This window comes from Rummeliibacillus suwonensis, assembly GCF_007896435.1.
GTDB classification, from domain to species: domain Bacteria; phylum Bacillota; class Bacilli; order Bacillales_A; family Planococcaceae; genus Rummeliibacillus; species Rummeliibacillus suwonensis.
The window spans coordinates 2,218,092-2,333,434 of record NZ_VCBL01000001.1; the positions used below are offsets into that span (position 1 = coordinate 2,218,092).

Annotated in this window: 101 protein-coding genes and 1 pseudogene (2 of these 102 cut by a window edge); 10 read left to right on the plus strand and 92 right to left on the minus strand. The window is 36.6% G+C overall.

All coding sequences use genetic code 11. The features are described from left to right. The 3 genes from FEU33_RS10160 to FEU33_RS10170 all read left to right on the plus strand — a co-directional run. Window positions 1-559 carry the 3' portion of a globin-coupled sensor protein gene (locus tag FEU33_RS10160; protein ID WP_146549256.1) on the plus strand. Its footprint begins 737 nt before the window's first position, so the window shows 559 of its 1,296 coding nt (coding positions 738-1,296); the start codon falls outside the window, past its left edge; the stop codon is at window positions 557-559. Between the two features lie 492 nt (window positions 560-1,051). Continuing rightward, window positions 1,052-2,041 carry a permease gene (locus tag FEU33_RS10165; protein WP_146549257.1) on the plus strand — a complete coding sequence of 330 codons (990 nt, stop codon included), beginning with the start codon at window positions 1,052-1,054 and terminating at the stop codon, window positions 2,039-2,041. A 9-nt stretch (window positions 2,042-2,050) separates the two neighbouring features. Next, complete coding sequence (locus tag FEU33_RS10170; protein WP_146549258.1) at window positions 2,051-2,986, plus strand: TIGR03943 family putative permease subunit; 936 nt, start codon at window positions 2,051-2,053, stop codon at window positions 2,984-2,986. A gap of 434 nt (window positions 2,987-3,420) precedes the next feature. On the opposite strand, the gene FEU33_RS10175 is transcribed toward FEU33_RS10170, so the two are convergent. The 6 genes and pseudogenes from FEU33_RS10175 to FEU33_RS10200 form a co-directional block, all read right to left on the minus strand. Continuing rightward, on the minus strand, window positions 3,421-3,642 hold the full coding sequence (locus FEU33_RS10175; RefSeq protein ID WP_146549259.1) for a YneF family protein: 222 nt from the start codon (window positions 3,640-3,642) through the stop codon (window positions 3,421-3,423). A 95-nt stretch (window positions 3,643-3,737) separates the two neighbouring features. Next, window positions 3,738-4,175 (minus strand): sporulation inhibitor of replication protein SirA, encoded by a 438-nt coding sequence (gene sirA / locus FEU33_RS10180; RefSeq protein WP_146549260.1) that lies wholly within the window; start codon window positions 4,173-4,175, stop codon window positions 3,738-3,740. Window positions 4,176-4,312: 137 nt separating this feature from the next. After that, complete coding sequence (gene tkt / locus FEU33_RS10185; protein WP_146549261.1) at window positions 4,313-6,316, minus strand: transketolase; 2,004 nt, start codon at window positions 6,314-6,316, stop codon at window positions 4,313-4,315. Window positions 6,317-6,409: 93 nt separating this feature from the next. Beyond that, window positions 6,410-6,646 (minus strand): DUF896 domain-containing protein, encoded by a 237-nt coding sequence (locus FEU33_RS10190; RefSeq protein WP_146549262.1) that lies wholly within the window; start codon window positions 6,644-6,646, stop codon window positions 6,410-6,412. Window positions 6,647-6,699: 53 nt separating this feature from the next. Continuing rightward, a pseudogene (locus FEU33_RS19120) lies at window positions 6,700-7,177 on the minus strand (zinc ribbon domain-containing protein); the annotation flags it as partial. A gap of 287 nt (window positions 7,178-7,464) precedes the next feature. After that, entirely contained in the window at window positions 7,465-8,067 is a 603-nt protein-coding gene (locus FEU33_RS10200; protein ID WP_146549263.1) for a LysE/ArgO family amino acid transporter, read from the minus strand. Window positions 8,068-8,174: 107 nt separating this feature from the next. Here FEU33_RS10200 and FEU33_RS10205 point away from each other — a divergent pair, with 107 nt between their 5' ends. Beyond that, window positions 8,175-9,614 (plus strand): aminotransferase-like domain-containing protein, encoded by a 1,440-nt coding sequence (locus FEU33_RS10205; protein WP_280524844.1) that lies wholly within the window; start codon window positions 8,175-8,177, stop codon window positions 9,612-9,614. A gap of 143 nt (window positions 9,615-9,757) precedes the next feature. Here the strand turns inward: FEU33_RS10205 and FEU33_RS10210 are convergent, their stop codons facing one another. Continuing rightward, window positions 9,758-10,420 (minus strand): YneB family resolvase-like protein, encoded by a 663-nt coding sequence (locus FEU33_RS10210; protein WP_146549264.1) that lies wholly within the window; start codon window positions 10,418-10,420, stop codon window positions 9,758-9,760. Beyond that, the gene (gene yneA / locus FEU33_RS10215) at window positions 10,410-10,730 is read right to left on the minus strand and encodes a cell division suppressor protein YneA (RefSeq protein WP_146549265.1); all 321 of its coding nucleotides are present in this window, start codon (window positions 10,728-10,730) and stop codon (window positions 10,410-10,412) included. Before yneA ends, FEU33_RS10210 begins: the two co-directional genes overlap by 11 nt. A gap of 167 nt (window positions 10,731-10,897) precedes the next feature. Between yneA and lexA the strand changes: the two genes are divergently transcribed. Next, the gene (lexA, locus tag FEU33_RS10220) at window positions 10,898-11,512 is read left to right on the plus strand and encodes a transcriptional repressor LexA (protein WP_146549266.1); all 615 of its coding nucleotides are present in this window, start codon (window positions 10,898-10,900) and stop codon (window positions 11,510-11,512) included. 71 nt (window positions 11,513-11,583) lie between these two features. Here the strand turns inward: lexA and FEU33_RS18825 are convergent, their stop codons facing one another. The 3 genes from FEU33_RS18825 to FEU33_RS10230 form a co-directional block, all read right to left on the minus strand. Beyond that, the gene (locus FEU33_RS18825; RefSeq protein ID WP_186731381.1) at window positions 11,584-11,730 is read right to left on the minus strand and encodes a hypothetical protein; all 147 of its coding nucleotides are present in this window, start codon (window positions 11,728-11,730) and stop codon (window positions 11,584-11,586) included. Window positions 11,731-12,105: 375 nt separating this feature from the next. Next, window positions 12,106-13,416, minus strand: a complete 1,311-nt coding sequence (locus FEU33_RS10225; protein WP_146549267.1) for a globin-coupled sensor protein — start codon at window positions 13,414-13,416, stop codon at window positions 12,106-12,108. A 1,197-nt stretch (window positions 13,417-14,613) separates the two neighbouring features. Further along, complete coding sequence (locus tag FEU33_RS10230; protein WP_243881114.1) at window positions 14,614-14,820, minus strand: helix-turn-helix transcriptional regulator; 207 nt, start codon at window positions 14,818-14,820, stop codon at window positions 14,614-14,616. Window positions 14,821-14,968: 148 nt separating this feature from the next. On the opposite strand from FEU33_RS10230, the gene FEU33_RS10235 reads away from it, so the two are divergent. Then, a complete protein-coding gene (locus tag FEU33_RS10235; protein ID WP_146549268.1) occupies window positions 14,969-15,376 on the plus strand; it encodes a helix-turn-helix domain-containing protein in 408 nt (135 codons plus the stop codon). 515 nt (window positions 15,377-15,891) lie between these two features. Here FEU33_RS10235 and FEU33_RS10240 read toward each other — a convergent pair. The 4 genes from FEU33_RS10240 to FEU33_RS10255 form a co-directional block, all read right to left on the minus strand. Further along, a complete protein-coding gene (locus tag FEU33_RS10240; RefSeq protein ID WP_146549269.1) occupies window positions 15,892-16,779 on the minus strand; it encodes a glycine betaine ABC transporter substrate-binding protein in 888 nt (295 codons plus the stop codon). 13 nt (window positions 16,780-16,792) lie between these two features. After that, complete coding sequence (locus tag FEU33_RS10245; RefSeq protein ID WP_146549270.1) at window positions 16,793-17,647, minus strand: ABC transporter permease; 855 nt, start codon at window positions 17,645-17,647, stop codon at window positions 16,793-16,795. Beyond that, window positions 17,640-18,839, minus strand: a complete 1,200-nt coding sequence (locus FEU33_RS10250; protein ID WP_146549271.1) for a quaternary amine ABC transporter ATP-binding protein — start codon at window positions 18,837-18,839, stop codon at window positions 17,640-17,642. The genes FEU33_RS10245 and FEU33_RS10250 overlap by 8 nt, the downstream gene beginning before the upstream one ends. 236 nt (window positions 18,840-19,075) lie before the next feature. After that, entirely contained in the window at window positions 19,076-19,720 is a 645-nt protein-coding gene (locus FEU33_RS10255; protein ID WP_146549272.1) for a GntR family transcriptional regulator, read from the minus strand. Window positions 19,721-19,934: 214 nt separating this feature from the next. On the opposite strand from FEU33_RS10255, the gene FEU33_RS10260 reads away from it, so the two are divergent. Together FEU33_RS10260 and FEU33_RS10265 are read left to right on the plus strand one after the other, a co-directional pair. Then, entirely contained in the window at window positions 19,935-20,558 is a 624-nt protein-coding gene (locus FEU33_RS10260; RefSeq protein WP_146549273.1) for a LysE family translocator, read from the plus strand. Between the two features lie 80 nt (window positions 20,559-20,638). Continuing rightward, the gene (locus tag FEU33_RS10265; RefSeq protein WP_146549274.1) at window positions 20,639-21,874 is read left to right on the plus strand and encodes an MFS transporter; all 1,236 of its coding nucleotides are present in this window, start codon (window positions 20,639-20,641) and stop codon (window positions 21,872-21,874) included. A 147-nt stretch (window positions 21,875-22,021) separates the two neighbouring features. Here the strand turns inward: FEU33_RS10265 and FEU33_RS10270 are convergent, their stop codons facing one another. The 11 genes from FEU33_RS10270 to mutS all read right to left on the minus strand — a co-directional run bounded on the left by FEU33_RS10270 (window position 22,022) and on the right by mutS (window position 36,807). Continuing rightward, window positions 22,022-22,441 carry a DUF2512 family protein gene (locus tag FEU33_RS10270; RefSeq protein ID WP_186731383.1) on the minus strand — a complete coding sequence of 140 codons (420 nt, stop codon included), beginning with the start codon at window positions 22,439-22,441 and terminating at the stop codon, window positions 22,022-22,024. Window positions 22,442-23,279: 838 nt separating this feature from the next. Beyond that, a complete protein-coding gene (locus tag FEU33_RS10275) occupies window positions 23,280-23,480 on the minus strand; it encodes a cold-shock protein (protein ID WP_146549276.1) in 201 nt (66 codons plus the stop codon). A gap of 475 nt (window positions 23,481-23,955) precedes the next feature. Then, complete coding sequence (gene gvpU, locus FEU33_RS10280; RefSeq protein WP_146549277.1) at window positions 23,956-24,342, minus strand: gas vesicle accessory protein GvpU; 387 nt, start codon at window positions 24,340-24,342, stop codon at window positions 23,956-23,958. Between the two features lie 424 nt (window positions 24,343-24,766). Next, window positions 24,767-26,101, minus strand: coding sequence for a type I glutamate--ammonia ligase (glnA, locus tag FEU33_RS10285; protein WP_146549278.1), 1,335 nt, complete (start codon window positions 26,099-26,101; stop codon window positions 24,767-24,769). Window positions 26,102-26,151: 50 nt separating this feature from the next. Beyond that, window positions 26,152-26,535 (minus strand): MerR family transcriptional regulator, encoded by a 384-nt coding sequence (locus FEU33_RS10290; protein WP_146549279.1) that lies wholly within the window; start codon window positions 26,533-26,535, stop codon window positions 26,152-26,154. A 670-nt stretch (window positions 26,536-27,205) separates the two neighbouring features. Continuing rightward, window positions 27,206-28,456, minus strand: a complete 1,251-nt coding sequence (locus tag FEU33_RS10295; RefSeq protein ID WP_146549280.1) for a methionine gamma-lyase family protein — start codon at window positions 28,454-28,456, stop codon at window positions 27,206-27,208. 525 nt (window positions 28,457-28,981) lie between these two features. Beyond that, window positions 28,982-29,209 (minus strand): RNA chaperone Hfq, encoded by a 228-nt coding sequence (gene hfq / locus FEU33_RS10300; RefSeq protein ID WP_146549281.1) that lies wholly within the window; start codon window positions 29,207-29,209, stop codon window positions 28,982-28,984. A 63-nt stretch (window positions 29,210-29,272) separates the two neighbouring features. Beyond that, entirely contained in the window at window positions 29,273-30,190 is a 918-nt protein-coding gene (gene miaA / locus FEU33_RS10305) for a tRNA (adenosine(37)-N6)-dimethylallyltransferase MiaA (protein ID WP_146549282.1), read from the minus strand. A 339-nt stretch (window positions 30,191-30,529) separates the two neighbouring features. Beyond that, a complete protein-coding gene (locus tag FEU33_RS10315) occupies window positions 30,530-32,203 on the minus strand; it encodes a glycerol-3-phosphate dehydrogenase/oxidase (RefSeq protein WP_146549283.1) in 1,674 nt (557 codons plus the stop codon). 23 nt (window positions 32,204-32,226) lie between these two features. After that, window positions 32,227-34,134: a DNA mismatch repair endonuclease MutL gene (gene mutL / locus FEU33_RS10320; protein WP_146549284.1), complete on the minus strand. Its 1,908-nt coding sequence runs from the start codon at window positions 34,132-34,134 to the stop codon at window positions 32,227-32,229. Between the two features lie 12 nt (window positions 34,135-34,146). After that, complete coding sequence (mutS, locus tag FEU33_RS10325; RefSeq protein WP_146549285.1) at window positions 34,147-36,807, minus strand: DNA mismatch repair protein MutS; 2,661 nt, start codon at window positions 36,805-36,807, stop codon at window positions 34,147-34,149. A 470-nt stretch (window positions 36,808-37,277) separates the two neighbouring features. Here mutS and gntK point away from each other — a divergent pair, with 470 nt between their 5' ends. Beyond that, window positions 37,278-38,822, plus strand: a complete 1,545-nt coding sequence (gene gntK / locus FEU33_RS10330; protein ID WP_186731384.1) for a gluconokinase — start codon at window positions 37,278-37,280, stop codon at window positions 38,820-38,822. 153 nt (window positions 38,823-38,975) lie between these two features. Here the strand turns inward: gntK and gnd are convergent, their stop codons facing one another. Next, entirely contained in the window at window positions 38,976-39,872 is an 897-nt protein-coding gene (gene gnd / locus FEU33_RS10335) for a phosphogluconate dehydrogenase (NAD(+)-dependent, decarboxylating) (protein WP_146549286.1), read from the minus strand. A 143-nt stretch (window positions 39,873-40,015) separates the two neighbouring features. Between gnd and FEU33_RS10340 the strand changes: the two genes are divergently transcribed. Further along, on the plus strand, window positions 40,016-40,861 hold the full coding sequence (locus tag FEU33_RS10340; protein ID WP_146549287.1) for a MurR/RpiR family transcriptional regulator: 846 nt from the start codon (window positions 40,016-40,018) through the stop codon (window positions 40,859-40,861). A gap of 72 nt (window positions 40,862-40,933) precedes the next feature. Here the strand turns inward: FEU33_RS10340 and FEU33_RS10345 are convergent, their stop codons facing one another. From FEU33_RS10345 to flhA, 65 genes are all read right to left on the minus strand, one after another. Further along, window positions 40,934-42,262 carry a GntT/GntP/DsdX family permease gene (locus tag FEU33_RS10345; RefSeq protein ID WP_146549288.1) on the minus strand — a complete coding sequence of 443 codons (1,329 nt, stop codon included), beginning with the start codon at window positions 42,260-42,262 and terminating at the stop codon, window positions 40,934-40,936. Window positions 42,263-42,560: 298 nt separating this feature from the next. Further along, window positions 42,561-43,178 (minus strand): HAD family hydrolase, encoded by a 618-nt coding sequence (locus FEU33_RS10350; protein WP_146549289.1) that lies wholly within the window; start codon window positions 43,176-43,178, stop codon window positions 42,561-42,563. Between the two features lie 700 nt (window positions 43,179-43,878). Next, window positions 43,879-44,466 carry an outer spore coat protein CotE gene (cotE, locus tag FEU33_RS10355; RefSeq protein ID WP_146549969.1) on the minus strand — a complete coding sequence of 196 codons (588 nt, stop codon included), beginning with the start codon at window positions 44,464-44,466 and terminating at the stop codon, window positions 43,879-43,881. A gap of 491 nt (window positions 44,467-44,957) precedes the next feature. After that, window positions 44,958-45,395 (minus strand): YlbF/YmcA family competence regulator, encoded by a 438-nt coding sequence (locus tag FEU33_RS10360; protein ID WP_146549290.1) that lies wholly within the window; start codon window positions 45,393-45,395, stop codon window positions 44,958-44,960. Beyond that, window positions 45,395-46,942 (minus strand): tRNA (N6-isopentenyl adenosine(37)-C2)-methylthiotransferase MiaB, encoded by a 1,548-nt coding sequence (gene miaB / locus FEU33_RS10365; RefSeq protein WP_146549291.1) that lies wholly within the window; start codon window positions 46,940-46,942, stop codon window positions 45,395-45,397. Before miaB ends, FEU33_RS10360 begins: the two co-directional genes overlap by 1 nt. Window positions 46,943-47,249: 307 nt before the next feature. Further along, window positions 47,250-48,116 carry a 2-oxoacid:ferredoxin oxidoreductase subunit beta gene (locus FEU33_RS10370; protein ID WP_146549292.1) on the minus strand — a complete coding sequence of 289 codons (867 nt, stop codon included), beginning with the start codon at window positions 48,114-48,116 and terminating at the stop codon, window positions 47,250-47,252. Then, window positions 48,103-49,854, minus strand: coding sequence for a 2-oxoacid:acceptor oxidoreductase subunit alpha (locus FEU33_RS10375; protein WP_146549293.1), 1,752 nt, complete (start codon window positions 49,852-49,854; stop codon window positions 48,103-48,105). Before FEU33_RS10375 ends, FEU33_RS10370 begins: the two co-directional genes overlap by 14 nt. A 538-nt stretch (window positions 49,855-50,392) precedes the next feature. Continuing rightward, complete coding sequence (locus tag FEU33_RS10380; protein WP_146549294.1) at window positions 50,393-50,659, minus strand: stage V sporulation protein S; 267 nt, start codon at window positions 50,657-50,659, stop codon at window positions 50,393-50,395. Between the two features lie 86 nt (window positions 50,660-50,745). Next, window positions 50,746-51,543: a TIGR00282 family metallophosphoesterase gene (locus FEU33_RS10385; RefSeq protein WP_146549295.1), complete on the minus strand. Its 798-nt coding sequence runs from the start codon at window positions 51,541-51,543 to the stop codon at window positions 50,746-50,748. 160 nt (window positions 51,544-51,703) lie between these two features. Continuing rightward, window positions 51,704-53,257 carry a ribonuclease Y gene (rny, locus tag FEU33_RS10390; protein ID WP_146549970.1) on the minus strand — a complete coding sequence of 518 codons (1,554 nt, stop codon included), beginning with the start codon at window positions 53,255-53,257 and terminating at the stop codon, window positions 51,704-51,706. A gap of 549 nt (window positions 53,258-53,806) precedes the next feature. Further along, on the minus strand, window positions 53,807-54,859 hold the full coding sequence (recA, locus tag FEU33_RS10395; RefSeq protein WP_146549296.1) for a recombinase RecA: 1,053 nt from the start codon (window positions 54,857-54,859) through the stop codon (window positions 53,807-53,809). A gap of 436 nt (window positions 54,860-55,295) precedes the next feature. After that, window positions 55,296-56,549 carry a competence/damage-inducible protein A gene (locus FEU33_RS10400; RefSeq protein ID WP_146549297.1) on the minus strand — a complete coding sequence of 418 codons (1,254 nt, stop codon included), beginning with the start codon at window positions 56,547-56,549 and terminating at the stop codon, window positions 55,296-55,298. A gap of 251 nt (window positions 56,550-56,800) precedes the next feature. Beyond that, a complete protein-coding gene (pgsA, locus tag FEU33_RS10405; protein WP_146549298.1) occupies window positions 56,801-57,379 on the minus strand; it encodes a CDP-diacylglycerol--glycerol-3-phosphate 3-phosphatidyltransferase in 579 nt (192 codons plus the stop codon). 47 nt (window positions 57,380-57,426) lie between these two features. After that, window positions 57,427-58,344 carry a helix-turn-helix domain-containing protein gene (locus tag FEU33_RS10410; protein WP_146549299.1) on the minus strand — a complete coding sequence of 306 codons (918 nt, stop codon included), beginning with the start codon at window positions 58,342-58,344 and terminating at the stop codon, window positions 57,427-57,429. A 17-nt stretch (window positions 58,345-58,361) separates the two neighbouring features. Beyond that, a complete protein-coding gene (locus FEU33_RS10415; protein WP_146549300.1) occupies window positions 58,362-59,162 on the minus strand; it encodes a DUF3388 domain-containing protein in 801 nt (266 codons plus the stop codon). A gap of 212 nt (window positions 59,163-59,374) precedes the next feature. Then, window positions 59,375-59,632, minus strand: coding sequence for a DUF3243 domain-containing protein (locus tag FEU33_RS10420; protein WP_146549301.1), 258 nt, complete (start codon window positions 59,630-59,632; stop codon window positions 59,375-59,377). Window positions 59,633-59,674: 42 nt separating this feature from the next. Next, window positions 59,675-60,403: an elongation factor P 5-aminopentanone reductase gene (gene ymfI / locus FEU33_RS10425; RefSeq protein WP_146549302.1), complete on the minus strand. Its 729-nt coding sequence runs from the start codon at window positions 60,401-60,403 to the stop codon at window positions 59,675-59,677. After that, a complete protein-coding gene (gene yfmH, locus FEU33_RS10430; protein WP_146549303.1) occupies window positions 60,403-61,734 on the minus strand; it encodes an EF-P 5-aminopentanol modification-associated protein YfmH in 1,332 nt (443 codons plus the stop codon). Before yfmH ends, ymfI begins: the two co-directional genes overlap by 1 nt. After that, window positions 61,734-63,002, minus strand: coding sequence for an EF-P 5-aminopentanol modification-associated protein YfmF (yfmF, locus tag FEU33_RS10435; RefSeq protein ID WP_146549304.1), 1,269 nt, complete (start codon window positions 63,000-63,002; stop codon window positions 61,734-61,736). Before yfmF ends, yfmH begins: the two co-directional genes overlap by 1 nt. Before the next feature lie 556 nt (window positions 63,003-63,558). Beyond that, window positions 63,559-64,518 (minus strand): ABC transporter permease, encoded by a 960-nt coding sequence (locus FEU33_RS10440; protein ID WP_146549305.1) that lies wholly within the window; start codon window positions 64,516-64,518, stop codon window positions 63,559-63,561. A 1-nt stretch (window position 64,519) separates the two neighbouring features. After that, window positions 64,520-65,569 carry an ABC transporter permease gene (locus tag FEU33_RS10445; protein ID WP_146549306.1) on the minus strand — a complete coding sequence of 350 codons (1,050 nt, stop codon included), beginning with the start codon at window positions 65,567-65,569 and terminating at the stop codon, window positions 64,520-64,522. Beyond that, entirely contained in the window at window positions 65,569-67,107 is a 1,539-nt protein-coding gene (locus tag FEU33_RS10450; RefSeq protein WP_146549307.1) for an ABC transporter ATP-binding protein, read from the minus strand. Before FEU33_RS10450 ends, FEU33_RS10445 begins: the two co-directional genes overlap by 1 nt. A gap of 300 nt (window positions 67,108-67,407) precedes the next feature. Further along, complete coding sequence (locus FEU33_RS10455) at window positions 67,408-68,472, minus strand: BMP family lipoprotein (protein ID WP_146549308.1); 1,065 nt, start codon at window positions 68,470-68,472, stop codon at window positions 67,408-67,410. 61 nt (window positions 68,473-68,533) lie between these two features. Beyond that, complete coding sequence (locus tag FEU33_RS10460) at window positions 68,534-69,262, minus strand: GntR family transcriptional regulator (protein WP_146549309.1); 729 nt, start codon at window positions 69,260-69,262, stop codon at window positions 68,534-68,536. 328 nt (window positions 69,263-69,590) lie between these two features. Then, window positions 69,591-71,912 (minus strand): FtsK/SpoIIIE family DNA translocase, encoded by a 2,322-nt coding sequence (locus FEU33_RS10465; protein WP_146549310.1) that lies wholly within the window; start codon window positions 71,910-71,912, stop codon window positions 69,591-69,593. 95 nt (window positions 71,913-72,007) lie between these two features. Continuing rightward, window positions 72,008-73,675 carry a ribonuclease J gene (locus FEU33_RS10470; RefSeq protein WP_146549311.1) on the minus strand — a complete coding sequence of 556 codons (1,668 nt, stop codon included), beginning with the start codon at window positions 73,673-73,675 and terminating at the stop codon, window positions 72,008-72,010. Between the two features lie 115 nt (window positions 73,676-73,790). After that, entirely contained in the window at window positions 73,791-74,675 is an 885-nt protein-coding gene (dapA, locus tag FEU33_RS10475) for a 4-hydroxy-tetrahydrodipicolinate synthase (protein ID WP_146549312.1), read from the minus strand. A 13-nt stretch (window positions 74,676-74,688) separates the two neighbouring features. Continuing rightward, window positions 74,689-75,729, minus strand: coding sequence for an aspartate-semialdehyde dehydrogenase (locus FEU33_RS10480; protein ID WP_146549313.1), 1,041 nt, complete (start codon window positions 75,727-75,729; stop codon window positions 74,689-74,691). 79 nt (window positions 75,730-75,808) lie between these two features. Further along, on the minus strand, window positions 75,809-76,396 hold the full coding sequence (locus tag FEU33_RS10485) for a dipicolinate synthase subunit B (RefSeq protein WP_146549314.1): 588 nt from the start codon (window positions 76,394-76,396) through the stop codon (window positions 75,809-75,811). Window position 76,397: 1 nt separating this feature from the next. Beyond that, entirely contained in the window at window positions 76,398-77,204 is an 807-nt protein-coding gene (locus FEU33_RS10490; protein WP_146549315.1) for a dipicolinate synthase, read from the minus strand. Further along, window positions 77,201-77,470 carry a YlmC/YmxH family sporulation protein gene (locus FEU33_RS10495; RefSeq protein ID WP_146549316.1) on the minus strand — a complete coding sequence of 90 codons (270 nt, stop codon included), beginning with the start codon at window positions 77,468-77,470 and terminating at the stop codon, window positions 77,201-77,203. The genes FEU33_RS10490 and FEU33_RS10495 overlap by 4 nt, the downstream gene beginning before the upstream one ends. Window positions 77,471-77,671: 201 nt before the next feature. Further along, window positions 77,672-78,913, minus strand: a complete 1,242-nt coding sequence (locus FEU33_RS10500) for a M16 family metallopeptidase (protein ID WP_146549317.1) — start codon at window positions 78,911-78,913, stop codon at window positions 77,672-77,674. A 244-nt stretch (window positions 78,914-79,157) separates the two neighbouring features. After that, window positions 79,158-81,266 carry a polyribonucleotide nucleotidyltransferase gene (pnp, locus tag FEU33_RS10505; RefSeq protein WP_146549318.1) on the minus strand — a complete coding sequence of 703 codons (2,109 nt, stop codon included), beginning with the start codon at window positions 81,264-81,266 and terminating at the stop codon, window positions 79,158-79,160. 202 nt (window positions 81,267-81,468) lie between these two features. Further along, a complete protein-coding gene (rpsO, locus tag FEU33_RS10510) occupies window positions 81,469-81,738 on the minus strand; it encodes a 30S ribosomal protein S15 (protein ID WP_146549319.1) in 270 nt (89 codons plus the stop codon). A gap of 150 nt (window positions 81,739-81,888) precedes the next feature. Next, window positions 81,889-82,836 (minus strand): bifunctional riboflavin kinase/FAD synthetase, encoded by a 948-nt coding sequence (locus tag FEU33_RS10515; protein ID WP_146549320.1) that lies wholly within the window; start codon window positions 82,834-82,836, stop codon window positions 81,889-81,891. Between the two features lie 303 nt (window positions 82,837-83,139). Next, on the minus strand, window positions 83,140-84,060 hold the full coding sequence (gene truB, locus FEU33_RS10520) for a tRNA pseudouridine(55) synthase TruB (RefSeq protein WP_146549321.1): 921 nt from the start codon (window positions 84,058-84,060) through the stop codon (window positions 83,140-83,142). Between the two features lie 189 nt (window positions 84,061-84,249). Beyond that, the gene (rbfA, locus tag FEU33_RS10525) at window positions 84,250-84,600 is read right to left on the minus strand and encodes a 30S ribosome-binding factor RbfA (protein ID WP_146549322.1); all 351 of its coding nucleotides are present in this window, start codon (window positions 84,598-84,600) and stop codon (window positions 84,250-84,252) included. 19 nt (window positions 84,601-84,619) lie between these two features. Beyond that, the gene (locus FEU33_RS10530) at window positions 84,620-84,898 is read right to left on the minus strand and encodes a DUF503 domain-containing protein (RefSeq protein ID WP_146549323.1); all 279 of its coding nucleotides are present in this window, start codon (window positions 84,896-84,898) and stop codon (window positions 84,620-84,622) included. Beyond that, window positions 84,898-87,180, minus strand: a complete 2,283-nt coding sequence (infB, locus tag FEU33_RS10535) for a translation initiation factor IF-2 (protein WP_146549324.1) — start codon at window positions 87,178-87,180, stop codon at window positions 84,898-84,900. The genes FEU33_RS10530 and infB overlap by 1 nt, the downstream gene beginning before the upstream one ends. A gap of 14 nt (window positions 87,181-87,194) precedes the next feature. Beyond that, a complete protein-coding gene (locus tag FEU33_RS10540) occupies window positions 87,195-87,506 on the minus strand; it encodes a YlxQ family RNA-binding protein (protein WP_146549325.1) in 312 nt (103 codons plus the stop codon). Further along, complete coding sequence (rnpM, locus tag FEU33_RS10545) at window positions 87,503-87,781, minus strand: RNase P modulator RnpM (RefSeq protein ID WP_146549326.1); 279 nt, start codon at window positions 87,779-87,781, stop codon at window positions 87,503-87,505. Before rnpM ends, FEU33_RS10540 begins: the two co-directional genes overlap by 4 nt. Window positions 87,782-87,863: 82 nt before the next feature. Beyond that, window positions 87,864-89,000, minus strand: coding sequence for a transcription termination factor NusA (gene nusA, locus FEU33_RS10550; RefSeq protein WP_146549327.1), 1,137 nt, complete (start codon window positions 88,998-89,000; stop codon window positions 87,864-87,866). Window positions 89,001-89,020: 20 nt separating this feature from the next. Next, entirely contained in the window at window positions 89,021-89,503 is a 483-nt protein-coding gene (rimP, locus tag FEU33_RS10555; protein WP_146549328.1) for a ribosome maturation factor RimP, read from the minus strand. A 129-nt stretch (window positions 89,504-89,632) separates the two neighbouring features. Beyond that, window positions 89,633-93,967, minus strand: a complete 4,335-nt coding sequence (locus FEU33_RS10560; protein ID WP_146549329.1) for a PolC-type DNA polymerase III — start codon at window positions 93,965-93,967, stop codon at window positions 89,633-89,635. Window positions 93,968-94,228: 261 nt separating this feature from the next. Then, window positions 94,229-95,935, minus strand: coding sequence for a proline--tRNA ligase (locus FEU33_RS10565; RefSeq protein WP_146549330.1), 1,707 nt, complete (start codon window positions 95,933-95,935; stop codon window positions 94,229-94,231). Window positions 95,936-96,225: 290 nt separating this feature from the next. After that, window positions 96,226-97,485, minus strand: coding sequence for an RIP metalloprotease RseP (rseP, locus tag FEU33_RS10570; protein WP_146549331.1), 1,260 nt, complete (start codon window positions 97,483-97,485; stop codon window positions 96,226-96,228). 37 nt (window positions 97,486-97,522) lie between these two features. Then, entirely contained in the window at window positions 97,523-98,668 is a 1,146-nt protein-coding gene (gene dxr / locus FEU33_RS10575) for a 1-deoxy-D-xylulose-5-phosphate reductoisomerase (protein WP_146549332.1), read from the minus strand. 14 nt (window positions 98,669-98,682) lie between these two features. Beyond that, window positions 98,683-99,477, minus strand: a complete 795-nt coding sequence (locus tag FEU33_RS10580) for a phosphatidate cytidylyltransferase (protein WP_146549333.1) — start codon at window positions 99,475-99,477, stop codon at window positions 98,683-98,685. A 6-nt stretch (window positions 99,478-99,483) separates the two neighbouring features. After that, a complete protein-coding gene (locus tag FEU33_RS10585; protein ID WP_146549334.1) occupies window positions 99,484-100,269 on the minus strand; it encodes an undecaprenyl pyrophosphate synthase in 786 nt (261 codons plus the stop codon). Between the two features lie 673 nt (window positions 100,270-100,942). Continuing rightward, on the minus strand, window positions 100,943-101,500 hold the full coding sequence (gene frr, locus FEU33_RS10590) for a ribosome recycling factor (protein ID WP_146549335.1): 558 nt from the start codon (window positions 101,498-101,500) through the stop codon (window positions 100,943-100,945). Then, window positions 101,500-102,225, minus strand: coding sequence for a UMP kinase (gene pyrH / locus FEU33_RS10595; RefSeq protein ID WP_222433419.1), 726 nt, complete (start codon window positions 102,223-102,225; stop codon window positions 101,500-101,502). Before pyrH ends, frr begins: the two co-directional genes overlap by 1 nt. A gap of 96 nt (window positions 102,226-102,321) precedes the next feature. Continuing rightward, window positions 102,322-103,206, minus strand: a complete 885-nt coding sequence (gene tsf, locus FEU33_RS10600; RefSeq protein ID WP_146549336.1) for a translation elongation factor Ts — start codon at window positions 103,204-103,206, stop codon at window positions 102,322-102,324. Between the two features lie 95 nt (window positions 103,207-103,301). After that, window positions 103,302-104,027, minus strand: coding sequence for a 30S ribosomal protein S2 (gene rpsB / locus FEU33_RS10605; RefSeq protein WP_146549337.1), 726 nt, complete (start codon window positions 104,025-104,027; stop codon window positions 103,302-103,304). A 150-nt stretch (window positions 104,028-104,177) separates the two neighbouring features. Continuing rightward, window positions 104,178-104,735, minus strand: coding sequence for a hypothetical protein (locus tag FEU33_RS10610; RefSeq protein WP_146549338.1), 558 nt, complete (start codon window positions 104,733-104,735; stop codon window positions 104,178-104,180). Between the two features lie 10 nt (window positions 104,736-104,745). Further along, on the minus strand, window positions 104,746-105,054 hold the full coding sequence (locus tag FEU33_RS10615) for a hypothetical protein (RefSeq protein ID WP_146549339.1): 309 nt from the start codon (window positions 105,052-105,054) through the stop codon (window positions 104,746-104,748). 297 nt (window positions 105,055-105,351) lie between these two features. Further along, the gene (locus FEU33_RS10620) at window positions 105,352-106,125 is read right to left on the minus strand and encodes a FliA/WhiG family RNA polymerase sigma factor (protein ID WP_146549340.1); all 774 of its coding nucleotides are present in this window, start codon (window positions 106,123-106,125) and stop codon (window positions 105,352-105,354) included. 90 nt (window positions 106,126-106,215) lie between these two features. Further along, window positions 106,216-106,560, minus strand: a complete 345-nt coding sequence (locus FEU33_RS10625) for a hypothetical protein (protein WP_146549341.1) — start codon at window positions 106,558-106,560, stop codon at window positions 106,216-106,218. After that, entirely contained in the window at window positions 106,560-107,060 is a 501-nt protein-coding gene (locus FEU33_RS10630; protein ID WP_146549342.1) for a chemotaxis protein CheD, read from the minus strand. Before FEU33_RS10630 ends, FEU33_RS10625 begins: the two co-directional genes overlap by 1 nt. 1 nt (window position 107,061) lies before the next feature. Beyond that, window positions 107,062-107,688, minus strand: coding sequence for a chemotaxis protein CheC (locus FEU33_RS10635; protein ID WP_146549343.1), 627 nt, complete (start codon window positions 107,686-107,688; stop codon window positions 107,062-107,064). 17 nt (window positions 107,689-107,705) lie between these two features. Further along, complete coding sequence (locus tag FEU33_RS10640; RefSeq protein ID WP_146549344.1) at window positions 107,706-108,152, minus strand: chemotaxis protein CheW; 447 nt, start codon at window positions 108,150-108,152, stop codon at window positions 107,706-107,708. Between the two features lie 27 nt (window positions 108,153-108,179). Continuing rightward, the gene (locus FEU33_RS10645; RefSeq protein ID WP_146549345.1) at window positions 108,180-110,246 is read right to left on the minus strand and encodes a chemotaxis protein CheA; all 2,067 of its coding nucleotides are present in this window, start codon (window positions 110,244-110,246) and stop codon (window positions 108,180-108,182) included. A gap of 13 nt (window positions 110,247-110,259) precedes the next feature. Beyond that, complete coding sequence (locus FEU33_RS10650; RefSeq protein WP_279590405.1) at window positions 110,260-111,408, minus strand: protein-glutamate methylesterase/protein-glutamine glutaminase; 1,149 nt, start codon at window positions 111,406-111,408, stop codon at window positions 110,260-110,262. Further along, complete coding sequence (locus tag FEU33_RS10655; RefSeq protein ID WP_146549346.1) at window positions 111,409-112,275, minus strand: MinD/ParA family protein; 867 nt, start codon at window positions 112,273-112,275, stop codon at window positions 111,409-111,411. After that, the gene (flhF, locus tag FEU33_RS10660; RefSeq protein ID WP_146549347.1) at window positions 112,272-113,393 is read right to left on the minus strand and encodes a flagellar biosynthesis GTPase FlhF; all 1,122 of its coding nucleotides are present in this window, start codon (window positions 113,391-113,393) and stop codon (window positions 112,272-112,274) included. The genes FEU33_RS10655 and flhF overlap by 4 nt, the downstream gene beginning before the upstream one ends. Continuing rightward, on the minus strand, window positions 113,390-115,343 hold the 3' portion of the coding sequence (gene flhA / locus FEU33_RS10665; protein ID WP_146549348.1) for a flagellar biosynthesis protein FlhA. Its footprint extends 80 nt past the window's final position; the window shows 1,954 of its 2,034 coding nt (coding positions 81-2,034); the start codon falls outside the window, past its right edge; it ends in the stop codon at window positions 113,390-113,392. The genes flhF and flhA overlap by 4 nt, the downstream gene beginning before the upstream one ends.

Here is a 115,343-nt window from a genome sequence, read left to right on the forward strand (position 1 = left end):
AAGTGGACAAGTTCTAGTCACCGAACAAATGAACCAAACCGAGCAGATCGAGACAGGCATTGATTTATTACAGCAAAAAATGCAGCAGCTTCAGTTATTTTCTAATAAAATTCAAGAAATCATTAATCTTGTTACTTCCATTGCAAATCAAACAAATTTACTTGCACTGAATGCTTCCATTGAGGCAGCACGTGCTGGTGAACATGGAGTTGGTTTTGCAGTTGTCGCTTCCGAGGTTAGAAATCTTTCAGAAGAAACAAAAAAAGCCATTGAAAATGTGACCTTTTTAATTCAGGATACAAAAGAGGAAATAATGGACGTCTCAACGACTGTTTCAAAAATAAATCATCAAATTCATCAAGGGCTTGAAATATATTCTAAAGTTTATACTTCCTTTCAAGATATTGTCAATTGCATATATAGTATAGAAAAACAAAGTCAACAGACAAATGAAGAAATAACCAACATTACACATATTCTATTGGAATTAAATACAGCTATTGAACAGATTGCACAATCTTCAGATGAATTAACGGATCGTATGAAAAGTTTATTTTGATCTAGCATAAGGAGGCTGGGACAGAACTGAATTAGACTCTCCCAAAGCCGGATCATTAAATTCTATAGCATGGTAATAAAAAGAAAATCCGAACAAGTAGAGAATTCTTATTAGAATTTCTATTCATTGTTCGGATTCTTCATTAGCTAAAATGCTTTTGTCCCTTCCTCCTTATGCTGAGTTAAGATAAAGCGAAACTTTTATCCCCACTGAACTAGAGGAGCTCAGGTTAAAAGTACCACGTCCTGTGGCAACACCTGAGTGACCAACATCCTGTTATCCTGAACCAATCGGACGCATGCGGCAGCTGATCCTCTCATCTATCTTTCTCGTTTCTCTCTATATCTTGAGATGGGGGTCTTACTGCCCGTTAATGCGGGATAAAATTTAAGAAAACTTATATAAACTGCGTAATAAACCCATGATCATTTGCATAATTTATGTTAAAACGGAATCATTACATTTTAAAGGCACTAATTATAGGAGGAAAACATGGGGAATTATGTTCCAAAATATCTAATGAATATTTGGTTTATTTTTATCTTATTTTTGATCCCACTATTTTTAACAAACTATACGAATACTTTTATGATCCCTTCATCTCTCATGAACTTGAATACCATATTTTTGAGTATTTTAATCGAGGCTTTACCCTTTGTCTTAATAGGGGTTCTTATTGCAGGTTTTATTCAAATTTTTATAACAGAAGAACATATTCAAAAGTGGATTCCTAAAAATAAGTTTATGGCTGTTCTCATGAGCTGTGCTGTTGGAGCACTTTTTCCTGCTTGTGAATGTGGGATAGTCCCCATTGTGAGGAGACTGATTTCAAAAGGAGTCCCCCTGCATGCTGCAATTGGCTTTATGTTAACGGGTCCTCTTATTAATCCGATCGTTATTGTCTCGACCTATATGGCATTTGGAAATGATATGAAAATTGCTGGACTACGGATGGTCTTAGGTTTTCTGATAGCCATTATTATATCTTTGCTGGTAAGCCTACTTTTTCAAGGTTCACAATTCAAATCTGGTATTCATCATGAAAAATCGTTAGAAAATGCAAAAAAGCAACCATTCATCAAACAATTTTTTAATATGTTAAAACATTCTATAGACGAATTTTTTGATATGGGAAAATATTTGATCATCGGTGCATTTCTAGCCGCTTTTGTACAAACTTATGTATCTACTAAAACATTATTTGAAATAGGAAATGATGTATCCTCTTCGATATTAGTGATGATGCTCTTGGCTTATATTCTTTCACTATGTTCTGAGGCTGATGCCTTTATCGGGGCTTCATTCAGTGCTATTTTCCCGGATTTTTCTATACTCGCATTCTTAATCTTTGGACCTATGATCGATTTGAAAAATACAATTATGCTGCTTGGGGTATTTCGTTTTAAATTTGTGATGTGGCTATTGTTTTTAGTTGTTTCTGTTATCTATATAAGCATATTGATACTTTCAAAATATATTTAGGGGGAAAATATGAACTTTCACTTTCAACAAGCAATAAGAGCTGTCATTTTATTCGCTTTTTCTGCCATGATTTTCAACCTACATCAGACTGGTGAAATAACAAAATTGATCAACCCAAAATATGAAAATCTAAGTAAGACCGTTGCCATTTTATTTTTCATTTTATTTGTTGTTCAACTTACTAGAATTTTCTCTTTTTCAACGAAAGATCATCATCATTGTCATCATACTGGACATCATTGTTGCCATCATGACCACGGAAACTCACCATTTAATACAAAAAAATTGTTTTCATACCTTATTCTTATAATCCCATTAGCAACTGGTTTTTTTATACCTGCCAAAACACTCGACGCATCTATAGCTGAGAAAAAAGGGGGGATGATGATTCTTTCAAAACAAACGCAAGCTGCAGAAACAGAGGATTTTACAGAAGCAGCCATTCCGAATCAATCCGCTGGAGACGATTTATACGGAGACCATGCTCCAGATCCAAACTTAATGGAGGAAAGGCAAGAAATACCCGAAGAAGAATATGATCATCTAAAAAAAGAGCTTTCCCAAAAACAAACTATTCATATGACAAATCATATTTATACGATTTACTATGACGATATTAATAGTAATGCATCCAAGTACAAAGGGAAAAAAATACAACTAACAGGTTTTGTATTGAAAGAAAAGGGTTTTAAACAGAACCAGTTAGTCCTATCTAGATTTCTGATTACTCACTGTATAGCTGATTCAAGTATAATAGGATTTCTTTCGGAACTTCCTGAAGCACAAAATATAGACGAAGACACTTGGATTGAAGCAACTGGAACAATCGATATAAGTACTTATAATGGAGAGCAACTGCCAATTATTAAAATTGCAAATTGGAAGAAAATAGAAGAGCCTAAAAAACCGTACATCTATCCGATCGATATTCGCGTAGGCCTCTAAAAAATGCAAAAGAAAAGTAATGGTTTTCTCTGAAGTGATCCTAACTGCACTAGAATGTTTTAGAGAATTAATGCAATTAGGCGTGTTAATTAGGAGAAAAATGGGATAAATATACAAACATAAAAATGAAAACCCCTTATTGTTAACTCCTATCTATATGAATCTTCGCTGCGGCTTACTCGACTCCTCGAAAATGCATCCGCATTTTCTTCGTGCGGTGTGGATTCAGGAAGTCCATTCAATGTCCCGCGGGGAAAAGCGAACAGTTGAGACCCTGTAGCTTCGCTAAGGAGGTTTCACCGTTCGCCCGCAGGAAAGCGAGCAAGCCGTAGCGGAAATCAACGAAATATCTATATTTCAGTGGGCAATTAACACGCCTGTAATCAAATAAAAAAAATGCTGCCTCCAAATCTTGGTCTTGAGGCAGCATTTTTTTATTTATTGCTTAATTTATTCATTTGATTCATCATTTGTTTAATTTGTTTTTCCGATGGTTTACGTCCCATTTGACTCATCATTACACGTAACATTTGTTCGTTAATTGGTGGATTTTCTTTTAAATATTTCACCATATATTGACGAGCGATAAAAAATCCGCCAACTAAACCTACGATTAATGCTACTACTATTAAAGTAATCGCTAATCCAGTATTCACTTATGTTCCTCCTCTAAAATTCGCATGCGAGAAAAATATCTCCAAAGAGGATTATACAATAAAAACTATTTCGATACTACCATTTATCTGATTTATCACTTTGCAAGTACTGAAAATTTGGGCGGTTTTAGCCACCCACACTCCATTTCATTTTTGTTAAAGCCGATAAAACCAGAACTAATCTTTGATAGTGCCGCAAAAAGATCCAATTCTAACATTCGCGATCCTACACATGTCACGACCATATAGTATGGCTGTATTTCAATATGTAAATCGCCCTTAAATTCGTTTGTCAAAAAAATCTCATGATTTTTCTTATGAATGGCAGAAAAATTTTTGTTTAAATATTGTTCTATGAAATCTTCAATCTCCTCTACTGGCAGCAGCTCACATAAATACGTTAATTCTTGTGATGGATATAAGGCATTTTTTTCAGACTTTAAATCATTAATCAATTCAAATAATAACCTTTCTCTCCCATAAACAAACGACTGATGCTTTTTCTTGACATGAAAGATTGAGTAAACACGCATCTTTTGCCACTCCCTTCTTTCAAGTAATTATACCATCAATCTATTGAATATTTTGTCAATTTGAACTGTAAATAATCCACTTTCTTTGTCAAAAAACAAAAAGTAGAGGCAAATCACCTCTACTCTTTTAAAAATTTTTATTTTTTTAATAATGCTTTCACTTTTGCTACTACATTGTCAACTGTGAAACCATATTCTTTCATGACTGTTTGTCCTGGAGCACTTGCACCAAAATGATCGATCGCCAGTACATCGCCTTCAAAACCAGTATATTTATGCCAACCAAATGATGAGGCCATTTCGATAGCTAAACGTTTTGTTACAGCTTTTGGCAATACACTTTCTTTATATGCTGCATCTTGTTCTTCAAAACGAACAAAATCAGGCATAGAAACAACTGTTACATCGATTCCTTCTTTTGCAAGTTCAGCTTTTGCTTTTACAGCTAATTGCACTTCTGAACCTGTTGCTAAAAGTAATGCATCTGCAATTTCTTTTTCGGCTTTTGCTACTACATAAGCACCTTTAGCTACACCTTCATACACAGCTTGCACATCAACATCAAGAACCGGTAAGTTTTGACGAGATAATACTAATGCAGTTGGACGGTTTTTGGAGGATATCGCAAGTTTCCAAGCTGCAGCCGATTCATTTGCATCTGCTGGACGAATAACCGATAAATTTGGCATTGCACGTAAGGCTGCTAAATGTTCGATTGGCTCATGAGTTGGTCCATCTTCTCCGACAGCAATTGAATCATGTGTGAAGACATAAGTTACAGGTAATCCCATAAGTGCTGAAAGTCGAACTGCTGGACGCACGTAATCAGAAAATACGAAGAATGTACCACCGAAGACATTTAAGCCTCCATGGAGTGCCATACCATTAAGAGCAGCACCCATTGCAAATTCACGCACACCAAACCAAATATTACGGCCTTTTCGATCAGTTGCTGAAAAATCTCCTGCACCTTTGATCGTTGTTTTATTTGAACCAGCAAGGTCAGCACTACCACCGAAAAACGCTGGAATTTTTTTAGCTAAAGCGTTGATCACTTCTCCTGAAGATGAACGAGTTGCAATAGACTTACCAAATTCATAAGTTGGAATTTCAGCGTCAAAGTCTGCTGGAAGTTCTCCTGTGATCGCTTGTTCTAATTGGATCGCTAATTCAGGGAAAGCCTCTTTGTACGCATCAAATTGTGCATTCCAAGCTGCTTCAACATTTTCTCCTTGAATTTTAGCTGCTTGTTTAAATGTTTCATAAACTTCTGCTGGAACAAAGAAATCATCATTTTCCCACTCATATGCTTGTTTTGTTAAGACTACTTCTTCAGTACCAAGTGGTGAACCATGAGAAGCTGATTTTCCAGATTTATTTGGCGAACCAAAACCAATAATGGTTTTTACTTCGATTAAAGTTGGTTGTCCTTTATGAGCTTTTGCTTGTTCAATGGCAGCATTAATGGCTTCAACATTATTGCCGTCCTCTACTCTTAAATAATTCCAGCCATATGCTTTAAAGCGTTCAGCCGTATTGTCAGAGAATGATTTATTTAAATCGCCATCTAAAGAAATATCATTACTATCATAAAGAACGATCAATTTATCTAATTGTAAGTGGCCTGCAAGTGAAGCTGCTTCTGCAGAAACACCTTCCATCAAATCACCATCTCCACATAGTGCAAATGTATAGTGATCGATAATATCGTAATTCGGTTTGTTATACACACTGGCTAAATGCGATTCAGCCATAGCCATTCCGACTGCCATTGCAATTCCTTGTCCTAGTGGGCCAGTTGTTGCCTCAACACCAGCAGTATGACCATATTCTGGGTGTCCAGGAGTTAATGAACCCCATTGGCGGAAGTTTTTAATCTCTTCCATTGGTAAATCATAGCCACCTAAATGAAGTAAGCTATATAATAACATCGAACCATGTCCAGCTGATAATACAAATCGATCACGGTTAAACCATTTAGGGTTCTTTGGATTATGATGTAATTGTTTTGTCCAAAGAGTATAAGCCATTGGTGCTGCACCCATTGGAAGTCCCGGATGACCGGAATTAGCCTTTTCAATTGCATCAATGGATAAAGTACGGATTGTATTAATTGCAAGCTGATCTGCTTGTACAGTCATGAATAGACATCCTTTCTTAAAGCAAAATATTATTCTATTTCAGTTTAGTCAAGATTTTGACATAAAACAATGCTTTTTCAGCAATTGGTTCTGTTAATTTAAAGGCCCTTTTCTTTTTTGAATAGCACGTACTTTTTCTGGTGTCACTTCATCTCCATTTGGATCAAAAACACGAACATTCTCAATTGTTTTGCGCATATGCTCACGGAAAGTGTCTAAATATTCTTTACGAAGGGCTGTTTGTTCTTTTGCTTCCTCTATTGTTAAACCTGATTCTTTTGATTTCTTGGATAAATAGTTAATACGTTGAATTTTTTCTTTTGGCAACATTTAAGATGCTCCTTTCATCACTACATGAATATAAAGATATCAACAACTCACGACTAAAGTCGAGAACTTGCACTCGCAGGACGGTTGATTTCGCCCTTACCAAAAAGGTCATGCCTCAGTGATACTGCATGCTTCGGAGATTGCTTCAATCCCTTAGCGATGTAGATTCCTATACGGTCATCATTTGATGTATAGTGACAATTTTTACAACAAAATATATGGGTTTTCTTGTTTTGATTTGCTTTTTCAATGTGTCCACATTTGAGACCGGTTTGAGATGTATATTTCGGTTTTACCAAAATAACGCGTTGGTGATTTAATTCCGCTTTGTACTCTAACATTTGTCGAAATTGGTAGAACGCCCAAGAAACGGACACATAATGGTCTTTTAACACGTACCCTTTTCCGTTGCATTACGAACACCAGTCAAATCTTCAAGAACAAAGCAGTTCCTTTCGGATAACGTTCAACAAGTGCCTGAGTTGCCTGATGATTGACAGCAGACACATAACGGTTTTCTCTTGAATCGATCACTAAAATCATTATACCGTGTTTCAGTTGGAAAAGAGAACAAAATGCGGACAAAAGAGAAAGGTAGTCGTGAGCTTAAAACGTTGGCTTTCGAACTGGTAAAGACCAGCCCTCATGCCCAACGATTTCTCATAATTAAAGCCACGAGTCTCCATTCGTCGTTTCACTAACGCTCAACAATGAAAAAAGAGTTTAAGCACAAGTTTAAAGCTCATATCCTATAAAATCTTATAGGTCGTGCTGGATTCCTTTTTAAAGAAATCTTTTATTGGAATGATGATAAGCGACTATATCAAACTGATTGCTAAATAAATAGCAGTTCCCCAGATAAACAAGGCAGAAAGCTTGTTAAAAAGAAGAAATACTTTTCCTGAAATTTGTAGTTTTTTCATAGAAGAGCCAGTTATCATTAAACCAAAAAACCAAATCCATGACACACTAATACAAGCTACTGTAAAAAGAGTTTGGTCAAAACCCTTGTATTTTAATGCACTAGTACCTATTACTCCCACTGTATCTAATAGAGCATGGGGATTTAACAATGAAACGGATATAGCAAAAAGAACTTGCTCCTTTAGGGACAATGCTCGATTATTTTCAAAATTGGACGCTCCTGCGTTCCAAATAGCTTTTCCCATATAACATAAAAATAGGATACCCACGATTAACAAAATCAAACGAATCCATTCAAATTGTAAAACGAGCATTGATACTCCTAAAATCGCCAAAACAATTAGCAACGTATCACATAAAGCTGCTGCTAATGTTGCAGGTAAGGCTTTATAAATATTGGGCTGTGTGACCCCTTGTGAAAAAACAAAAATATTTTGTACTCCTAATGGCAAAATCAATCCGAATGCTAGGATAAATCCATGAAAAAATGCTTGCATCATCCAACTCCCTTTCTTTTAATATCGTACAATGTTATAAAAAGAAGAAAAGGTCCAATTGGTTGGTAATTCAACCATCCAATTTAGTAAAAGGGAGATTGATATGATTGTGGAAACCAATTCATAATACATCCATTAGCTTACAGCATCAAATTATAAACTGGATGACAGAACAGATACAATTAGGAAATTGGGGAGTAGGCACAAAGCTTCCAACACAACGACAATTAGCCATGCAATTCGAAGTTAACAGAAGCACTATTCAACAGGCTTTAGAAGAATTAAAGGCAGATGGCATCTTAGAGGCAAAAATAGGGGCTGGTACTTTTGTTGCCAATAATTCATGGAATCTTCTTGCAAAAAAGCCTCAACCAAACTGGCAAAGATATATTGATACTAGTATCCATAAACCGAATGATCGTACGATTCAACTTATAAACGAATATGAACAAGACAGTTCCATCATACGATTAGGGACAGGTGAACTTTCTCCCAAATTATTACCGACAAAAAAATTGACAGAATCACTTCAAAAACTAACCTTTCATGAAAAAGATATTGGTTATTCTTCTCCACAGGGGAGTGACGAATTACGAATGGCGATCTGCCAATATGTAAAAAAACGTGGAATTACAACTACACCTGACAATATACTCATTGTTTCTGGTGCACTTCAAGCTCTTCAATTAATGGCATTGGGATTATTTGAATCAGGATCGATTGTCTTTCAAGATAGCTGTTCATATTTGAATTCCATTCATCCATTCCAATCATTTGGTATGCGAATGAAATCCATTAAACGTGATGAGTCTCTAGAAAAGACATTATGTTCATTCAAAAAGAATCGGCAATCTATATACTATACTGTCCCTACCCTTCATAATCCGACCGGAACTGTTTGGACAGCAAAGGAAAAACAAAATTTCTATGAAATGTGTAAATCTCTTCGAATACCTATCATAGAAGACGATGTTTATGCTGAATTATTGTTTGATACTCCTCTTCCGTCAATCAAATCTTTAGATTCTTCTGGACAAGTATTATATGTCAGTAGTGTTTCTAAAACATTAAGTCCAGGGTTACGCATAGGCTGGGTTATTGGACCAACCCCTGTTATAAAACGACTGGCTGATATTAAAATGCAAATGGATTATGGTTCTAGTGCAATTTCGCAAAAAATCGTTACTTATTGGCTTACATCAGGACTTTATGAAAAGCATTTAGCCGAATTAGGATCTCAATTAAAAATACGTGCGGCATTTATCGAATCCATACTTCACAAATACTTTCATGCAATTGCTACATGGGAAAAACCATTGGGAGGATTTTATATTTGGTTAAGATTTAATGAGCCGATTGTTACAAAAGAATTCTTTTTAAAGTTACTTAAAGAGAAAGTATTGATCAATCCAGGCTATATCTATGATATAGAGGATGCACATCATATTCGTCTATCTTTTGCCTATGCTTCTTATGAAGAATTAGAAAAAGCATTAATGATTTTATATACAGAAAGTATGCTGATATTTAAAACGAAAAGGCAGTAGAATTTCTTAACCGAGATTCTGCTACCTAATCATTTTGTCAAATATCCTTTCTCAGTCGAGTTGATATCTAATATTGTCCGTAAAATATACGATTTTTAACTATTACACTTTAATGGAATCTTCTTAACATGCCTGATCTATTTTCAATTTTTAAGGTTTTGCTCTTCTTCATATTCTTTATAACGCCTATGAACGGTAGCCTTGCTTATTTGGAAACCAAGTCCTTTTAATGTTGCAGTAATTTCCTCAAAAGTCATCCCCTTCTCTCTTAAATGAACAATCTGTTCGATTGGTGCATCAATTCTCTCTCTACCTTCCACATTGCCGCGGTCTTTTAAGTTATTTTCTGGCCTATAACCATTTTGTACAGCCCTTTTCATGCCACGCCGTATCTTTGCATTATGCAATTTTCGTTGATATTCTTCAACAATGGCTAAAATTTCGAGGAGCATCGTATCCATTTCATTTAATTTGATAGTGCCAGCATCACTTAAAGTAAAGATATCCACATTCAACTTTTTAAGCAAATGTAAAACAGCCATTCGACCATTACCACGTCCTAAACGTGTTTCATCTTGGATAAATAAATTCATAATGTGGTATTCCTTTACAAAATCCAGCAATTCCAGTAAGCCTTCGCGTTCTATGTCATACCCGCTATGTCTATCTTTAAATACTGCTACTACCTCATAACCCTTTGACTGAGCAAATGCTCTCAGCTCAATTTCCTGTCTCTCAATCGACGTATCTTGTGTTTCCTTTTCTGTACTTACTCGACAATAAAGTACTGCTTTTTTATTCGTCATTTTTGTCACTTGCCAATACTATTTCTTTGTTTGTTGGATCAGTTTGTTTATGGTCAGGAATGATTAAAGTATGACCAGCAATAATTTCATCATCCATAATATTATTCTCATTTTTTACTAGACGAACCCACTCAGCATTAGATAAATCTCCTTTGTATCGATCAGACAGAGACCAAAGTGTATCACCTTCTTGTACCTTAATATTTGTATATGTTGTTGTATCTCTATTAATTAGAAGTAGAATAGCCATAAAGATGACTGCAAATACCATAAATAATGCCGTATTTTGATTTCTTTTAACCCAATTCATACAAATCTCCCCTTTATCGAATGTTTGTTCGGAATATATGTTCTTAATATAAAACGAACGTTTGTTTTTGTCAAACACTTTTTTCGAACTTATGTTTGCGTTGCTTGTTCGGTAATGCTATACTAAATTTAACAATTAGCAGGAAACTAAGATAAGAGGTGAGCAGATTGAAAAAAATATCAAAAAGACAAGAAGATATACTAGAGTTTATTAAAGAGGAAGTTCGCACAAAGGGATACCCACCTTCCGTCCGAGAAATTGGAGAGGCTGTGGGGTTAGCGTCGAGTTCTACTGTACATGGCCACCTAAATCGTCTTGAAAGCAAGGGACTCATTCGTCGTGATCCTACAAAACCTCGCGCAATAGAGATTTTGGACCAAGACAATATTACAAAACAAGGTGTGATCCATGTACCTCTAGTTGGAAAAGTAACGGCAGGTATGCCGATCACAGCCATTGAAAATATAGAAGAATATTTCCCGATTCCAGATTTTTATGGAACTTCAGATGATCACATCTTTATGCTTGAAATTATGGGTGAATCAATGATTGAAGCTGGTATTTTAGATGGTGATTATGTGATTGTCAAGCAACAATCAACTGCCGATAATGGCGATATTATTGTTGCTATGACTGAAGAAAATGAAGCAACAGTAAAACGTTTTTTTAAGGAAGATGGATATTTCCGCCTTCAACCCGAAAATTCCTCTATGGACCCTATCATTGTGGAAAAAGTTTCTGTACTTGGTAAAGTGGTTGGTTTGTACCGAAACGTCCACTAATCTTTTATATGAAAAAGCATCCAAAACTATTCTAATTAAATAGATTTGGATGCTTTTCTTCATATAATCACTCAACTGACCTTATAAAGCGAAACTTTCATCAGTGGAGTTTTTCTTCTTCCCCCTACTGAAATAGAGGAACTCAGTTTAAGAGAGCCACGTCCTGTGGTAACACCTGAGAGACCAACATCTTGTTGGCCCGAACTAATCGGGCGCATGCGGCAGTTGTTCTCCCTCTTAACTTCTTTACCTTCGCTGAATTTTGAGTGGGAAGTATTACTGCCTATTAATACGGGATAAATATTGATATTTTACTAAATCGCCTTTTTATAAAAATGCCTGTATTCAATATCCTCTTCACATGTGATCACAAAAAAATTTGTTTCACTCGTTTGCATTATTTAAATAGTAAAAAATAAAAACGATGAGAATCCTTTATACTTATTCAAACCCAAAGTAGTCAAAATTCTATTCTTGAACATTATCACTTCTTTTTAACAACCTTATGAATAAGGCATGTTAATGAAAGAATACAAAGCTATATTTTAACTTATTTTGCACAACTTTATCTGAAACTTTATTTCTATGTTATTCTACTTCATTTGTTTAGCAATTTCATTCAAATGATCAGTAGATACCGCTACATTATTGACGCCATTTGAAATTTCTTCGATTACAGTAACGAGTGATTGTAATTCTTCATCGATCTTCATACTGCCCTTTTTAATTTGTTCCATAAGTGTAAACACTTGATCAAAAAATTGATCGAGTTGTGTAATTTCTTTGACCCCATCGGATACTAAATCGTTCGCTTCAGCAACTGATCCAGTGACTCCTTCAATTCCCTTATTCGTATCAGAAATTAGCGTACTGACGTTAGCTAAACTGCTTTTTGTTTGTACAGCAAGTTTTCTAACCTCATCTGCAACTACAGCAAAACCTTTTCCATGTTCTCCAGCACGCGCAGCCTCAATAGCAGCATTTAAAGCTAAGAGATTTGTCTGATCGGCTATAGAAGAAACGATTCCTGTAACATCTTGAATTTTTGCTGATGTCCCTTTAAGGATCCCGATCTGCTCGTTCACTTCATCCATACGTATTTCAATCTTTTTCATCGCTTCCATTTGAGCATTAAGGCGTTGTTGGGCATCCAAATATTGTTGTTCGATTTCTTGTACGGATAAAGAACTTTCTTTTGCAACAGACACTAATTGGACTGACTGCCCAGACACCTGTTGTAGGGACACGCTTGCTTGCTCTGTAATGCATGCAAGCTCTTCTGCCATGTCATGCACTTCATTTTGAGCTTTCTCTTTTTCCATCTGTGATATTTTCTTGACTCTTTCATTTTCCTTATCATAGGCTTCCAATACAATAACCTGTTCTATAGATAAAATTTTATTGAGAGCATTGGAAAATGCTGCATATTCTTCTTTACTTGTCGTATTTTCAAAAACGATCTCATTTAAACTGTTTGTTAAATCTGCAAATGCAAGCATATACCATTTTGGTTGCAATCCTATTCTGACATGCACCTGCGCAATTTTATATCGTTGCTGTATAAATTCTGAATCAATTTTACCAGAAAAAAGTTGGATCAAATGGTCAGTAAGTGTTTTTTTCAAACGTTCTACTGAACTATGATCTTCAATAATTTTCATGAGACTTGGCTCATTTGCTAAATTTGAATAAAAATTATCCACAATTTTTTCAATGTTTTGCTTCACATACAGTTGCAATAATTGAATAGCAGCTAAATCATAGATAGTAAAACCAGCCATTTTTAAAATGCTCTGAATTTCACTAGTAGAATTCGCTGCTATTACAACGTTTTTTTCATTTCTTTTAATCTCACCTAATAAGTCAGGCTCTTCTTTCTTACTTTTTCTAAATTTGTTTACCACCAATTTATTCCCCCCATTGAATTGACGTAAACTACTACACTAATTTATTGATAAATAAAGATTACTTTGTATTACAATACTAAGGATACTATTAAATCTCCTAGAATTGTATAAACATGTTACTAAAAGTATAAAAATGTATCATGTTATAGAAATATTAGTAAATTAAGAACAGTAATAACTTCATATTTAAAAGCATGTTCAAGTACCTACATCATTTTTAAATAGCATTCCCTATTTCCTAATTTATTCATTTTACTATTCAGTATATTTTACCTTATTTTCTTATAAATTTGCAGGATGGAGGAATAATATTTTAACCAATTTATTTAATTTCATATAAATTAATCAATTTCATAATACAATATTCAGATAAAAAACAAGAACATTTCAAAACAACATGAACATTAATATTCAGAAATTTTTGTTCTGCTCCAGGAGGCGCTTTCCACGGGCTTGGCTTCAATCTCCTCGAGTCAACACGATGTTGACTCCAGATCTCCTTCCGCATCGAAAGCGTAAGCGACAGATGTGAAGCCGTTACCACAGGACGTGGCGAACTTAGGCTTTGTCCCTTAAAACGTTCCTGCGGGGCTTTCAGCTCAAGCTTTTCCCGTAGGACTTTGAATAATCCTCCTTGAACTCACACCGCACGAAGGAAATGCGCATACATTTTCGAGGAGTCGCCGTCTTTCGCTCCACAACTATCAAAATTAGTTATTCTTAAATGTTTGTATTTTTTAAGAAGAAAATGATTTATGAAATTCATTCAATTTTAATAAAGTAATAATTTATACAGTGGTTGTTTTTTTGTAACCACTGTAAATCAGCAGACTTTTACAGACAGGAAGAACCCCCACTTATCCTTTTTGCTTTTTATAAAGTGGGGGTTCTTCCTGTATCTAAATGTGAGATAAATATCAAGTATTGCTTTAGTTGATCATGTTAATTGTGATGTACCGCTATTTTGTTAAAACGATCACTAATAATTCATGCAATCGGCGAAATATCCTTTTAATGATCAATCCCCTATTTCACCTATATTCCTTTTCTTTTCCCTTATCGATTAAAAATTCATGTTATGGTGATGATCGGCGATGTGAATTCGAGTCCAATTGTATTGTCTCTATACCTTATTGCTCGATTGATTCTTTATCAGTAGATAATGTAAAGCAAATAGTTTTTTATATAAATTACTCATTTTGTGTAACTTTTGGTTAAAAAAAGCTCTTCTATTGGCATTTCCAAAATGTCAGCTATTATTCTTGCGTTCTCAAGTGAAGGCTTTACTATCCCATATTCAATATTTGCATAACCTGAAGCACTTTTATAGCCTAATTTTTTTGATAAGTAAGTAATTGTTATTCCTTTAGCTTTTCTAGCTTCGCGCAATCTATCATTCATTCTCCTCACCTCATTACTCATTTTGTGTAACTATATTCCTATTATATTCACTCTTTTTGAGTAAGTCAACCTTTTATTACTCTTTTTGAGTATTTTTTTACATAAATTGTGTAAAAGATGATAGAATCTATTCTTAAGGGGTGATTATGTGGATACCTTAGGCACTCGTCTTACTTATTTAAGAGAAAAAAGAGGTTGGACTAAAACATACGTAGCAAATAAATTAGGCATCAAAACTGTTTCAACATACGCGAACTGGGAATATGGAACTAGACAGCCTGATAATGAAATGTTGGTTAAAATCGCTGATTTATATGATGTCTCTTTAGATTTTTTACTTGGTCGTTCAGATGCTATGAATCCAAAAGAATTTGAAAATGCTGGTATCACAAACGAAGAGTATACAAGTTTAACTCCTTATCAAAGAGAAGTAGTTGATTTCTTTCTAGTAAGAGAAGATTTATTCTTCCATGACAATCCTGAAAAGCTAATGGATGCACTTGAGCAATTTGAAATCTTCTATGAAGTTTGGAAAAAACAGCAAGATAAAAAGTAATGGAAAGGGATATAGTTTACTATGTCTCTTTTTTCATTACTTTTGAATAATATCTATGTCTATATTTCAGCAAGTGCATATTTCGGTCAAGATCGTTCGAATCAATTTCTTATATCATAAAAATAAACAACTATCCAGTCAATAGGAGCTTTTGAGAAAAATAAAAAACACCTCATTTTAGTAGATGTCACGAAATACACATACTAGAAATGAGGTGTTTCTTCAAATTCCTAAAACCATTATTAATTATCGACAATCAGATGTATTGATTGTTTGTATTCAGTGAATGAGGTTCCCCCACACTAAATTCTAAAAACGAAAAGCTTTTAATTTCAACTTTCTATTTGTCTCAATTAACATTTTATCTGATTTGTTATTGCAAAAGCCGATTTAACTACTCTACCCTAGTAAGAGTGAAAGTTTCTTCCTGTTTACCGGCATACCATCTTCCGTGATCGTCCCTCGTTAACGCTTATTTATCGATTTTAAGCTTGGAAATGGCGTTGCTGACAAGATCATTTTTTGACCGCATCTTTTGTCCAGCTATCGACTTTATCCTGATTATCTTTAATCCAATCTTCTGCAGCCTCTTCTGGGTCTTTCCCATCTGCTATATCAAGCATCACTTGCTCCATATCTTTTGTAGACCAGTGGAATTGATCCAATACTTTATATGCTTCTGGTGAATCTTTTTTTAGATCTTTTCTAGCAAACGTATGGATAGATTCCTCTTTACCATAGATTTCTTTTGGATCATCTAAATATTTCAAATCATATTTTTGGAACATCCAATGTGGTGACCAACCTGTGACAATGATATCTTTTTTGTCTTTGATAGCTTTACCAAGCGCAACTGTCATTGCACCCGAAGAAGATGTTTTAACATTCCATGATGTTAAATTATCATAGTTCTTTAAAGCCTTCTCAGTTGCTGCCACAACACCTGCACCAGGTTCAATTCCTGTAATGGTGCTATTGGCTTCTTTTTTTAAATCACTGATGGAGTCAACATCCATATATGCAGGTACAACCAAGCCCACTTTTGCACCTTTTAAATTTGTTCCAAGATCTTCTAAGCTATCTTTATATTTGGCATATTGAGCCGCATGTGTGTTTGGTAGCCAACCTGCCACCATCGCATCTGCCTCACCTTTTGAAACAGCTTCCCACATAATTGCATTATCGAGTGGCGTTAATGTTACATCATAACCCATATCCTCAAGTACTTTACCAATAACATTCGTTGAGGCGACTTCTGTATCCCATTCCACATAAGCCAAATTGATTTTCTCATTTTTGGAAGAATTTGCAGAGTTACTATCTGATGAACCACATCCAGCTAAAATAGCACTTAAACCTAACCCCACTACAAGACCTAAAGATTTTATTTTTTTGAATTTCATCTAATCATCCTTCTTATTCGTATTTTTTCTTATTAAAGCTTTGTGTAAGACGGTCAATAATGATAGCAAAAATCACTAAACCTAATCCTGCTACAAAACCATTTCCCACTTGTGCACGTTGTAAAGCTGACAATACTTTACGTCCTAATCCAGGTGCACCAATCATAGATGCTATTACTACCATTGAAAGAGCCAGCATAACTGTTTGATTGATCCCTGCCATGATTGTTGATTTTGCAAGAGGAAGTTCAATCTTGAATAATTTTTGAGATGGAGTACTACCAAAGGATTCCGAAGCTTCTACTAGCTCTTTTGGCACTTGGCGTATTCCGAGGTTTGTAAAACGAATAGTTGGGGGGATAGCAAATATAATAGATGCAAATACACCTGGTACAACACCGATTCCAAAAAAGGCAACGGCTGGTATTAAATAAACAAAGCCCGGCATTGTTTGCATAAAGTCTAAAATCGGTTTAATGACTTCCTCTGCCCATTTACTTTTAGACATGATGATTCCAATTGGAATACCCAAAATAATAGAAATAAGACTTGCAAATAATACAAGTGTCACTGTATTCATAAGCTCATCCCATAAATTCTGATTGTAGATAAATAACAGACCGATTATAGAAAAAATGGTCAATCCTAATTTTTTACCTGAAGCTAAAAATGCTATGATAGCTATGATCAGTATAAATAGGATCGGTGGTATAGTAGTCAATAAATTGGTGATGGAATCCATTAACCATTCACCATTAGATTGCAATGCATCAAACAATCCTGAAAAATTCTTTGTCATCCAATCCATTGCACTTTGCGTCCAATCGGCAACTGGCAGTCTTGGAATATTATCGAGGAAGTTACTCATGCAAAATCGCCTCCTCATTTCCCTTTGCTAACGCTTCAATCACAACACCTCTGATTAAAATACCCACCAACCGATTATTTTTCATAACCGCTACGGGTGTTGGAGCATCATAAATCACATGAAAAACATCTTGAATAAGTGTATCGTGATTGACAGTTATCATGTTTGTTTGAACGATTTTTTTGATATCTTTATCGCCACGTTTTGCGGATTCTAAGGCATCATCTGCAGTAATGTATCCTTTTAAATTACGCGCTCTATCAATCGCCACTAGTAAACTAACTTTTTCTTCTCTCATACGAGAAAGTGCCACTTTGGGTCCATCCTGTTCTACGTTTACCGTAATTGGACGTATCATAATATTTTCTGCAGTTAACACTTTAGAGCGATCCACATCTTCAACAAAATGACGAACATATTCATTTGCCGGATTTGTTAAAATTTCTTCACCAGTACCAATTTGGATAATTTGTCCGTCTTTCATAATAGCGATTCGATCGCCTATGCGTAGAGCTTCGTTCAAGTCATGTGTGATAAATATAATGGTCTTTTGCATCGTTTCCTGTAAATCTAATAATTCATCTTGCATTTCTTTTCGAATAAGCGGATCTAGTGCTGAAAAGGCCTCATCCATCAATAAAATATCTGGATCATTCGCTAATGCTCTTGCTAATCCTACACGTTGCTGCATCCCTCCAGATAATTGATGGGGATATTGATCTTTAAAATCTAGTAAACCCGCATTTTTTAATGCTTGTTCCGCCTTTTGTCGACGTTCCTCTTTTGAGATTCCTCGTACTTCGAGTCCATATTCTGTATTTTGTAAAATCGTTCGGTGAGGAAATAATCCAAAGTTTTGGAACACCATATTCATTTTTTCCCGCCGTACATTTCTCAACTGTTCTTTATTCATCTTTGAAATATTCTCGCCATCTATGAAAATATCACCGTTTGTTGGTTCTATTAATCGATTTAATAAACGAACAAGCGTAGATTTACCACTACCCGATAACCCCATAATGACAAATATTTCACCTTCGTTTACTGAAAAACTAGCGTTATAAACCCCTACCGTTACACCTGTTTTTTTCAAAATTTCTTTTTTAGAAGCTCCATTTTGCACAAGTTTAAGTGCTTGGTTTGTATGTTTTCCAAATACTTTACTGACATGATCAATTTTTATTTTTTGCAAATACATCTCTCCTAGACATTTTATTCTTTTGTAGGGAAGCAATTTATGATTTATCGTTTAAGTGACAACTTAATGATAACAAAGAGTTGTTACTTTGGTCAAATCATCTCTATTTCAATAGTCTCAGGGGAATTTTGCTAAATAATAAAAAACATGAATGCATTCGATCAGCATTCATGTTTTTTGGGGACTATTCCTTAAGTTTTACTTGGCATTAAAGTACATCTTGACAGCAACTATTGGTTGGCTGTAAAAAGGAAATTTTGAACAATGCCTATACACTGTTCATTTCCAATAAAATAAAGGACATCTTGATCATGTAATGTAGCATATGGGCCCGGTGATAATAGAATTTCCTGTCCTCTCCGAATCCCCACTACCGTAGCAGTTGTATTTTGCCAGAAATTCATTTCTTCGATTGTCTTATTTAAATAGACACATGAATCAGTAATCGTTACTTGGAAAGGGACAAATGGATTGAGGGAATGAAAACGATCTGCCCTACTGACTAATTCCTTTGTTAAATTTTCAAGCTTCTCCAATTCTTCTTTTTGCTGAATAATCGTTTCTAGCATATCGCGTTGTATTTCCTTCACAGATTGTACATCTTGTAATTGATGAACAAACTTTGCAGCTTTTTCGTAGGATTTAATAATAACGCCAGAACCTTTTGTCGCTTCAACAATTTCTAAATCCTGCAATACCGCAATTGCACGACGCGCTGTTTCAGAAGAAACACCATATTGACTTGCTAAAGAAGAGCGAGCATATATTCTCTCTCCAACATGATATTTATTTTCTACTATTTTCGATGCAATATCTGCAGCAATAATCTGGTATTTTGCTTGTTTAATTTTCACTTTTTTTTCTGTTCCAGGCATCTGTGATCCATACCCTTTCATAAAATAATAATTCTTTATACGCCTTATCTTATCACCTTGAATGATGCGTTTCTATGATTATGATTAGATTTTATAGCTATTTTTGCATGATGAAACGCATTCTTCATCATCAAATTTTATTTTGTATTAGTTTTAACATGTGCATTAGCCGAATATAATATTTAACATCATACAGCGGCGGAGGCTAATCTTTATGAATTCTATATTTCCATATTTTTTATTAGGGGTATCATTGGCTGCACCAATTGGCCCAGTAAAAGCGACTTTGCTAAATTTGGGTATTACCAATGGCTTTTTTCATGCTTGGTTCTTTAGTCTAGGTGCCATAGCCACTGATATTGTCTATATGTTAATGGTATACCTGGGAATTGGTCAGTTGGTCGAATATCCATTTATTAAATCGATTCTCTGGTCTTTCGGATGCTTCGTCTTAGTCTATACTGGTATTGAAAACTTACTATCACTTCATAAAAGGAAGTTAGATTCTTATTTAAAAAAAACAATTCGCTTAAGATATTCCTTTCTATCAGGATTTCTTATAGCCTTATTAAATCCTCTGACCATCCTTTTTTGGTTGGGAATTTATGGTTCTGTCTTAGTAGGTGGCTCTGGTAAAAATCATTTTGAAATTATTATTTATAGTTGTCTTATTTTATTTGGTATCATTTTGGTCGATTTAACAATGGCAACCATTTCAAGCGGCTCGAAAAAATTCTTATCTAGCACTTTTTTAAATATTTTATCTGTTGCCTCTTCTCTTTCTATGGTAGGCTTTGGCTTACATTTTGGATTTAGGGCATATGAATCACTTTTTTAACCATCTATTTGTTAAAAGGAAGTATATAATAAGATTTTTCGGATACGATACCTTTATTGACGGAAAAATAGAGGTGTAATATGAACAAACAAGATTCAAGCACTGCAAAAGTTAGTATTGGGTGCATTATAAGTCTAGCTTCAGTCCCTTTAGTGATCACTTTAGGAAATTCTATGTTAATTCCTGTACTTTCCATTCTAGAAAAAAAGGTTGACATATCTTCCTTTAAGTCAAGTATGATCATCACTAGTTTTTCTGTTGCAGCTATTCTTCTTATCCCGGTTGCCGGTTATTTATCAGATCGATTTGGAAGAAAAATGGTGATTTTACCTAGCTTATTTTTAACATGTATCGGTGGATTAATCTCTGCTTTTGCCTCTTGGAAAATGGACGATCCTTACGTCACTATTATATGGGGAAGAATATTACAAGGCATAGGTTCTGCTGGAGCGTTTCCAATTGTGATGCCATTGGTTGGAGATCTATTTAATGGAGACGATGAAAAAGTGAGCTCCACCCTTGGGATTATCGAAACGTCTAATACATTTGGAAAAGTATTAAGTCCAATACTCGGATCTGCATTTGCCGCATTGATCTGGTTTTTACCTTTTTTCTCTATTTCAATTTTCAGCCTGATTTCTATGATCCTCATCTTTTTCTTTGTTAAAGTACCTAAGAAGAAAGAAGAAACCATACGTTTCAACGAATTTTTAAGCACTGTTAAAAAAACGTTTAAAAAGAATGGCAATTGGTTATATGTAGTCTTTATCAATGGTGCCTATGTTATGCTTGTTTTATTTGCAATGTTATTCTTCCTATCAGATATTCTGGAAAAAGCTTTCAACATTCATGGCGTGAAGAAGGGATTTCTGTTAGCGATTCCATTATTAACTTTATGTATTGCTTCCTATTTGGTTGGAAAGAAAATTAAAGGAGATTTAAAAACAATTAAAAGAACCATCATTTTATGTTTATTGGTCATTTCCATTAGCATAATATTCGTTGGATTTTTAAAAGAACATTTAGTTTTACTGCTCACTATCACCAGCGTGGCTGGTATGGGCTTAGGTTCTCTCTTACCAGCACTTGATGCAATTATTACTGAAAATATTAGTAAAGAAAAAAGAGGTACTATTACTTCTTTCTATAGTTCTGCACGATATATAGGAGTTGCTGCCGGTCCTCCACTAATGTCGGTGTTAATGGTGAATTATCTCAATTTAAGTTACATCATTGCTGGTTTGATCGGAATCATTCTTTTTGTTTTAGTTTTTAAATTCATCAAAATAGAAAATATTAATCACGAAAAGGCTTGATCATTTCATAAAAAAATCCCTACAATCCGGGGCACAAATGTAGGGAAAAGTCTAAAGGAAATATTTAGTTCTTTCAGCCTTTTCAACATCCTTCATTTTATCTTATAGATTAGGCTTAACTATAAAAAATCTTATCAAAAATTGTGGCTAAATATGTCCATTTGGTTCTCTTTCAGTAATCCTCTTTAATTGATTTTTAAACACTACAACATCCATATATTTATGGAATAGCCATTCCACTATACCTAATACTAATGCAGAGGCAAACGCTGACGAAAGTAAATCGACATTATTTTGATCGTTCAACGTGGAACCCACAAAATAGATGATGATGAAAACCAAGATAGCGTCTGAAAAAGTAGCGATTGTATTTCTCCAAACGTATTCGTGTTGTTTACTCGATTTAGTAAAGATCCACAAATCACCAACAATATAGGTAACAAATGTTAGTATCAAACTAATAAGCAGAGAATTAGTGATTAATCCGCCATAAATAAATGAATTAATAAAAGTGACAACGGCTGTAATCATTAGTAATTTAATAATGATTGCCAAAAAGTGATTCATTTTCGATATGCTCCCTTCCTTTTTAATGATGGTGATACAATCCGAGCCCTTATTAGTATGACTTAAATTTTCGATTATATTCTCATACATGTTAATTATTCAATTTTATCCTTTTTCTTACTCATTACATACACTACGTTCTTATTTACCGTTCTTCATCATTGCAAGGCATCACTATCCCTTCGCCACAGTCTCCAAAAATTTTCTTCATTTACCATTCCCCCTCTTAACACAGCTGATCGAGCTATCCTCAATTTGATAATGTGAAAAGGGTAAAAAACATGTTTTACTTGAATCTCTTTTTAGGCTTTAGGGAAAATTCATCGCCTAGCTACCAAGAAAAGACATTGGCTGAAGTAGACCGGGTTATCTGAAGAATTGAAAGTGAATCACAAAAAAGAGGAAAATAAATTTTTGAATCAATGTAAAAAATTGACTTAAAATAAAAATCTTGTGGTAGATAAAAAGAGTTGGAGCTTGGAGTCCTAACGAATTTAAACTTAGTACATTTTCAAATATTGGATCACGTTCCCATTGGTAAACTTGTGTACGGAACAAGGCTTACAAGAATTGTTTTAATCATACAATGTCAAGGATATTGATATATCAATGTTTTAGGGATTTTTTTATCATAGAAAATCATAATATCTCAAGAATTCGTGGTAAGTATGTGGTAAGGAATTATGATGGCTCGTGGTAATAAAGCTATAATCCCACAACATATTTCCTCTTTTCATATTTTATGTATATAGATATTAGAGTCAAACTAAATAAAAAAAGAGAAATCCTATTGAAAGGATTCCTCTGGTTTTTTAATACTTCTTTAACCAATTAAAGATTAAAGTTTAACAATGTTTGCAGCTTGTGGTCCGCGGTTACCTTCTTCAACTTCGAATTCAACTTTTTGACCTTCGTCTAAAGATTTGAAACCGTCGCCTTGGATTGCTGAGAAGTGAGCGAATACGTCTGCTCCGCCTTCAACTTCGATGAAACCGAAACCTTTTTCTGCGTTAAACCATTTTACTGTACCTTGTGTCATTTAAATGACCTCCATTAAATAATTATTAATATATAAGTTTTTAAAAGAAAAAAATTCACATATTACAAAAAGTACCGAACAAACACGATTACTCTTTGTAATATGTGAATTCAACTTTTTTCCTATAAAGGACTTTATTAATTTCATTATATACTACAAATACACATTTGTCTAATATTATTTTAACTCGTTAAGTCAAGGATAATTTGTTGATGGATTAATTTTCTATTCTCCCCTGTCACCATCACATCATCGACTTTAAAAAATTTCGCGACATGCGATAAAGTGAAGCTTCCATCAGTGGGAGCTTACTCCATCCCCCACTGATGGTTAGCTAAACCAATCGGGCTTTTACGGGCAGTTGATCCCCACCTAACTTTCTCGTTTCTCTCTAAACCTTGAGATGGGGTTCTTACTGCCCGTTAATGCGGGATAAAAAAGCACACCCAAATGGATGTGTGCTCCTATTAAATTTTTAGAATGCACCGAAAAAGAATCCGTCAATTGAATCTATTTTTCCTCTCCATAGTGTGTTAGTAATAAAATCGCCATTCGAATTTACAATTCTTACGTCCTTTAAATGGATAAAATTAGGGTCGTGATTTTTACTTTCACTTTTGTTACTTAAGGAAGATGTCGCAGTCACATCAGCTAATTTAGTAAATTTATCCGAAAATACTTCTGCAATTGTAGAATCACTGTTAGCTTTTTTAAAGCTGTTACTCAGCTCTTTTAAATAAGTTTCATAGCCAATCAAGCTACCGGAAATTGTTGTGCCATGTGCATTTAACGTAATATTAAGACTTAATCCTTTTGTCTCGTTAACAACTTTAGTAAGAGCCGTTAAAAAAACATCTTTCATACGAACCCCTTCCTCTCTTTCTACTTATTTCGACAAAGAGGGAGAATTACCTTTAATAAAGTTCACTCATTTTCACTATAAAAATAACGCTAGTCGGTTGATTGCGTTTGCTGCACACATTGCCCTACATTATTTCAGCGTTAATGATTCGCGCCTTCCGACATCTGAAATTTTGCCTTTTTCAACAAAAGTCACTAAAGTTTCATCAGTAAAATTACCTCATAAATATTGGCTTTTACTATGTGGAGAAAATGCAGACATATTAAATAGCTCCAGGATAAATATATGCGAAATAACATGAAATGATTGGAGAAGGAAAAAATTCGTGGTAAAAATGTGGTAACTTTCAAATTTATTTACCACGAACTCGGATTCGTGATAAATAAAAAAAGCGTTGGAGCTTAGAGCCCCAACGCATTCAATCTTAATACATTTTCATGTATTGGTCACGTTCCCATTGGTGAACTTGTGTACGGAACATATCGAATTCGATTTCTTTTGCTTCACGGAAGTTAGCATAGATGTGTGAGCCAAGAGCATCTTGGATAACTTTATCTTCTGCAAGTGTTGCAAGAGCGTCATTCAAGTTAGCTGGTAAGTTGCCGATACCTGCTTCTGCACGCTCTTCAGCATTCATCACATAGATGTTACGATCTACTGCTGCTGGTGGAGTAAGTTGTTGTTCAACACCATTTAAACCTGCTTGAAGAATAACAGCCATTGCTAAATATGGGTTAGCAGATGGGTCAACTGAGCGGACTTCGATACGAGTTGATAAACCGCGAGAAGCTGGGACACGAATTAATGGTGAACGGTTTTGAGCTGACCAAGCTACATAACATGGTGCTTCGTAACCAGGTACTAAACGTTTGTAAGAATTGACTGTTGGATTTGTAACAGCTGTGAAACCTTTAACGTGTTTTAACACACCAGCCATAAATTGATATGCAGTTTCACTTAGTTTTAAATCACCAGATTCATCATAAAATGCATTTTCCTTACCTTTAAATAATGAAACGTTACAGTGCATACCAGAACCGTTTACACCGAATAATGGTTTTGGCATAAATGTCGCGTGTAAGCCGTGTTTACGTGCAATTGTTTTAACAACCAATTTGAATGTTTGGATATTATCACATGCTTCAATTGCATTGGCATATTTAAAGTCAATTTCATGTTGACCAGGAGCAACTTCGTGGTGAGATGCTTCAATTTCAAAGCCCATTTCTTCAAGTTCTAACACGATGTCACGACGGCAATTTTCACCTAAGTCTGTTGGTGCTAAATCGAAATAACCACCTTGGTCATTTAATTCAAGAGTTGGTTCGCCTTTTTCATCTAATTTGAATAAGAAGAATTCTGGTTCAGGTCCTAAGTTGAAGCTTGTGAAGCCTAGGTCTTCCATACGTTTTAACACACGACGTAAGTTATTACGTGGATCTCCTTCAAATGGAGTACCATCAGGACTATATACATCACAAATAAAGCGACATACAGCCCCTTTATCAGCAGTCCATGGGAAAACGATGAATGTATCTAAATCAGGATATAAGTACATATCAGATTCTTCAATACGTACGAAACCTTCAATAGAAGAACCATCAAACATTACTTTATTATCTAAGGTTTTTTCTAATTGGTCGACTGGAACTTCTACATTTTTAATAGTGCCCAAGATATCTGTAAATTGTAAACGAATAAATTTAACTTCTTTTTCTTCTACAAGTTTACGAATATCATCTTTTGTGTACTTTGCCACACGAATCACTCTCCTATAAATATGTAATAAAATTTTATTATACTCGGCTCTTATAAAAAGAATCGAGATAAATCACCTTGACGAATTGAAGTTTTTTGCATCCTTTGTGCTTGTTGCATTTCTTCCCTTAAAATGCGTCTTAGATCATCATCAGTTATTTCAGTTTTTGCTTGTTTTGCCACTACTGGCTCATTCTTCATTGCGAAGACTTTCTTGATACCTGCCATGTTAATGCCTTGATCCAACAAATCTTTAATTTCTAGCAAAACATCAACATCATTTAATGAAAACATTCGACGGTTGCCTTCTGTTCTAGCAGGCGTGATCAGCTCATGTTCTTCGTAATAACGAATTTGGCGAGCAGTTAAATCAGTTAGCTGCATAACTATACTGATTGGTAGCAAAGGCATGGTCTTACGTATTTCCTTACTCATTTCCTTCACCTTACCTTTCACATGATTTATAATACATGATGTTATTATTATTGTCAATAACATGTTAGAATTATTTACATTTAATTTTAAACTATTAAAAAAAGCCCGTCAATATGGAGTTTTCTAGCTTCTCTTTATTACACATTGGCGTAATTGTTTAAAATTTCAATCATGTTCGTGTTCAGTGAATCATGCTTATTCCAAAGAATCCATTTCATCCATACATTTTGGTTTTCTCTTTGGATACATTAAGATGTGTTGATTATCGAATCTTATCCACTAAAATATAAAGTATTAGCTGATTTTCGTCTTACTTTTCCCATGAGGCATTGAACTAAATTCTATTTTTGATGACTCGAGCAAGCCATAGCAAGAATCCATACATACAGAGTTCATAATAGGACATTATTTTTTATTTCGTCTCACCATTACTCTAATTTTTTCCTAACTAACAACAGCTGTATTCATATAGTGTTCAGGTTTGTCCTTTAAACTGTGTATGATGAAATTGATTCAATTATCAAAAAATATGAGAGATAGCAACCTTTGTTTATAAGGTTGCTTATAGTCAAAAACATATCATTAGAAATGATTACATTAAACTAACTTCTCTCAAGCTCACTTTACATGAAATTTGTAACAGGAATCAAGCATGTTTCATGAGTTTACATCATTTTTGCAAATTTTGAACAGCATTTAGGATTGCGTATTTTACATGCTCATAGGTTAGTCCACCTTGCACATACGCAGTATATGGCGGACGGATCGGACCATCAGCAGATAATTCAATACTTGCACCTTGAACAAACGTGCCTGCAGCCATTATCACATCATCTTCATAACCTGGCATTGGTGCAGGTTGAGGAGCGAACTGTGCATTGACAGGTGAGTTTGCTTGAATCGATTGACAGAATTGAATCATTTGTTCTGGTGTATTGAATGATACAGATTGTATTAGATCTGTACGCTTTACATCATAACGCGGTGATGGTTTCATGCCAACTTCTTCTAAAATAGCGGAAGTGAAGATGGCTCCTTTTAAAGCTTGTGCGACGACATGTGGTGATAAGAAAAATCCTTGGTACATGTCAAGCAGTGCATTTAACGATGGACCTGCTTCTGCTCCAATACCTGGAGAAGTCATTCGATATGAACATTGTTCGACATATTTCGCTTTTCCAGCAATATAGCCTCCAACTTTCGCAAGACCACCACCTGGATTTTTAATCAGGGAACCTGCCATCAAATCCGCACCTAGCTCTGTCGGCTCAACTGCATCAACAAATTCACCATAACAATTATCGACAAAAATAATCGCATCTTCTTTAATAGCACGAATGTTTTTTATCATATCCTCTATTTGATCTATCGTAAAGGAAGGTCTTACTGCATACCCTTTTGATCGTTGAATAGCAATGACTTTCGTTTTATCTGAAACTACCTCTTTAACACGCTCCCAATCGACAGCTTTATCATCAAGTAAATCAACATGTTGATAACTTATATGGAAATCTTTTAAAGAGCCTGTATCTTTGTCACCACCATCTACAATCGATTGTAATGTATCATACGGTTTTCCTGTTATATAAATGAGCTCATCTCCTGGGCGCAAAACCCCGAAAAGACTGAGTGTAATCGCATGTGTACCTGAAATAATTTGTGGTCGAACAATGGCAGCTTCTGCCCCAAATGTTTCAGCATATACACGTTCTAACGTATCACGTCCTTCATCATCATAGCCATAGCCTGTTGACGGATAAAAGTGACTTTCACTGACATTATTATGACGAAAAGCAGCTAATACCTTTTGTTGGTTGTAAAATGCCATGTCATCTGCCTTTTCTAAGTAAGGTTTCACTTTTTCTTCTATTTTTTTGGCTAAAATCATTGTTTCTTCCGTTAAATTGGACATATATGCCATCTCTATCGACTCCATTTCTAAACTAAGTCCTATTTAATCTTATCAATTCTTTCTTATACGTCAACTATTCATCATTTCTACTATATTTCAGCTTTATAAGGTCCCTGTAGAATAAAATTACGCACAGTGAAAAGTTTTCTTCATCTCCCACTGCTTGTTAATTGAAACAATCCAGTTTTTATAGGGAATTGAGGCACATATTTGTTCCTTGCATCATAACTAAAGAGCTTGCCATCTTATTGTACAGGATAAGAATAAATATAAATCAACCAGCAAGTCCTAATGTAAAACTTCATAGAAAAACCATTTATAACTAGTCCAGTTATAAATGGTTTTTTACATGAATAATTATATGAATCAATTGCATAAATCATTTTCTTCTTGAAAAATACGAACGTTTAATAATGACTTATTTTGATAGTTGTGGAGCGGAACAAACAAGTCTGAATATTAACAAAAGATGCTTGTATTTTTTATCTAGATTTTGCATTATGAAATTGATTCATATAGAAGAGATTTATCAAACTATTCTACTTCTTGTTGTAAATCTATAGATTTCGATGGAGAGAATGTTGAAATTGCATGTTTGTAAATCAAATGTTGCTTGCCATCCACTTCAAGTAATACCGTAAAATTATCGTAAGAACGTATTGTTCCTTTTAATTGAAATCCATTTAATAAAAAGACGGTCACAAAAATACCGTTTTTACGTAATTGATTCAAATACGTATCTTGCAAATTCGTTGATTTCATGAAGAATGATCCCCCTTAAGTTAATAATAGTATTGTATATTCGCTTTTTTTAGTGAATTCCCTTTATTTTTGTAAAATATTATCAATTATTTTTATTGTACCCAATTGAGCATCAAACCATTCAATATCCAACTTATTACGGAAATAAGTGAGTTGTCGCTTTGCATATCGACGCGAATTTTGTTTTAATTGGTCAATGGCTTCTTGCAGTGTTACTTTGCCATCTAAATAATCATAAATCTCCTTGTATCCAATCGCTTTAATAGACTGTACATCTCGGATTCCTTTGTCATATAACCCTCTTACTTCTTCTAGTAAACCCTGTTCTATCATTATATCTACTCGATGATTGATCCGCTCATAAAGAAACTGTCGATCCATATTCAGTCCAATGATCCGATGTTTATATAATGGATGATTACCTAAGTGTTGAATTTGGTCTGATTTTTGAACTCCATTGTGCTCTGCCATTTCTAAAGCACGAATAACTCGACGTGTATTATTTGGATGAATGATGGCTGCTGTTTTAGGGTCGATAGCAGCTAGTTTTGCATGCATGGCCTCTGGACCAATCTTCTCCAATTCTTTGTAATAATTTTCACGAACGGTTTGATCAATCTTTTCCTCCGTAAACCGATAATCAAATAATACGGCTTGAATATAAAGCCCTGTTCCCCCAACAATAATTGGGCATCTTCCCTTTGCGTTGATCTCATCAATTTTGCTGCGAACTAGTTTTTGATAGTCTGCAACCGAGAAAGATTCTGTAGGTTCTTTGATATCGAGCAGATGATGAGGAATTCCTTCCATTTCTTCAGGTGTAATTTTAGCTGTCCCTATATTCAAACCTTTATAAACTTGCATGGAATCTCCGTTGATAATTTCTCCATCAATGGCCTTGGCAAGTTCAATACTAAGTGCAGTTTTTCCAACGGCTGTCGGTCCAACGATTGCGATCACATCTAATTCTTTTGGCAACATTCTTCTTCTCCAACCATTTTAATATCGTTTAAAATCCTTGTTCTCTATCGCTTAATCTCGTATCCTACAATTTCAAGACTCCAAGTAGCAAGTCACTGAAAAAAGTACAATTGTTCAACTCACACACAGTCAGGATAAAGTGAAGCTTCCATCAGTGGGGATTTTCTTCATCCCCCACTGATGGTTAGCTAAACCAATCGGGCTTTTACGGGCGGTTGATCCCCCATCTTTCTTTCTCGGTTCTCTCTAAATCTTGAGATGGGGGTCTTACTACCCGTTAATGTGGGATAAAGAAGCCTCCCACTGTGAGAGACTTCACTTTATTGGAAGTAATACAGTCTATTCCTTTATTTTTGAATGCATCGATTTTTCATTTGCAAAATGTGCCGCATCATATATAAATTCTTCTAATTCTTTCCGATATCGTTGCTCTTCGCTTGGTGCATAATGCAAGTAATTACTCATCAATCGAATAACGGATTCTTTATACTTTTTGACATTGTTGACATTGAAGTACAACATTGAAGAACGCCGTACAAAAAAATCCGCTGGCGTATAAGCCATTTCATATTGCATCGCATAAATAAGTTGTGCATATAAATCTAATGGTAGTGGAAGGCTTCCTTCTTGCACATTTAATGTGTGAATGATTCGGTATAAATCATCAATATTTGTACCATATCTGCGTACCAATTGATAGGCTTCATCAAAAGTTAATCCGTATTTTATACCTTCTTGCGCTTTGTAATGCACATAGGCATCAAAATTTTGAGAGTTGATGCCTTTAGCACCAGAAAGCGATAATTCTGCCGTTGTACATGACCCAGCTTTTTTAAATTGTTTACGTTTAACAATTTTATCGACAATATTTTCCGCCATCTTACGGTAACCCGTTAACTTACCCCCAGCGATTGTCAATAAACCTGTTGAAGATTCCCATATCTCATCTTTCCTTGAAATTTCGGATGGATTTTTTCCTTCTTCATAAATAAGTGGACGCACGCCTGCCCAGCAGGATTCAATATCTTGTTTTGAGATAGGGATATCTGGAAACATAAAATGAATCGTTCCAAGTAAGTATTCAATATCCTTATCTGTTGCTACAGGTTTTATTGGATCATCATCATAAAAAGTATCCGTCGTTCCTACATACGTTTTGCCATCACGAGGAATCGCAAAAATCATTCGTTCATCTGGTGCATCAAAGTATATTGGCTGTTGTAAAGGAAATTGAGCTTGATCGATGACAATATGAACACCTTTTGTTAAACGCAATTTCTTATGGTTGTTGATCTTATCTTTTTTTCGTATATCATCAACCCATGGTCCAGTAGCATTGACAACCGTATTTGCTTGTAGCGTCCAAGTTTTTTGAGAAAGTTGATCGTGCACAACCGCACCCATAATATGGTTATCCTCGTATACAAATTCTTCTACCTTCGCATAGTTTAAACAAATCGCCCCCAGCTCGACTGCTTTTTTCAATACTTCGATGGTTAAACGAGCATCATCTGTCAAGTATTCAACATAATAGCCGCCGCCTTTAAGATCTTGCTGTTTTAATAATGGCTCTTTTGCTAGCGTTTCTTTCGTATTTAACATCATACGTCTTTCGGACTTTTTGACATTTGCTAAACGATCATACATCTTTAGTCCAACAGATGTTGTCAAGGATCCTAATGTTCCACCTTTGTAAAAAGGGAGCAACATCCATTGAGGTTTCGTAATATGGACACCATTTTCATAGACAATTTCTCGTTCTCTTCCTGTTTCCTTCACAACATCAATCTGCATTTGTTTTAAATAACGCAAACCACCATGTACCAATTTTGTAGAACGGCTAGACGTACCCGCGGCAAAGTCCTGCATCTCAACTAAAGCTACGGATAGCCCTCGGGATACCGCATCCAATGCAATCCCAGCCCCCGTGATACCTCCACCAACAACTAAAACATCAAATGAATAATCATTTAAAGTTTGAATGACTTGATCTCTTTTCGCGGCTGAAAACATGTGAGATTCCTCCTTTTGCTTCATTACATAACGCGCTTAAACATTTTTTCAATCTCGTATGTTCTAAAATGGACAATGACTGGTCGACCATGTGGACAAGTAAATGGATTGACCCTTGTTTTTAAGTCTTGTAGCAATCTTTCCATTTGTGATTTATCTAGATAATGATTAGCTTTGATCGAGCGTTTACAACTCATCATGATAGCAGCTGCTTCTCGAAGTTTCTTAATATCCGTTTTGCGTTCTTTCAATACCTGTTCGATCAATTCCTCAATAATTTCTGATTCAAAACCTTTTGGGAACCATGTTGGATGTTCACGTACTACAAATGAGTTTTGACCAAATTCTTCAAGATAAACCCCCACATCTTCTAAAGCTTTTGTATTTTCTCTTAAAATTAGTGCTTCATCAGCAGAATAATGAAAGGTTAATGGCAATAAAAGTGATTGACGCTCATCAGCATTCACTTCTCCCACCTTGTCTTTAAAGTATTCATATTTAATACGTTCTTGTGCAGCATGTTGGTCAATTAAATAAAATCCATCTTCACTTTGTGCAACAATATAGGTGCCATGAATTTGTCCGACGATTTCAAGTTCAGGAAATGGTTCCTTAGGCGTTTCTGTTGGAGTGATCTCTTCAGTTGTTTCCTCATCATTTGACCAGATTTCTTGTGAATCTGGCTCCAACTGGCTGATTCCTTGTGATTCTTTGATTTCTTCCCAGCTTTCTTCTACCGCAAAGCCTTTTTCTGTTTGCTCACTAATGATGTCATCTTTAAAAACCGAAGAGAAACCTGTCTCGCTTGAATTTTCATTTTCTCCTCTTTTTATCTTTTCGTTGAACTGCGGCATATTGGTTGTGTCATAATTAATGTTTTTCCAAAAATTAATCTGTTCAGACGATGGTGCTGGCTTTTTCTTTTTTTGAGCGATCTCAGGAGCCTGCATTGAATGACGAATAGCCTTGTGAAGGACTTGTTCAATTAATTGCATTAAATCTGGTTCTTTACTTAAGCGGATTTGTTGTTTTGCAGGATGCACATTGACATCTGTTAAGAACGGATCTCCTTCAATATGAATGACCGAAATGGGATATCGCCCAATCGGTAAAAATGTATGATAAGCATCAATCATTGCTTTTTGAACCGTATAATGTCGAACCCAACGTCCATTTACGAATATAGACATATAATTTTTCGAAGCTCTTGTGATTTCTGGGATAGTAGCGTAACCAGAAATCTTATAGTCTTTAGATTCTCCTTCAAAATGGACCATTTTCTTGGCATTCGACACGCCATAAATCGCTGCAAGAACTTGTCGCATATCCCCTCGACCATTTGTTTGCAATAGTTCATGATCATGATGTATGAGTTTAAATGCTATATTTGGATAACAAAGTGCTAGACGATTCATCAAATCGATTGTATGTCCAAGCTCCGTTTGAATTGTTTTCATATATTTCAAACGAGCCGGTGTATTGAAAAATAACTGTGAAACCGTCATATCCGTTCCTTTTCGAAGAGGTCCGGGTTTTTTTTCTATCATTTGCCCACCATCGAGCTGTACCTCAATCCCTTCTTCACCATTTGATGTGATTAAATGGATTTTGGATACCGAAGCGATACTGGCTAAGGCTTCACCACGGAAACCAAGTGTACGAATGCGAAACAAGTCATGTTCGTTATTAATTTTACTAGTGGCATGTCTTTGGAAGGAAATCAATGCGTCATCTTCATCCATTCCACATCCATTATCAATGACTTGAATAGAGGTCATTCCTGCTTCTTCTAACACCACTTCAATTGAGGTACTTCCTGCATCGATAGCATTTTCGACCAATTCCTTCACAACAGAGGAAGGTCTCTCAACCACTTCTCCTGCTGCGATTTTATTGGACAAGAATTCATCCATTATATGAATATGCCCCATATTAAGCATCTCCTATTTTTGTAATAACGATTGTTGTAACTGATAGACAAGCTGTAAGGCATCCATAGGGGTTGTACCAGATACATTTAACCGCTTCAACTGATCAACTACTTCTTTTTCAACAGCTGATAATTTAGGTTTTGTTACTTCTTTGACAACAGGCTCTTCTTCAAAAAGTGAAAGCTGTGCTGTCGTTTCTTCATAGACAGATGATGTGGCGGATTTCGGTATTTCTACCGTCTCTTTCTCTGTCATTGCTCCAGCCGTGGCTGCTACTTCTTTTTGATGAAGAACAGGTTCTATATCCGTTGCTTCAAATTCTGCTAATAAAACACGTGCACGTTCTATAATGGGTTTCGGTAATGCTGCTAACTCTGCGACATGGATACCGTAGCTTTTGTCTGCTGGTCCTTTTTTCACTTTATGTAAGAACACCACTTTGCCATTTTGTTCAGCAGCTGACACATGTACATTTTGCAAGCGATCTAACTCATTTTCTAAAGCCGTTAATTCATGGTAATGTGTTGAAAATAATGTATTTGCACCAATCTCATTATGGATATATTCCATCATTGATTGTGCTAGTGCCATACCGTCGTAAGTAGATGTACCACGACCAATTTCATCAAATAGCAATAAGCTGTTAGCAGTAGCATTCGTGATCGCATGTTGTGATTCAAGCATTTCGACCATAAATGTGCTTTGTCCACCTGCTAAATCATCAGCCGCACCAATACGTGTAAAAATTTGATCCGTAATAGGTAGCTCCGCCTCATCCGCAGGTACATAACAGCCCATTTGCGCCATTACTGTAATTAAAGCTACTTGACGCATATACGTACTTTTCCCTGACATATTCGGTCCTGTAATCAGCATCATATTTTGATCTGTATCCAAAATACAATCATTTGGAACATACAATTGCTTATTCATCATTTTCTCAACGACAGGGTGTCTCCCATTGATAATTTTTAATGCTCGTCCTTCATGGAATGTCGGTTTGACAAAATGATATTTTTCCGTAACAGTAGCAAAGCTTGTAAAAACATCTAATTCACTGATATCTGATGCTAATGCTTGAAGTCGAGGAATAAATTGTTTTAGATACTCACGAATTTCTGTGAACAATTGATATTCAAGTACTAAGCTTTCTTCCTCCGCATTTAAAATAATAGACTCTTTTTCTTTTAATTCTTTCGTAATATACCGTTCAGCATTTGTCAATGTTTGCTTACGTTCATATCGATTAAGATCTACTAATCCAATATTCGATTTGGTGACTTCAATGTAATAACCAAACACTCGGTTATACCCTATTTTTAAGTTTTTGATGCCTGTCGCTTGGCGTTCTTTTTGCTCTAATTGAGCGATCCAGTCTTTACCGTTTCGAGATGCATAGCGCAATTCATCTAGTTTTTCACTAAATCCTTCCCGAATCACATCCCCCTCTTTTATAGAAATAGGAGGGTGATCTGTAATGGCTTTACTCAAATAGATTTCTACATCTTCACATAAATCTAACGCTTGGCCTAGTGGAACTAAATGTTCCTTGCTTGAATGGATCAATTGGTCTTTAATAGCAGGAACTTGACGCAATGAATCACGTAATTGAGCTAAATCCCGGCCACCTACACTACCAAAAGCAACACGCCCTGCTAATCGTTCTAAGTCATAGACTTTTTTTAACAATTCCTGTAATTCCGTACGGATAAAATATTCTTCTAATAGGTCTGTTACAATACTTAGACGTTTTTCAATGGCTTTACGATTGGCAAGCGGTTGATGAAGCCATTGTTTAAGTTTTCTTCCTCCCATGGCGGTCGATGTTTCATCGAGCAGCCACAGCAATGTTCCTTTCTGATCACCACCACGTAATGATTGAATCAGTTCTAAATTACGTTTAGAATTCGTATCGATATTTAAGTAATTTTTCACTTCAAGATAAGAAAAAGGTTGAATATGTGTTAGTGAACGCATTTGCGTACGTTCAATATAATGAAGTAAAATACGGCAAGCCTCATGCAGTTCCTCTGGCGCTTGTTCCACATATACAAGGCTGTTGTCCTCAGCCATCCCTTCATTTTCTAATGACAGGACGATTGAATAAGTTTCAGCTAACTCTTGCAATTCTTCAAATAGATCATCTTTGACGACCAATTCGCGAATATTAAATGCCTGAAGCTGCTGGATCAAATCTTTTTTGTCGCCCTCTACAAATGTTGTAATCGATTCTCCCGTCGATAAATCTAAATAACTAAAGGCATATTCAGTCTTTTTTAGTTTTGTAGCGGATGCGATAAAATGATTGGATTTTCCATCAATCGTTTTACCTTCCATAATTGTTCCGGGCGTAATAAGCTGAATGACTTCCCGTTTCACAACACCTTTTGCCAATTTTGGATCTTCTGTTTGCTCACAAATTGCTACTTTATAACCTTTTTGTATGAGTGTTTCAATATAATTTTGGACAGAATGGTGCGGTACCCCACACATGGGCACGCGCTCTTCCATCCCTGCATCTCTACTCGTTAATGTAATTTCTAAAATTTGTGATGCCTTTAATGCATCTTCAAAGAACATTTCATAAAAATCTCCTAAACGGAAAAATAAAAAAGCATCTTGATAGTCTGCTTTTACTTGTAAATATTGTTGCATCATCGGTGTGTAAGTCATTTTATTACCTCTCTTGTGTTCCTATATCGTATCTTTATTATAACAAAACGAGGTCGAAAAATCGTTTGATTGTATGTGACAATCAGGAATTTCACAAATCTATTTTATTGAAAAATATTGAAGTCATTGGGAAATTGGGTGTTCTTCAATAGATCAAAACGTTCACTTATTGGACATGAATCAATCCGTCAATCGTGTGGAACGCTATTTTATCAGGTAAGACTTCATATAGTGGTGGGCAAGCTTACTGTCTGCTCATATGAAAAAACTAGCCATAAAACTCCATAAGCATTGCATCATCAATATAGAAGGCTGAATTTTCAAAACTATTCTTTTTTCACTGTAATCCTTTTCTTAATGAGTTATGTCCAGTAAAATGATGATGAGAAATATTTTTTCCGGAAGAATAAAATTAGTAGAAAATATTTTTATGAATTCATGTGTTTTTGTATAAAGGAGAATAAATTGTCATGTCAAAAATGTCTTATTATCTAGGCGTTGATATAGGTACTACCTGCACCAAAGCCGTACTTTTTGGTGATAAAGGTCAAGTCATTAGTATGCATCATGTGGGCTATCCATTGTATAGTCCTTCTCCCAATGTTGCAGAACAAGATCCAGATGAAATTTTGCAAGCGGTTAAAACATCGATTTATATTGCAATTCAACAAAGCAAAATTGATATAAATGATGTAAAACTTGTTTCATTCAGCGCAGCTATGCATAGTGTCATTGCGATCGACCAAAAGGGCAAACCTTTGACAAACTGTATTACATGGGCAGATACGCGTGCAACAGATTGGGCAGAAAAAATTAAAAAGGAAATGAATGGCCATGAAATCTATAAACGTACAGGGACTCCTATCCACCCCATGTCGCCACTTTGTAAAATTACGTGGTTACGTCATGAAAAACCAGAGATTTTCCAACAAGCATTTAAATTTATAGGGATGAAGGAATATGTGTTTCACGACTTTTTCGACCGCTATATTGTTGATCATTCCATTGCATCTGCAACAGGGATGTTCAATCTTACGCACAATGATTGGGATGAAACCGCTTTAAAAGTGGCCGGCATCACAAAAGATCAATTATCAGAACTAGTGCCTACTACGTACTATCTTGATGGATTAAAAAATGAAATTGCAGAAGAAATCGGCTTACCATCACATGTTCCATTTGTAATAGGCGCTAATGATGGTGTTTTATCAAACCTTGGTGTGAATGCGATTGACCCGGGCGTCGTTGCTGTCACGATCGGTACAAGTGGTGCGATTCGTACAGTGACAGATCACCCTGTAACGGATCCAAAGGGCCGGATCTTCTGTTATGTACTAACCGACAAGCATTGGGTTGTCGGGGGACCTATCAATAATGGCGGGATGACATTTAGGTGGGTTCGTGACGAATTGGCCGCTTCCGAAGTAGAAACTGCAAGACGCTTAGGAATAGACCCCTATGATGTTTTAACGAAAATTGCTTCTCATGTAAAACCAGGTTCAGATGGATTGTTATTCCATCCTTATCTAGCAGGTGAACGCGCCCCATTATGGAATGCCAATGCAAGGGGTTCATTTTTCGGGTTAGGCTTACATCATAAAAAAGAGCATATGATTCGTGCAGTGCTGGAAGGCGTGATTTTTAATCTTTATACGGTTTTCATCGCATTGCAAGAAGTCATTGGAATCCCCAACAAAATTCAAGCGACAGGTGGCTTTGCGCGTTCTGAATTATGGCGTCAAATGATGGCAGATATATTCGACCAAGAGGTATCTGTTCCTGAAAGCTTTGAAAGTTCGTGCCTTGGCGCGATCGTCCTTGGTATGTATGCTTTAGGAGAAATCGAGGATTTTTCAATTGTATCTGAATGGATCGGCTCAACACATGTTCACAAACCAATTAAGGAAAATGTAGAGGTATATGTAGAATTAGTCCCCATTTTCATCCGAGTTTCTCGATTACTTGAACAAGAATATCACGAAATGACGAAGTTCCAGGAGAAATGGGTAAAATAATTATTTTCATGTAAGTGAGCCTTCATTCAGGGAAAGGTTTATTCACCCCCTACTTGTCCTCTAAGTTTTCATGTAGGGCTTATTGTTTGTATGGGATAAGTAAAAAAAGCTAGTGATCATTTATCGATCGCTAGCTTTTTCAATGACCTGTATTTATTTCTTCTCAACAGCGTGTCCACCAAATTCGTTGCGAAGTGCTGCGACTACTTTCCCCGTAAATGTATCTTCTTCTAAAGAGCGATAACGCATCATCAATGCTAATGATGTGACAGGAACAGGTACTTTTAACTCTAGAGCTGTTTCAACTGTCCACTTTCCTTCACCAGAAGAATGCATGATCCCTTTAATCTCCTCTAATTTTGGATCTTTCGAAAAGGCATTTTGTGTTAGTTCCATTAACCAAGAGCGAATAACCGAACCATGATTCCACATTTCCGCCACTTTTTCATAATCATAGTCAAATGGGCTTTTTTCTAACACTTCAAAGCCTTCTGCAATGGCTTGCATCATTCCATATTCAATTCCGTTATGAATCATTTTCAAGAAATGACCGCTACCTGATTGACCAGCATATAAATACCCCTTCTCTACGCAAATATCTCGGATAAATGGTTCAATGACTTGAAACGCTTGTTCATCTCCGCCAATCATCATACAAGCACCATTCAATGCGCCAGCAGTACCACCACTTGTGCCAATATCCATAAAGAAGATCCCCTGTTGTTGTAGTTCTTCTGCAATACTTATAGCTTCCTTATAATGTGAGTTTCCACCATCAATTAAAATATCACCAGCTTCAAGCATTTCTTTTAATCGCTCTACAGTATCTTTGGTTATTCTCCCCGCAGGGACCATTAGCCAAATAACCCTTGGTTTCGGTAAAGCCTTTACCAATTCTTGTAAGGATGTAAAAGTATCGCCACCTTCTGATGAAAAATTCTTTGCAGCCTCTGCATTCACATCAAAAGCAAATACACGGTGTTGGTGTTTCAATAAATTTAATCCGAGATTAAATCCCATTTTTCCTAATCCCACTAACCCTATATTCATCTATAACGCTCCTCTTTCATTTCAATCTTGATCCTATTATACTAAAAATAATTTCTAGTTTTCAATTATATAATGAAATATTTTTTCTTTTATTTAAATATGCTATACTACATGTACGATTATTATTTGAAAGGAATTCCTTTATGACACAAAATACGATTAAAAAGATCCATTCTCTATATCCTCGCTTTAGTGAAAAGGAAAAGAGAATTGCGGATTATATCCAAGAAGATCCTACACGTATTATTAATAAAACGATTAACGAAGTTTCTGCTGATTTAAACATTGCTGATGCCACTGTTTTTCGTTTTTGTAAGCGCTTAGGTTTTAAAGGATATCAAGCAATGAAAATCTCTTTAGCCTCTGAAATCATCACACCCATCCAACAAATTCACGAGGAAATCTCAGAAGAGGATGATGAAAAAACGATCTTCGAAAAAATTTTCAAATCCAATATTCGGACACTTGAAAATACGATGCATATTTTAGAGGAAACATCCATGATCAAAGCGGTTCAATTAGTGAATCAAGCAAAACATATTTATTTTTATGGTACAGGTGGTTCTTCCGTAATAGCTATGGATGCTTACCATAAATTTATAAGAACAGGTGTTAAATGCTTTGCTTTTATCGATTCGCATTTCCAATTGATGTCCGCTTCACAAGTATCTAAAGATGACCTAGCAATTGTTATTTCACATTCGGGTCGTAATCGAGATACTATTCAAATTGCTAAAACCGCAAAAGAAAATGGGGCTTCGATCATCGCCATTACAGGATTCCCAAAATCACCTATTAGTCAATTAGCGGATGTCGCTCTCTATACAAGCTCAGAAGAAACAGAATATCGTTCTGAAGCCCTTTCCTCTCGAATTGGACAGTTGAGTATCATCGATGCATTGTATGTTAATACAATGATTCAACATAAAGACGAAGCGAACCATGCACTTGAAAGAATGCGTCATGCTATTTCCCAAACCCGTCTATAAGAAAAAAGGAGAAGACTTTGTATATCCTCAATCTTCTCCATCTTCTTTCTTCCAATCTATATTTCTGGACAATTAGATCCATACATTCATAAACAATGCACATGCAAATGCGACAAAGGAAAGAATCGTTTCTAAGGCCGTCCAAGTTTTAAATGTTTCTTTAATGGATAGTCCCAAATATTCTTTTACCATCCAGAAACCGGCATCATTCACATGTGAAAACATTAATGACCCTGCACCCGTGACAATGACTAAAAGTTCTAAATTAACGTCTGACATGTTTGCAATAATAGGAGAGACGATCCCGGCAGCTGTTGTTAATGCCACTGTTGCAGATCCTGTTGCAATTCGGATCATGCCAGCAATGATAAAGGCCAATACCAATGGTGATACTGAGAAGTTTTGGGCTAAATGACCAATGGTATCACCAACACCACTGTCGATAAGGATTTGTTTGAATCCCCCACCAGCACCTACGATCAATACGATGGACCCAACAGGAATTATACAATCTTCTGTAAACTTTTTAATCGCTTTTTTGTCCTGTCCTAGTCTAAATCCAAGAAAATAATAAGCAGAGAAAACTGAAATAAGAAGTGCTATTAGCGGACTTCCAATAAACATAAACGCATTTTCAAATGATTTGCCAACGTGCATATAAGGTGCCATTGTGCCAACAATCATTAAAAGTACTGGAAGTAAAATGGAGAAAAACGAAATAAATGTACCAGGTAGCTGATTTTCATTCTTTTCTTCTATATGCACAAATTCTGGTTCTTCTTCAGGAGTTACTCGCTTACTAATATATTTTGCATAAAGGGGACCACCGATTATACCAGCAGGAACTGCAATGATTAATGAATAAAGCAGAACTTTCCCTAAATTAGCGTTATAAATTCCAATGGCAGCCACTGCGCCTGGATGTGGTGGCACTAAACCATGAACGATTGATAATCCAGCAATAGCCGGTAAGGCAATCAATAAAATATTTTTCTTTGAAGCTTTTTGAATAGAAATAACAAGTGGAAGTAAGATTAAAATTCCAACCTCAAAAAATACTGGAATCCCAATAACAAATCCAGAGAAAAACATTGCCCACGGTAATTTCTTTTCACCAAATACATGGATAAAGAAATTGGCAATTTTTAGACCTGCACCCGATTCCGCAAGCATTTTCCCTAAAATTGCACCTAATGCAATGATACCGATTAAGTGTCCCAGTGTTCCTCCAACACCTGTTTCATATGCTTTTACAATTTCATCAAGGTCCATGCCAGCAAAAATAGCAAGGAAAAGACTAGCCATCAATAGGCTAATAAATGCGTGCCATTTAAATATTGATACGCCAACTATAACAATAACTATCGCTAATAAAGTGATAATTAATAAATACGCGTCCATTTTAATCCCCCAGATTCAATATTCGCTCACATATAATGTAAGCACTTTCAATAAATTTAATTATACAAAAAAAATTTCGTAAATCAATGTATTTTAAGAAAAAAATTATTTTATTAATGGACCGTATTTAATTTAATATATATTTGCAGGTGTGCTGATTATTCAATTTAAGCCATAATAATAAGGAGGCTTTCACGTTTATGCTCGCATGTTTATCCTGATTTTTCCTAATCAACACACCATATTTAAACTCTTTACTGAAAGATGGACAAATCCCCTTTTTACCATCTGTGATTCTTTAGAATAGGTTCAAAAGGTCATCAAACTTTTCGATAACTTGATCATATTCACTTACGTTTCCAAAACCGTACTTGGCGTAAACAAAAGGGATACCTGCATACCGGGATGCCTTTAGATCTCCTTCTGTATCTCCAACATAAACGGGTTTTGAAAGCTTGTTTCTTTCTATTATTAATTTGATATTATCTCCTTTTGCAAGACCCGTTCTACTGGGGATTTCATAATCTAAAAAGTAATTCTTAAGTTTATGGTATTGGAAAAACCCCTCAATATAACCTTGTTGACAATTGCTGACGATAAAAAGGTTATATTTCTTAGAAAGGTTATAAAGTGAAACTTCCACATTTTCAAAAAGAACTCCACCATGCTCCTCTATATATTTACCTTCAATTTCAAAGCACTGTTTAATGATTTTTGTTCGAGTGTTTAAATCTAAATTTGGAAATAACTTATTACTTATGTCGTCCATTTGAAGTCCCATAGTACCTTCGAAGTCTTTTCTTGTTAATTTCTTTTTTACTTTCTTATTTTCTTCAACTATGCTATTCCATGCCATTAGTACAGTATCTATAGAATCCCAAATAGTTCCATCTAAATCAAAAATGATGCTATCCATATGTATGCCATCCTCCCTATTATTTATCATATATGTGAACGAAATTTTCTTTTTGCAGTGAAAAATACTGAGTTGAGAAGTATATAAGATTCACGCTGTTGGTCGAATAAAAAGCAGAGGACTTGACCTGACTCCTCTACAGTCAAATCGGCTATCTATAAAAGAATTGACAGGATTCGAACAAATCATTATGCTTGTCTCTCCATGAATAACGAAATATATTTACTAGATTTTAAGACCCCATTACTCTTTCTATCCCTTCAAACAAGAAAATCAATCTATCATAGCAGAGAAGTTACTCACTATTATAGACTGATTTTATACTTTAGAAAAAAACTATTGACTGGAGATAACAAGGAACTGTTCGAAAAATCGGTTTCACAGACTTTTTGGTACAGTTCCTTTCAAAAACATAAAGTGAAACTCCATCAGTGGGGGTTTTCTTCATCCCCCACTGAACTAGAGGGACTCAGGTTAAAAGCGCCACGTCCTGTGGCAACACCTGAGGGACCAACATCTTGTTGGCCCGAACCAATCGGACTTTTACGGGCAGTTGATCCCCCATCTATCTTTCTCGTTTCTCTCTAACTCTTGAGATGGGGGTCTTACTGCCCGTTAATGCGGGATAAAAAAAGTACCAACAAGAAATGTTTTATTTTCCGTCGGTACTATTATGGACTTTTAACCAATCTTTTTTCGTTTATTTATGGAAGGACGATGACTCTAAATCGGACAGATCAGATGAGGATGAACTTGAGCTTGATGAACTTGATGAGCTTGATGACTTAGAGGAGCTTGATGATGAGCTCTCCTCTTCAAAACTCCATTCCTCTTCATACTCAAGAGGATGGATGCTAATACAAATGGTTGTTTCTCCCACGACTTCTGCTAATAACTCTCTTTCAATGGTGACCACAAAGTGTTCACCATCTGGTCCAATGACTGCTTCGACACAATTTGGCTGTTGTAAGACGCGAATATGCACCTCTTCTTTCCCAGTTGACTCATCCTCGCGATAATGTAATTTAATGCGATCACGATATGAAATCGATTCAGAAAATACAGCCGTTTTGGAATGATTATTGTATGCGTACCATACATTAATATCATACTTACCTGTTACCTCTACGAACTTTCCATTTTTCTTTGCTGAATAAGTATGATTAATCACCCAACACCCTAAAATACTTGATGGCCTATTTGGTGGACGTAACGTTTCACTACATTCTGTACGCTTTTTCCCCTTTGCAACCACTGCTTTGGTTACAATATGACGTAACTGTTTCAGCATAATTCCTCCTTTGCTTCCGTTCACCACATCATATGCGTCTTTTGCCCAGTGGGTGCCTAATTCTGAAAGAAAAAGTCGAAAGTCTTAAAAACAATGGTGTTGGAGTCTCTCACCATAGGCACAGGAAGTGACACTTTATACAGTAACGGGTTTCTTCACTCCTCACTAAACATGCTTTTACTAGCAATGGATTCCACCTATTTATTACCCAGGTGCTAGGAGATTTGCTGTCTATTCATACGGATAAAAAAGGATGCCATCAAGTGTTTTCAACACTCCTATGGCATCCTTTGCTATACCTATATATTTTAAGTGAAACATCTGGTAGAGATTTTTCTCCGTCCCTCACAAGAGATAAGGTGAACTAACCCAGTCTGTATAGAGGCAATTCCTCTACAATTATCCTTCTGCTTTTTACTAAAGTTTTAGCATCAAACTGACTACCTATTTATGCAGGATAAAATTGGACAGCAGCCCAATTGATCTAATTATGAACAACTTCCTGGCTCTGAATTACGTACTTTTGAGCCGGTTTCCCCACGTAAAAGATCGCCACCAGTTGATACAACGATTTCATCCGTCACATTATTAGCAATTGAGTTTGCCACAAGTTGAAGCAAATCATTAACATCGCCTTGTGATTGTTTGAATTCCGCAACAATTGGCAATTCATCAATTTCTTTTTCAATTTTTTCAATTTTTTCTTCTATTAATTTTAATGCTTTTTCTTTGCCATAATATTGGAAATTTACCGCTTGTTTTTGTAAACTTTTTAGGCTTGCAATTTTTTCGCGAACAAATTGATTTTCGTTTATTTGTGCTTCTGCACGTTTAAAAAATTCCACTTCTTCCGTATTAGCAATCATGTGTGCAATTTCGTGTGCTTTTTCAATAATATCATCTTTTGTATATACTTTTTCTGTCATTATGCTTTCACCTCTATACCTGATACTATTTCGACAAATTCGCCTTGTAAAGACCATGTTTTAGCATCAGTAATTTTAATTTTTACTATTTTCCCAATCACATTTCTAGGTGCTTTAAAGTTCACTAGCTTATTTCTTCTTGTATATCCAGCTAATACATCCGGATTCTTTTTGCTTTCCCCTTCGACCAGTACTTCGACCACTTGTCCCTCATATTTTTTTAGGGCTTGAGTAGAAAGCTCATTTACTACATTATTTAAACGTTGTAAACGGTCTTTTTTTACCTCTAGAGGTACATTATCCTTCATCTTTGCTGCAGGCGTTCCCTCACGTGGTGAATAAATAAATGTATAAGCCGCTTCAAATCCGACTTCTTTATATAATGAAAGCGTTTCTTCGAATTGTTCTTCTGTTTCATTTGGGAAGCCTACGATAATATCTGTAGAAAGTGCTATATCCGGAATCGCTTGACGAATTTTGCGAACCAGTTCTAAGTAACTTTTACGTGTGTATTTCCGTGCCATTATTTTCAACATACCATCTGAACCAGACTGAACGGGTAAGTGTATATGTTCGACTAAATTTCCTTTTTTGGCAAGCACTTCGATTAAATGATCATCAAAATCTCTTGGATGGCTTGTTGTAAAGCGAATACGTGGAATATCGATCTTTCTTAACTCATCCATTAAATCGCCTAAACGATAATTTCGATCTACAAAATCTTTCCCATAAGCATTAACGTTTTGACCAAGTAAGGTGATTTCCTGATAGCCTTGTGCCGCTAAGCTGCGTACCTCTTGAATAATCTCTTCCGGCTGACGGCTGCGCTCTTTTCCTCGTGTATACGGCACAATACAATATGTACAGAATTTATCGCATCCGTACATAATATTCACCCAAGCCTTTATATTTCCCTTCCGCACTTTAGGAAGATTTTCAATAATATCTCCTTCCTTCGACCATACTTCAACAATCATTTCTTTAGAAAGATATGCTTCATGTAAGATCTCTGGTAAACGGTGGATATTATGTGTTCCAAAAATCATATCTACTTGATCATATGTTTTTAGAATTTTGCTGACAACTGCTTCTTCTTGTGACATACAACCACAAACACCAATAAGTAAATCTGGATTGCTTTGTTTTAATGGTTTTAAGTGACCTAGTTCACCAAATACACGATTTTCAGCATTTTCACGAATAGCACATGTATTTAACAAAATGACATTGGCTTCTTCGATATCTTCTGTCGGTTCATATCCAAGTTGGGTGAAAATACCTGCCATTACTTCTGTATCATGTTCATTCATCTGACAGCCATATGTGCGGATTAAAAATTTTCGTCCAACCCCCATATCCTCATACTTTCCATCAATTTTAAAATCTTTATGATATTGAATTTCTTCTTTTCCTCGTCTTTTTGCATTTTTTAAAGATGGTGCTATATAGATCGGGTTAAAGTATTTGCTATAATCTTTTTCCGTTTTTTGAGTAGTCAATGTAGTTGTTTTTGCTTGTTGACTTTCAAGTCGTTGTTTTTCGTTCATCGATAAACCCCTTTCATTTGAATACCCATTACTACATTATACTGAAAGAGAGGGCATTCTCACAAGATTAGAGTCTCAAATGTTCATAAATAGCCATATTCACATCGAATTATTTTTGATCAATCCATCGTTCTGTCATGATACACGTTATAAATTGTTGATTTCGCTACTTATTTTTTGGCTCATCATCGTAACTTGGGATTGATTTATACTCCTGCATCTTGATACGGAGAACTCACTCCCTATATGAAATGAAAAAATCACCCATCCTTGTTGAATGAGTGATTTTTAAAAGAATGAATTGGTATTACATAAACTCTTTCATCAATTCATTTAGTTCTTCTTCTTTTATCATAATATCCGCTTTGTTTAGCGGTTCTTCATGATAGCCAATAACCTTTTCTTGGTAGGATGGTTCATTTTCGTTTTGATAAATGATACCCGTAACAAGACCTTCGTACTCCATCACTGTCCTCATTGCTTCAGTACGGTTAGATGGATCATACCCTTCTACGCTTGAAAGCTTGGTAATATGTTCTTTAAACCAATCATAGGTGTTGACTTTATTATAAGTAACACAAGGGCTAAATACATTGATAAATGCAAAGCCTCTATGTTTCATACCCTCTTCAATAATGGCTGTAAGCTCTTTCAAATCTGTTGAAAAGCTTTGTGCAACAAAAGTAGCTCCGGAAGAAAGGGCCACTTCTAAAGGCTTTAATGATGGCTCGATAGCGCCACCAGGTGTTGATTTTGTTACAAAGCCAGCGGCAGATCGTGGCGATGTTTGACCCTTTGTCAATCCATAGATTTGGTTATCCATTACAACATAAGTAATATCGATATTGCGTCGGATGGAGTGGATCGTATGCCCCATACCAATGGCAAAGCCGTCTCCATCACCGCCTGTAGCGATAACATTTAAATCACGATTAGCCATTTTTAAACCTTGTGCAATTGGTAATGCACGACCATGAATACCATGTAAACCATATGAATTAATATAGCCTGATAAACGACCAGAACAACCAATACCTGAAACTACGGCTAGTTCATGCGGTTCAATGTCAAGATTGGCTGCAGCACGTTGGATTGCTGCCTGCACTGAAAAGTCACCACACCCTGGGCACCAGTTAGGCTTTACTGTGTTACGAAAATCCTTAAATGTCACCATCTGTTAGCAACTCCTTTACGCGGTCAAGCAATTCCAATGGTAAGAATGGTGTACCGTCATATTTTGTTAAATTTACAATCTTATCATGATGACCCATGTTTAATTTTAAAATATTCGCTAATTGACCCGTTGCATTATTTTCAACGACAATTACCTTTTTGGCATGATCGATCAATGGTTTCATTTCTTCAACTGGGAATGGATAGATCAATCGAATATGTGCATGATTTGTTTTTATGCCTTCAGCATCTAACATAGGACGAATTTCTTCAATCGCCCCTTTTGTAGAGCCAAAGCCTACTAGTAATACATCTGCTTCTTTATTCGGCGCATCTGTAAATACAGGTGTATCAAAATGAACATATTGTAATTTGCGGAAACGTTTGTCCATTTGTTTTTTACGGTTTCCAGCTGCTTCAGAAGGTTTCCCTTCTTCATTATGTTCAACACCTGTTACATGGTGAATACCATATTTTTGACCAGGAACGACACGTGTAGAAATGCCATCTTCCGTAAATTCATATCGTTTAAAATATTGTTTATCTTCTAATTCAGGAAGTTCGTCCATCTTTAATTTACCACGGTTGATGCTGATTTTAGAATAATCGAATGGTTCTACTGTTTGTTTTCCAAGTGATAATTGTAAGTCAGATAATACGATGACTGGTAATTGTAATTCATCCGCAATATTAAATGCTTGAATCATATCATAAAATGCTTCTTCACCAGTAGATGGTGCGATGACTACTTTTGGAATTTCACCGTGAGTACCATATAACATCGCCATAAGGTCAGATTGTTCTTGTTTTGTTGGAAGACCTGTCGATGGGCCACCACGTTGTGTATCAACGACAACCAGTGGTGTTTCGGTCATTCCTGCTAAACCAAGCGCTTCCATCATCAGTGATAGACCTGGACCAGCCGATGCTGTAAAGGCACGTGCACCACCGTAGCTTGCACCGATCGCCATTGTTGCAGCCGCGATTTCATCTTCTGTTTGAATGACAGTACCTCCGAATTTAGGCAACTTTTTAATGAGATACTCCATGATTTCTGATGCTGGAGTTATTGGGTATGCACTCATTAAACGGGAACCAGCGGCAAGTGCCCCTAACGCAAGTGCTTCGTTACCGATCATAAACAAGCGATGTTTGCCGTCACCTGGTTCAAGTTCAAATTTACCAACTTGATCTTTTAACAATTCATTCGTTATTTGATGGCCTTTAGCAATTGCCTCCATATTTTTTTGTACAACCGCTTCTCCCTTACGACCGAAGATTTCATTGACAACACTTTGGAAAACTTCATCCTCAAGGTTCATAAGTGCAGCTGTTGCACCGATTGCTACCATGTTTTTCATCAGTGAGGTACCAAGCTCTGTTGCAATCTCTGTAAATGGTACGATATAAAGTTCTGCTAGGCAATCTTCTGGTTTTACAGGTTTAAATTTAGCATCTGCTAAAATAACCCCTTCTTTTGTTAGTTCTTTATAGTTAATCTCAATTGTTTCTTGGTCAAATGCTACCAATATATTCAAGTCATCTGGAATCGTATGTACAGTTGATGTACGTACGTTAATTTTGTTATTCGTATGGCCACCCTTAATACGAGAAGAGAAATGACGATATCCATATAAATGGTAACCTAATCGATTCATTGCTGTAGAGAAAATTTCTCCAGTACTTTCAATCCCTTCCCCTTGTTGCCCACCGACTTTCCAAGAAAGCTGATGTAACATTGATCAACATCTCCTTAATATATAACGTATAAGCTTTTTATCCTTCATAAGTTTATCACGAACATGCGCATGAAACTATCGTTATGAAACGATTTCTCTTAAAATCAGACCTTTGACGGAAAAATTTGTTCATAAAATTGCAATGATTTACGCTCTTTATACATATATTTTTATCCAAAAACATAAAAAAATACCGGAATCAGTTATCCGGTATTTCATTTATTATAGTTACTCACGTTTTTAGTGAAGAATCAATGCACTTCGGCGGTCTAAATGATGATGTGATTGGGATTTTCCCCTTAGTCAACCGCCTCTGTTTATTGTTTATCCCGCTTTAACGGGCAGTAAGACCCCCATCTCAAGATTTAGAGAGAAACGAGAAAGATAGATGGGGGATGAACTGCCCGTAAAAGTCCGATTGGTTTGGGCCAACAAGATGTTGGTCCCTCAGGTGTTGCCACAGGACGTGGCGCTTTTAACCTGAGTTCTTCTAGTTCAGTGGGGGATGAAGAAAACCCCCACTGATGGAAGCTTCACTTTATCGTTCTTTTTTTTCAACGAGTAATTTTAAAGCTGTTCGATCCTCACCCGCTATTAAAATATCTGTAAATGCTGGTGAACACGTTAAATCAGTACCACTCGGCGCTACAAAACCTCTCGCAATTGCGATCGCTTTCACAGCCTGATTGAGGGCACCTGCCCCAACTGCTTGCATCTCTGCATATCCTTGCTCTCTTATCACTGCCACTAATGCACCTGCTACAGAATTTGGGTTGGAGCGAGACGATACTTTCAATGAATCCACAACTATTCCTCCCTTAGTTTGAAAAATCGGGGACATTTTGATTGTCCATGAAGCATTGTATGCTCACCATGCATAAAATAGACTAATTAAGGAACGAATGGATAATCGGCATTTATATAGACACGTTCAAAATTTTTAGCCTTACCTGATTTTTGATCAAGCTCAACGTAAAATCCGCTTAATACCTCTCTACCTTGCTTCGGTACTTCAAAACGTGTTGGCATATTGGTTCTAAAACGATAAATCACATCTTCCTTTTTCATGCCAAGCACTTCATCATATGGACCAGTCATACCAACATCCGAGATAAATGCAGTGCCTCCTGGGAAAATGCGAGCATCCGCGGTTTGTACATGCGTATGCGTACCTACTACAGCGGATGCCTTGCCATCTAAATACCAGCCTAACGCTATTTTTTCACTTGTTGTTTCTGCGTGAAAATCTACAAAAACAAGAGGAGATATTTTTTTCGCTTGGTTCACTAATTCTTCTGCTTTCGCAAATGGATCCCCATGGGGCGGTAAAAATGTACGACCATGTAAATTAATGACGGAGATCGTTTCGTTATTTTTAGTAACGGACACCATTCCTTTACCAGGCGCTTCATCTGAAAAGTTTGCCGGGCGAATTAAAAATTCTGCATCATCGATAAAATCAAATATTTCTTTTTGATCCCATGTATGATTTCCCATTGTGATAACATCTACACCCATCATCAACAAATCCTGATAAATGCGTTTGGTTATTCCTCGACCGGCAGCCGCGTTTTCACCATTAGCAATTACAACATCCACATTATATTTTCTTTTCAATCGAGGTAAATAAGTTTCAACTGCATCCAGACCAATATTTCCAACAATATCTCCTATAAATAACACTTTCATTTTATCCACTCATTTCCATTATAAAAGGCTTCTCGACCGAAGTGCTGAGAAGCCTTTTATCAATTAAATTCAAAAGTTTAAACCTGCAGTTCAACTGATATTCAATTAAGCTTCAGTGACACAACTTTTCATCTTAAAACAAGCCACTTCTGCCTTACAATTATTTTGCGTATTCAACGGCACGAGTTTCTCGGATGACAGTTACCTTAATATGTCCTGGATAGTCTAATTCATCCTCAATTTGTTTACGAATATCTCGAGCTAGACGATGTGATGCCAAATCATCAATTTGATCTGGTCGAACTATAATACGGATCTCACGTCCTGCTTGAATAGCATAGGACTTTTCTACACCATCATAAGATTCGGATATTTCTTCCAATTTTTCCAGTCGTCGAATATAATTTTCCAATGTTTCACTACGCGCCCCAGGTCTTGCGGCTGATAATGCATCGGCAGCAGCCACTAAAACTGCAATAACAGATGTTGGTTCTGTATCACCATGGTGAGATGCGATACTGTTAATAACAACAGGATGCTCATGGTATTTCGTAGCTAACTCAACGCCGATTTCAACGTGGCTACCTTCTACTTCATGGTCGATTGCCTTACCAATATCATGAAGTAAACCTGCACGTTTCGCTAGAGTAACATCTTCTCCTAACTCAGCAGCAAGTAAGCCAGCCAAGTGAGCAACTTCTATCGAGTGCTTTAAGACGTTCTGACCATAACTAGTACGATACTTCATTCGCCCAAGGATCTTTATTAAATCTGGATGTAGATTATGAATTCCTACTTCAAATGTTGTTTGTTCCCCAGTTTCTCGAATTTGTTCATCTATTTCTCGACGTGCTTTTTCCACCATTTCTTCTATACGCGCTGGGTGAATGCGTCCATCTTGAACAAGTTTTTCTAGTGCTAAGCGTGCCGTCTCACGACGAATTGGATCAAATCCTGATAAAATGACCGCTTCTGGCGTATCATCAATGATCAAATCAATACCAGTTAATGTTTCAAGCGTTCGGATATTGCGACCTTCACGTCCAATAATACGACCTTTCATCTCATCGTTTGGTAAGTTAACGACAGATACAGTCGTTTCTGCAACGTGGTCTGCTGCAAAGCGTTGAATGGCAAGTGATAGCACTTCCCTTGCTTTTTTATCAGCATCCTCTTTTGCACGTGTTTCAGCTTCTTTTGTCATAACGGCAATATCAGTTGATAACTCGCTTTCTACTTGTTTAAGTATAATTGCTTTTGCTTCTTCACGAGATAATGCTGAAATGCGCTCAATTTCGGATTGTTGTTTAGCAACAAGTTCTTCCACTTTGCTTTCCATCTGTACAATATGCTGTTGTCTTTCAGATAGAGCTTCTTCTTTACGCTCTAATCCTGATTCTCTCTTATTCAGAGCGTCATCCTTGCGGTCAAGATTTTCTTCTCTTTGCAATAACCGATTCTCTTGTTTTACAATTTCTGACCGGCGTTCACGGATGTCATTTTCTGCTTCAGTTCGAAGTTTGTGAGTTTCATCTTTTGCTTCAAGTAGTGCTTCCTTCTTAAGGGCTTCCGCTTCTCTTTTACCTTCTTCGATAATAAGTTCCGCAGAATTCTTTGCACCGTTCACTTTTGAATCGTTCACTTTTTTCATGATCAAATAGATAACAGCGGCACCGACGATAAATCCAAGCAAAGCGGAGATGATGATTTCCATCATTTGAATAACCTCCTCTTGCTGTTTCAAATTCTGTTTCAGTCGGCTTTACATTGATTATTCAATATAGTGCCAATTTCATTTCAATTTTAGAAATAATACAAGTTAATTGTATAGTTGATAAATAGACCTGTCAAGGATTCACAGTTTTTGAATGTATTATTATCCAGCTCTTACAGCTATTCCTTTGGTATTTTGTCATCTTCATAGTAAAAAGTTGTACTTTTTATTTTGATTGTTTTGTTTGCTACAGGAAGATGAAGATAATTAAAAATTTTTTCATTTTCACTATGTAAGGCTCGTCGCTTTCTGCTACACAATTATTAAATGTAGCGGTCATTAAACGTTCGTGTTCTTTATATGATTTTTGTGTTATGAAATGGACTCTATTATAAAATGGATTCTAATGTAAAAAAATAGAGCGCAGAAAACTGATCAATCAGCATTCTGTGCTCTTTGTTATAATGTTTTCTTTTTCGACTTTGCTATATACCCTGTTGACTTTCACTACAGGGGTATAGCCCAATCGACTTTTACTCTGGTCTAACACTATTTTTCATCAAATAATGTTGGAGTTCCTTCATCTTCGCCTTTTTCAGATACTTCATATCCATCATCACCAATACCTGAAGCTACACGGATTTTTTGAGCAATTTCATCACGGATTTCCGGATTTTCTTTTAAAAATTGTTTTGCGTTTTCACGGCCTTGCCCTAAACGTTCATCTTCATAGGCATACCAAGAACCGCTTTTTTGTACGATATCCTTTTCAACACCAATATCGATAATTTCTCCTTCTTTTGAAATCCCTTCGCCGTACATAATATCTACTTCAGCTGTTTTAAATGGTGGCGCTACTTTGTTTTTCACAACTTTGATCTTCGTGCGGTTACCAACCATATCATTACCTTGTTTGATTGTTTCTGCACGGCGTACTTCTAAGCGTACGGAAGCATAGAATTTTAGCGCACGTCCGCCTGGAGTAGTTTCAGGGTTACCAAACATCACGCCTATTTTTTCTCGGATTTGGTTGATAAAGATAGCGATCGTATTCGATTTATTGATAATACCAGATAATTTTCGTAATGCTTGTGACATTAAACGGGCTTGAAGACCAACATGGGAATCTCCCATTTCCCCTTCAATTTCTGCTTTTGGTACAAGTGCAGCAACAGAATCCACAACAATAATATCAATAGCACCACTTCGTACTAATGCTTCCGCAATTTCTAATGCTTGTTCACCAGTATCTGGTTGAGATAATAGCAATTCGTCGATATTAACACCAAGTTTAGAAGCATAAACAGGATCAAGAGCATGTTCAGCATCAATAAATGCTGCTTGACCTCCGTTTGCTTGTACTTCTGCGATAGCATGAAGGGCTACGGTTGTTTTACCTGAACTTTCTGGTCCATATATTTCAATGACACGACCACGTGGATAGCCGCCAACTCCAAGTGCTGTATCAAGTGCTAACGAACCACTTGAAGATGTGGCAACTTTACTGTCTGCCTTTTCTCCTAATTTCATAACAGATCCCTTACCAAATTGCTTTTCAATTTGTTTAAGAGCCATGTCTAATGCCGCTTTACGTTCGTCCAATCTAGTTCCTCCTTTGAAATGGGTTCTCTTATATTTCTGTTTCTACTATACTTCTTTTCTGAGAAAAAGACAAGAAAAAAGCGAACATTTATTCGTAAATTTTTATACACTATTGAAAAGTGATAGCTATAAATTATATGAAATCTATATTTTAATAGCTTATTTTAAGTTAAAAATTGATTTTTAATGAAAAATATTAGGTATGTTGATTATCCAATTTTATCCACAACATATAGGGTATTCGCTGATACGGCTTGCACGACTCATGTGGGCGCGGCTTGAGCCTTCTTAGCGAAGCTGTGGGGTCTCAACTGTTCTCTTTTCCCACGGAACATTAAATTTACTTCACTGCTTTTTCGCCTTCTCTAAAAATAGCTTACTTATTATCATCCCAAATACTTGTTTCATTTAAAGAAAGAGTATTCGAATCTATTGATCATTTTGAATATCCTTTTTTAACCAATAGCTGAATTAAATAATAAAATGCAAATTTAACTGCACGAAGACGGTTTGTATTACGCATGCCAGATAATTGCAATCGATAGGTAGCAGGCCGATCTTTGCCTATTGCAATTCCAATCCAAACTGTACCCGCTGGTTGATCGCCATGTGCTTCTGGACCAGCTGCCCCCGTTAACCCTACACCAATATCCGTATGGAACTTTTCCCTTACAAGATGCGCCATTGCTCCAGCACATTCGGCACTCACTACACCATATTTTTCAAGTATTTCTTTCGGCATTCCAAGCTGTTCTTTTTTTACTTGTTCCGTATATGTAACCATGCCACCTAGTAAAGATTGGCTGATCCCTGGATTGGCTGCAAGCTCTGATTGAAACAATCCGGCTGTTAAACTTTCTGCTGCTGAAATCGTTAGATGATTCGTTATCAATATCTCTGCTACTTTACTAGACAGCGAATCATCATCCACACCGTATAAATAATCTCCCACTCGTTCTAATATTTCTTTTTTTGTTTTATTGATCAATATCCAAGCTTTTTCGCTATTTTCGGCATTTGCTGTAATGCGCAATGTCACTTCTCCATCTGAAGCAAGTGGCGCGATCGTTGGATTAGACTGCTGATCTAGTAAATCTTGTATACGTACTTCTAACTCAGCTTCCCCTATTCCATAAAAGCGTAGTACATGTGATACAATTTGGGCACCTTCATGCAAACGTGTGGCAAGATTGGGCTTTGCTTCAAACTGAAACATAGGCTCCATTTCCTTAGGGGGTCCTGGTAGTAGAATATACGTACGTTTTTGATCGTCATAGATCATTCCTGGAGCCATACCATTCTTATTGACCAAAACATCGCATCCCTTTAATACCAGCGCCTGCTTACGGTTATTTTCAGTCATTGCTCGATTTTGTTTTTCAAAAAACGCTTCGATTGATTTCACCGCATCCACATCATACACAAGCTCTGTTTGCAAATGCTTTGCGATCGTTTCCTTCGTTAAATCATCTTTTGTTGGGCCTAAACCCCCAGAGAAAATAATAAGATCTGCACGCGATTCAGCAATTTTAATCGCTTCCTCTAGACGAGCGGCATTATCTCCAACGACTGTATGATAATAAACATTGATTCCGAGTTCCGATAGATGATTAGAGATAAAACGGGCATTTGTATTGGTTATCTGCCCTAATAATAATTCAGATCCTACAGCAATAATTTCTGCATCCATCCACTATTCCTCCTTCTACAAAGTGAAATTTCACACAGCGATGGTTTTCTTCAGCCCTTTGTATGGGTTGAACCAACCAATTTTTAACAAACAACTGAAAATCCATAACGAAAAAGGATTTATACCCGTGGTAATTTTTAAAAATCCTACTAAAAATGACTCATTCGCTTGAATTGAAGAAGCGCCACAAATAGTAGTGGTTGCTAGACGAAAATAGGATCTTTCGTTAAGCAAAATGAGCCGATAATATATTATTTTGATTCTAATAAAATTTTACGGTTTAACCAGAAGTAATCAATACCAGACCAAATGGTGAAAACCAGTGCAACATAAAGCATAAATGTTCCGAATGGAATACCCCACATGGCAAAAATAATGTTATTAAGTAATAATGATGCGATTGCGATGATTTGTGTCCAAGTCTTGATCTTACCTAGTTGGTTAGCAGCTACAACTTCACCTTGTTCTGCACAAATTAATCGTAAACCAGTAACCGCGAACTCACGGCTAATAATAACGATCACAACCCAAGCCGGTGCGTCTCCCATCCCTACTAATAATATAAATGCAGATGAGACAAGCAACTTATCTGCCAATGGGTCTAAAAATTTCCCTAAATTCGTAACTAAATGATATTTACGAGCATAGTGGCCATCAATCCAATCTGTCATTGATGCGACGATAAAAATTAAAGCACCTACAAATTGTTCAACTGGTAGTGTAGCACCTAAAATAGATATATTGCCCCAATCAAAATCTAACACCATCAATAATACAAATACAGGTATTAGACAAATTCGAGAGACTGTAATTCTATTAGGAATATTCATTTGTTTCACCTTTCTTAACAAAGGAAAAAGTCATCTTTTTCAGATGACTACTTTTCTTCCTCAAATTTAATAACGATATTTTGAGTATAACGTTCTGCAGGAGTCGCTGCAAACTTAATCTTTTCATCATTCACATATACAGTACCATTTGCAGATGCTCCAAGTCTAACACGAACACTTTTGTGTCCAGTAGCATCTATATCGAGTTCATCACCATCACTATACATTTGATCTGCCTTATAAGAATCTGATTCATTGGAGATCTCCGTACCATTTTCATCTTGAATCCCTACCCAAGTTGAACCAGTAACTTTTACTTTGATCTTGAAGTCTTTAGCTCCTGTTAATGTATACGTAGTCGTTACACTATCGTTTTCCAAAACACCTTCTGAAATCTTTTGTTGCGTTTCTTCCTCTTTTTGTGTAGTATCGTCTGCATTATTTTCTTGTGTATCTGTTTTGGTTTGATCTTCTTTATCCTTATTACTATTCGTTTTGACATCTGTTGATTCCACTTTGACGTCTTGTTGTTTTGGTTCATCCACAACGTCATTGCTAGAATTATGTTGTTTCAAGAACCAAATGGCAGCAATAATAATGATGATAAATAAGGCAACAATTAATTTAGGCATCCAATCGGAACTGCCTCTAGATGCTTTCCTTGCTAAACTACGTCGTTGTTGTGGTTGTTGGACATTTGTAGTTGCTGTCACAGTTTGTGCCGTTTTATTAGCTGGAACTTCATCTTTGAATGTTTCTAATAATTCATTGCTATCTAATCCTACTGCTTCTGCGTATTGCTTTATAAACGCACGTACATAAAATGTTCCCGGCATAATGCTATAATTGCCTTCTTCAATTGCAGAAAGATAACGTTTTTGGATTTTGGTGATTTCCTGCAAATCATCCAGACTATAACCTTTTGACACTCTCGCTTCCTTCAAACGAGCTCCTAATTCTGTCAATTGTAAACACCTTCCTGTTAAAAATTAAATCCTCCAAAACCACCGAAACCATCCGAATCTTGTAAAAAGCTACTATTACGCTCAAGTACTTCGTATGTAATTTCTTCATCTGGATGATGTCTTAATTCGATAATATAATCAAAGTCCTCGATTGTATATTCAGAATGTTGCACGAACATATCAGGGTGTTCAATCACAATGGTGGACGGTAGTTGCATAATTTCTCGTACTAATTGTTGATGACGCTCGTCCATAGATCGTCTAGTAACAATTCCATCTAATATAAATACATTGTTACTATTAAATTCATCTCCAAGTAGTCGATTCCGCACGGTTTGTTTAATCATAGTTGATGATAAAAATAACCATCGTTTGTTTGCACAAACACTCGCTGCAACAATTGACTCTGTTTTTCCAACTCGAGGCATTCCACGAATTCCTATTAACTTACGACCTTCTTTTTTAAAAATCTCAGCCATAAAATCGACAAGAATCCCCAGTTCATCACGGACAAAACGAAATGTTTTTTTCTCATCCGCCTCACGTTGAATATATCGACCATGCCGAATAGCTAAACGATCTCGAGTAGTAGGTTGTCGAAATTTCGTCACTTTTATCATTTCCATTGTCGAAACTATACTTCTAAATCGTTCAATTTGTTCCTCTTTTTCGGCACGTAGAAGCATTCCTCTTCGCACTTGGTCAACACCATTTATCGTTACTATATTAACCCGAAGCATCCCTAATAATGACGCAATATCACCTAATAATCCGGGGCGATTGATTTGTATTTCATACTCAAAATACCACTCTCTCACATACAACGATCCCTTCTATTATAAAACGCATAAAACATATCTAAGTTCCATAATAGCCGATTTTTCTATAGATGAAAAGAGAAAAAGAAAAGGGTTGTCTTAAAAGTATCAAAATATACTTTTAAAGCATCCCCGTACTTATTTATAACGACGATTAACCTCGATGTCTAAAATGATTGTTGCTAAAAAATTGCTCAAAACTGTTCTTCTTCCTATTGAAGATTTTTATTTTGTACTAATCTGATCACACAATTGGCAATAGCCTCTTTTTCATCCTCAGAAGCAACACCCCATAAATCAGAAAGTACGCGTTCTTGTTCATTCTTGGGATCAACGTTTTTCGCTAAATATTCACCAATTTTCACTGCTGCTTGTCGAATGACCTTACTGGATATACCAGCCTGTTCAGCTTGTGCCACATTTTGTCCTAAAAAAGATGTCCAATGTTGCCAATTCTCTAAAATAGGCATACAATCCCTCCTTTACACGATGAGTATGTGTAAAGCTCGACATTATATGTACCAACCACCATTAATTCGCAAAATCTGGCCTGTTATATAATTTGCTTTTCCAGAGTGTAAAAATGACACAAGATGGGCCACTTCTTCAGGTGTGCCAGCACGCTCTAGCGGAATTTCCGCCAATAGATCGGTCATTTCCGTTTCATTCAGATGGCTATTCATGCTGGTGTCGATAAGTCCTGGAGCGACTGCATTTACGCGGGTCCCATTAAAAGAAACTTCTTTGGCATAGGCTTTGACAAATGCGTGGATAGCACCTTTGACTGTAGAATAGAGTGTTTCACCAGCTCCTCCTGCTTCTCCCCATATGGAACCAATCATTGTAATATAACTGACAGGATGTTGACGAAGCTTAGGTGCAAGTAAAGCAATCATTTGAATGGGCGTTTGAACATGTACTTTCCAAAGTGCAGTCATTTCCTCCACCGTCGTATCTTCTACAAGTTTATACAGTGCTTGACCACTAGCAACAACAATCGCTTCTATTGAAAATACAGATTGTGCAATCGTAGTAGCCGCAGAATCTGCTGTTAAATCTGCATGAATGGTCATAAATTCTTGTTCTGGGTATGTTTGTGATAATTCTTTTATCAAATTTTGTATGACATCTGTATGATGATTGTAATGCATATAGAGAGACCAACCATTTTCCGCTAATCCACGACAAACGGCACTTCCGATTGCACCGGAAGCGCCTAATACTAAAGCAAACTTTTTCATTATGCTTTTGAGCCCTCTGACTCAGAATCCGTTTTAGTACTGTCTTTTAATGGCAAAATTTTAAAGACCGTTTGTTGTGATTCACCTTGCAATGATTGAAAGGCCTGTTTGACATCTGCCAATGTTAACTCTTCAATGGCTGCAACAGAATCAAACAAATTCATATCATTAAATTTATAGCGTGTAAATTGGTTGGCAATATATTCGATGGAATTGAGAGCTCTTAAGTGAAACCCTATTCTACGACGTTTCACACGCTCTAATTCTTCTTCTCCAAATGGCCAATTTTGTTCTGTTTTTTTCAGCTGATCTTTTATAGCTTGAACAAGTTTGTCTGGCTGATGTGTGTCGGAACCGATCATAGCAAATCCAAAACCTTGCTCTAAAGAAAAATCATAGGAATAAGATTCATCGATCAATCCTTCTTCATACACTTTTGTATAAAAATCCGAAGAACGTCCAAATAAAATATCCAATGTTAAACTAATGGCAAGTTCATGTTTCAACATTTCACGGCCTGATAAACTTGTTTCTTTTGCTTTAAGACCAACAGAAACTTTTGATTTTAAAACATCCATACGTAATGAACGCTCAGGGATAGCTGCCTCAGATGGTTCATTTACGCCAATGCGCTTAATAGGAGTTGGTTTTGCGAATTCTTTCTTCTTTTGGTTTTCGCGAATTACTTCTATCATTTTTTCCGGTTCTAATGCACCGATTGCAAATAGCAGCATGTTAGAAGGATGATAAAAAGTATAATAACAAGTATATAGATGTTCTGCTGTAATTTGATCAATCGACTCAACAGTACCTGCAATGTCAATTTTCACAGGGTGTTCTTTAAACATATTTTCTATCGTACCGAAGTATAAACGCCAGTCAGGTTGATCATCATACATTGTAATTTCTTGCCCAATGATCCCTTTTTCCTTATTGACTGTTTTCTCTGTAAAGTAAGGCTCTTGTACGAAATTTAACAGTGTTTCAGTACTTTCGTAAACATGATTTGTTGCAGAAAATAGATAAGCAGTCCTTGCAAATGAAGTAAAAGCATTTGCTGATGCACCATACTCACTAAACTTTTGGAATACATCTCCATCTTCTTTTTCAAACATTTTATGTTCTAAGAAGTGTGCAATACCATCAGGAACGGTTATCGCTTGTTGTTCACCAAGTGGAATAAATGAACGGTCCACTGAACCATATTTTGTGGTAAATGTTACGAATGTTTTAGAAAATCCCTTTTTAGGTAAAATATACACTTCTAACCCATTTTCAAGCTTTTCATAATACAGTGTTTCATCTAATTGATCAAAACGAATTGTTTCCATTATTTTTCGTCCTCCATTCCACTCAAGAAATAGACGGTTTCTTTATGCAGTTGTTTAGCCATTGCTACAACATCTTCTTTTGTGACAGCTTGCCATTTTGTTTGCCATGCTTCTACATTGAAATCTTCATCCAAATCTTTATATTGGTCATAAATTTCAATTTGACCACGAGCAGAATCTAAAGCCTCTTTCAACTGGTTTTGAAGCATCGCCTTCGTTTGTGTCATTTCCAAATCTGTTATTTCGCCTTGTTGCATAGCCAATAACTGTTCATCAATTAATTGTAGCGTCCTCTTTTCATTTTCTACATCAATCCCAGACATCACATAAACTAAACCATATTGTGCTGAGTATGAACTAGAACAATAATAAGCCATACTTTCCTTTTCTCGAACATTCATAAACAATTTAGAATGAGGATATCCCCCAAAAATGCCATTAAAGATCTGCATCTTCGGAAAGTCTACATCTTTAAAGAATACAGGTGTAGAAAAGCCGATATGCAGTTTTCCCTGTTTCATGTCTTGTTTTTCTTTGACATAAGTATCTGTTGGTTGAATTTTCGGTATTTCAGTGATTGTCAATGATGACTTTCGATCACCAAACGGTAATGCTTTTTTTAACTCTTCAACCATTTTTGTTTCATCAATATCTCCGACCACATAGATATCAACCACATCTTCTGCAAGCATGCGTTGATATGTATCTGTAAGGGATTGTAGTGTAATCGCCTCAACATCTGGAATTGTACCATTTGCAGAAATAGATGCTGGATGATTGGGAGCTAAAATTTTTGTTAAACGATTTTGTGCATAGCGTGATTTATCGTCAAAAATGGATTGGATACGTTCTTTGACCATTTCTTTTTCACGAGCAACGATATTTTCCTTAAAAGTCCCATTCTCGAAGTTTGGCTCAAATAGTACTGTATGCATAAGCTCTAATACTTTGCTCAATACATCACTATTTTTTAAGTATTGGTCATTGACCGTTTCAACATTTAATATGACAACATGTTCATTTCCTTTTTTGCTTGTATCTAAATATAAAACGGTTCCATATAAATCATCTAAATACATACGCATACTAGCAGTAGATGGGAATTGGGCATTACTATGTTGCAAAACATTGGTTAAAACGGTTCTTTCTGCTGCCTCCTCTACCTTCAATGGTCTTCTTAATTTCAAAGAAAAATTCACTGTTTTAAATTGATCAGTGACTCTTGTATGAATATGAACGTCTTTGGCTACTTCTAAAGTGTTAAACATTCAAATCCCTCCTATCTACTTAATATAACAAACCATTACTCCAACTATACATGGCAATTGAATAAAATTGCAACTAATGTAAAAGGAGGTTAATCATTCGTGTTTTTGTTGTTTTTAGATTAGTCGTTTTGAATGTATATAGAGACTCAAGTGATCCTCTCAGAAAAACGTCTCTATAAAATATGAGATCACATCAGCTCACTTTTCGGCCACTGAAAAATTATAGCATAAAGTGATACCTCACACCGAGGAGTTTTCTTCATCCTCCGTTGAGTGTTAATTGAACCAATCGGACCTTTACACAGGCAATGCCCCATTTATCCTTTACTTGAGGTCACGGAAAAATGATATTATTGCCCTTTTTATGGATAGAGCACATTCTTTCATTTTATGAAATAAAAATGCTGATTTTCACCACATTTTTAGAGGCGAACAAAATACTTTCAATGACTTTTCCTAGCTTTTTGGTAAAAGTTTGTTGTTGGGGATGTCTGTTCATAACACCATAACACGATAAAAAAGGCTGGGGGAGAGCCCAGCCTCTTACTAAAAGTTATTATCGCTTTCCTTTAATATATGGGGTACCAGATGCTCTAGGCGCTCTCGCTTTCCCGATAAATCCAGCTAAAGCTAAGATTGTTAAAACATAAGGTAAGATTAACAAAATAACTTCAGGTACATCTTTAATAACAGGAATGGAAGCTCCTACGATACTTAAAGATTGAGCAAAACCAAAGAATAGTGCTGCCCCCATAGCACCTAGAGGATGCCATTTACCGAAAATCATTGCGGCAATGGCGATAAAACCTTGCCCACTGATCGTACTTTGACTGAAATTACCTGCAATTGCCTGTGCATAAATGGCGCCACCGATCCCGCCAAGTGCGCCTGAAATCATAACTGCTATATAACGCATTTTCGTCACATTAACACCCATTGTATCAGCTGCCATAGGATGCTCTCCTACCGCACGCAAACGTAGACCAAATGGTGTTTTATAAATAATAAACCAAGCTACAAATGCAATCATGATGGCTAAAATAGATGTAGCATAAACATCTGTGAAGAACATTTCCCCTAAAATTGGAATACTCTTTAAACCTGGAATATCGAACCGTGAAAAACGTTCTGAAATGGAATCCGTTTGTCCTTTATCATATAACATTTTAACAGCAAAGACAGCTACTGCTAAACCCAACATATTAAGAGCGACACCAGCCACTGTTTGATCAGCTCGGAATGATACAGCCGCTACAGCCAAGAATAGGGAGAACACAATCCCTGTAAGCATTGCCACTAATAAAGCAATCCAAGGTGTCCATGCGCCAAGCGAATCCGCAAAAGTTAAATTGAAGACGATACTACTGAAGGCCCCCATAATCATGACACCTTCAAGACCGATGTTCACAACACCTGATCGTTCTGTGAATACGCCACCTATTGCAGTCATTATTAATGGCGCAGCATAGAAAATGGCAGAAGGAATAATGAAATATAACACTTCTAAAAAGCTCATATTATTTTTCCTCCTTTTTCTTCTTGCTTAAACGTTCAAGTGTTACGCGAATGATATAACCTGATGCGACAAAGAAAATAATCAATGCCGTGACGATTGATACAATTTCCATTGGGATACCAGCTTCGTTTGGCATATTTAAACCACCGTTTTTTAGTGATCCAAAAAGGATGGCTCCAAGTAACACACCAAAGGGTTGGTTGGCTCCAAGTAATGCGACGGCGATACCATCAAAACCGATACCTGTAAAGCCCGTCAATTTTGAAATATTCCCAAAAGTACCTAACGCCTCCATTGCACCGCCTAAACCAGCGAATATCCCTGAAATAACCATCGCTAAAATAATATTTTTTCCTACATTCATACCTGCATATTCAGATGCATCCTGGTTAAATCCAACAGCCTTCAATTCAAAACCGCGAGTTGTTTTTTCTAATAAGAACCACATGACAAATACGGCAATAATGGCAACGATGATCCCCCAGTGCAATCGTGAATAATCTGTAATAGATTCTAAGAATGGTGAACGTAATGATGCAGATTCGTGGATTTTTTCTGTCTTCTCAGCACCATCAGATAATGTAGCGATTGATGCATTGACAACATGCAATGCAATATAGTTCATCATAATTGTAACGATTACTTCATGTACTTGTAATTTTGCCTTTAACAAGCCCGGGACAAATGCCCATAATCCACCCGCTACAGCGGCTGCTAATAATGCTAGTGGGATATGAATAATTTTAGGTAGATCAAATGCATAACCGACATAAGCTGCTGCAAGCCACCCTACAATCAGCTGCCCCTCTACCCCAATATTAAATAAGCCTGTCCGAAATGCAAAAGCTACAGCTAAACCAGCAAAAATATAGGGCGTAATTTGGCGAATAGTTTCACCCAAGTTATAGCTATCCCCAAAGACTCCATTCCACAAGGCAATATAACCATCTATTGGACTAAAACCACTTAGGGACATGACGATTGCCCCTACAATGAGCCCTAACAAGATGGATATAAGGGGAACCAGAATATTTGTCATATGTTTAGACACTATTCGTCACCTACCTTTTTTTGATCATGATGCAATGATTGTCCAGCCATTAATAAACCCAATTCTTGTTCATTTGTTTCAGATGGTTTAACGATATCAATAATAGAGCCATCATGGATAACTGCTATACGATCAGATACATTCATAACCTCATCTAACTCAAAAGATATAAGTAAAACAGCTTTTCCTTTATCACGCTGTTCAATCAAACGTTTGTGGATAAACTCAATGGCTCCAACATCTAAACCGCGTGTTGGTAATGCAGCTATTAACAAGTCTGGATCACGATCAATTTCACGACCAATAATGGCTTTTTGTTGGTTCCCACCTGATAATGAACGTGCGAGAGTCATCTCGTTCGGTGTGCGCACATCAAATTCTGTGATAATTCTTTTGGCAATTTCATTTACCTTTTTATAATCAATAATCCCCGCCTTAGAGATCGGCTTTTGATAATAAGTTTGTAAAACGATATTGTGTCCAATAGGAAAGTCTAATACAAGTCCATGTTTATGGCGGTCTTGCGGAATATGTCCGATGCCTGATTCCATGATTTTACGAGGTTTCAACCCAGTAATATTTTTCCCCTTTAAAGTGACCGTGCCTTGTTTCACTTTGCGAAGACCCGTTATGGCTTCGACCAATTCAGATTGACCATTGCCATCAATTCCAGCAATCCCAACAATTTCTCCAGCTCGAACAGTAAGATTTAGTCTCTTCACTTTGTCGATGCCGCGGTTGTCTGCAACAGTTAAATTCTCGATATTTAAAACGATATCGGTTGGATGTGCCTGTTGTTTTTCTGTTTTAAATACAACTTGTCTGCCAACCATCATTTCAGCCAATTGATCTGGGTTTGTATCTGCTGTAACAACTGTGCCGATCCCTTTCCCTTTACGAATGATCGTGACACGATCTGAAACTTCCATGATTTCTTTTAATTTATGTGTTATCAAAATAATGGATTTGCCCTCATCAATAAGACGTTTCATAATCTGCATTAATTCTGTAATTTCTTGAGGTGTCAATGATGCTGTCGGTTCATCAAAAATTAAAATATCAGCCCCGCGGTATAATGTTTTTAGTATTTCAACACGTTGTTGCATACCGACCGAGATATCTTCGATTTTTGCATTTGCATCGACATTTAAACCATATTTTTCAGATAGTGCTTGTACTTTTTTCGCTGCATCTCGAATATTGACCAACCCCATTTTAGTTGGCTCATTACCCAAAATGATATTTTCCGTCACCGTAAAATTTTCAACTAGCATAAAATGCTGATGCACCATTCCAATACCAAAATCATTGGCTTTATTGGGATCGGAAATTTTAACTTCCTTGCCATGGACTTTGATAGTTCCTGCCTCTGGTTGGTATAGGCCAAATAGCACATTCATTAGTGTAGATTTTCCCGCACCATTTTCTCCTAATAATGCATGAATCTCACCTTTTTTTAGCTGAAGGGTAATGTTATCATTTGCTACAAAATCGCCAAATTGTTTGCGAATGCCAAGCATCTCTATCACATAATCCAATGTGTTCACTCCCTAGGACACTATAAATTTATGATTGTCATTAATAATTAACAAAAGTTTAAAAAATTAACACAAGAAAGGATTTAAAGAATAAAGATGTATAATTCAAACTATCAATTTACTATTCTATAAATAATGTGAAACTCTCCTTAGATTTTAAGACGCCGTAAAATCTACTTTCGATGTTTAAAAAAAAGAATCATCTTCAAATCTTCAAATACCTTCATCTATTAATTTTTTCATAGTTAAAAACAGCATAAAGACCAGAAAAACTGGCCTTTATGACAAACAATAGTATTATTATTTTTTGGTTGGTTGTTCGGGAACTTTAATATCACCATTGATAATTTTTTCTTTATATTCATCAATTTTCTTTTGTGTATCACTAGTGATTGCACCATGTGAGTCAGCTAAATCAACCCCATTATCCTTCAAACCAAAAGTAATGGTTTTACCACCAGGGAATTTACCATCTTTTGCTTGTTTGGAAATATCTTGTGCAGCAATATCGACACGTTTTAATACAGAAGTTAAAGTGACATTTGTTTTATCATCTACTTTACCTTCATCATATTGGTCACGGTCAACACCAATTACCCATACATCAGCCTTTGGATCTTTTTTCTTACGTTCTTTAGCTTCAGTAAATAACCCTTTACCTACTCCACCTGCTGCATGGAAAACAATATCAGCACCTGAGTCATACATACGTTTAGCAATTGCTTGACCTTTGGCTGCATCTGTAAACGATCCTGCATATTGAACATCAACTTTAACTTTTGGATTTGCTTCTTTAGCCCCTGCTACAAAACCTGCTTCGAATCCACCAATAATATCGCCTTCCATACCACCGATGAAACCAATTTTACCGGTTTTAGATTGTAAAGCTGCTGCAACTCCTGCTAAGTATGAAGCTTCATTTGCCTTGAACATAATAGAAGCAACATTGTCCTGTCCTTCAACAACTGAATCAATAATCGCAATTTTAGCATCTTTTTGTTGCTTAGCTACTTCAGCAACTGAATCGTGCAGATTATAACCAACTGCAAATACTAAATCAAAATTACGGCGAATTAAACTATTCAAATTGGTGTTATAATCGCTTTCAGATGAAGATTGTAAGTAATCATAACCGCCATTCCCCTTAGATAATCCATTATCTTTACCAAATTGTTCTAATCCTTCCCAAGTGGATTGGTTAAACGAACGGTCATCAATACCACCAGTATCAGTTACCATCCCTACTGAGAATGAGTCTTTGTTATTTTTCTTTGAATCACCAGCATTGTCATTCCCACATGCAGCTAGTAAAGTCCCAGAAGCTAAAAGTGCAGAAAGAGCTAAACCAATTTTACGCTTTTTCACTTGAAATCCCCCTAAAAAGTAAAGTTAATTGTACATTCGATAAGCAGGAATGAGTATGGTTTTATACACGTTTTCTCACTACATGGAAGCTGAACTTGTCGGCTCTAAAATAGTTTCGTGAATAAAGTACCACACGATCTTTATCATCATAATGGAGCTGTTTTAATACTAATAGGGCTGTTTCGCGCCCACATTGTAAGATTGGAGAAACTTGATTGTGATAACCAATTGGATCAATAAATGTAACAGCATATGCAACATGTATATCTCCTGATTCCTCTATAGCTGAGAAAATGGAAGGATCATGTCGAAACAAGAAATCTGCTGGTAGATACTTCGCAGGTACTTGATCCACACAATACACTACTGGTTCTCCGTCTGCTGTACGCACACGTTCAATCGTTATTAAAGGTTCATCTTCATCACATTGAAAGCGTTTTATATCTTCATCATTTGGAAGTTGCTCAGTTGAACTTAAATAGTTTGTACCAGGCTCCATTCCCGCTTCCTCAATCATTGAGGAGATACTTGAAAGCTGTTCAATCCCTGATGTAAATAGAGGTTTTGGATTTACAAAAGTTCCTACACCATGTCTTCGAACAATGATATTTTCTTCTTCCAACAATCTTAGTGCTTCACGAAGTGTTGCACGACTAACACCAAGTGACTTCGATAATTCAAATTCTGAAGGCAGTTTTTCATTTTCTTTGTAAACACCTTGCTCTATATCTGCCTTTATATGATCAATCACTTGAAGATAGAGATGACGATGATCAGATTTTATTGTCATATAAATCACCACCAGAAATCAGAGATCAGACATCAGACGTAAAACATTCCTACTAATCAGACATTACTATACCATTTTTTTTTAGGGAAATAAATATTTTTTACAAAAACTGTGCTAAAACAGATAAAATTTTATATCACTTACCATGTTTTAGATAACAAAAAGCAAATATTAAAGTTCAACCAACACCCAGTGGAGACTTCCTTAATCCCCACTGGGTGTTGGTTGAACCAGTCAGATTGCTATAGGCAGTTGTTCTCTCACCTTTCCTCCTGTTTTGCGGAAGGATTGCGATGTAAGAACATATTGCCTGTTCAAGCAGGGCAAATTATTTGCCGATCAAAACTTCTCTAGGCTTGCTCTTTTCAGCCGGCCCTACAATTCCTCTTTCTTCCATTTGATCCATGATACGAGCAGCCCTAGCGTAACCTATTTTTAGCTTTCTTTGAAGAAATGACACCGATGCGGTATCTTGAGCTGAAACCAATTGTACGGCTTCTTCATAAAGTTCATCTGTATCATCTAAATTTGGAATTTCTTCCTCATCAGTTGGGATCATTTCTTCTTGGTATTGCGCTTTTTGTTGTGCTATAACAAAATCGACAATCTTCTCCACCTCGTGATCTGAAACAAATGCTCCCTGTACACGTACGGGTTTTGATTCACCCGCAGGTAAAAAGAGCATATCGCCTCTTCCAAGCAAACGTTCAGCACCACTCATATCTAGTATTGTACGCGAATCAATAGCAGATGATACGGCAAAAGCGATTCTTGACGGGATGTTGGCTTTAATGATCCCTGTAATAACATCAACACTCGGTCTTTGTGTAGCAATGATCAAGTGTATACCTGCCGCACGGGCCATTTGTGCGAGACGAGTGATCGAATCTTCCACATCACTTGAAGCCACCATCATCAAATCTGCTAATTCATCTACAATAACTACGATAAATGGCATTTTAGGATGCTTTTCACCGTTTTCTTCATTAAATTTATCGATATGGTCGTTATATCCTTCTATGTTTCGAGTACCTGTATGGGAAAACAAATCATAGCGTCTTTCCATCTCAGCAACTACTTTTTTCAACGCTTGTGACGCTTTACGTGCATCCGTCACAACAGGTGCTAGCAAATGAGGGATACCATTATAAACATTCAATTCTACCATTTTCGGGTCAATCATCATCATCTTGACTTCATGTGGTTTTGCTCTCATCAATAGGCTAATAATAATGCCATTAATACAAACTGATTTACCACTACCCGTTGAACCAGCTACCAGTAAATGTGGCATCTTGTTCAATTTTGCAAGTTTTGCCTCTCCAGTAATATCTCTTCCTAAACCAATCAATAATTTTTCATCTGGTTTATTGTTTTGTTTCGATTCTAACACTTCACGTAAACTGACTATCGCAACTTCTTTATTTGGTACTTCAATTCCTACAGCAGATTTACCTGGAATTGGTGCTTCAATTCGAATATCTTTTGCTGCAAGTGCTAATGCCAAATCATCTTGTAAACCAACGATCTTACTAACCTTTACGCCTCGATCAGGCAATACCTCATATTCCGTCACAGCTGGGCCAAGATGTACTTGCGTTACGGCCGCTTTGACACCAAATGATTGAAAAGTTTGCTCCAGCTTGCGAGCATTCCCTTGGATTAGCTCAAACTCACCACTTTGGTCAGTATGCGGTGGTAATTTCAAATTATTCATAGACGGTAATTGATATGCCTCATTTTCTACTACATCAGACGTATCGATCGATGGATGATCTATTTCTTGTGGCAAACTTTCATCATGCATGACGGTCAATTCGGGTTCAGTTCGATCTTGCTGAACTCTTTGTGTAAAGGCAGAAATAATGGGTTCTTTTCTCTCTTCTACTACTGGCTCGATTGCAGTTGCTGCATGATGTTCCTCATCGTGAATAGGTAATTCTGAATCCGCTTTTTTTCTATTTTTACGAGTGTTTTCTTTTTTCTTTTTAGCTTCCTTTCGCCGACTAGAAGTACCTGAATGACCTTTTATTTGTAAAACGGTATTCTTGATAATCGGCCATTTACTGACTAAATATGGCAACAGTGCTTTCCCGGAAATTAACACGATCCCGATTAGTACCATTAACCACCCGGCTATATTTGCCCCTGCAGAGTCGAATAAGGCATAAAAACAGGCGAATAGTAACGCACCTATCATTCCTCCGCCTAATGCATGACTATGCTCTTTAATGCCTCCACTTGTCACTAAAATTCGCCAAGTTTCTTTTAAAACAGAATTACTCTGTACGGCATTTCCTTCATACAATTGTTCAAACAGTGCAATATGGCTAAATAAAGTTAGTCCACCAGTAATCAACAAACTACCTATGATTAAACGATGTCTTAAATTTGGCACAGTTCTTTTTAACATTAATAATAATGCGCTTACTACCAATAAAAATGGAACAATGACTGCCCAGTTTCCAAATAAAAATAGGGATAAGGCTTGTAGTAATCTTCCCACAATGCCATATTCAAAAAATATGATGATCGCAAATCCAATCAAAATTAAACCAACAATTTCATACATCAACTTTGGCGAATCTTTTTTTGTCTTTGATGTCGAAGTTTTTTTTGACTTAGCTGTCCCCTTTTTGGCTGTTGTCATGCCTCCACCTACTTTCTTTCATCCATTATGTATTAAAGGAAAAAGGATTTCCTACCATAAGAGAGGTTAGGAAATCCTTTTTGTTCGCTTACATATTAATATTCCATAATAATCGGGATAATCATTGGTCTGCGCTTTGTTTGTTGGAATAAATACGAATTAAGCGTGTCACGGATTTCTTGTTTTATATTTGTCCATTCATATGAGCCTTTATTCACATATTTTTCGACAACTTCTTTTACTAAATTAGAGGCTTCACTTAATAACTCTTCAGATTCTCTTACATATACAAATCCACGAGATAAAATTTCCGGACCTGAAGCAATTTTCTTCAATTGACGGTTAATGGTCACAACGACGATGAAAATGCCATCTTGACTAAGTAATTTACGATCACGTAAAACAATATTGCCGACATCTCCAACACCTATACCATCAATAAGGATATTTCCTGCGGTTACCCGTCCACTCATACGCATTTTGCCATCTTTATATTCGACGATGTCCCCTTTATCGGCAATAAAGATTTGAGACTTAGACAAACCTGTTTGTTGTGCCAATTTGGAGTGTGCGATAAGCATACGATATTCCCCTTGAATAGGGATAAAATATTTTGGTTTCATAAGATTCAACATCAATTTCAAATCTTCTTGAGCACCATGTCCTGATACATGAACCTTTGTATCTGCTGATAAAACTTTTGCCCCTAATTTAGCGAGACTATTCATCGCATCTGCAATTTGAAGTTCCATACCTGGTGACGGTGTAAATGTTATTAAAACAGTATCTGTAGACTTAATACGGATATCACGGTGGTGTTTGCGGATAATTTTTTCTAATCCTTCTAGTGGTTCACCTTGGTTACCAGTAATAATCGCTACAATTTCTTCATCTGGATAGTCATTTATTTTATTGCTAGGGATCACTTGCTCTGAATCTACAGAAAGATACCCTAAACGCATACCGATTTCAAATACATGCTCTAAACTGCGGCCGACAACCGCGATTTTTCGACCTGCAGCTGACGCTTGGTCAAATACTTGTTGAATCCGAATAAAGTTCGATGCATAAAGTGCAACCAAAATTCTTCCTTCAGCTTGATGGAATGTTTTGGCTAACCTTTCACGTACAACATTTTCAGGTATAGTATATCCTGGTCGTTCAGCTTCCGTAGAATCAGACATCAAGATAAATACGCCTTCTTCGCCTAAATTAGCCATTTTCGCAATGTCTGGCTTGTATTTTCCTTGAGCTGATTGGTCGAATTTAAACTCACCAGTGTGGACAATAGCACCTTCTGAAGTATGGAAAGCAATACCTAATGAATCTGGAATACTATGAGTCGTATGGAAAAACGTCACATAGGTCGATTGGAAATTCATACGACTCTTGCTTGTCACTTCAAAAAATTTAACAGGATATGGTGCAGGTAAATCTTTTAAATGCTCTTTTGCTAATGCAATGGTTAATTTAGAGCCATAAACTGGCGCGTTTACTTTTTGCAAAAGAAATGCTACTGAACCAATCGCATCTTCATGTCCATGTGTTAGAAAAATTCCTTTCACACGGGATTTGTTTTCCTCCAAGTATGTCATGTCAGGAATAACGTAATCTATTCCTAACATTTCATCCTCGGGAAACATAAGTCCACTATCAACGACAAATAGCTCCTCATCGATTTCAACGACATACATAGCTTTGCCGATTTCACTAACGCCACCTAGTGGAATGACGCGAATAACTTCATTTTTTGTTTTTACCACTTGTTTTCCTCCTAAAATAATCCCGAACACAAACCACTTACTCCCATTATATAGATAGTTGTGAGTTTTCACAAACAAAAAAAGAATGGGCAAACGTTACCCATTCAAAAAGTTTTCAAATTTGCTTTTTTTCGTATTCTTGCCATACATCATCGAATGCTGATTTTTCTTCATCTGTCAGCAATGTAATGGGGGATCTAACATATTCCGAGCCAATCCCCAATTTCGTTAATGCGTATTTGACAGTTGAAGGATTAGGTGTTGCAAATAACGCACGAATTAATGGTAATAATGCTTGATGAATGGAAGCGGCCTCCTCATGACGACCTTCTTTAAACGCTTTGACCATTTTTTGCATATCATTACCGACCACATGTGCAGCAACTGAAACAACACCTGCACCGCCGATCGAAAGCAGTGGTAACGTCAAGCCGTCATCCCCCGAATATACTGTAAAACCATCGGGAGCCCCAGCTAGTATTTCCGTCATTTGATCTAAGTTCCCACTTGCTTCTTTTACAATCCGGATATTCGGAATTTTACTAAGTTGTAAAACGGTTTGTGGTTGGATATTTACAATCGAACGCCCCGGAATATTATACAACATGATCGGCAATGTAGTTGACTGCGCAATTGCTGCAAAATGCTCATACATACCACGTTGGCTCGGTTTGTTGTAATAAGGTGCAACTAACATAATTCCGTCAGCACCAGCAACTTCTGCTTCATTTGTTAAATCAATGGATGCTTGTGTATTATTGCTGCCTGTTCCTGCAATCACTGTAACTCTATTATGAACTGTTTTAACAACAAAACGGATGAGAGCTACTTTTTCATCATGTGATAATGTAGGTGACTCACCTGTAGTACCACAGACTACTATTGAATCTGTTCCGTTTGCGATTAAATGTTCAACAACATCTGAAACCATCTCAAAATGAATGGATCCATCTTCACGGAACGGTGTAATCATCGCAGTAGCAATACTACCAATATTCACTTATTCTGCCTCCTTAGATTAATCCGTCTTCAATCATTCTTTCGGCAATTTGAATAGAGTTTAATGCTGCACCTTTTAATAAATTATCTGAAACAACCCATAGATGGAACGCATTATCTTTTGCTAAATCTTTGCGAATACGTCCTACAAATACTTCATCTTCGCCTTCAGTATAAATAGGCATTGGATATTCTTGAGCTGTTATATCATCTTGCACGATAACGCCAGGTGCTTGTTGTAAGACTTTTTTAATATCTTCAACTGTAACACCAGCTTGATCTATTTCGATATAAACAGATTCAGAATGCCCTGCCACTACTGGTACACGTACACAAGTTGCAGCAACAGGGAAATCTGGCGCATGCATGATTTTTTTCGTTTCATTGATCATTTTCATCTCTTCATATGTGAAACCATTTTCTGTGAACACATCAATTTGTGGAATGACATTACGAGCGATTGGATAATGTTTTTTATCCCCTTTTACAGGTAAAATATGTGCTTCTACATCTTTTGGATGATCAAATTGTAAGCTTTGTTCTTTTAATTCATTGATTGCACTTATCCCTGATCCTGACACGGCTTGATATGTAGAAACGATTAAGTTATTCAACCCAAATGCTTGGCGGATTGGTTCTAATGCTGCAACCATTTGAATAGTTGAACAGTTTGGATTTGCAATAATTCCTTTGTGTTTTGCTATATCTTGTGGATTTACTTCTGGAACAACTAAAGGAACCTCTGGATCCATACGGAATGCACTTGTATTATCAATCACAACTGCGCCACGTTCTGCTGCAGCTGGTGCTAACGCTTTAGAAACTGAACCTCCTGCGCTAAATAATGCAATATCTACTCCTTCAAAAGCCTCTGGAGTAGCCTCTTCTATCGTGTATGTTTGACCATTAAATGTAATGTCTTTGCCAGCGGAACGTTTTGAAGCGAGTAGCTTTAGTTTTCCAACCGGAAATTCACGCTTTGCAAGCTGCTCCATCATCTTTGTTCCTACTGCTCCTGTAGCGCCTACTACTGCTACTGTATATTCTTTAGTCATCATACATCTCTCCTCAACGATTCATTCGATAATGGCGCTATTGTACCATAATTCGCAAAAAATTCATATAATAATTTCATTATTTAGTATATTGAATCAATAAAGGCTGCAATTGTTTCTTTTCCAAAGCCGCTTCAATTGTAGCTGTTAGCTGCGGAAAATTAGAAATCAGAGAATTCGGCTTATTGATTGGATCATCTTGCCCAAATGGTATAAAAAAGATATTTTTTGTATTTAATAATTTCATGACATTTACTCCATTTAAGCCAAGCGCATCATTTGTAGAAATTCCTAAGACGACTGGACTGCCATTACGTAAAGTCGCTTTTGCCGCCATCAATACAGGTGAATCCGTCGAGGCATTTGCAAATTTACTAATGGAATTGCCTGTCATAGGGGCAATGACCATACAGTCTAATGGATTAGAAGGACCAAAAGGTTCCGCTTCTACTATACTTTTAATAATTTTATGACCAGCCAATGTTTCAATTTTTTCAGTCCACTCTTCACCCGTACCAAAGCGAGTAGCGGCCGTCAGCACCGAATTTGTTATAATCGGCACTACTGTTGCCCCTTGCTCAGTTAGAGAGGAAATTTTAGGTATAACATCTGCGTAAGTACAGTGTGAGGCAGTGATGCCAAATCCTATGCGTTTTCCCTTTAACATATCATTCCTCCCCTAGTTCATTATTTTTTCGTATAATAATTTGTGCCAGTAAATCAGCTGCATCCTGTGGAAAATACTTTCCAGGCAAGCCCGGGAGTAAATAATAGCTGAGTTGTTCGTTACTTTTCACATTTAAACAGCCCGGTGCTGATGCCACATCGAATATTTTGGTTTCTTGATCTAAGAGCTGATAAAATTCATCCGTAAGCCATTTATTGGGGATTGTATTGATCAAATAATAAGATTCTTTTATATTTTTAGGAATCAGTTGCGAGGCAACATACCCGTATGCAATGGCTTCTTGGATTTGACTATTTGAGCGCGCTAATATGTGCACATTTGCCCCTAATTTATGCAGCATATAGGCAAGCATTTTCGCCACTCTTCCAAATCCTGTAATATAAAAAGATTTTCCATAAACAGAAGCAGATTCAAGCTCATAAAATGCACATAGCATTCCCTCTGAAGTTAGTCTTGCATTGAGCCAGATATAAGATTCATCCTGTAAATAATAGATGACATGATCTTCTTTTAAAGATCGAAGTTCTTGCTGCAAACTTTGATTGCTTTTCCCAACGAATATGGCCGTATCCTCCGACAATGATTCAAAAGCAGATTTAGGCAAATCAACAGCGTGAATGGGCAAAACAATTCTTTGAGGTTTTTCAGTGACAATAATCTGTTGGACCTCTTCATTCCAGTTGTCCGTATACTTATAAATGACATTTTCAAAATCCAACGAAAGGCGCAATGCTAATTCTTTAAAGCGTAAGTCTTTTCCTAAAATTAGCCACGTTTCTTTACTCATTTTATATACCCCGATGTTAAAGGCTGCGTCTTTTTAAATAAAATACGATCTTCTCCAATCAGTGAAATTTCAGTCCATGGAATGAATGATTGCATCTTTGTATCTTTTGGTTTAAAAGGCAAACGAACACCTTTATGAACCAATTCAAAGCCATAAATTTGCCCAGTTTTAGCATCCAGTAAACATTCCGTTTCCGCCAGTAGCCCACAGCGTACCCCATCTTTTATCTGAATTAACTCTTTGCTAGCAAGCTCCGATAAGAGCATTCAATCCCTCCTTTTTTCCCGTATTAACAGTGTATGAAGCCTAAGCTTTTCCTGTGCATAAAAAAACAAAGAGATCGTCAAGCAAATCTCAAGCTCGATTTGCTTGCTAATCTCTCCTACTCGTTACTTCCATTTTAAAGAGGAGACTATGCTGTCCCCTATAGGATAAAAAATGAAAAAAGTGGCGCAAAAGTCGTCTATTTAACGACTTTCGATGCCACCTTTAGCAGGTTGAATAACAGATTTGGCATATGGTTTTGTTAGCAACATTTGAATGACTCGATTTACACTTTCTTCATCTACAGCATGTAATTCTTGTAATGTTTGTTCTACCGTTTTTTCTCTCCCATACAAGAGTTCATTTTTGGCATTGCGATTCATAAAATCGTTCGATGTTTCAAGCCCTAGCAATAGATTACTCTCCAATTGTTCTTTTGCATACTGTATTTCGATTGAGGATACACCATCATTCACCATTTGTTCAGTGATTTGAAGAATCGTTTCCTCAAGCATCGTAAGTTTTTCTGGTGATGTGCCTCCATATATCATAAAGGCTCCCGCATGTTCATAGGCAGTATAATAAGAAAAAATAGAATATGCTAATGCCTGCTCCTCTCGAACCTGCTGAAATAATCTGGAGGATGTCGTATCTCCTAAAATATTATTCACAACAAGCAAGCTCATTAAATCCGGATCTTTGATGGTTAATCCTTCATATCCAATAGCTAAATGTGCTTGTTCCGTATTACTTTCTTTTGTCGTTTGTCCCGGTAAAAACTTGGGTATTGTTTGAATGATTTTAGAATGATGATTCGTGTTGTTAAATTGATCGAATAATTCAATGATCTTATGAATCAATCGGTCTGTTATATTTCCAGCAACTGAAACGACAACTTGATCTGGTGTGTAGTGTTCATACATATATGTTTCAATTTTATCTTTTGTAAAAGTTTCTAAAGTTTCTTCCGTCCCAAGGATAGGTGCCCCCATTGGATGATGGGGATACATGGCACTCCATAGCCGCTCATCTACATCATCATCAGGCGTATCCTCTACCATAGACATTTCTTCAAAAATAACTTGGCGTTCTTTTTCAATGTCATCCTCGGCAAATGTCGAATGGAAGAACATATCCGTCAATAGAGTAATAGCTTCCTCTGCATGATGATCTAATGTTATAGCATAATAACAGGTGTTTTCTTTAGAGGTAAATGCATTTAATTGTCCTCCAATCCGATCGAAGGATTCTGCAATTTCTTTCGCGGTCCTACTATGCGTCCCCTTAAATAGCATATGTTCGATAAAATGTGTAAGCCCGTTTTCTTCGGGTCTTTCATTTCCTGAACCAACATTGACCCAAATGCCCATAGCAACTGAACGCACATAAGGCAATTTTTCTGTCAATATTCGTACACCATTTGGACATTTATACTTTGTAACCAAATAATTTCCCCCTTATGTAAAAAAAGGCTGCCTTTAGATTCACAGGCAACCTCGTGATTTCGAAAATTATCTTCATAATCCTCTACATTCAAAAAATAATCGTTTTAGCAAGCATGTTTCGCTTTTATTGCTGCACATGGCAGAGTCCCCCTCGAGGTCCCTTCAATCCCGCTATTTGAAAATTGAAAAGGCACTTTTGATTCGGGTCTTCTAGTGCTTGTCGAAACTTTAACACGCTTTGCTTTTATTTTTCTTGACGTTCTTTTTCTTCTTTCAATACCACTTTACGTGATAAGTTAATACGGCCTTGACGATCGATTTCAATAACTTTTACCAATAATTCATCGCCAATTTTCAAAACATCTTCAACAGCTTTTGTGCGTTCTTCTTGAATTTCAGAAATATGAAGTAAACCATCTTTTCCTGGGAAAATTTCAAGAAAAGCACCGAATTTTTCGATACGTTTGACTTTTCCCATATAATATTCGCCAACTTTTGCTTCGCGAACAATATTTTCGATAATTTCTTTTGCACGATCAATCATTTCTTCATCAGAAGAAGAGATGAAGATGGTTCCATCTTGTTCAGTATCTATTTTGACACCCGTTTCTTCGATGATTTTATTGATTTGTTTACCTCCAGATCCAATGACATCACGGATTTTTTCTGGATTTATATGAATGCTTTTGATCTTAGGTGCGTATTTTGAAAGATGATCTCTTGGTCCAGAAAGCGTAGCAAGCATAGAATCAAGAATAATCATACGGCCACGTTTTGCTTGAACTAAAGCTTCATGTAAAATTTCACGAGAAAGTCCATCAATTTTAATATCCATTTGAAGTGCTGTTACACCTTTAGCCGTACCAGCTACTTTAAAGTCCATATCACCAAGGTGATCTTCCATACCTTGTATATCTGTTAAGATTGAATAATAATCGCCTTTCTTCACAAGTCCCATTGCAATACCAGCTACTGGTGCTTTAATAGGAACACCTGCATCCATAAGTGCTAGACATGAGCCGCAAATACTTGCTTGTGAAGTTGAACCATTCGATTCCAATACTTCAGAAACACAACGAATTGTATATGGGAAGTCTTTTTCATCTGGTATGATTGCTGATAACGCACGTTCACCGAGAGCCCCATGACCGATTTCACGACGACCAGGTGCACGAATTGGACCTGTTTCACCAACAGAGAATTGTGGGAAATTGTAATGATGCATGAATCTTTTTGATTCTTCAACACCTAAACCGTCAATAATTTGAACGTCGCTCAATGCACCTAATGTACAAATAGATAGCGCTTGAGTTTGTCCACGTGTAAATAGACCTGAACCGTGAGCACGTGGCAATAAGCCGACTTCAGAAGACAAAGGACGGATTTCATCTAATTTACGACCATCTGGGCGAATCTTTTCTTCTGTTATTAAACGACGAACTTCTGCTTTGACCATCTTATCTAAAATTTGGCCTACTTGTTTTAAAGTATCTTCGTCTGCTTCTTGTTCTTCATATTTGGCGATAACTTCTGCTTTAACAGCCTCGATTGCTTCATCACGAGCATGTTTTTCATAAGTTTGGATGGCAGCATTCATTTTTTCTTCGTACTCAGAAGTGATCGTTTCCGTTAATGCTGCATCTAATTCATGAAGAACAACTTCGATTTTTTCTTTACCTGCTTCAGCAGTTACTTTCTCTTGAAAGGCAATTAATTTTTTAATTTCTTCATGACCAAACATGATGGCTTCTAACATTGTTTCTTCTGGTACTTCTAATGCACCAGCTTCAACCATATTAATCGCGTCTTTTGTACCTGCTACTGTTAAGTTGATGATTGAATCTTTCCATTGTTCTACTGTTGGATTAACGATAAATTGATCGTTAATCATCCCCACTTGAACGCCGGCAATCGGACCATCGAATGGAATATCAGACACCATAAGAGCTAGTGATGACCCTAGCATTGCAGCCATTTCTGAACTACAATCGGGATCTGCTGACATGACCATCGAAATAACTTGTACTTCGTTACGAAATCCATCTGGGAAAAGCGGACGAATCGGACGGTCGATTAAACGCGATGTTAAAATGGCTTTTTCAGAAGGACGTCCTTCACGTTTGATAAATCCTCCTGGAATCTTACCAGCAGCATATAATTTTTCTTCATAGTTTACTGTTAATGGGAAGAAATCAGCTTGTTTCGGTTGTTTAGACATTGTTGCATTACATAATACAGCTGTTTCTCCGTAGCGAACCATAACGGCTCCATTTGCTTGTTTTGCGAGCTGACCCACCTCAATTTGTAAAGGTCGTCCTGCCCATTCATAGGTAAAAACCTTTTTTTCGTTCATGTATTGAACTCCTCTCTTAAAAAGAAAACCTAATCACATATACTGTTTATGTTATGTAGTTACTTGTAGTTTATCAAAAATAATAATGCTTTGCGAAACATTTCTCTAAACTTCATTTTCAAATATGACCTAGGAGGTTATGTTGTATTTTATAGGGGCATAAAGAAAAAGCGGGACAAGCCCGCTTTCACAAAAGTGCATTTTATCGACGTAAGCCGAGTTTAGTAATGATTTCACGGTAACGTTGTACGTCATTTTCACGTAAATATTTTAATAAGTTACGACGACGTCCGACCATTTTGAATAAACCGCGACGTGAGTGATGATCTTTTTTGTGAACACGTAAATGTTCATTTAAGTTATTAATCTCTTCCGTAAGGACAGCGATTTGAACTTCTGGTGAACCAGTATCACTTTCGTGTGTACGGAACTCAGCAATGATTTCGTTTTTACGTTCTTTTGTTAGTGCCATCCTATTCACCTCCTAAAATGAAATATCCCCTATTACTGAGCAACTCGTTGGTGACTCGATGTGCCAAGTAATGGTTGAGTGACAACTTTAAGTATGCCGCCTTAGAAATAGTAACATAAAGACCATATGCATGCAACTATAATCGTTGAATTAACAATGGCTTAAATATTCCATAGCATGTTGTTTATCTAACTCAATTTGTGCCTTTAACGATTCAATGCCATCGAATTTTTGTTCACCGCGAAGATATTTATACCAATCTACTTTTACTTCTTCACCATAAATGTTTTTATCAAAGTTATTAATATATACTTCAATCGTTAAATTCTTTTCATCAGGGTTTTTAAAGGTTGGTTTATAGCCTACATTGCATACTCCATCATGCCACTCATTTTGTACTTGCAATCGTACTGCATAGACACCATTCGCAGGGATAAAAGTCCCTTCTGCCTCTTGTACGTTTGCGGTTGGAAAACCGATTTGTCGTCCACGCTTGTCCCCATGTACAACAATCCCAGGAATCTGATAAGGTCGACCAAGAAGCTCGCGTACCAGTTCCATATCTCCTTTTTCTAATGCATGTCGAATACGTGTCGAACTAATTTTATCAGAATCTTGTAGCTGTTTTTCAACTATAGATACTTCATAATCTCCATTGCTCATTTCATGTAAATCCTTCATTGTTCCACGTCCCATCGCTCCAAATGTAAAATCAAAACCTGCGGTAACATGTTGAATATTCAAGTTGCGGATAAATACATCGACAAATTGTTGTGGACTTAATTTAGCAAAATCTGATGTGAATCGGACGACAAATACAGTATCTACCTGAAGTTCTTCTAAAATTTCTAATTTTTGGCTCAAAGGCGTAATATAAAATACTTGTTCCTTATGTTGCCCTAAAACGATCGATGGATGTGGATTAAATGTCATTACCGCAAGTTTTAGGTTTTTATCCTTTGCTTGTTTTTTTGCTTCCTCGATAACAGCTTGGTGTCCACGATGCACTCCATCAAAAAAGCCAACTGCTAAAGAATATGGACCTTCCATTTTATCTGAACTGATCTGATAAGGATACATCAGTTGAATGACCTTCATGTAACTGCCTCCTAATAAAGTGAAACTTCGCTCAGTGGTTTTTTCACTGAGCGTTAGTTGAACCAATCGGACTTTTACAGGCAGTAGTTTCCCACTCCTACCTTCTGTTTATTACTTACACATCTTGATGGGATGGTTTACCTTTACTGCCTGTTAAAGCGGGATAAAGTAAAACTCATTCAGTGAAATTTTTTCACTGAATGTTAGCTGAACCAATCGGACTTTTACAGGCAGTAGCTCCCATTCTTATCTTCTGTTTTATTACTTACGCATCTTGATGGAATGGCTTACCTTACTGCCTGTTCATATGGAATCAACTTTAGGGAACATTTTTTCTGGTTTCATTAGCCCCTTTTTCTCCGGATGCTTTACATAGACAGCAACCGCTTTATGATCTTCCATATAAACTATTTTATCATGTTCTTTAAGAGCAGGGTGCATCGGTAAAACTTGACCATTTATTATTTTTTTATGATTATCCTCTGTTACGTCAAATTGTGGGTAATCTGTTAATGCATATTCTAATGGCTTGATACATTCCTTTAACTGCTCATTCTCTGCTTTTTCCTGTAATTGACTTAAAGTAATGCAATCTTCTTTTGAAAATGTACCTGATTTTATACGTACTAATGAGGCCATATGCGCTGGGTAACCAAGTAATTCACCTATTTGAACAGCCAAGGTACGGATATATGTTCCTTTACTGCATGCTATACGTACAGGGAAGGTAATCGTCCTTCCTTTATATTCTTCGCAATGATCAAGCAATTCTAATGAATAAATGGTTACTTGACGTGTAGGTCGGTCAATGATTTCACCGCGTCTCGCATATTCATACAATTTACGACCATTTACTTTAACAGCCGAAAACATTGGAGGAGTCTGAGATATTTCACCGGTTAATGAATTTAGCACAGATAAAACTTGCTCACGTGTAAGATATTTTTCTGTTGTATCTTCTTCTATAACTTCTCCCTCAGCATCTTCTGTCGTTGTAGCCGTTCCGATTTCAATAATTGCTTCATATACTTTTCCCGCATCCGTCAAATATTCAGCTAGTCTTGTTGCATTACCGATACAAATAGGTAATACCCCTTCAACACCAGGATCTAGTGTGCCAGTATGCCCTACTTTTTTAGTATGTAGGATTTTACGAACTTTGAATACACAATCATGAGATGTCATACCTTGTTCTTTCCATAATGGGAGAATGCCGTGCTGCATGCATATTCACACCTTTACTTAAAAATTATAATTTAACCAACAGGCATTAATTATCTAAGTTTATCCATTAAAATATGGATCATTAACGTTTCAACTTGAGGTCTTTAGTACTTGTCACGGCTATACGACGACCTCAACTCTTTTTATATTAGAAAAAGCCTGCAACATTTAATCTGCAGGCTTTTTTGATTATTGTTCTTGTGAATCGTTAAGTTGACGCAACAACGTATCAATTCGATTCCCATACTCAACAGATGAGTCAAACTCAAATGAGATTTCGGGTGTAACTCGTAAACGAATACGATGGCTAATTTCCGAACGAATAAAGCCCTTTGCTTTTTCAAGACCTTTCATAGTATCTTGACGTTCTTTTTCTGTACCTAGACAAGTAATATAAACTGTTGCTTGCTGAAGATCACCTGTTACATCTACATCTGTTACAGTCACAAATCCTACTCGTGGATCTTTTAACTTTCGGCTAATAATATCCGCAAGTTCTTTTTTCATCTGTTCTGCAACACGATTTGAGCGCATTGACATAGTTGTTTCACCTCAATTTCTATAAAAACTCTCGATGTATATGGAGACATTGCCATTCAGGATTTGATTCCAAAAATGCAATCGCGCGTCCTAGTTCTTTTTCAGCTGCTTGTTGCGCAGATGCAACCGAAACGAGTGCTAAAAGCGTTCTTTGCCAAACATCTTGATGATCGATTTCCGCTATTGAGACATTGTATTTTTGTTTTGTGCGAGTAAGCATCTGTTGTAATACGGCTCTTTTTTCTTTTAGCGAATGGGCAGAAGGGATAAAAAATTCACACTCTGCGTAAATGATCATTAACGTTTTATCTCTTCCATAATAAAGGCTTCAATTTCGTCTCCAACTTTAATATCGTTGTAATCTTTAATGGTAAAGCCACATTCATATCCTTTTGCGACTTCTTTTGCATCATCTTTGAAACGTTTTAAAGAATCTAGTTCACCTTCAAAAACGACAATGCCATCGCGAATAACACGAACGCCACTGTCTCGTGTTAACTTACCATCTGTTACATAACCGCCTGCAATTGTACCTACTTTGGAAACTTTAAATGTTTCACGAATTTCAGCAGCTCCAATTACCTTTTCCTTGAATTCAGGATCTAGCATCCCTTTCATCGCAGCTTCAATTTCTTCAATTACTTTATAAATTACTTTATGAAGACGGATATCTACGCCTTCTTCTTCTGCTGCACGTTTAGCATTAGCATCAGGTCTAACATTGAAACCAATAACGATTGCGTTAGATGCCGCTGCAAGTGAAATATCAGATTCAGTAATGGCACCAGCGCCTGTGTGAATGATTTTCACATTTACGCCTTCTACATCAATTTTCATCAATGAGGCTGCCATTGCTTCTACAGTACCTTGCACATCTGCTTTAACGATTAAGTTAAGTTCTTTCATATCGCCTTGCTTCATTTGTTCAAATAAATTATCTAATGTTACTCGTTGTTTTTCAGAACGTTGTGCTTGTATTGCAGTAGCTGCACGAGTTTCACCAACTTGACGAGCAGTTTTTTCATCTTCAAATACAACGAAACGATCACCTGCTTGTGGCACATCATTTAAGCCAGTAATTTCGACTGGAGTAGATGGACCAGCAGATTTTACGCGACGACCTACATCATTAACCATAGCACGGACACGACCGTATGTATGACCTACTACGATTGGATCACCAACATGTAATGTACCGTTTTGAACTAACAATGTCGCAACTGAACCGCGTCCTTTATCTAATTGAGCTTCAATAACTGAACCGATGGCACGACGTTTAGGGTTTGCTTTTAACTCTCCCACTTCAGATACAAGCAAGATCATTTCAAGTAATTGATCGATGCCATCACCTTTAAGTGCTGAAATTGGTACATAGATCGTATCACCGCCCCAATCTTCAGGAACTAATCCATGTTCAGTCAACTCTTGCATCACACGGTCAGGGTTTGCAGTAGGTTTATCCATTTTGTTTACAGCTACAATAATTGGTACTTCTGCGGCTTTTGCATGGTTAATGGCTTCAATCGTTTGAGGCATTACACCATCATCAGCAGCAACAACTAAAATGGTTAAATCGGTGATTTTCGCTCCACGTGCACGCATTGTCGTAAAGGCAGCGTGTCCTGGAGTATCTAAGAATGTAATTTTTTTACCTTTGACGACGACTTGGTAGGCACCGATATGTTGTGTGATTCCACCTGCTTCACCTTCAGTAACTTTCGTGTTTCGAATAGAGTCTAACAATGTCGTTTTACCATGGTCAACATGTCCCATTATCGTAACAACTGGAGGGCGCTCTTTAAGATCCACTTGATTTTCATTTTCATCGTTTTCAAAATAAGTATCTAAATCCGTAAGATCTACACGTACTTCTTCCTCTACTTCAACACCGTAATCGGCACAGATCAACTCAATAGCATCTTGATCTAATTCTTGGTTGATCGTAGCCATAACCCCAAGCATAAATAATTTTTTTATAATTTCAGATGGTTCGCGACCTAATTTTTTTGCTAATTCACCAACTGTTAAAGATTCAAAGAAAGTGATTTTTGCTGGTAGTTCTTTTTTAACTGCTGGTTGTTGCACTTGTTGTGGACGGTTTTTCCGACGTTGTCCACCATGAATGCCTGGCTTTCTTTTTTGATTGAAGTTACGGTTACCACCTTGATGATTGCCATTACGATTACGATTGTTATTATTATTGCTGTTATTGTTATTGCCGTTATTGCCGTTTGAATGGCCTTGGTTGTTATTTGAATTATGTTTTGGTTTTGAATGATCTCTTGAAGTTGAATTATTATTCATAGTACTTCCTTGGGTATTTATTTGTTTTGTTTGAGCAGGACTATCTTTTCTTGCTACAGGACGAGTTCCTTGCTGTCCATTAGATTGCTTGTGATGATGAGCTTGTTGTGCAGTGTTTTTCTTTGTATAGACACTATCTAATTTGCTGATCACATCTGTTTCTATCGTAGACATATGATTTTTTACTTCAATATGGAGTTTTGATAATTGTTCGATTACTTCTTTACTTGACTTATTTACTTGTTTCGCATATTCATGAACGCGTAATTTTGTCATGTATTCACCCCCGGTTAGATTTCGTTGAGTAGCTCAGACAGTTTCTTTGCAAAACCACTGTCCATAATAGCTACGGAAACTCTCGCCTCCCTACCAATAGCGTGTCCAAGAGAATCTCTTGTTGCAAATTCATGTAGCTCAACGTTATAAGAATTACATTTATCACGCAACTTTTTTTGCGTGTTTTTGGAAGCGTCCGTTGATAAAATAACAAGTTTTGCATTTTGACCACGGACTTCTTTAATCACTTGTTCTTCGCCAGTTACCACTTTTCGTGCTCGAGCGGCTAACCCCAGTAAATTATAGATTGCTTGTTCCTGATTCATGCTTTTAATTCCTTACGGACAATTGCCAATAAATCATCGTATATTTGATCAGGAACTTTCACTTCAAGTTGACGTTCAAAAACATTTCTTTCCTTAGCTGTCTGAATGGCAGCCTCAGATTTTGAAACATATGCACCACGACCTGATTTTTTACCAGTTAAGTCCACTTCTACTTCTCCCTCTTTTGTTCGTACGACACGAATCATTTCTTTTTTGGGAAGCATCTCGCCTGTAGCGATACATTTTCTTATAGGTACTTTACGATTGATCGGCATCAGAACTCACCTTTCTTCTATCGTTAAGAATTGAATGATAAGGAATCATATCATTCAATTATTTTACGCTTCTTATTCTTTTTTAGTCTTTATATAAGTCCACTTCTACTTCATCAGTGTTATCCGCTTCGTTGTCAGGTTCTTCATAAACACTAGTTTGTGCTTCTTCACGAGGATAAATTCCTAATTCAGTAGCATCTGTTTCACTTTTAATATCAATTTTCCAGCCAGTCAGTTTTGCAGCAAGTCTCGCATTTTGACCACGTTTACCTATAGCAAGTGATAATTGATAATCCGGTACGACAACTGTTGTAGATTTTTCTTCTTCATTCACTTGTACATCTAATACTTGTGAAGGGCTTAATGCATTTGCGACGAAAACAACTGGGTCTTCTGACCATTCGACGATATCGATTTTTTCATCATGTAATTCATTGACAATTGCTTGAACACGGGCACCTTTAGCACCTACACATGAGCCTACTGGATCTACTTCATCATTATGAGCGACTACAGAAATTTTAGAACGATCGCCAGCTTCACGAGCGATTGACTTGATTTCTACAGTACCTTCGAAAATTTCTGGCACTTCCAGTTCAAATAAGCGACGTAACAAGCCAGGATGCGTACGTGAAACAAATACTTGTGGTCCACGAGAAGTACGTTCGACCTTCGTAATATATACTTTAATACGATCATGTGGTTTATATACTTCACCAGGTATTTGTTCGTTTTGAGGAAGAACAGCTTCAATTTTACCGATGCCTACATAAATATTACGGGCATCTAACCGTTCTACAACACCAGTAATGATATCATCTGCACGGTCTACATACTCTTCGTAAACAATACCACGTTCTGCCTCACGGAAGCGTTGTGTCACAATTTGTTTAGCAGTAGTCGCTGCAATACGCCCAAAGTTACGAGGCGTTTCCTCTTCTTCAACGATATCCCCTAATTCATAATTAGGATTAATCTTTTGTGCTTCTGCTAAAGAGATTTGTAAACGTTCGTCTTCCACTTCTTCAACTACATCTTTACGAGAATATAGATGCATAGTACCTTGTTCTAAATTTAAGTCTACACGAACGTTCGCCGCTTGGTTATAATTTTTTTTATATGCATTAATAAGTGCTGCCTCAATGGCTTCAACGATGACCTCTTTTGAGATACCCTTCGCTTCAAGTGCACTTAGAGCACCGACTAATTCCTTACTCATTATCTATTTCACTCCTAAAGTTAACGTTCTTTTGAAAAATCAATTGCGAAACGTGCTTTTGCAATTTTGTCTTTCGGTATTAAAACTGTTATTTTTCTTGTCTTAACCTGTACTGCAAGCTCAGCGCCTTCATCTGTATACGACTTTAAATATCCTTCAAATTCTTTCATGCCATTAATGGCCTCATATGATTTTATATGCACAAATTGATCGATTGCTTTTTCAAAGTCTGCATCTTTTTTTAGTGGACGCTCTGCTCCCGGAGAGGAAACTTCCAGAAAATAATTTTGTTCAATTGGATCAACTTCATCCAGTTTTACACTTAATAATTCGCTTACTTGTGCACATTGTTCAATGTCAATGTTTCCTTCAGGAGTATCCACATAAACACGTAGAAACCAATCACGACCTTCTTTCACAAACTCCACTTCAACTAATTCAAGGTTTAGATTCTCTACTATCGGTGTTACTAGCTGTTCTACTTCCATTGTAACCTTGCTCATACAATCCTCCTGACCCACTAAGTTGTCATAACAACAGAAAAGAGCGGGGAATCCCACTCTTTTGCTGCCAATCTATCAACAAATAACTGAATGAATTGTAACACAATCAAGCAGCAAATGCAACTAACCTTAGAATAGAGAGAGTTGATTGGCATCTGGTAATCCTTCTAAGCAGCCTAATTTATCCATATACTCAATCAATGATTTCGATACACGACCACGTATTTGCAAATCTTCTTTCGAAAGAAACTCTCCTTCTTCTCTTGCTTTTACAATGGCATATGCTACGTTATTTCCTAAGCCCGGAATTGCGTTAAATGGGGGAATTAAGCTTTGACCATCTATGGCAAATTCAGTTGCCTTTGAGCGGTACAAATCAACCTTTTGGAAAGACATGCCACGTTCACACATTTCAAGCGCTAACTCTAAAACGGTTAGTAGGCTCTTCTCCTTTGTCGATGCATCTAAGCCTTTTGCTTCAATTTCTTCGATGTGAGCTCGAATCATTTGTGAACCATTTACCATAGCGATCAAGTCAAAATCATCTGCACGTACAGAAAAGTAAGCACAATAATACACGATTGGGAAGTGTACTTTAAAGTATGCGATACGAACCGCCATTAATACATAGGCAGCAGCATGTGCTTTTGGAAACATATATTTAATCTTTTTACATGATTCAATATACCACTCTGGAACACTTTCTTTCCTCATGGCTGCTTCCATATCTTCTGTTAGTCCTTTCCCTTTACGAACATGTTCCATTATTTTGAAAGCCAAAGATGGTTCAAGACCTTGATAGATCAAATAAACCATAATATCATCACGACAACCGATTACTTCTGACAACACGCAAGTTCCATTTTCGATTAATTCACTAGCATTGCCTAACCAAACATCTGTACCATGAGACAAACCAGAAATTTGAACTAATTCGGAAAATGTTGACGGTTTTGTTTCTTCTAACATTTGACGAACAAATCGTGTTCCAAATTCAGGAATCCCTAATGTCCCCGTCTTACAATTAATCTGTTCAGCAGTTACACCAAGAGACTCTGGGCCTGTGAAAATTTTCATCACTTCAGGGTCATCAGTGGGAATGGTTTTTGGATCAATTCCTGTTAAATCAAGAAGCATACGAATAACCGTCGGATCATCATGTCCAAGGATATCTAGCTTTAACACATTATCATGAATAGAGTGGAAATCAAAATGTGTTGTTCGCCATTCAGCATCTTGAGCATCAGCTGGATATTGGAAAGGTGAGAAATCGTAAATATCCATATAATCAGGTACGACTATAATACCACCAGGGTGCTGACCTGTTGTCCGTTTTACCCCTGTACAACCTTGTACAAGACGATCGATTTCTGCACCACGGAAATTGATATTATGATCAGTTGCATATCCTTTTACATAACCATAAGCCGTTTTTTCGGCAACTGTGCCGATTGTTCCTGCTCGATACGCATAATCTTCACCAAACAATACCTTTGTATAGTTATGAGCACGCGGTTGATAACTACCACTAAAGTTTAAATCGATATCTGGTACTTTATCACCCTTAAAGCCTAAGAAAGTTTCAAATGGAATATCATGTCCATCTTTTTTATATGGCGTACCACATTCTGGACAATCTTTGTTGGGTAAGTCGAACCCCGAACCCACAGAACCATCATTGAAAAATTCAACATGCTGACAATTTGGGCAAATATAATGTGGCGGTAATGCATTCACTTCTGTAATTTCCATCATTGTGGCAACAAGCGAAGAACCAACAGAACCACGAGACCCTACTAAATAGCCATCACTCAATGATTTTTTGACAAGTTTATGTGCAATAAGATAAATAACAGAGAACCCATGACCGATAATAGATCCTAATTCTTTTTCAAGCCTTGCTTCCACTATTTCTGGGAGATTTGGACCGTAAATTTCATGAGCCATATTATAACTCATCTCACGGACTGATTCTTCTGCCCCTTGAATACGTGGTGTATACAACTTGTCCTTTACCGGCACGACATCTTCAATCATATTCGCTATTTTTTGTGAATTCGTCACAACGATCTCTTTGGCTATATCCTCTCCTAAAAATGCAAAATCTTGCAGCATTTCGTCGGTTGTTCTTAAATGAACTTTTGGTAATTCATAACGATTTAAAGGATTAGCACCACCTTGCGAACGTAATAGAATTTTGCGGAATATCGCATCATTTTCACTTAAATAATGCACGTTCCCAGTTGCTACAACTGGCTTTGCTAGTTTTTTCCCAATTTTCACGATTTTACGGATGATATCTTCTAAATTCCATTCATCTCGAATCAGTTCTGACTCTATCAATGGCGCGTAGACATCTTTCGGATGTACTTCTAAGTAATCATAAAATTTGGCGACTTCCATTGCTTCATCCATTGATTTTTGCATAACTGCTGTGAAAAATTCACCTTTATCACAAGCGGTTCCAACTAAAAGTCCTTGACGAAGTTCTTGCAAAGATGAACGTTTAATTCTTGGTACTCTATAGAATGTTGAAACATGTGATTCACTGACAAGCTTAAATAGATTTTTCAATCCATTATTATCAATCGCTAAAATAGTACAGTGTGTGGGACGTGCTCTTTTATAGGCATCTCCTTCACCGATATGTTTGTTAAAATCATCATGATATTTAATATCTTTTGCATCTGCTTCTTTTAATAAATGTAATAATAAGTAGCCCGTTGCTTCCGTATCGTAAATGGCCCGGTGATGTTGTGTTAAATCGATGCCGAATTTTTTACATAATGTATTTAATCGATGGTTTTTCATTTCTGGGTGTAAGAAACGTGCAAGTTCAAGTGTATCAATAACAGGATGATGGAATTCATCGATTCCTGCTTTTTTATAGGCTTCATATAAAAAGCCCACATCGAATGTTGCATTATGCGCTACAACAATAGCATCTGCAATAAAATCATGGAATTTTGCAATCATGTCCACAACCTCAGGCGCATCTTTTACCATATCATCTGTAATGCTCGTTAACTCAATTGTTGTAGCTGATAATGGATGATGAGGATTAGCGAAGCTTTCGAACGTATCGATGACTTCCCCATTTTTAATCTTTACCGCTGCGAGTTCAATGATGGTATCATATGCTGCAGATAGCCCTGTTGTTTCCACATCAAATACAACGAATGTGTCTTCTTCAAGTAATCGATGCTGCTCATCATAAGCGATCGGCACACCGTCATTCACTAAATTTGCTTCAATACCAAAGATAATTTTAATCCCATACTTTTTACCAGCATTATAGGCATCTGGGAATGATTGTACAACGGCGTGATCCGTAATGGCTATGGCAGGATGTCCCCATTTAGCTGCTTGCCCTACAAGAGAGTCAACTGAAGATACCGCGTCCATTTGACTCATCGGAGTATGTAAATGCAATTCAACACGTTTTTCTCCTTCTGGTGCTTTATCTTCCTTCATCCTTGGTCTGATCTCTATCATATCTTGCGCCATAACGATTAAATCACGTACAAATGTATCATTTTGAACAGAGCCACGTACTCTTAGCCACATTCCCTTTTTCGCCATTTGCATAAGTGCAGCGTCATCTTTATCACGTGAGAACATTTTGACTAAAATAGAATCTGTATAGTCGGTTAACTTAATAGTTAATAATGAACGACCACTTCTCAATTCTTTTACTTCAGCATCAAAAACGTATCCTTCTATGACTACACGTCGTTCTTCATCTTGAATTTGATGAATTTCCATCATTGTTTCATCCGGTTTAATAGGTAGTCCTAATTGGAATGGTCTATCAATGGCTCCAGCAGCGTCTGGATGCTCTTGTTTTTCTTGTTCGCGTTTTTGCATATCCATTACAGCTTGCTGTGCAAAAGTGGCTTCTTCTTTACGGCGTTGTTCAAGGAATGCTTGTTGTTGGACAGCCAGATCCTCTGTAACTTCTTTTAATTGGAAGTCAACGACCATATGGGGGAAACCATATTGTTGATAAGCTTCCGAAATAACTTCGGCATATTTATTTTTGAATGTCATTAATTGAAATTCTTGCTGACAGTGTAACATGAGCTTTTGCCCGTTCCATTCAGGAATTTGTTTTGCCAACTCTTCTCTTAATGGCGGAGACATCTCATCTATTTCTTCTATTATCTTTAGCCAATAATCCGAAATTAGTTGTTGTGACATAGCATCATGCGCCGTTTCTATGTCCACAAGTACGTTTGCAATTTGGGAAAATGCTGAATTCAATCGCATTTGGAAATCTTGAAATACTCGAAAAGGTAATATATTTTGCAATTTCAATGAAAAGCGCCAAACACGGTTTTTTTTATGCACTGTCATACGTGTCATTTCAGCATCTTCAAAAAATGGCATAAAAACATCTTCTGTCATATTGATTTGTTGTAGTAACAGCTGAAATTTTAGTTTTGAATCTTGTTCGTTTGCCATCTTCCCACCTACTTTCTTACATTCTGTCATTCAATGCGCATATCCCTTTTTAAACTTATAAAGTGAAATTTCACGCAGTGTTTTTTCTTCACCCCCACTGACCAATCAGATTTTTACATACAGACAGTGCTCCCCATGTATCTACTGTTTGTTAGTTGTGCCATGAAAGGGAAAAGGTTTACTGGTCTGATTTACTTTTAAATAAAGAAAAGAAAGCACAAATGTACTTTCTCTCCTAAAATAACCGGTTTTTGACGATCATTATTCTACATGGAAGAAATTATTTAAACGATCTACAAGTTCTTCCTTTGCCCATTCAAATGTTTCACCGGTTTGTCGGAATTTCACTTCTACCATTCCTTCAGAAGCCTTTTTACCAACTGTTACACGAACCGGAAGACCGATTAAATCTGCATCTGCAAATTTGACCCCTGCACGTTCCTTACGATCATCATATAACACATCATAACGATAGGATTGTAACAATTTGTATAAATCTTCCGTTAAGCCTTTTTGTGCTTCATCTTTTTCATTTACTGAGATTAGATGAATATCATATGGAGCTACTTGTTTTGGCCATACAAATCCATAACTATCTTGGAACTGCTCCGCAACAGCCGCCATCACACGAGAAACACCAATACCATAGCATCCCATGATAAATGGTTGAGCACGACCATTTTCATCTAAGAATGTAGCTTTCATGGCATCACTATATTTAGTACCTAGTTTAAATACATGTCCAACTTCAATACCTTCTGCAAATTTAATCGTGCCTTTACCATCTGGTGTTGGATCTCCAACTTGTACAAATCGTAAATCTTCATAACGATCAATAGCAAAATCTCTTCCTGGATTTACATTAACATAATGATAGCCATCCTCATTCGCACCACTTACACCATTACGAATTGACTTAATCGCATTGTCTGCTATTACTTTCACATTCACTGGTAATTTAACAGGTCCAAGTGAACCTACATGGCTGTTTAATAGTTTAAAAATAGTATCTTCTTCTTCTAATTCAACAGATTCAGCATTTAGTGCATGTTTGAGTTTAATATCATTGATTTCATGATCTCCACGCGCAAGCACAACTACCGATTCACCATCAACATTAAATACTAAAGTTTTAATACATTGTTCAGGTTTAACATTTAGGAAAGCAACAACTTCATCAATTGTTTTTTGATCTGGTGTCGCTACTTTTTCAATGTTTTTCATTTCTTCACTGGAATGTGTATAATCAACTTTCACTTCAGCCATTTCAATATTAGCTGCATAATCTGTTTCATCAGAATAAGCGATTGTATCTTCACCAATTTCTGACAATACCATAAATTCATGTGTATCCGTACCACCAATGGAGCCGGAATCTGCAATTACTGCACGAAATTTCAATCCAAGACGAGTGAATATATTCGTATAAGCCTTTACCATAGCTTGATATGTTTCATCTAAACTTTCTGCATTTGCATGAAAAGAATAGGCATCCTTCATCACAAACTCACGACCACGTAATAGACCAAAGCGAGGACGTTTTTCATCTCTAAATTTAGTTTGAATTTGATATAAAGTCAAAGGTAATTTTTTATAAGATTTGATTTCATCGCGCACTAATGAAGTAATGACTTCTTCATGTGTTGGACCAAGAGCAAATTGACGATCATGGCGATCAGTTAGACGCATCAACTCTGGACCATAAGCATCCCAACGTCCTGATTCTTGCCATAATTCAGCTTGTTGTAGAGAAGGCATTAATAATTCGACTGCACCTGCTGCATCCATTTCTTCGCGAACAATTTGTTCAATTTTTTGTAGAACCTTTATACCCAATGGCAAATAGGTGTAAACGCCACTTGTATTTTGGCGGATAAAACCTGCGCGCAATAAAAGCTGGTGAGACTTAACATCCGCATCAGCAGGTACTTCACGCAAAGTAGGGATAAATGTTTTACTTTGTTTCATTAGGAAAACCTCACTTTGAGCTATAGTTAATTTTTTATATGAACGTAGTTGATACGCACCTTAGCAGGTAGCACGGCAAAGTAAAATCTCACACATTTGAGGTTATCTCATCCTCACTATTTGTGAGTTGAACCAGTCTAGCTTTTACAGGTAGTAGATCCACTTATTCTCCTGCTTTTTCACTTGATGCTTGAGCTGTTGCCCTTTAATAAGGGATGTACAAGCAGCATCATCATGCTAGTAGCCGTGCTGTCTCTGAAAAAATTTGCTTTTGATAGGGACTATTTTTACTAAAAGAAGAATCGTTGAATATCATTCCATGTTACTGCAATCATAAGAATCATCAAAAGAACAATTCCTACAAAATGAACCATTCCTTCTTTTTGGCGATCAACTGGTTTACCACGAACAGCTTCAAATCCGAAGAATAATAAACGTCCTCCATCTAGTGCCGGTAATGGTAGTAAGTTCATAATTCCTAAGTTGATACTTAATACAGCTGCCCAATTCATAATATTGATAGCACCGTATTTAGCCACTTCTTCGGTTGCTTTATAAATGCCAACAGGGCCTGACAAAGCATCAATCGTAAATCCTCCAGTTATTAAAGCTCCAAGAATCGTGAAAATTTTAATCGTCCAATGATAGGTTTCTGTAAAACCGAATGCAAGAGCTTTTAATGGACTTTTTTCAACAGGACTTTGATACTGTACACCAATTTGTCCTATCGTTTGTCCATCGATTTTCTTTTCACTTGGGGTTACTTTTACCTTTTCATGTCCATCATCACGTTTAATATCTAATGTCAGTTCTTTATTTGGATTATTTTGAATAGCAGTTGATAATTCTTGCCATGTTTCAATGGATTTACCGTCTATTGCGGTTACATAATCGCCTTTTTCCAATCCCGCTGCGGCAGCAGGACTATCTTTTACAACACCAGCAAGGACAGGTTCGTATGTTGGTACCCCTGCCATAAATGCAATAACAATAAAAACAATAATGGCAAGGATAAAATTAAACAATGGACCTGCAAAAATAGTCATTGCCCGTTTTCCTACAGATTTTGAATTGAATTGTCGATCATATGGAGCGATCATCAATTCACTGCCATTTTCCTCGATAACTGCATTACGTGCAATATTGTAACGTACAAGCTTTTCATCCTCATCATAGCCTTCAATCCATAATTTCTTTTGAAGATCAGCCTTTTCTACTTCCAAGAAAAGCATGTCCGGCAATTGCTTGTTTTGATTTAAAACGATTTTTGCTACTTCGTTTTGATCGTTCAACAACATTCCGATTCGGTATCCTGGTTGAAGTTCGACCACATCAGCATCGTCTCCAGCCATACGCACATACCCACCCATTGGTAACAAACGGATTGTGTATAATGTTTCACCTTTGTTAATACCTAATATTTTAGGACCAAAGCCAATGGCAAATTCGCGCACCAATATACCAGAACGTTTTGCAAAGATAAAGTGACCTAGTTCATGAAAAAACACGATAGAGCCGAACACTATGATGAATGCAATGATTGATTGCATGTAATCCCACCTTCTCAAGCTTTGTAAATTGCTATTACTATTTTAGCATGGTTTGAACTGTTTTTCTCGTTTCTTTGTCGATATGTAAAATAGTTTCTAAATCTGGATGTTGAATATTCACATGATCGTTCATCATTTTTTCGATAATGTCCTCAATTTCAAGAAATGTAATTTTCTCTTGTAAAAACGCACCGACAGCAGCTTCGTTTGCTGCATTCATCACTGTCAAAATCGTACCGCCCATTCGTCCTGCTTGATAAGCAAAATCTAAGCACCGGAAACGTTTTAAATCCACATGTTCAAAATGTAATTGACCTATTTTAGCTAAATCTAATCTTTCCGCTGTAGAACGAGGTAATCTCTCAGGATAACTTAATGCATATTGAATAGGTGTGCGCATATCTGGTGTACCTAGTTGAGCCATTATACTTGTATCATGATATTCAACCATCGAGTGAATAATGCTTTCTCTATGAATTAAAACGTCAATTTTGTCATAAGGCATATCATATAAGACAGATGCTTCAATCACTTCTAACCCTTTATTCATCAAAGTTGCTGAATCAATCGTAATTTTTGCTCCCATCGACCAATTCGGATGATTTAAAGCCTCCTTAATCGATACATTTTTTAGTTCTTCGCGTGTCCTATCTCGAAAACTACCGCCTGAAGCTGTAAGGATCAAACGTGAAATTGATTGACGATTTTCCCCTTGCATGGATTGCCAAAGTGCTGAATGTTCACTATCAACTGGCAAGATAGGCGCGCCAAATTTTTTTGCTTCACTCATGACTAAATGTCCGGCTGTCACCAGTGTTTCTTTATTAGCAATTGCGATAGCCTTTTTTTTACGGATTGCTGCTAATGTTGCTTCAAGACCGATACTTCCTAATACAGCATTTAATAATACATCTGCTTCTGCAAATGTAGCCACATCCACTAATCCTTTTGGTCCACAAGTAAAATCAATATGTGGAAACTCTTTAGAAAGCATGTGAGCATCTTCTTCTAATTGTACAGAGACTAATTTAGGACTAAATTCAACAATAATTTCCTTTGTTCTTTCGATATTTTTACCAGCTGCAAATGCTACAATTTTAAACTCATCTGCATGATCTCTAACAATATCTAATGTTTGTAAGCCAATAGAACCTGTTGCTCCTAATAAGCTGATTGATTTCATTTAAAATATCTCCCTTATCCAATAAAGTGTAAGAAATATAGCAATGGTAAAACGAATAATAGGCTGTCGAAACGATCTAATATTCCACCATGTCCAGGCAATATGTTCCCGGAATCCTTTACACCATAGTGACGCTTAATCGCTGATTCTACTAAATCTCCCAATTGTCCAAATATGGAAGCCACCACCGATACGATCATTAAAGTTATCCATGAAATATCTAATTTTGCGATGAATTGGAAAATCATAGCTGAAATGAATGCAACCACAATCCCTCCAACAAAACCTTCAATCGTCTTTTTGGGAGATATTTCTGGCCATAATTTATGCTTTCCTAATTTTCTACCAATAAAATATGCCCCAGAATCGGTTGTCCATACAATGACTAATGCGTATATAACAAATCGCAAGCCTGCGTCTCTAGTCGCTATAAAGAAATGAAAACCGATTCCCACATATAGGGCACTTGCCAGCAAGAATCCTACATCATCAAACGAGAATTTATTTTTTACGAGAACAGTATAAATAAGCAATAATATGGCACAGATGAATACGTATTCAGTGTTAGAATAGGAAGTTATCTCTTGGATTTGCTCTGACCATTCTTTAGGCATTAAAATGATAAATAATAAAATTAATGTAATGATTCCGGGTACAGAAAATAACGAAGTCCCTTTCATTCTTAATACTTCAAATAGTCCTACTGTCGCCATTGCATATACCAAAATGGCAAATGGGTATTGACCATAAATAACGAATGGTATAAACAATGCAGCAGCAATAATAGCCGTAATAATACGTTGTTTCACTCTTTCTTATTCTCCTTTCAATCCCCCAAATCGGCGATTGCGCTTTTGATAATCGATTACCGCTTCGTATAAGTGCTCTGCTCTGAATTCTGGCCAATGTATGTTTGTAAACCAAAACTCCGTATAAGCAAGCTGCCATAATAGGAAATTACTTAATCGAAATTCTCCACTTGTGCGGATAAGTAAATCTGGATCTCCAATCTTTGCAGTCATAAGTTGCTCACAAATGATTTCTTCCGTAATGGCGGTTGTTTCTAACTTTCCATCTTGAACCAGTTTAGCGATCCGTTGTACAGCTAACACTATTTCGCGGCGACTACCATAATTAAATGCAAAGTTAAGCACCATTCCTGTATTATTTTTTGTTTCTTCCATCGCATTTCGAACTGCTCGACTTGTATATTGAGGTAAACCGTCCATTTCACCAATCATTTCAACACGAATGTTCAATTCCATCAACTCTGGTAAAAAGTCTGCCAAAAACTCCTCTGGCAAATGCATCAAGAATTCTACTTCACTTGATGGACGTTTCCAATTCTCCGTCGAAAATGCATAAAGTGTTATCACCTTGATACCAATTGCATTAGCTGCTCTTGTTATACGGCGTACATTATGCATGCCTTCTCGATGTCCTACAAAGCGTGGAAGTGCACGTTGCTTTGCCCAGCGTCCATTGCCATCCATAATAATAGCTATATGATTGGGTACTCTCTGCTGACGCAATGTATCAATTTGCTTCTGCAATGATTGATCTTGTTTATCTGATTTTCTCCATCCGAGTTTATCTAACATTTAGAATCCTCCACTAACTAACAGATCGGAACGTATACTTCTACTATCATATCAAAAATACGGATTTTTTTCCTTAATCTTTATCAATTACACCCCAGCGTAATTGCATCCGGATTTTTTCAAGCCTGCAAGAGAAATCTCTTCAAAATCCGTGACATCTACCGGAAGCCCTGTGTCAACACGAGGTTGATCCCCCACCTAACTTTCTCATTTCTCTCTAAATCTTATGTTGGGGTCTTACTGCCCGTTAACGCGGGATAAAATCGCATTCATCTAGCCACCTATATAGGTGAGTGTCTTCCTGAATGAAGATAAAAAAGACGTCCCTGTAGTTATAGGACGTCTTATAAAACACAAGGTTCTAAAAAACCAATTACGTCTTCTTAGCGTAATAAAAAATGGAACTATACTGCACAATGCATATCCTGAACATCCACAGAACAAATAACGAATGTCTGGATAACTTCTAAAAATAGAAAATCTTATCCTGTATAAACAAGCAGTAAGCCCCTACCCCAAGATTTAAAAAAATCAAAAAGTGGGTTTCACTTTTATAAAAGCCTGATTGGTTCAATTGAGCACCCAATATAGACTCAAGAAAACCCTCACTGGATGAAGTTTCACTTTATATTCATCTCATTACCAAGAAAAATGAAGGCTCCTGCTAATATAGTTAGACAGACATAATTTCGTTTTCTTTTTCTTTTGCGATTTGGTCAACTTTAACAATATTCGTATCTGTTAGTTTTTGAATGTCATCTGAAAATCCGCGTAAATCGTCTTCTGTGATTTCTCCACTTTTTTCTAGCTTTTTAAATTCATCATTCGCATCACGACGAACATTTCGAACAGCCACTTTTGCTTCTTCAGCTTCTTTTTTCACCTGTTTCACTAGCTCTTTACGACGTTCTTCCGTTAATGCGGGAATTGCTAAACGAATGACGTTACCATCATTTGTTGGCGTAATACCAATATCTGATTTTAACAACGCTTTTTCGATATCTCCCAAAGCGGTTTTATCATATGGTTGAATAACTAATAGCCGTGCTTCTGGAATTGTAATCCCAGCCAATTGTTTAATAGGTGTTGGAGCACCATAATATTCAACGCTCACATGGTCTAGCAATGAGGCGTTGGCGCGTCCAGCACGAATTGTTGCTAATGCTCGAGTAAATACTTGAATTGCCTTCGTCATTTTTTCTTCAGCTTTTGTGATAACTTCTTTTGACATTATGAATTCCTCCTAACCACTGTTCCGATAGTTTCGCCCAATACAGCGCGTTTGATATTTCCATTTTCCATAATAGAAAATACGATTAATGGAATGTCGTTATCCATACATAATGTGGATGCTGTTGAATCCATAACCTGCAATCCTTGTTGGATTACTTCTAAGTATGTTAGACTATCATATTTTACCGCATCTGTATTTGTTTTAGGATCTGCAGAGTATACACCATCTACGTTATTTTTAGCCATTAAAATGACATCTGCATTAATTTCAGCCGCACGTAACGCTGCTGTTGTATCTGTGGAGAAGTAGGGGTTACCTGTACCTGCTGCAAAAATCACAACACGTTTTTTTTCAAGGTGACGTATTGCTTTTCTTCTAATATACGGTTCAGCAACTTGTGTCATAACGATTGATGATTGAACACGAGTTGGAACATCTAAATTTTCAAGGGAATCTTGAAGAGCTAGTGCATTCATAACAGTTGCTAACATACCCATATAGTCGGCGTTTGCACGTTCCATACCCATTTCAGCACCGATTTTACCTCTCCAAATATTACCACCACCGACTACTAATGCTACCTCTATTCCTAGATCAACAACCTCTTTCACTTGTTCTGCTACTGATTTCACAATTTTAGGTGATAAGCCAAAGCCTTTTTCTCCAGCAAGAGCTTCTCCACTCAGTTTAATGACTACTCTATTATACTGTGGCATACTCATTGGAACCTCCATCATCATGCTTTTTTCTCGAAAAAGAGGGAACACGATAAGCTGTGCTCCCTTCTCTTATACATTAATTATTCAACAAAATTAATATTAATTGCCTTTAACTTGGCTCATTACTTCTTCTGCAAAGTTATCTTCGCGTTTTTCAATACCTTCCCCTACTTCATAGCGTACGAATGAAGTAAGTGTAGCGCCAGCAGCTTTAACATAGTCACCAACTTTTTGATCTGGGTTTTTAACGAATGCTTGATCAAGAACACAAATTTCTTCGAAGTATTTACGTAAACGACCTTCGACCATTTTAGCAACAATATTTTCTGGTTTGCCTTCGTTTAATGCTTGTTCAGTTAATACTTTGCGTTCATGAGCAACTTCTTCTTCAGAAACTTGATCATGAGCGATGTATTTAGGATTTAATGCAGCGATATGCATAGCAACATCTTTTGCCACATCAGAATCAGTAGTTCCTTCAAGTACTGCTAATACCCCAATACGTCCACCCATGTGTAAGTAAGCGCCAAATGCGTCTGCATCAGTTTTTGAAGCGATCGTGAATCGACGAAGCGTAATTTTTTCTCCAATTGTAGCGATTGCTGAAGAAATATGTTCAGAAACTTTTGCGCCATTATCCATTTTAGATTCTAAAGCTTCTTCTAAGTTAGCTGGTTTAACTGCTAGTAAATGATCAGCTAATTCTTTCACTAAAGTTTGGAAACCTTCATTTTTTGCAACGAAGTCAGTTTCAGCATTTACTTCTAATAGTACTGCGTCATTACCTTTCACTTCGATATAAGTTGTACCTTCAGCAGCGATACGATCAGCTTTTTTACCAGCCGCCGCTAATCCTTTTTCACGTAGGAAATCTACTGCTGCATCCATATCTCCATCAGTTTTTACAAGTGCTTTTTTACAATCCATCATACCAGCACCAGTTTTTTCACGTAATTCTTTTACCATTTTAGCAGTTACTGCCATTGATAGTTCCTCCCTTAATATATGAAATTAATATCATTCTCAAAAAAAGGTGATAAGAGGGTTTAGCCGCTTATCACCTGTTTCCAAATCAGAAATTACTCAGCTGCAACCTCTTCAGCTGGAACTGCTGCTTCTTCTTCACCTTGTTTAGATTCGATCAAAGCATCTGCCATTTTAGAAGTGATTAACTTAACAGCACGAATAGCATCGTCATTTGATGGAATAACATAGTCGATTTCATCTGGATCACAGTTTGTATCAACCATTGCTACTAATGGGATGTTTAGTTTGCGAGCTTCTGCTACTGCGATACGTTCTTTGCGTGGATCTACAACGAACATTACGTCTGGTAGATTTTGCATATCACGAATACCACCTAAGAATTTAACAAGACGGTCATGTTGTTTTTTCAATTGGACAACTTCTTTTTTAGGTAGAACTTCAAAAGTTCCGTCTTCTTCCATTTTTTCGATTTCTTTCAAACGTGCAACACGTTTTTGAATTGTACCGAAGTTAGTAAGCGTACCACCTAACCAACGTTGGTTAATATAGTAGTTGCCTGAACGTTCTGCTTCTTCTTTGATGGCTTCTTGAGCTTGTTTTTTAGTACCAACAAAAAGAACTTTACCACCATCTTCGCCAACTTGACGCATAAAGTCGTAAGCTTCTTCTAATTTTTTAACTGTTTTTTGTAAATCGATAATATAGATACCGTTACGTTCAACAAAAATGTATTTTTTCATTTTTGGATTCCAACGGCGAGTTTGGTGACCAAAATGTACACCAGCTTCTAGTAATTGTTTCATTGAAATTACTGACATTTGTATTTCCTCCTGATATGGTTTTTTGTCCTCCGCATTCATCATCTGTAGGAGTAACTCGAAATGAGCACCTTCTCCTTGCATCCGAATGCGTGTGTAATGTAACACCATTTGATAATATATCATAATGACCTATTCTCTGCAACTACTTTAGTGCTGGAATTTCAATAATAATTCGATCTCAGTCTTGCCCTTTTGCAGCAACCTCGCTATTTCATCAATACTTTTCCCATTTCGATATAATTCTTGAATTTGTTCCTCAAACGTCAATTTCACTTCAGAATCAACTGAATCCTTTGTCGTTTCTGCTGCTGTTTGTATAGAAGTAGTTGTTGCCGATATCGATGCAGAACTATTTTGGTATGCCTTTGTTACAATTTTTCTTGGCATATTAAAAGTAGGTTTGATGACTTCTTCAGAGGAGGCTGAATGTTGTTCTCCATTTTCACTATTTCTAGGAGAATGCTCACGATCAGTTTTGTCTTCTAAACTTTTTTTATTCATCAATGCCAATTCTTTTATGAGACGGTCATTTTCATCACGCATTTCTGCTAAATAAGCTCCTATTGCATTATCCATTTCGTCTTTCAATCTGGCTTGACTCTTTTCAACATCTTTCAATCTGGAAATTTTCGTATAAAGTAAAATGATAAAGTAAAAACTTAGTATTTGCCCTATAAATAAAAACACCAACATTGTTGCAATCATGTGATAACTCCTATCCGCTAAAATCGATAAAATGTCCTTTAAAAGGATGTTGTACCTGCTCATCTGAAGAAGATTTCTGTTCTTTTTTTTGCTTGTGTTGTTGCTCATTTTCTTTTTTATTAGTTGGATCATCTTCGTTGATTTGAGCAGCTTTATCGGATTTCAAAACAGCTGTCCTATTTCGCTCTGTCTGTTTTTGCAATGCCACATTAGCTAATTCCTGACCGGCATTCACATGTTGCTGTTCCTGTTCTGCTACTTTTCCTGCCTCAAACGTTTTGGGTAAGGCTATTTGTAACTCTACACCTTTTAAGCTCATATCTTATACCTCCTATGGATCAGCTGTTTTACTGCTTTCGGAGAATGTTTTCACAACTACTAAATCGGCCCTATTTCATCATCCTTAACTATCTCTATATAAAGTGAAACTCTATCAGTGTGGTTTTACTAGAGGAACTCAGGTTAAAAGCGCCACGTCCTTTGACAACATCTGAGTGACCAACATCTTGTTGGCCCGAACCAATCGGACTTTTACGGGCAGTTGATCCCCCATCTATCTTTTTCGTTTCTCTCTGAACCTTGGGATGGGGTCTTACTGCCCGTTAAAGCGTAAAAGCTATACATTTTCCATCTCGTTTACTAGTAAACTTCGTAATTTAAAGAGAGCTTTTGAATGTATTTGAGAGATTCGAGATGTTGATAAATGCAGCATTTCTCCAATCTCAGTTAAAGTCAACTCTTCTGAATAAAACAAACTCAACACTTGTTGTTCTTTATCGTTTAACTTTTTGATATTCTCCACTAAATCATCGAATAATTCCGTTCGTATAATTTCTTGCTCAGGTGTTCGGACTTGTTCATCTCTTATCACAAAAGATTTTCCCTCTGAATCATCTGGCTCTGAAGAATGCTCATCCATTGATAATATATTAGACATAAAATGTTCTTGCACAGTTTGATATACATCTTCTACACTTACCCCTAATTCTCTCGCTACTTCTATTGGTGTAACATGACGTTGCAATTGTTGCTCCATCATTTCAATTTGCACTTCTAACTTTTTTGATTTTTCTCTCGCAGATCGAGGCAACCAATCTTCCTTTCGAAGTCCATCGATTATTGCGCCTCGAACCCTGAAAGAAGCATATGTATCAAACTTTAAATCTCTTGATATATCAAATTTGTTAAGTGCATCGAATAATCCCATCATGCCAAGGCTTGTCAATTCATCTCTCGATACATTTTTGGGTAAGCTTGTACTAATACGTTGTACGTGGTAAGAGACGAGCGGCGTATATCTTTTTATTAACAAATCTCCTGCACGAGGATCACGGTCAGCTGCCCATCTTTGCCAAAGCTTTTGTTCTTCTTTTGAAGTTGGTTGCATCATCGAATCCTCCTCGTTATGTTTTCTAAATTTCAAGTTAATTATATCAAATCGTTACTAATAAAGGGAGCCAAATTCAGCTCCCTTTCGAAATCATTCGTCATTTGACATCATTGTTTTTACAGTTTTCGCTAATTTCTGCGCCTGATCGTCACTAAATTCCTCAGAAGCCTTATCATTTTCTGATTGTTCTTCAACTTCACTTTCAGACCGTCCCTCTAATTCTTCCCCGTCTTGCGATGATTCCTCTGGAGGAGTATACAAGACAAATGCAATAATAAAGCGAACCAAATATGTTAAAAAAAACACAATGATAGCAGCAATAAATGCTTTAATAATGATGCTTGTTGGCGAATTGAATGATCGAAATGTCATCAAAAAATAGATTGTAAAAGCGATTACCGCTGCCCAACAATTATATAAAAATGAGCCAACCATTATATTTCTTTCACCCCTTGGTTTACTGTACGAATATGTAAAATGGAAGTGATCGTATCAAACTCGATCGTACGTCCACTACTTCCACCAGTATCCTCCGCAACAATTGGTATTGAAAGACTTTTCAATTGTTGTTTGACTGCTTCCACATTTCTAGGACCGATACGCATTGAATCTCGATTCGAAGTAAACTGGAACATTTGAGCTCCCCCTGCAATTTTTGCTTTTAATTTAAACAATTGAGCACCTTCCTGCTTCAATTGATCAACCATTGCAGGGATCCCCGTATCAGCAAATTTTGCTACATTTATGGTATCTCCACGACCTAATTTTGAATCTGGCAGCATCACATGAACTAACCCTGCCACTTTCTTCGATTCATCATAAAGGATGACTCCTACACATGAACCTAATCCTGATGTTCTTATTGAATTTGGTGATTTTGCAATATCCATTTGGGCAATTCCTACTTTTATAACAGTTGTGCTATTTAGAAACATATTAAGAAACCCCTAAAGCTTTAAAAATGGATTGAAAAGAATCTGGATCAGGAAGTAAGAAAAAATGCCCGCGAACTGTTTCTGAATCACCCATATGTTCTTCATAAATAGTTGTATCAATTACAATTACTTGATCACCGATTTTGGAAACTTCGACAAGGCCAAAGCTAATAATTGCCCCAAACATATCAACAGTTAAGCCAGGTGGAGTTGGATAAATCTTCAACCCAGTAAAATCGGATAATGCTGATAAATACGATCCCGAAAGTATATTGCCTAGTTCTTGCATGGCAGATAGGCCTAATTCCGAAACAGGAGGGTTTCTAAAATCGAATGAATCATCATGGATTAACTTTCTGATAAAATGATTTGCCTGTTCTACTGAGAGGATAAAAAACATTCCTCCTTTGGCATCACCTTCAATTCGAAGATAAATCCCTACGACAACACTTTCCGCTCCTCCAACAAAGTCCATCATTTCATTAAATGAAACCATCTCTACCTTTGGGACATGCATATCAATTTTCGTATTGAGTAATCCTGAAAGGGCTGTAGCAGCGTGAGCAGCCCCTATATTACCAATTTCCTTTAAAACATCTAAATGTAAAGACGTAATCCTATTATACATTGGACCTTTACCTTTCTTTATTTTAAGGTATTTAAAACTTTTTCTAAGTTTAATAATATAAGCAGTCTTTTTTCTACTTTTGCAACACCCGAAATAAACTCTTCTTCATATGAACCTACGACTTCAGGCTGAGGTTCAATCGAAGCTTTTGGAATATCCATCACATCATTCGCGGCATCTACAATAAATCCTACTTCCATTTCATCCACTGTAATAATAATAATACGTGTATTTTCATCTTCTACTGATGATTTCACATTAAAACGATCTCGAAGGTCTATAATTGGCGTAACAACACCTCGAAGATTGATCACACCTTTAACGTATTTTGGTGTTTTTGGTACACGTGTAATATGCATCGTTTTCTCAATTCCCTGCACCTGACTAACAGGGATTGCATATTCTTTATCCCCTAATTGAAATATAATTACTTTTACACTTTCTACATCTAGTGAATTTACCATTATGAACACCTCTTTCTATTTGGTACTTTATTTAATAAGTGAATTACAATCTATGATTAATGCAACTTCGCCGTTTCCAAGAATAGTAGCACCTGAAATGGCAAATACATTGGTTAAATAGTTTCCTAATGATTTTAAGACAATTTCTTGTTGACCGATAAATGAATCCACTACTAAGCCAGCCATTTTTTCACCTTTTCGAACAAGTACAACAGAATGGAATTCATCCTCCACAGGTTCTGTACGATTTACTTCAAAAATTTCTTCTAAGAATACAAGTGGAACAACTTTTCCACGGAAATCGATCACTTTTTGATTATGCGCATTCAAAATGTCTGAATTACGTATGATAGATGTTTCAATAATTGATGATAATGGAATCGCATAGATTTCTTTCTCGATTTCCACCAACATAACAGAAATAATAGATAATGTTAGTGGCAATTGAACAGAGAATAAGGAACCTTTTCCTTCAGTAGATTCGATTGTGATGTTACCACCTAATGATTCAATGGTAGATTTGACAACATCAAGCCCTACACCTCGTCCAGATATATCAGAAATAACATCCGCTGTAGAGAAACCTGAAGCCAAAATCAATTCATTTACTTGATTGTCAGTCATGGATTCGGCTGCTTCTGTTGTAACTATCCCTTTAGAAATCGCCTTTTCTAATACTTTCTCTCGATTAATGCCGGCACCATCATCTTCAATTTCGATGAACACATGGTTTCCGCTATGGTAAGCACGTAATACCACATTACCCTCTTCAGGTTTTCCAGCTGCTTTTCGTACTTCTGGACTTTCAACACCATGATCTAGCGCATTTCGAATAAGATGGACAAGTGGATCTCCTAACTCATCAATGACTGTTCGATCTAGTTCTGTTTCTGCACCGATGATTTCTAAATTTACTTTTTTGTGTAAGTCGCGTGTCAATTGACGGACCATTTTTGGGAAACGGTTGAAAACAGTTTCTACAGGAACCATACGCATCGTTAAAATGATATTTTGTAAATCACCTGAAACACGTGACATTCTTTCGACCGTTTCATTCAATTCACTATGATTCAATTCTGTTGCAATAGATTGCAAGCGTCCGCGATCAATCACAAGTTCTTCAAAGAGATTCATTAAAATATCTAATCGTTCTATGTTGACACGTATTGTCTTGCTGCTTGCATGAGCGACTTTCTTTGCAGGAGCTTTTTTAGCTGCTGATTTTTTAGCTGCTGGTTTTACATCTTTTTGCGCCGCTTTTTCCCCAGCAGATTGAACAGGTTTTGTTTCTTCTACAGTTACTGCTACTTCATGGCGTACAAGTGATTCATAATCAATTGGTTTAACAGTTACTTTTTCAACTTCAGAAACTTTTAAAAGTTTCTTTTGTACGTCATCTGCAGGATCTTTCGTTACTAATGCTACATAAAAGTCATTATCGAATTGTTCTTCTTCTAACTGTTCAACAGTTGGTGATGATTTGATGACATCTCCTAGTTTTTCTAAAATGTCAAATACCATATAAACTCGTGCAGCTTTTAATAAACAATCCTCACGAAGCTGTACAGCAATTTCATAGGTATTGAAACCTTGATCATGAGATTGTTCAATGACTGTTAACTCAAACTCATCATATTCTAAAGAATCAGCAGTTGCAGTAGATTCAGTTGTTGCAGTTTCTTGTGATGCTGTATCGCTTGCGCCATTAATGGGTTCACCATTTTCGATGCGTTTTAGTTTAGCAACCGTTGCTGAAACATCACGTTTACCATCTCCACCATTTGCAATATCATCGATCATAGCTTCCAAATGATCAGCAGATTCAAATACAACATCTAAAATATCTGAATTCACCGTGATTTTTTCATTACGAATGGCATCCAAAACATTTTCCATTTTATGTGTTAAATCGGCTAGATCTTCGAATCCCATAGTGGCTGACATACCTTTTAAAGTATGCGCATTCCGGAATATTTCATTGACAATTGCTAAATCATGCGGATTTTGTTCCAATACTAATAAGTTTTCATTACAAGATTGAAGATGTTCTCTACTTTCATCTAAAAAGACATCTAAATATTGATTTGTATCCATTAAAAGCCCCCCTTTAAGGCAAATATTTCATAATAATTTTTGAAATATCATCAACATCTGCAACTTCGTCCACTAATCCTGTTGCGTATGCTGATTTTGGCATCCCATAAACAACGCTTGTATTTGCCGATTCAGCAATAGCAATGACATTTCCTTTCTTTTTCAAAGCCTGTAATCCTTTTGTTCCATCTGATCCCATACCTGTCATAATGACAGCTATTTTATCAAAATCATTATATTGACTATTATCTTCAAACATAACATCTACTGAAGGTCTATGCCCTCCTCGTGGCGGCTCTGTCTTATCTAATTCAATATGATAGGACATTCCTACCTTGCGAATACGCATATGAAAATCTCCTGGAGCAATATAAGCAACACCTTCTTGCAATAGATCACCTTGCTCAGCTTCTTTTACAGTGATTTTTGACAAGTGATCTAATCGGCTTGCCAAAGATTTTGTAAAGCCTGCTGGCATATGCTGCACAATCAATATAGGTGCTGGAGTATTCTGCGGTAAACGCGTAATCACTTCTTGCAATGCTCTAGGTCCTCCAGTAGAAGTACCTATCAGAATCATTTTCTTAGAATGCAAGTTCCAATTTACTTTTGGATTTTCATGATCTTCTTTTAAAGGATGATCTTTATCGTGAACGCTATCTTTAGAAAGAGTCGATACTTTTTCTATTGGATTTTTTGGCGTAGTTGTCTTTTTCTTAACCACATGTTCTGCATATCGTAATTTCGATACATGTACGGTCGCCGCATTTTCGACAATTCGTATAACATCATTTTGAATCTTATCTAAATCTAACGAAATCGATCCACTTGGCTTTGCAATAAAATCGACTGCGCCACTTGCCATTGCTTCTAAAGTGATCTTCGCGCCAATTTTTGTTGTGCTTGATAGCATAACGACAGGAACTGGGCATTCCCTCATAATTACTTTTAATGCTTCGAGACCATTCATCTCTGGCATTTCCACATCCATTGTTACAACATCTGGTTTAAGCATGTGAATTTTCTTAATCGCATCTTTTCCATTCCGTGCTGTACCCACAACTTGAATAATTGGATGATCCGCGAAAAAATCAGAAATCATTTTCCTCATGAATGCTGAATCATCCACTATTAACAGTTTTTTTGGTTGATTTATAGACAACTAATCACTTCCTTTCGAAAAAATACTTCTTAACTTTGAAATAAACTTATTCGATGGATTTGGTGCAACCACTTCTTGAATATTCCCTTTCATATATCTATAAGTTATTTCTTTTAACGTCTTTGTAATGGGAGCATTCGGATATAATACAGAAAAAGGTACTTGCCTTTTTACCGCTTGACGAACTAACTTATCTTCAGGAAGAGAGCCTAAAATAGTCACATCTTTCGATAGAAAGCGCGACATCGTTTGTTTCAATCTATTCAATGTATCGGTGCCTTCTTCCCTTGTTAAAACCCTATTACAAAGTAAATAAAAATTTTTTTCTCTATCTTTGTAATGGATATATTTCATCATGGAATAAGCATCCGTTATGGATGTTGGCTCAGTTGTTGCAACAACGATAATATCATCAACAGCAACTAATAGATCGAGTGACCAATTGGTAGCACCTGCTCCCATATCGAATAAAATGTAATCGTATGTAGTTTGTAAGCTTTCAAATGCTGCGATCAAGCGATCAAACATTAATTCTGTCCATTCTAACAATCCTGCAAGTCCTGTACCACCTGAAATATAATGCAAACCATTAGATCCTTCAAAAATGACTTGTTCTAATGATGTTTCTCCTTGCAAATAATCTTTTAAACTATTCCGTGATCCTTTACCTAATAGAATGTGAATATTCCCCATTCCAATATCCATATCGACAATAATTACCTTTTTATCATAGGTAGCTAAAATATTCGAAAAATTTGTTGTAAAATTGCTTTTTCCGACCCCACCTTTTCCACTAACTACAGCGATTGATTTTCCAAGACTTTTTTGTTGCATTTTCATTCTTAATGATTCAGCTTGATCTCTCATTTGTTATCTCCCTGAAAAAGTAATTCTATAACATTCTTCATAGAAGCTTCCTCAATGTCCTCTGGTACTTCCTGACCATTCGTATAGTAAGCAAGTCCCTTCTTATATTTAACCATTAAATTGATCATTGAGCCAATAGTATTTGTTTCATCTACCTTCGTAAATATTAATTTTTCCACTGAAAGCGCTAAAAATTGTTCGATGATCGTTGCCATATCACGTTCTTTTGCTGTCACAGATAAAACCAAGTAATTTTCAACATTATTTTCAACGTCAATTAATTGTTGCAAATCTTTTATATATTTTATTTCTTTATAATTTCGTCCAGCTGTATCGATAAAAATTAAATCCAGTCGCTCAAATTTTAATAGAGCCCTTTCATAATCTTCTTTGCCGTATACAATTTCTACTGGTGCTTGTAACAGATTTGCATAAGTTTTGAGTTGTTCAATTGCAGCGATCCGATACGTATCTGTGGTGATAAAACCTATTTTCTTTTTCTTTTTCAAGACGGCATGCGCTGCCATTTTTGCAATGGTAGTCGTTTTACCAACGCCGGTTGGTCCTAATACATTAATATATTTCTTTTCATATGAAATACCGCCAAAAGGTAGTCCTTCCAGCAAATGAGCGAGTTGTTTTTGGGCTAACGCTTGTACTTCCTGCGGTGTTAGATTAGCCTTACTGTTTTTCACAATTGTAAAGAGCTCATCACTTATTTGTGTGATGAGCTGGGGATTGATCTCCTGATGCTCTAATTGCTTAATAACAGTTGATAGTTCATCTGGATATTGTATGCTAGCAGATTGACTTTGCATTGATTTCATCAATTTCTTTAAATCTGCTAGCTCTTGTTTGATCACTTTTGACGAATCTTCTGAAGCTTGTGACTCGAACATCACTGATTGCTGTACGGTCTTTGAAGAAAACGCCGGTTCTTTTATATCTGCCCGTTCAATTCCTGCTATTACCTCAAAGCTTTTCTTTTTGAACATGCCTAAAAAGCCTTTAGAATATACAACTTTTGAGCTTGTGATAATCGCATCATCACCTAAATCTGCTTGAACTTTTTTCATCGCAGCCGGCATGGATGATGCTGTGTATTTTTTCATCTTCATTCAACGTTCACCACCCCAACACTTTGAATCTCAATAGATGATTCTAATTCATTATACGAAAGAATCGGAATTTGTGGGAAGTATCTTTCTGTTAATTGTCTTAAATACATTCGAACAGCTGGTGAACATAAAATAACCGGTGACTGTTCAAATAATGCAATACGCTCTACCTCTTTTGCAATCGATTCTAAAATCATCTGAGAATCATTCGGATCCATCGCTAAATAATTACCGTGATCCGTTTGTTGAATACTATCAGCAATTATTTTTTCTACCTTTGCAGAGACAGTTAATACTTTCAACTCTGTTTGTCCACCGGCATATTGTGTCGTAATTTGACGTGCTAATGATTGACGAACATACTCAGTCAAAACATCAATATCAGAAGTTAGTTTCGAATAGTCCGCTAATGTTTCAAAAATAACCGTTAAGTTTCGAACGGAAACATTTTCTTTCAGCAATTTTGCCAATACTTTTTGAATTTCACCAATTGATAATGGGGTTGGTGTCAATTCTTCCACTAATATTGGTGCCGTTTCTTTTAAATGATCGATTAGCTGTTTTGTTTCTTGACGACCTAATAGTTCAGATGCATTTGCACGAATAATTTCTGTTAAATGAGTCGATACAACGCTTGGTGGGTCGACAACTGTATATCCAAGCATCTCTGCTTCTTCTTTTACTTGCTCAGTAATCCATTTTGCTGGTAAACCGAAAGATGGTTCTACAGTATCAATACCTTCTATTGAATCATCATCACCTGGGCTCATTGCTAAATAATGATCAAGTAATAATTCACCATGCGCTAACTCATTTCCCTTAATCTTAATACGATATTCATTTGGTTGTAATTGAATATTATCTCGAATCCGAACAACAGGTATCACAATCCCCAATTCGAGTGCCAGCTGACGGCGTATCATCACGACACGATCCAACAGGTCCCCACCTTGTGTTGCATCTACTAATGGAATTAACCCGTAACCAAATTCAAATTCGATTGGATCCACATTCAGTAAATTGACAACATTTTCTGGGCTTTTCAAATTATCAGTTGTTTCAACCTCTTCTATTTGTTCAAGTTCTTCTAAATCCTCTTTTGCTGCATGGCTCATACGATATGCCACAATTGCCAATATTGCGGCGATCGGAACTGTATATATAAACTTGATAGGTGTTACAACTCCAAGTATGAATACTGTTCCTGCCGCTATGTAAATTAACATTGGATTCGCAAATAGCTGACTCGTAATATCTGTACTTAAATTTCCATCAGATGCAGCTCGTGTTACAACAATACCTGTAGCAGTCGAAATAAGTAACGCCGGGATTTGCGATACAAGACCATCCCCAACCGTCAATGTAGTAAACAAATGAACTGCATCAGAAAAATCCATATCCATTTGCACGATACCAATGATTAAACCAACGATTAAGTTAATCACCACAATAATCATTGCGGCGATCGCATCACCTTTTACGAACTTCGTAGCACCATCCATTGAACCATAGAAATCGGCTTCGTTGCTCACCTTTTCACGGCGAAGTCTCGCGTCAGATTCGGAAATTAGGCCTGCGTTCAAATCAGCATCAATCGCCATTTGTTTTCCGGGCATTGCATCCAAAGTAAAACGTGCGGCTACTTCTGAAACCCGCTCTGCCCCTTTTGTAATGACAATAAATTGGATAATCACTAAAATAACGAATACGACTAGACCGACGAGTACATTACCCCCTACTACGAAGGTACCGAAAGTTTCTACAACATTCCCTGCATCTCCACCAGTTAAAATCGCTCGAGTAGTCGAGACATTCAAACCTAAACGGAATAATGTTAATATTAATAATAGGGACGGGAAAATTGAAAATTCTAGTGCTTCTTTCATATTCATCGCTGTTAACAATACAAGTAATGCTAGCGTAATATTGATGATGATTAAAAAGCTTAAC

Excerpts from the sequence above, each read along its gene's own strand:
- pnp (WP_146549318.1), bottom strand. The coding sequence starts at position 81,266 with ATGAACGAAAAAAAGGTTTTTACCTATGAATGGGCAGGACGACCTTTA.
- FEU33_RS10465 (WP_146549310.1), bottom strand. The coding sequence starts at position 71,912 with ATGACAACAGCCAAAAAGGGGACAGCTAAGTCAAAAAAAACTTCGACA.
- FEU33_RS10245 (WP_146549270.1), bottom strand. The coding sequence starts at position 17,647 with ATGAGTAACTTCCTCGATAATATTCCAAGACTGCCAGTTGCCGATTGG.
- FEU33_RS10640 (WP_146549344.1), bottom strand. The coding sequence starts at position 108,152 with ATGGTAAATTCACTAGATGTAGAAAGTGTAAAAGTAATTATATTTCAA.
- gntK (WP_186731384.1), top strand. The coding sequence starts at position 37,278 with ATGTCAAAAATGTCTTATTATCTAGGCGTTGATATAGGTACTACCTGC.
- FEU33_RS10190 (WP_146549262.1), bottom strand. The coding sequence starts at position 6,646 with ATGTTGCCAAAAGAAAAAATTCAACGTATTAACTATTTATCCAAGAAA.
- FEU33_RS10495 (WP_146549316.1), bottom strand. The coding sequence starts at position 77,470 with ATGCTCTTATCGGAGCTTGCTAGCAAAGAGTTAATTCAGATAAAAGAT.
- FEU33_RS10270 (WP_186731383.1), bottom strand. The coding sequence starts at position 22,441 with ATGAATCACTTTTTGGCAATCATTATTAAATTACTAATGATTACAGCC.
- sirA (WP_146549260.1), bottom strand. The coding sequence starts at position 4,175 with ATGCGTGTTTACTCAATCTTTCATGTCAAGAAAAAGCATCAGTCGTTT.
- gnd (WP_146549286.1), bottom strand. The coding sequence starts at position 39,872 with ATGAATATAGGGTTAGTGGGATTAGGAAAAATGGGATTTAATCTCGGA.
- tsf (WP_146549336.1), bottom strand. The coding sequence starts at position 103,206 with ATGGCAGTAACTGCTAAAATGGTAAAAGAATTACGTGAAAAAACTGGT.
- FEU33_RS10655 (WP_146549346.1), bottom strand. The coding sequence starts at position 112,275 with ATGAGAGATCAAGCTGAATCATTAAGAATGAAAATGCAACAAAAAAGT.
- FEU33_RS10460 (WP_146549309.1), bottom strand. The coding sequence starts at position 69,262 with ATGACAATAAAATCTGATCATCGTCATCTCTATCTTCAAGTGATTGAT.
- FEU33_RS10165 (WP_146549257.1), top strand. The coding sequence starts at position 1,052 with ATGGGGAATTATGTTCCAAAATATCTAATGAATATTTGGTTTATTTTT.
- FEU33_RS10315 (WP_146549283.1), bottom strand. The coding sequence starts at position 32,203 with ATGTTTTCAGCCGCGAAAAGAGATCAAGTCATTCAAACTTTAAATGAT.
- FEU33_RS10265 (WP_146549274.1), top strand. The coding sequence starts at position 20,639 with ATGAACAAACAAGATTCAAGCACTGCAAAAGTTAGTATTGGGTGCATT.
- FEU33_RS10565 (WP_146549330.1), bottom strand. The coding sequence starts at position 95,935 with ATGAAACAAAGTAAAACATTTATCCCTACTTTGCGTGAAGTACCTGCT.
- FEU33_RS10620 (WP_146549340.1), bottom strand. The coding sequence starts at position 106,125 with ATGATGCAACCAACTTCAAAAGAAGAACAAAAGCTTTGGCAAAGATGG.
- mutS (WP_146549285.1), bottom strand. The coding sequence starts at position 36,807 with ATGACTTACACACCGATGATGCAACAATATTTACAAGTAAAAGCAGAC.
- FEU33_RS10240 (WP_146549269.1), bottom strand. The coding sequence starts at position 16,779 with ATGAAATTCAAAAAAATAAAATCTTTAGGTCTTGTAGTGGGGTTAGGT.
- truB (WP_146549321.1), bottom strand. The coding sequence starts at position 84,060 with ATGCAGCACGGCATTCTCCCATTATGGAAAGAACAAGGTATGACATCT.
- hfq (WP_146549281.1), bottom strand. The coding sequence starts at position 29,209 with ATGAAATCAACGAATTTGCAAGATACGTATTTGAATCAATTACGTAAA.
- FEU33_RS10290 (WP_146549279.1), bottom strand. The coding sequence starts at position 26,535 with ATGAGTAAGGAAATACGTAAGACCATGCCTTTGCTACCAATCAGTATA.
- FEU33_RS10340 (WP_146549287.1), top strand. The coding sequence starts at position 40,016 with ATGACACAAAATACGATTAAAAAGATCCATTCTCTATATCCTCGCTTT.
- FEU33_RS10610 (WP_146549338.1), bottom strand. The coding sequence starts at position 104,735 with ATGATTGCAACAATGTTGGTGTTTTTATTTATAGGGCAAATACTAAGT.
- pgsA (WP_146549298.1), bottom strand. The coding sequence starts at position 57,379 with ATGAATATTCCTAATAGAATTACAGTCTCTCGAATTTGTCTAATACCT.
- FEU33_RS10370 (WP_146549292.1), bottom strand. The coding sequence starts at position 48,116 with ATGGTGACATTTAAGGATTTTCGTAACACAGTAAAGCCTAACTGGTGC.
- yneA (WP_146549265.1), bottom strand. The coding sequence starts at position 10,730 with ATGAATTGGGTTAAAAGAAATCAAAATACGGCATTATTTATGGTATTT.
- FEU33_RS10440 (WP_146549305.1), bottom strand. The coding sequence starts at position 64,518 with ATGAGCTTTTTAGAAGTGTTATATTTCATTATTCCTTCTGCCATTTTC.
- rpsO (WP_146549319.1), bottom strand. The coding sequence starts at position 81,738 with ATGGCACTAACAAAAGAACGTAAAAACGAAATCATTGCTGAGTTCCGT.
- FEU33_RS10350 (WP_146549289.1), bottom strand. The coding sequence starts at position 43,178 with ATGGATAGCATCATTTTTGATTTAGATGGAACTATTTGGGATTCTATA.
- FEU33_RS10295 (WP_146549280.1), bottom strand. The coding sequence starts at position 28,456 with ATGGCATATATGTCCAATTTAACGGAAGAAACAATGATTTTAGCCAAA.
- rseP (WP_146549331.1), bottom strand. The coding sequence starts at position 97,485 with ATGCAATCAATCATTGCATTCATCATAGTGTTCGGCTCTATCGTGTTT.
- FEU33_RS10210 (WP_146549264.1), bottom strand. The coding sequence starts at position 10,420 with ATGACGAATAAAAAAGCAGTACTTTATTGTCGAGTAAGTACAGAAAAG.
- yfmH (WP_146549303.1), bottom strand. The coding sequence starts at position 61,734 with ATGGAAACAATTCGTTTTGATCAATTAGATGAAACACTGTATTATGAA.
- FEU33_RS10255 (WP_146549272.1), bottom strand. The coding sequence starts at position 19,720 with ATGCCTGGAACAGAAAAAAAAGTGAAAATTAAACAAGCAAAATACCAG.
- FEU33_RS10230 (WP_243881114.1), bottom strand. The coding sequence starts at position 14,820 with ATGAATGATAGATTGCGCGAAGCTAGAAAAGCTAAAGGAATAACAATT.
- flhF (WP_146549347.1), bottom strand. The coding sequence starts at position 113,393 with ATGAAGATGAAAAAATACACAGCATCATCCATGCCGGCTGCGATGAAA.
- FEU33_RS10560 (WP_146549329.1), bottom strand. The coding sequence starts at position 93,967 with ATGGCAAACGAACAAGATTCAAAACTAAAATTTCAGCTGTTACTACAA.
- FEU33_RS10420 (WP_146549301.1), bottom strand. The coding sequence starts at position 59,632 with ATGCCTATTTTAGAGAATTGGCAACATTGGACATCTTTTTTAGGACAA.
- FEU33_RS18825 (WP_186731381.1), bottom strand. The coding sequence starts at position 11,730 with ATGCGCCCGATTAGTTCGGGCCAACAAGATGTTGGTCTCTCAGGTGTT.
- FEU33_RS10630 (WP_146549342.1), bottom strand. The coding sequence starts at position 107,060 with ATGTTTCTAAATAGCACAACTGTTATAAAAGTAGGAATTGCCCAAATG.
- FEU33_RS10635 (WP_146549343.1), bottom strand. The coding sequence starts at position 107,688 with ATGTATAATAGGATTACGTCTTTACATTTAGATGTTTTAAAGGAAATT.
- mutL (WP_146549284.1), bottom strand. The coding sequence starts at position 34,134 with ATGGGGCATATTCATATAATGGATGAATTCTTGTCCAATAAAATCGCA.
- FEU33_RS10385 (WP_146549295.1), bottom strand. The coding sequence starts at position 51,543 with ATGAAAGTGTTATTTATAGGAGATATTGTTGGAAATATTGGTCTGGAT.
- yfmF (WP_146549304.1), bottom strand. The coding sequence starts at position 63,002 with ATGTTTAACACTTTAGAAGTAGCCAAAGACGTTCATATTCATACAAGA.
- FEU33_RS10540 (WP_146549325.1), bottom strand. The coding sequence starts at position 87,506 with ATGAATCAGGAACAAGCAATCTATAATTTACTGGGGTTAGCCGCTCGA.
- FEU33_RS10260 (WP_146549273.1), top strand. The coding sequence starts at position 19,935 with ATGAATTCTATATTTCCATATTTTTTATTAGGGGTATCATTGGCTGCA.
- dxr (WP_146549332.1), bottom strand. The coding sequence starts at position 98,668 with ATGAAATCAATCAGCTTATTAGGAGCAACAGGTTCTATTGGCTTACAA.
- gvpU (WP_146549277.1), bottom strand. The coding sequence starts at position 24,342 with ATGAAAGATGTTTTTTTAACGGCTCTTACTAAAGTTGTTAACGAGACA.
- ymfI (WP_146549302.1), bottom strand. The coding sequence starts at position 60,403 with ATGAAAAAGTTTGCTTTAGTATTAGGCGCTTCCGGTGCAATCGGAAGT.
- FEU33_RS10345 (WP_146549288.1), bottom strand. The coding sequence starts at position 42,262 with ATGGACGCGTATTTATTAATTATCACTTTATTAGCGATAGTTATTGTT.
- FEU33_RS10480 (WP_146549313.1), bottom strand. The coding sequence starts at position 75,729 with ATGACTAAAGAATATACAGTAGCAGTAGTAGGCGCTACAGGAGCAGTA.
- FEU33_RS10530 (WP_146549323.1), bottom strand. The coding sequence starts at position 84,898 with ATGATCATTTACGCAGAGTGTGAATTTTTTATCCCTTCTGCCCATTCG.
- nusA (WP_146549327.1), bottom strand. The coding sequence starts at position 89,000 with ATGAGTAAGGAATTAGTCGGTGCTCTAAGTGCACTTGAAGCGAAGGGT.
- FEU33_RS10625 (WP_146549341.1), bottom strand. The coding sequence starts at position 106,560 with ATGGTTGGCTCATTTTTATATAATTGTTGGGCAGCGGTAATCGCTTTT.
- FEU33_RS10375 (WP_146549293.1), bottom strand. The coding sequence starts at position 49,854 with ATGTTACATCAGCTTTCTTGGAAAGTCGGTGGGCAACAAGGGGAAGGG.
- FEU33_RS10200 (WP_146549263.1), bottom strand. The coding sequence starts at position 8,067 with ATGCAAGCATTTTTTCATGGATTTATCCTAGCATTCGGATTGATTTTG.
- miaA (WP_146549282.1), bottom strand. The coding sequence starts at position 30,190 with ATGTTGCCAAAAGAATTAGATGTGATCGCAATCGTTGGACCGACAGCC.
- FEU33_RS10490 (WP_146549315.1), bottom strand. The coding sequence starts at position 77,204 with ATGAGTAAAGAAACGTGGCTAATTTTAGGAAAAGACTTACGCTTTAAA.
- FEU33_RS10485 (WP_146549314.1), bottom strand. The coding sequence starts at position 76,396 with ATGTTAAAGGGAAAACGCATAGGATTTGGCATCACTGCCTCACACTGT.
- rny (WP_146549970.1), bottom strand. The coding sequence starts at position 53,257 with ATGGAAATCATCATCTCCGCTTTGCTTGGATTTATCGTCGGTGCCGCT.
- rpsB (WP_146549337.1), bottom strand. The coding sequence starts at position 104,027 with ATGTCAGTAATTTCAATGAAACAATTACTAGAAGCTGGTGTACATTTT.
- tkt (WP_146549261.1), bottom strand. The coding sequence starts at position 6,316 with ATGACTGTACAAGCAGATCAGCTTGCAATTAATACAATCCGTACTTTA.
- infB (WP_146549324.1), bottom strand. The coding sequence starts at position 87,180 with ATGACAAAATTACGCGTTCATGAATATGCGAAACAAGTAAATAAGTCA.
- FEU33_RS10400 (WP_146549297.1), bottom strand. The coding sequence starts at position 56,549 with ATGGATGCAGAAATTATTGCTGTAGGATCTGAATTATTATTAGGGCAG.
- FEU33_RS10615 (WP_146549339.1), bottom strand. The coding sequence starts at position 105,054 with ATGAGCTTAAAAGGTGTAGAGTTACAAATAGCCTTACCCAAAACGTTT.
- FEU33_RS10275 (WP_146549276.1), bottom strand. The coding sequence starts at position 23,480 with ATGACACAAGGTACAGTAAAATGGTTTAACGCAGAAAAAGGTTTCGGT.
- pyrH (WP_222433419.1), bottom strand. The coding sequence starts at position 102,225 with ATGAGTATGCCACAGTATAATAGAGTAGTCATTAAACTGAGTGGAGAA.
- FEU33_RS10360 (WP_146549290.1), bottom strand. The coding sequence starts at position 45,395 with ATGACAGAAAAAGTATATACAAAAGATGATATTATTGAAAAAGCACAC.
- rnpM (WP_146549326.1), bottom strand. The coding sequence starts at position 87,781 with ATGCCGATCAATCGTAAAGTACCTATAAGAAAATGTATCGCTACAGGC.
- FEU33_RS10645 (WP_146549345.1), bottom strand. The coding sequence starts at position 110,246 with ATGGATACAAATCAATATTTAGATGTCTTTTTAGATGAAAGTAGAGAA.
- miaB (WP_146549291.1), bottom strand. The coding sequence starts at position 46,942 with ATGAACGAAAAACAACGACTTGAAAGTCAACAAGCAAAAACAACTACA.
- rimP (WP_146549328.1), bottom strand. The coding sequence starts at position 89,503 with ATGAGCAAGGTTACAATGGAAGTAGAACAGCTAGTAACACCGATAGTA.
- FEU33_RS10170 (WP_146549258.1), top strand. The coding sequence starts at position 2,051 with ATGAACTTTCACTTTCAACAAGCAATAAGAGCTGTCATTTTATTCGCT.
- frr (WP_146549335.1), bottom strand. The coding sequence starts at position 101,500 with ATGTCAAAAGAAGTTATCACAAAAGCTGAAGAAAAAATGACGAAGGCA.
- rbfA (WP_146549322.1), bottom strand. The coding sequence starts at position 84,600 with ATGTCAATGCGCTCAAATCGTGTTGCAGAACAGATGAAAAAAGAACTT.
- FEU33_RS10515 (WP_146549320.1), bottom strand. The coding sequence starts at position 82,836 with ATGAAGGTCATTCAACTGATGTATCCTTATCAGATCAGTTCAGATAAA.
- FEU33_RS10585 (WP_146549334.1), bottom strand. The coding sequence starts at position 100,269 with ATGTTAGATAAACTCGGATGGAGAAAATCAGATAAACAAGATCAATCA.